The organism is Maribacter taeanensis, assembly GCF_047345145.1.
GTDB lineage: Bacteria > Bacteroidota > Bacteroidia > Flavobacteriales > Flavobacteriaceae > Maribacter_C.
On sequence record NZ_JBLFER010000001.1, the window covers coordinates 797,448 to 912,790 of the forward strand.

A 115,343-nucleotide genomic window follows, 5' to 3' on the forward strand; every position below is an offset into this window, starting at 1 on the left:
ACATGTACCAGCACCAGCGCCATCAAAGTCTACTCCTTCTACTGCTTCTAAAGTTGGAGGTAAACCAAGAATCTTTCCTTGGTCATCGGTGATTACCCAAGAACTCATGCTTCCTGCTCTATCGCCTGTTAGTGATAAACCTGAAACCATATCTGGAGAACCGTCTACACAGAATTCGAACGGACCACCTACTATTTCTCCAGCTTCTTGAGCAAGAAGATTTTGCGCCATAAAAAGAGTAACAAATACCATAAGAAACATGGACCACCGTAGGCGGATCACATCTCGAATTTCATTTTCACTTAAAAGTAATTTTTTTTCCATCTTTTTCATTTTTAGATTATTAAACAAACTAAGTGTAATAGATTCAATGAAAAGTCACGAAAACATATACTTTAAAATAAATGCTGTTAGGATTTTGTGATAAGTTCGACTAGTTTAAAATCATTTCTTTTACTAAGGCCAATATTTAGAGGAGTTTAGGGGATATTTTTCTGAATTCATCTATTTTGAATTCCTTGTGATATTTGTGTGATACTTTTTAACTTCTTTCGTAACCTATTAATTATGAAACAAATACTTATCATAGAAGATGATCCGGAAATCATAAAATTACTGGAGATACATCTTACCGATCTTATTTATTCTACTTCGAAAGCGATGGACGGAGAACAAGGACTCCAAATGGCTTTGGAAAATGATTATGATCTTATTTTATTAGATTTGACACTACCGACAATGGACGGAGTTACCATTTGTAAAAAGCTTCGAGAAAAGAAGAACACGCCCATTATTATGCTCACAGCAAAATCTGAAGAAATTGATCGTGTTTTAGGCTTGGAAATGGGTGCGGATGACTATATCACAAAGCCTTTTAGCATTCGAGAGTTATTGGCAAGAGTAAAGGCTGTGATGCGAAGAACGGACTCGACCAAGGTTGAAAAACAAAATTCTTCAGCGATTTCAGTTGAGGGATTACTTATTGATATTGATCGAAGAAAAGTTCTTTTAGATAATAAACGAGTGGAGTTATCCCCAAAGGAATTCGAACTTTTGGTTCTGATGGCTTCTAATCCTGGAAGGAATTATAGTAGAGCGGAATTGCTTGATATGATTTGGGGCTACAATTTTGAAGGCTATGAACATACCGTGAATTCGCATATCAATCGGTTACGAGCAAAAATAGAATCCGACATGGCGAATCCGACCTATATTTTGACTACTTGGGGCGTTGGCTACAAGTTTAACGAAGACATTGCAATATGAGCAAAACACCAAAAACACTTACACCAAAGTTAGTAAAGAAGTTATGGCTGGCCTTTATTCTATTGGTTGTTATGATGGGAGTTTCCTATATCGGAACGACCAATTACTTTGCTAATAAGCATAATCAAGAAACAACACAGCGCCTTAATGCTGACGTTGCCAATCATGTAATCGCCGAAAAGTTTCAAAATGCTTCTCCCTTTCTAGAAGATGGAAGCGTGAATAAACCGCTTTTTGGGGATTTAATGCATGATATGATGGCGGTAAATAGAGGTATCGAAGTGTATCTTTTGAATGATGGAGGTGAAATTTTATATTCAGTGGTTCTTGACCCAAATGATAAAGATGCTACTAAAAGCGTGTCCTTAGCTCCCATAAAGTCATTTATCGCCGATAAGGGTGAGAAATTCATTTTGGGTGATGACCCTAGAAATCCGGAAGAGCAAAAAATATTCTCGGCAGCTCCCTATTCTGTGGATGGTAGAAACGGATTTGTTTACATCGTTCTAGCAGGAAAAAAATTCCAAGAGGTTAGCAGTACGTTAATGGGGCAATATTTTGCTAAACTAGGTTTAGGAGCGATTTCCTTAACTACGGTTTTTGCAGCGTTAATAGGACTTTTAGCCATTTGGTTTCTTACTAAAAACCTTCGAGTAATTACTAGTACCGTGCGTCGCTTTAGTGAAGGTGATTTAACAGCTCGTATTAAGAATCCGGAATCTTCTGATATTTCAATATTTGCGAACTCTTTCAATGAAATGGCGGATACGATTACGGGAAATATTGATAAAATGAAATCTGTCGATTTATTGCGCAGAGAATTAATTGCGAATGTTTCACATGATTTACGAACACCTTTGGCCATATTAAAGGGGTATATTGAAACCCTTCAAATGAAACGTGATACGCTTTCGGAATCTGAAAAGCAAGAATATCTTCAAATTACTCATGATAATGTAGATAAACTTTCAAAGCTCATTAATCAGTTATTTGAATATTCAAAATTAGAAGCGGAACAGGTGACTCCAGTAAAAGAACCATTTTCGATTACGGAGTTATCTCATGATTTAATTGCGAAATTCAAAGTACTTGCAGAACAAAAACAGATTGAACTTCATATAGATAATCCTAAGGAAAACAATATGGTTTTTGCCGATGTAAGTCTGGTAGAAAGAGCACTTCAGAATTTGATTGAGAATGCTATAAAATATACCGAACCCAAAGGAAAAGTGACACTTTCACTTCATAAAAAAGGTAAAAATGTCGAAATAAATATAACAGATACAGGCACTGGAATTCCTGTTAATGAACAGCCCTTTATTTTCGATAGATATAAGCAAGTTGATGAAAGCGCAAAGAAACAAGGCTCTGGACTAGGCTTAGCCATTGTCAAGAAAATTATGGAACTACATGATACTACGATTACTGTACTTAGTAAACCAAAAGAAGGTAGTTCCTTTATATTCAATCTACCCGTTTACCAAGTATAAACTTTTTGCTATGAAAAAGAGAGCCCCTGTGTTGTGTTGTTAGCAGGGGCTTTTTTTATAGTCCGTTTATAAAACTTCCATAGAGATCTTTGAATTGATATCCCTCTGAAAATCGATTCTTGCTCAATTTTTTATGCGCCACTAGGCCCCAAAGGACGATTTCCTTTAAGAAATACGTGTCTTTCTTTGGAAAATCAGGTTGGTGTTCTTTTAGCAATTGATTCAATTCTGGAATACTATCTAATGTTCTTTTGTATTCTTCATCCGTGAAATCATCGAGCAGTTCGAAGCCCTCACCTTGAAAAAACCAATGTAAGAGTTCATCATAGGGTGTTTCTTCATCTTTACGTTCCAACTTATTTATTTTGGGGAAGTATTCTGGGAATAAAGATTTCACAGCATCGTCTATTAAGATAGCGGCAACACCATCAGCTCCCTCCTGCTCTCCTTCATACACCAATTCGATTTTACCTGTTATTGCGGGAATCACTCCCAAGAAATCACTCAGTCGGACCATTGTAGAATCTGCCCCTGTTAATAAAGCTCTTCTTTCAGCAGTACTCAAAAGGTTTTCAAATGCCGTTATACTGGTTCTTGCACTCACACCACTCTTAGCATCCACATATTCACTGTTTCTAGCTTCAAAACTGATTTGCTCTAATAAATCCTTTGCGATATCGGGAACGTAAATGGCATCCGTTTGTCTGGAATCAAGATTTGCTTCTTGCTCCGTAATCTTACGAGCTGTTTCGATATCATCAGGATAATGCGTTAAAATCTGGGAACCAATTCTATCCTTTAAGGGAGTAACAATACTTCCTCTATTCGTATAGTCCTCCGGATTTGCCGTAAACACAAATTGTAAATCCAACGGAAGTCGCAACTTGAATCCACGAATTTGAATATCACCTTCCTCCAAAATATTAAATAGAGAAACCTGAATACGAGCCTGTAAATCTGGGAGTTCGTTGATAACGAAAATACAGCGATTTGCTCGCGGAATCATTCCAAAATGGATGACACGATCATCCGCGTAAGATAATTTGAGATTTGCAGCTTTTATAGGGTCTACATCACCAATCAAATCTGCCACCGTAACATCGGGAGTAGCCAATTTTTCATAAAAACGATTATCGCGATGCAGCCATGAAATGGGAGTTTTATCTCCTTTTTCTTTAATCAACTCCATTGCATAACGGGACATCGGTTTTAAAGGGTCGTCATTAATTTCAGAACCATCCACAACCGGAATCCATTCATCCAAAAGACCAATCATCAGTCGTGCAAGTCTTGTTTTGGCTTGCCCCCGTAATCCTAATAAATTAATATTATGGCGGGAAAGAATCGCTCTTTCCAATTCTGGAATTACCGAATTCTCGTAGCCCCAAACTCCCGTAAAGGAATCTTCGCCGTTTTTGATACGTTCTCTAAGGTTATCCCTAAGTTCGTCTTTGATACTTTTGGTTTGGTAACCTGCTTTTTTAAGTTCTCCTAAAGTGGAGATTTTTTCTTTATTCAATTGCATATTTTTTTAAAAAGGATAGAATATAGAAAAGAGAGAAAAGACAGTTTTATGGTAATGCTTATATCTTTTTTCTCTTCTCTCTCCTCTATTCTCTATATTCTTATTTCAATCTTTTCCGTCTATTATTCTCGTAATCCTCAAAAATCATTTCGCCTAACCCCTTCAACCCTGTAAAGAAGGCTTTGCCTTTGTTGGCTTCCGTGAAATGCCGTATAAACTGCATTAAATAAGGGTCTTGGGCAATCATGAATGTTGTTATCGGAATATGTAATTTTCTAGCTTGACGGGCCATATTGTAGCACTTCTCCACAATATAATCGTCAAGACCAACGCTATTCTTATAATAATTACCGTCCGGAAGTCTTAGGCAACTAGGTTTTCCGTCGGTAATCATGAAAATCTGCTTGTTGGTGTTTCGTTTTCTACGGAGCATATCCATAGCCAATTGAAGTCCGGCAACGGTATTCGTGTGATACGGACCTACCTTTAAATAAGGCAAATCTTTGATGGGAATGGGCCACGCATCATTTCCGAAGACCAAAATATCAAGCGTATCTTTCGGATAGCGCGTCGTAATTAGTTCTGCCAAAGCCATCGCCACTTTTTTTGCTGGAGTAATTCGATCCTCCCCATACAAAATCATACTATGACTAATATCAATCATCAATACAGTACTCATCTGAGCCTTGTATTGCGTGTCTTCGACAACTAAGTCTTCTTCCGTTAGGTTAAAACTTCCTATGCCGTGATTAACTTGTGCATTTTTCAAACTTTCGGTCATGGAGATGTTCCCCAAATCGTCACCATAGCGGTATTCGCGCATATCGCCCGTATGTTCGTCTCCTTGTCCTGATTTTCCTGTTTTATGGTTTCCGGCACCACTGCGCTTTAGTTTCCCAAAGATTTGGTCCAACGCCCTTTGCCGAATGATACGTTCCATTTTTGCAGTTATGGAAATCGTACCGTTACCATTGCCGTCCTCACCATCTTCTCCTTCTTCACCCATTTCGCCTCCGCCGTCTTCGAATTCCTCGCGAATGTATCCTTTCGCCTTAAGGTCTTCTATGAAATCATCGATAGTATAATTCTCATCAGTTAGTTCGTACTCCTTGTCCAATTCTCGTAACCAATCAATAGCCTCATCAAAGTCACCCGAAGTGTGTGTGATAAGTTCTTGAAAAATGTCAAAAAGTTTTTCAAAGGGACTTTGTTCCGGAGCTTCATAAGTGGTGAAGCGGAATCCTTTTCTCATATCCATAGCCATCCTATAAAAATACGGCTTTTAACAAAAGTGGTGAGGCGTTTTAGCGAAAACTTAACGCTTAGAGGAAATTCCAAATGACAAATTCCAAATTCCAAATCGTATGGTGTAAATTCGTGCTGATATGTCACTAGCACATCTTCAAAAACAATGTATCGGATTTCTGAATACGCCTCCACTATGGCAAAACGACCAATTCGGGATTCGACAATTTGAATTTCCGGAAATCGATTTACGTACGTTCCAGCCACAGGCCATACCAGAACGCATCCGATTGGGACACCAAATGGAATATGTATTTAAGCAATTGGTAGCCCATTCGAACCGCTATGAAATTCTATTACACAACCTCCCTATTAGAGAAGGAAAGAAAACTATTGGTGAAATTGATTTTATCCTAAAGGATATACAGACGGAGGAGTTACTCCATATCGAACTTACCTATAAATTTTATATCATCAATCCCGAGATTTCAGAACCTATTCATCAATTAATGGGTCCGAATCGGCGTGATATGTTCTTTACTAAAATGGAAAAGATAAAGAATGAGCAATTCAAACTATTACATTCAAAAGAAGGCACTAAAGCATTATATAACAACAATATAGATTCTTCAAAAATTTCACATCAAACCTGTTATAAAGCACAGCTTTTTGAGCCCTATGGAAGCAATCCCGTAAATATTAGACCCTTGAATACCAATTGTTTCAAAGGCTATTGGCTTCGATTTGAAGATTTCAAATCTGCGGATTTTAAATCCTATGAATTTTATATTCCCTATAAATCACAGTGGGTAATTGCGCCGCATGAAAATGTACCATGGAAAAGTCATTTTGAAATTCTTATGGATGTTAATCTTCGTATGCTTCAAGAAAATGCACCTATGGTCTGGATGAAAAAGTCGGAAACGGAGTTTGAGAAATTCTTCGTAGTTTGGTGGTAAATGTTAATTATGCCGACGCATTGTAACTCTTTTACCAATCTGGCGTCTTATTTTCATCAATCAAATCATCAATCATGTCTTCTACTACATCATCAAGAATTGAAATTATCGATGCCCTTCGCGGTTTCGCCTTAGCAGGAATATTAATCTGCCATATGGTAGAACAATATATTGGTGCCGGTGCGCCAAGAGTGCATTATGAGGCAGTAAGTTCTGGCCTAGCAGACCAAATCATCGATGGATTTATCGGCATTCTCCTTAGAGGAAAGTTTATCGCTTTGTTTTCTTTTTTATTCGGACTCAGTTTCTTTATTCAAATGGACAATGGTGCGAAAAAAGGAATCGCCTATGGCGGACGATTTCTCTGGCGCCTAATATTACTACTTCTTATAGGCTATGTTCATAGTTTATTTTATCGCGGAGATATTCTAACGATTTATGCCATGCTGGGTATATTCCTAATTCCGTTTTATAAACTAGACAATAAATGGGTGTTGGGGTTTGCAGCACTACTATTTCTAGGACTTGGCCGATATATCATTTTTTATTTTACCAATGGAGAGCATCTGTTTTTAGAGGTAGACCCTATGGATATGGAGTCACCCCGAATAGCGGAATATTATGATATACTGAAAAATGGAAGCCTTTCGGAAGTTTTTGCTACCAATAGTTGGGAAGGTCATCTCGATAAAATGAACTTCCAATACGGCGCCTTTGGAAGAGGGTATTTTACTTTTGCTTTCTTTCTTATTGGCTTATATGTGGGTAGGTCAGGATTTTTTAAGCGTTTTAGAGAAGAACGAAAGTTCACCAAAAAGGTGTTGATCGGGTCGTTAATTTTGTTAGTCGTTTCCATTGGTATCACGGCTGGAGCATTTATCAGTATGGGGCAAGGAGGAAATATCAATAGTTGGTTGGGCATGATTGGACTGTCAGGAATGGATATGGCGAATTTAGCCATGACCCTAATCTACATTGCCCTATTTGCCATGCTCTATCGCAAGGTAAAACCTGAAAGATGGCTTAAGAAGTTGGCTCCCTATGGGCGTATGGCACTTACCAATTACGTGCTTCAAAGTGTAATAGGTACTGCACTGCTCTATGGTTGGGGACTTGGCTATCTAGGAGAACTTCAAAATATGTACACCTTTTTGCTTGCTATAGCCATAATTGTATTACAGGTTTGGGTAAGTAAATTATGGTTGCAACACTTTAACTACGGACCACTGGAATGGCTCTGGAGAAGCCTTACCTTTTTCAAGGTTTTTCCGATGCGAAAGAAGTGAAAAGTACAAGTTACGAGGTACAAGGTTTGAAGTATTAAGTCATCAATATCAATCTAACTTTTTACTTTCTACTTTCTACTTTCTACTTTCTACTTTCTACTTTTTACTTAGTACTTTGTACCTCGTACTTGTGTTTATTCAAAGGTATAACTCGTCTTATTAACCTCCGTCAATCGAAAATACCCATGCGCATAATTCTCTGGATTCGTAAGATTGATGCAATTCCCTTTGACGGATACCGGTGTAGCTTCAAAGATTCCAACACCTCCGATTTGGTCGGTTAGAATATCAATATAATTATAGAAGGCTTCCGAAACACCATACATTTCAATATCCAATACATCACCAGCTGCAAAAGGCTGTCTCACATCATTTTCATCATCAGCCTCCTCGATTTCATACCACCAATCGATTTCGTTTCCATTTACGAATTCATCATCACCTACTTCAAAATCAGGGAGTAATTCGCCTTGTCTTTGAAACTTAAAGAAGTAATAGTTTCCTTCTTCTGGCGGGTCAGTAAATATAATATGTGCTTCCAATATTTCATCGTCAAAACCGTCTTCAGTATCCTGAAACAGTTCGGTGATTTCAGGAACGGCCATCAAGGTTTCTTGTGCACTGTAGGTTTCCCCATTATGGATAATTTCCAAGGTATAGGATTGCCCAATTGCGGGAACAAAACTTGAAGTTGCATATTCCCCAGTATTCTGGTCCACAAAAACGAACTCTGCTCCACTGGAATCATTTGTCACTTTTACGGAAGCCCCAGTAACGGCTGTATTGATCGTATTATCGAAAAAAGCAGAAGAATTACTTAATTGGATTGTTTGTTCATTCCCTGCTGTGCCTTTTTCCCAATCTAAGGATGCTTCCACAACAAGTCTGGTGGGAGCTGTTTGTACTGGGACATCGATAACATCTTCACAAGAGGCTAGCGATAGGATTAGGAGTAGTATTGTTGATTTTAATATTGTTTTCATTTTAATTCTTTTTTCTTTGTCATTTCCGTGAAGACGGAAATCTGTCTTTTTTATAATTTAATATTGTGTGAAGTCCTCCCCTAACACCTCCGGAAGAGGGGGATACTTTATTAGTTCGAATCATCATATTGAACATATTTTTGTCTCTTTTCTCTTTTCTATATTCTCTTCTCTATATTCTCTTCTCCCTTTTCCCATCACCTAAAACTTAAAATTATACGTCAATGAAGGAACAATGCCAAAAATCGCAGTACGCGTAGCCTCATTGGCTCCGGTTTCAACATTTTGACCAAAGGATATCGAAGCGGCATTCTTTCTACTATAGGCATTATAGATGCCCAATACCCACTCCCCTTTTAATCTGTTGTTCGGTTTTCGATTGGGTTTGTAATTGAGCGAAAGGTCCAAACGATGATAGGCTGGCAGGCGGTCGGAGTTTCTATCGGAATAGCTTGCGACTGATATTCCCTCATACTCGTATTGTCCGTTAGGATAGGTTACTGGCCTCCCAGTCTGGAACACAAGATTCGCCCCAAAACTAAATTTGTCATTCAAACGATAGGCTCCGGAAATGGAAATATCATGGGTACGGTCATAGGGCGTATTATACCATTCCCCATTGCTGATTCCCAATCCGCCTGCCGGGCCACCGGGAGTGCGCTGTTCGGATTTGGACAAGGTATAGGCAATCCATCCGGTGAGTTTGCCTTCATTTTTTCGGAGTAGCAGTTCGAGTCCGTAGGCTCTGGATTCGCCGTTTAGAATTTCGGTCTCGATGGTATTCTGTCCGATTAAATTGGAGCCGTCGATATAGTCGATACGGTTGTCGGTGGTTTTATAGTAGACTTCGGCTTCCAAGGAATAGACCTTATCGCTAAAGTTTCGAAAATACCCTAAGGCATATTGATTGGACAATTGGGGCTTGATAAACTTGCCACTGGGCGTCCAAACATCCAAAGGCGTTGCCGAAGAGGTATTGCTCAACAAATGAATGTATTGGGCGGCTCTGGAAAAGCCTGCTTTTATCGAGGACACTTCATTCAGTTCATAGGCCAATGCAAGCCGGGGTTCGAAATTACCAAAGGTTTCAATCGCATCTCCCTTTTCGTAATTGGTTTCTCCAATGGGGGTTCCTCGTTCGTAAATGCCTAAAGCTTCATTGTACACCACCGGCTGATTATTGGCATAATCGGTCAAGGCCTGTCCTCCCAATCGGGAGAAAGCACTATAGCGCAATCCGTATTGAGCGGTTAACTTTGAGGTCAATTTGTGTTCTGCACTTGCATATATGCCACTTTCGATGGCTTTTTTTCGGTCTAGCTTTAATGGGTTTACGGGAGAAGTATCCGAAGTCGGACGAATCTGCCCAGGGTCAAAATCGTAGTAAATTCCGCTTGCTCCAAAGTCCAATTTAAACTTATCGCTGAAATAGTATTTCAGGTCATACTTGAGGTTGTAATTGTTGATGGAGGACAACCAATCAAACTGCGCCAAACTCAAATCAAGTTTGTAATCATACTTACTTACGATAGCGGACAGGTTTGAAAAGAGCTTGTCATTAAAGATATGGTTCCAGCGCAGGTTTCCAGAAGAGTTTCCATAACTAGCGCCAAAACTACCGCCGATGTCAAAATTATCGCGACCAAAATATCCCGAGAGGAAAAGTTTGTTGTTTTGATTTATGGCGTAATTGGTCTTTAGGTTCAAATCGTAGAAAGCAGCACTATTCTTTTCTCCCGCTGCTTTTAAAATCAAATCCGCATAGGAACGGCGCCCTGCAATTAAAAAGGAACCTTTGTCCTTAAATAAGGGTGCCTCTGCCGTAAGTCGACTTGAAATGATACCCAAACCACCGGTCAAAGCGAACTTTTTATTATTCCCATCTTTCTGGCGCACATCCAATACCGAAGATACCCGACCTCCAAAGCGTGCAGGAATACCCCCTTTGTACAATTTCACATCTTTGATGGCATCGGCATTAAAGACCGAAAAGAAACCGAACATATGTGAGGTATTGTAAATAATGGCCTCATCAAGCAATACCAGGTTTTGGTCTTGCGCCCCGCCACGGACATGAAAACCACCGGAACCTTCGCCATTGTTGGTAACTCCAGGTAACATTTGCAGGGACTTCAAAATATCAACCTCCCCCAAAACCACTGGCATTTGTTTTACGGTAGCAATGTTCATTTTTACCGTACTCATTTCAGGTTTTTTCAAAATCGCCCGTTCAGGTTCTTCTGCGGTAACCACTACCTCTTCTAGTTCGGTTGAGAACTCGGCAATTTCAAAATCTAGTTTTTGATTTTTGGTAAGGGCAACTTCCTGACTGATTTCTGAATAACCTAAATATGAAATCGTCAGGGTATAGTTGCCCTCGGGGGCCGTTATCGAATAGAAGCCGTATTCATTCGTAATGACCCCAATGGTCGTACCCTTTAAGAATACCGATGCTCCAAAAAGGGTTTCGCCATTGCTTTTATCGGTTATTGTACCATTTAGCGTATAGTTCTGCGCTAGTGCAGTTGAACTTATGAGCAGCAAGAAAAGCCAACAGCCAATGGCCAAAGGCTTTGTAAAGTTTGTTTTTAAAATCATTGATTGTCGTTTAGAGATTGATGTTTTTGATTTCCCTTCTAGAGACAATTGAAAAAATTAGAGGTTGCACGCTAGTGAACAATTAAGAAAATTTTGGCAATGTCTTCTAGGGACAAAGCTATGGTGACGATGCTGTATGCTTCGTTGACTTTGGTTAAGAAAGGTGAAAAACAAAATTCCGCGTAAAGCCTTTACTTGGTGAGTATCAGAATTTATAACTGTTAAAAACTATGGACAACTTGTTAACTAGTAGGTTTTTTCTGCTTAAATAAAAACGGTAAGTTTATTGGGATTTTATAGGATGGATATAGTTAACAACTATATCTAGGTGTTGCCAAACATTAAAAAAACCACTAAACTAAATGAGAGGATTTGAATCTTACAATAAGCTTAAAAACAATCTTAAAGATTCAAAACAAATTTATGATATAACCTATCATCTTTATCAATCAGAAAGAAAACGATTAGAAATTGAAATAGAAGCTGGAAAATTTAAAAATCCAACTTCTATCAAAACATCAATTGGTACAATTGAGCACAGTCCAACTTCACTTTATCAAAGGCTTGAAAACTTATATCCATATAAATTAAGGCAACTATTGCTTATTTCAACAATTACTTCATTGGAGGTATATCTAACAGATGTCATATTAGAAATCTTTGAACGAGATATCACACCATTTAAACAAGATGAACCTGTAAAATTTCAGAAAAACTATTTATTAAGTTTAAGTTCAATTCAAAAAGTACATAATGATTTAATTAAAAAAGATTTTAGAAACTTAACAAGTGGTGGACTTGTCCAAATAGAAAAATATTACAAAAAGATGTTCAATATTGACCTAAAGAATTTGGGTGTAGATTTTAACGACGTGGAGGAGATTCATATTAGAAGACATTTGTTTGTCCATCGAAATGGAATTACAGATGCTGAATACGTGAACAAATTTCCGCAATATGGATTTAGGATTTCTGAACAAATCAAAATAGAACATCAATACTTAATGGATTCATTAAATAAAATATCTGACTTTGCTGGAAGCGTAAACAAAGCTGTTTTAAAAAAATTTCCAGATAAAACTCGACAGACTAAATATCATTTGGGTAAAAAGAACTATGATAATCAACTAAAAAATTTAATGGTTGAGATTAGTATTCTCTCAAGCAAATTCGACCATATAGATTTTTTAAATAATTTAAAGGTTCGCGGAATGGACTTGTCCGAATTTATTGTTCAAATTGCAACAGTTGATAATTCGTGCTTGTTATTTGTATCAGGAAAACAATCGGACTTATCTGCGTTTTTCAAACCAATTGATGAAAATGAGTTTTTAACTATAAACAAGACCATTGAATTGAAAAAATAACGTGTGGCAACAATGTATATAAAACATAGCTGACATAGGCTTTCCGAGAAGTCTGTATCTATTTGGGAAGTCGCCAAATTTAAAAATTTGGCTATTAAAATAGAAAAGATAAAAACAAAATATAAAAATTCGGCTTGTGTATAATCCGAAAAGTTAGCGTCTATTTGCACGCTACGTTTCATATACGAGACCGTTATACGTAATATAAAACCAAGAAATTTGATAAAAGAAAAAATTAAAACAGAACATGCTATTTTAAGGATAGAAATCGCTGATGACTGGAGTAGTAATGATTTTGCTGCCTTATTTGAAAGCACATCATTACTCTATCAATTATTTATTGAAATTGATTCAATACAACATTATCCTGTAGGATTTTTCAAAGATACTCCTAAACCAAAAGACTTAGAGTCTGTAATTGAATTGAATAGTGAATTATATAAAAAAATGAGATTTTCTTCTACTTACGAAAATTCAGAAAAAGTAGAATCCCTAGGGAAACTGAAAAGATTAGACGGACCAGTAATATCAATGGACAGGAATAATCTGATAATTGGCGAAATTCAATATGCATCACCTGGTTTTTCTGATTTTATAGGTTTAGGAAAAATACTTGAACAGGTTTTTTCTCTTATTCAATATTATTTTCCTAACAAAAAAGAACGATTAGAAAATAGCATTATGGAACAAGATTTATTGTCAAAGAAAATTGAAAACCTGAAATCATTGGGATACTCAAAAAAAGAATTAAAAAACTTTATTGACGTTAGAAATAGTACCATTTTAAATTTAGCTGAATTACATCAACATCGAAAAATAACAGATTTCAAAATCAAAGAATACCTCGATTAATACTACGTACAACACCGTGTATAGTTCCTTGCTCTGAAATTCCTACTCGGAATTTACGGCGCCGTTGAACTTTGGTTCTCTCCTATTTGCTAACTTAGAGCTCATCGCAACGAAACCATACACGAACACGCTGTGCGTAAGCTGAAAACCATATGGAAAAAATTGAAATAAAATCCGTTTCCGAATATTTAGAAAAAGTTAATTCATTTGAGCAACAACATATCGCTCAATGGGTTTTTCGCGGTCATAGTGATGAAGCTTACGAACTAGTGCCTAGTCTATTTCGAATAGATATAGAAAACACGTTGACCGATTGGGACGACCTTGAAGAGTATATGCTAAAAGTGTTTCAAAGGGAGGCTCGGCCATTTAATGAATATCAGCCGGCAGATGAAATAGAACTAATTTCTCTGGCTCAACATCATGGTCTGCCAACACGTCTTTTAGACTGGTCTACAAATCCTTTAGTTGCCCTATTCTTTGCCGTAGAACAATACCAGTCTGAAATTGAAAACAGCGCAGTTTGGTGTTATGGATTTCATTCAACTCATAATTGTTTTCCTGAAAGCACAAGAATTGACAGAAGACTGACATTAGAAAAGGAAAACAACATTATCTTTCCAAACCATGTTTCACCTCGAATAACAAATCAATCAGGATGTTTTACAGCTCATGAATTACCCACGGGACGAGGGGATTTTGTTCCTTTCGACCAACAGCCAAACCATTTTGGCGTTTTTGATTTATTTGTCATAAATAAAAAATATAGAAAAGACATTCTTGACCAATTGTACGATTTAGGTTATCATCATGGCCTAATTTATCCAGGCTTGGATGGACTGTCAAAAAGAATAAGGTATGAAGCTTCAACAACCCACAAGCGTTGTTCAAATGTAAGACAGCGAAAAAAGTTTATGAACCAGTAAATAGAAAATGACAAAATCCCCGCTACCGCTAGTCTCCGCCAAAAACTGTCGAACAAGTGTGACTAGTGGCGTCTCGAGTAAGCAATTAAACCTAAAAGCTCCTAATCAGCAATAACTTTCTAGAACTTTCTTTTAGCTCCCCTGCTACCGCTATTCTCCGCCAAAAAAAGGAGGACAGGTGCAACGAGTGAATAAGTAGATTTTGTCTAGTACCATTGAAATGTTAAATTTGAATACTCATTAAAAAGGATAATTACACGGATGTGTTTATCCTATTGTTAGGCACAAGCTTAAAAAACAGAAACTTTTGTAACACTTCCTATCATTCTGTATCAAATCTAAAAACCCATTAGTATGGAATTTCCTTTTAGTAAATCATATTCGGATACAGAACAACAAAATCTTGTAAAACAGGCTATAGATGGCAACAAAGAATCTTTAAATGAAATCATACGTTTTCATCAACCATTCATTTACAACGTGGCTTGGAAAATGTGCCATAATTCTATTGATGCGCAGGATTTAACGCAAGAAGTTCTTATTAAAGTCATAACCAAATTAGGACAATTTAATTTTAAAAGTAAATTTAGAACTTGGTTATACCGCATCGTTGTGAATGAGTTTTTACAATCTAAAAGAAGAAAAGGTGAAACACAATTTTCTGACTTTGATGATTATGGAAAACGTTTAGACCAAGTTCCAAATCCGGAATTGAGCATTGAAGATGAAATAGACTATCAAGAGCTATCCAAAGAAATGCAGATTCAATGTATGAGCGGAATGATTATGTGCCTTAATAGAGAACAACGATTAATATTCATTCTTGGAGCAAGTTTTGGAATTGACCATAAACTTGGAGGGGATATTTTTAAAATAAGCCCCCAAAATTTTAGGATAAAACTTCACAGAGCACGTAAAGACTTATTTAACTATATGAATAATAAATGTGGTCTTGTAAATAAAGAAAATCCCTGTCGATGCCCAAAAAAAGCAAAAGCTTTAAAGAAAATGGGCGTTTTAGATGAGAAAAAAATGCTATTCAACATTAAAACAAAAACTAAAGTAAAAGACTTTGCTGAAGAAAACCACGAAGAAGCTTTAGATGATTTTACCACAACCTACACAAAATTATTTCAAGAACATCCCATTAAAGATGATTTTGATAAAGATACCATCATTAAAGAACTTATACATAATGATAAACTTTCAAGTTATTTTAAGTTCTAAATTCATCTAAAATTTCAATGAAATAGATGAAAAAGGTCACTTCTAAAAGAAGTGGCCTTTTTTGGTTTTGTAACACATTATGTATTCATGTATCAAAACAGTAAATCATATAAAATTTATTGATATGGAATTTAAAGAAGAAATTATCATTAACAAGCCAATAGAAGAGGTTTGGGGCGTATTGGGACATCAATTTGGTGATGCTTATAAATGGGCATCAGGTATAAATCATTCTAACGCTTTTGGTCCACCTGTAATTAATGGAGCTCCTTCAAATAATAGAGCTTGTGAATTGCCATCGGGCAAAATTAAAGAAGTCATCAGAAAATTTGATTCAAACAATCATATACTTGAATATGAAGTCATTGAGGGTTTTCCATTTTTCGTAGATACCGCAATCAATAATTGGCAACTGACCAAAATAAGTTCCGATAAGACTAAAGTGAACATGCATCTAATTGTAAAAACCAAAGGCTTGGTAGGTAGCATAATGAATCCTATGATGAAGATGCAACTAAAAAAGCAGCTTGTTCACATCCCAAATGATTTGAAACACTTTATTGAAACAGGAAATCCCAGTGAAAACAAGGCCCATGAATTGGAAAAATTGGCAAAGAAAGCTGCTTAGGTTTTGTAACACCGATTCAAATACCGTATCAAAGGAATAGCACTTAAAAATTCAAACTATGACAGTCACAATGAAATCAATATTCTCAATCGCACTAATAAGTCTAATGAGCCTTAATGCATCGGCTCAAAGTATGGAAAAGAAATTCCGTACAGTTAAAGTAGAAATGAAAATAAACGCAACTGCCGAACGTGTTTGGGAAGCAATGGTTTTAGACTATGGGGAGATATCAAACTTCTCACCATATATCTATACATCAACATACACCAATAATTCTTTAAAGGGAGAATTAGGAGCAGAACGCAAATGTAATTTTAATGCAAAAGGAACACAATGGTCTAAAGAACGTATTTCTGAAATTGATAACGAAAATATGCTAATGCGCAATGTGGTCATTGATGGTGCAAAACTTCCTTTAAACTTTGATAATTCACAAGCATTTTATAGAGTAAAAGACAATGGTGATGGTACATCAACAGCATCCTACGAGTTTCAATTTAGAACCAAACCGGCTTTTCTTGGAATGCTAGCCAAAGGAGGATTCAAAAAACAACTGTCCGGAACTCTGGTCGGACTAAAGCACTATGTAGAAACCGGTGAACGCGTTACTGGAGGTACTAATAAACACAAAGAAATCAAGAAAAAGTACCCTAAAGCAACCGTAATAAAATCATAAACTAAACAGGTCTTTATTAATATCTTAAATTTTAATACTATGAAAAAAATAGCAATTTTATGTACCGTAATTATTTCAACATTGAACATATTACAAGCTCAAACCCCTTTGGTTACTGAAATAGAAAGTTCTGCAGACGAGGTGTGGGAACAAATCCGGAAAATGGACAATATTGATGAGTTATCATCTTTTGTGTCTAAAGTACAATGGAAAGGACCAAAAAATGTTGGTGGCGAAAGAGTTTGCACTTCCGCAGATGGAAAAGGATATTTCAAAGAAAAAATTACAGGATTTAATGATGAAACCAGAACGTATTCTTACCAAGTGATTGAAGGCGTTCCTGCAAAAAATATGAATAACACGATTAAAGTAGTTGATTTGGGCTACAATAAATCAATGCTTGTTTGGACATCAAATTTTGAATTTATTGAAAACCCTAATATGACAAACGAGCAATTCAATACTTTCTTAAAAACGGCAAGAGCAGAAATGGTCGAAAACATAATTAAATTGGTGAAATAACGCCAGTGCCTAACAACGCTTATAAGTAATGGCGATTTGAGTTTTTATTCAAATCGCTATTACTTTTTACTTTATAGATTGCTTTTTTAAATGTAGTTCCCATTGGCTCATTACTATTCATACATAAGACTAGTAATACGGCTAATCCGCACTAACCACTTCTCTAATCTTAAGCATCGGTTGAATATTCCTAAAATTGACCTCTGAATCTATGCCCATTGCTCTCTAACAGGTTGTCGTATCTACAAAATATCTACTCAATACCTACGTTTGAACTATAGACAAAAGTGTGCACGCAGTAACGCTTTTAAAGCCATAGGGCTTTTCTAACCCCAAAGACAACTCCTTTGAAGATTAAAAAGTTCTGGAAACGATTTTTAGTAGCGCTATTCTTGGTGCCGATTTTGGTTGTAGGAGGTCTAATGCTCTATATTCAGGGCAACCAGTCTGAAATCATTAAAGAGGAGATTGCAACACTCAACCAAGAGCACAAAGGCCGTATTAGTGTTGGGGACAGTAAACTATCTATTTTTAAGAACTTTCCATACATCTCCATCAAGGTTGATGATGTCCAGATTTTTGAAACCAAAGCAGCCAATGCCCCCATCATCATGGATGTCAAAGACATCTATATCGGTTTTAACCTTTGGGATATTGTCAATCAAAACTATGATATTCAATCGCTATTGCTAGAAGACGGTGTTTTTAATATTGTTATTCATGAGAACAATACCACTAATATTCAAAACTCCCTCGCGAGTACAACCGAAACTGATACTTCTTCTACCAATATTCATCTAAAAAAGATTCGACTTAAAAATCTGGACATCCACACCTTGGATGAAGCCACAAATACCGATGTGGAAAAATTCATCTATACCGGTAATGGAGGTTTTAGCCAGAAGGACAGTATCATCGCTGGGCATGTCGATATGGATTTGGAACTGAACGTCATCAAAGAAGGCGATACCACCTTTATTCGTAAAAAGCATTTTGAAGTCCATACTGACCTCGTTTTTAATGAAAACACAGGTATACTTGACATAGAACCATCGGGCATTACCATGGAAAATGGTGATTTTGAGTTGGAAGGTTCCATAGACACCGAGAATGATGTAGACTTGAATCTGTATCTCAAAGGAACAAAGCCCAATTTTGATATGCTCATCGCTTTTGCACCAGACGATGTGATACCCATCTTGGAGAAATATAAGAATGCCGGTGAAATCTATTTTTACACCAGTATTCAAGGGCCTTCCAATAAAGGAAATACCCCTTCGGTAAATGTTGATTTTGGGGCTAGTGAAGCCTTTTTAGAAAACACAAAAAGAGGCAAAAAGATAGACAATATGGGCTTTAATGGGCATTTCACCAATGGAGACAACCGAAATGCGAGCACCATGGAATTTTCGTTGACTGATATGACGGCATCGTTGGAAAAGGGAGAATTAGAAGGTTCGGTTTTTGTAAAGAATTTCGATGCTCCCGAAGTGGATATGAAAATACGCTCCAATTTCAAACTAGATTTTATTACTGATTTTTTTGAATTGGATGATATACAAGATGCTTCTGGAGAAGTTTCGTTAAACATGAATTTTCATGATATTGTTGATATTGACAATCCTGAACTGGCATTACAACAACTCAATCAGGCCTATTTTGCAGAATTGCTCATCGAAGACCTGAGTTTAACGACCAAGGATCTCCCGGCGCCCTTACATGATATGAATGTGCATTTGGTCATGAAGGGTAAAAAAGCCAACTTGAATCAGTTTGAACTCTTTATAGGAGATTCAGATGTATCCGCAACAGGTTTTCTTTCAGATTTACCCGCGATAGTGCATCATACGAACATTCCCGTAGAAGCCCATTTAGATATTTCCTCCAAGCATTTGGATATTGCCCAATTAACCGGTTTCACGAAACAGGATACCCTACAAAAAGGTATCGATGAACAAATACAAAATTTAAGTCTGGGGCTTTCTTTCAAGACTTCTGCGAAAGACTTTACGGAGTCCAAGTATTTACCAAAAGGGGAGTTTTTTGTGGATAGCCTCTATGCGGACTTAAAGCATTATCCCCATAAGCTACATGATTTTCATGCGGATGTTTTAATCGATGACCAAGACTTGGAAATAGTAAATTTTACAGGCTATATAGATGATAGTGATTTTCATTTTGACGGACTCATACACGAGTATGCTTTTTGGATGCAACCCGAACTTAATGGAGATGTGGATTTAGATATTAATCTCACTTCCAAAAGCTTACGCTTAGAGGATGTCTTTTCGTATAAGGGCGAAAATTATGTTCCCGAAGAGTATCGTCATGAAATTTTTGACGATTTGGCCTTGCATGTTGCTTCTAGTATGCATTATAAAGATTCTGCTTTGCATTCCATCGATTTGGCTCTGGACAAGTTAGATACCAAAATGGAATTGCATCCCCTTCGCTTTCATGATTTTAGAGGGAAGATACATTATGAAGACGAGCACGTTGTTATAAAAGACTTTCACGGCGAAATAGGAAGCACCAATTTTAATTTCGATTTGAATTATTACTTGGGAGAAAATGAGCAAATAAAGAAACGGGATAATTACCTAGTATTAAAAGCAAATTATATCGACTTTGATGCCTTGTTTAAGTTTAATCCGAATCCTCCGAAACCAACAGCAGCGGTAGCTTCAAAAACTGCGGATGTCAAAGAACATGCCGAAGCCTTTAATATCTATGAGTTGCCCTTTACGGATATGCAGTTTAAAGCAGATGTCGCGCACTTTATATATCATAGAATAGACCTTCAAAATATTAAAGCAGACATACGCACCACACCTGACCATTACATACACATAGATACCTTACATATGGATGCCGCTGGCGGGGATATTCAATTAAGTGGCTATTTTAACGGTAGTGACCCAAAACACATCTATATGCAGCCAGACTTGGTGATGAACAATGTGGATTTGGATAAGTTGTTGTTCAAATTTGAAAATTTTGGGCAAGACCATCTTATTTCAGAAAATTTACAAGGAAAGCTTACTTCGCGAATTAAGGGCAAGATCAGAGTATACCCCGATATGGTTCCCGATTTAGACCAATCTACCTTAGAAATGGATGTCAAAGTATTGAACGGGAAGCTAAAGAATTACGACCCTATGCTGGCACTTTCCGACTATATGGGCGATAAAAACCTGCAAAGTATTCGCTTTGATACCTTACAAAACAATTTGGATATCAATAAGGGGAAGATTACGATTCCCGCTATGAATATCGAATCCACTTTAGGCCATATGGAACTATCCGGCACGCATGATAACAATCAAAATATCGATTATTATGTGCGCATTCCTTGGAAAACGGTACGGAAAGCTTCCATGCAAAAATTATTCGGAAAGAAGACGGACTCCGTTATTAGCAAAGAACAAGAAGATGAAATCGTAGAAGTAGACCCTAACAAAAAAACGAAGTACCTGAATCTAAAGATCAAAGGGAATATTGATGATTATAAGGTCTCTTTGGGTAAGAAAAAGGGGAAATAGCTTTTAGCTGTTGGCCTCTAGTGCTCGTATTCGACTAGTAGTCGCAAGTATCATATTTCTACCTTCACGATTGAAAATATTTTTTAAGAACTGAAATACAAGATACTATCTTTTCAAGAATCGAGTTCTAAAAGTAAGACCACACATCTCACATACAGAACACATGAAAAAAATAGTAAAAACTACCGGCTGGATATTTTTAATACTTCTACTTCTGGCTATTGGTTACAGCATTTATGTTTATCAATCCAGTCCATGGATAAAAGCTTTGGCCAATAACGATGAATCTCAACTTTTCTATCGACCTAGCACAACTATGGAAGACATGGGCGGCCTAGCATATGATGAACATATTTTAAAAGTAGAAGATTCTTTAAAAATTCACAGTTATACGTTTAAACCTACAGCAACATCAAAGGCGAATATTTTTCTGATTCGAGGCAATAGTGGCAATGTAAGCACGGGCATAGAACCCATACAAGCTTTGGTAAATAATGGTTTTAGCGTTTATACGGTTGATTGGAGAGGTTATGGTAAATCAACTGGAGCACCCAATTATAATGGTATACTAGCAGATACGCAAGCAGCGTTTGAAGATTTTCAAAACACCATGGTCAATGACAGCACTAAAACCATAGTTTATGGCATGTCATTAGGTGGGCAATTAGCCGTTAAGATTGCAAAGGACAATCCTGCGAAAGTAGATGCACTCGTCCTCGATGGCAGTTTAGCTTCCGCACATAACTTTATCAAAGACAATGTGGAAGGATCTGTATTGTCGTTGCTGATGAAAAAGCCTGAAGACTATAATCAAGAGTATATTGCCTTAAGGGATATTGCAGACATTGAAAACATGCCCAAATTAATTATTCATAGTAAGTCGGATAGGGCTGTTCCTTTTAAGCGCGGCCAAAGTATTTTTGATGCCGCCCAAGAACCGAAAGAATTCTGGGAAACTGATACCGAACATATTCGAACTTTGCAAGATTTGACTAAGGAAGCAATTGAGAAGATGGAGGCTTTAATTCAATAACGCTTCTTTATACTTCGAACCTCGTACTTATTACTATTAATCCGCACTAACCACTTCACTAATCTGAAGCACCGGTTGAATATTCGTATAGTTGGACACATCAGCTCTGAGTGCCTCTGAATGCGTACCCATTTGACTTTGGCAAGTGGCTAGGTCCGCAAAATAAAAGTAACCGACGGCTACATAGGGCGCGGCAGAATCAGGTGCGCCACCGCCTAGTCCCTTATCGATTACCATAGCCTTTAATTTATCACCAAACAAACCTGCTGCCATGGGCATGTGCTTATTGGTATAATAGTCCATATCGAAGGTATTGCCTTCCCCATTCTGGTAAAAGATGGCTACTTTGACCATACCTTCTTTGATTTTAGATTCTCCCGAAGATTCATATTTCGTAAAACCGAATAGCAATCCGGCGACTACAACTAAGAGCGTGATTTTTGTTTTCATTTCAATTCTATTTTTATTGTCATTTCCGCGTAGGCGGAAATCTTTTGAATTATAGTTTAAATACTAAAGATAAAATAAAAACCATACTACACTACCATCATTGATTTATCCCTCTAATTATTGTAGTTTTAGAATCCATCATCAAAAGATTTTTATCATGAAAAAATTAAACTCTTTTATTTTCAGCTTGGTCTTCTTCCTTTCGATTTCGGCCTTTGGTCAAGATGATAAAGCAGCCGTGCAATCTGCTCTAGAAGATTATGTCAATGCGCTGTATGAGGTCAAACCTGAATTAATCGAACGAAGTGTCGATACCACTTTGCGTAAAATCGGATATTGGTACGATGACAAGTCCAGTGCATATCGAGACAACTTGCCCATGACCTACCAACAGCTCTATGATTTGGCAGGCACATGGAATAAAGATGGTGATCGCACCTCTAAAGACTCTCCTAAGAAAATTGAAGTCCATGAAGTCAATGACAAAACTGCTACAGGCAAACTAACCGCCGAATGGGGCATTGATTTATTTCATCTCGCCAAAGTCAATGGCCAATGGAAGATTATGAATATTATTTGGCAGAGCGCTCCAAAGTAAGAAGTACGAAATACGAGGTACGAAGTCGGAAGTATAAGGTGGTAATAACAAATCTAAACCTCCATGACCAGCTTATAGCCGACACCGCGAATATTGGCGATTTTTACGCTGGAATCCGCTTCGAGTTTCTTGCGCAATTTTGAGATAAAAACATCCAAGGTCCTACCTACATAATCACCTTGATCTCCCCAAACCTTGTTTAGAATAACTTCTCGCTCAACGGTGGTGTTGACCATGTTGTATAGTAAAAGAAGTAAATCTGCTTCTTTACTAGTCAATTCTATTTTCTGGTGATTAATTAAAAGTTCTGTATTCCGCTTGTCAAAATGATATTCGCCCAAGGCGATTAAATTTGGGTTTTTATTAGCTGATTTTCTGCGTTTCCAAAGAAAAAAGAAAAGTCCTGCGCCTAGAAGGAGGGCCCCTGCAATCAAACCATAATTCATGGGACTTATAACGGGAGTCACAGAAAGTGAAGCTATGTCGGAGTCATTTGTCATAAAAGTGAATACGAGACTATAACAGGCTTTGGGTTGCATTCTAACTCCACAGGGAATGATGTCCGATTGCTCTAAATCATCCATTTTAAAGCTATAGACTACCTCACCAGTTTCACATTCACCCACTTCGACAATATATTCACTTGGGATATCTGCTTCTGTAATTACACTATCAATTATAGCGACCAGTTCCACCGGTTTGAATTCAAACTCCGATTCGAATTGAATCCTATAGGTATTATTTTCCCTGCTAATAGGCAACACACGAGAAGTACTGTCATTTGAACTGAGCAGTAATTGATGACCAATCATCCGCAAGGCCACATCAATACTTTTTTCTTCATAGGAATCTTGGGCATTCCCGTTGGAGATAAGCAACAAAAGACAAATAAAAATGGGAAATGTGAACTTATGAAGTTTATGACGCATGTTACAAAGCTATTTGAATATCGGACAATTTGAAATGATTTACACAAAATTTACATCAATTTACACTTCATAAACACAGTATAGCGGCTATGCACGTTAGATTTGAGTGAAATTAATCAATGAACCCGTTTTTGGGTTCTTTAAAACAAACAGATATGAAACAGCGTATTTTAATTTTTTGCATGGCATTTACTGCTTTAGGACTAACCGCATTTGGTGTTATAAATTGGAGTGACTCAGAAACAGATCATTTAGAAGCGACCGTAAGTACAGATGTTGCTATGAATATGCCAATTGAGGGACCAGAGAGCAAGGAGCCTCTTCCTGATTTTTCATACGATGTGGGTACAAGGTTTAGGCCTATGAAAAAAGAAAAACTCCACAATGCCACTTCAATTCATGATTTTTTCTATGCTGAGGAGATACAAGAGATGGTCGTGCTGGAATCGGTAGATATTAATATGATCAAAAATGAAAGACCATCCCATATTCATGAAATCGGATATACCAAGGAGCTAAATGAAGCCCAACTGAAACTCATTCAAACCTTTGATTATTCTTCGAATTTTGCGATTCGAGCCGAGTTTAAAAAAGTTAATACCTATACAGGAATGTTGGTAGACGAGTATTCTAACCCTCACATTACTATTGTTCCAGAAAAGCAGGCTGAATATGTACCCGGTAAGAATGCACTAATTACATATTTACGAGAAAACAGCAAAGAAGCTATTATCGATGTACAAAAGGACAAGCTACGACCGGCAAAACTATACTTTACGGTGACAAAAAATGGGGGCATAGAAAATGTTAGACTGGATAATCATTCAGGGTATCCTGAGGTGGATAAAAAAATGATGGAACTGATTTCCAATGTACCTGGCTCATGGGAACCAGCTGAAAATATCAATGGGGAAAAAGTAAATCAAGAATTGGTGATTTCTTATGGACTGATGGGTTGTTAGACTGACGAACTGTTTTTATTTTAAGGCTTCTTCGCATTGGTGAGGAAGCCTTTTTTATTGATCTACTCTAGTAATCATACGTCGTGTGTGTATGTAATCAGTAAGCCAACTTTGTGAAGCGATAGTGTTTCTGTTGAACTTTCTGCTAGCTTCAACACCCCCCCCTATTCAGCTTCGCTCGCAACCTTCGAACAAAATACATTTTGCTACTATCCTGCCCTCAAGGGGATAATGATAATTCCAATTTTCGACTTTGTACTTATTACTTTGTACTTTTTTCCTTCTTCGTGCAACTATCCTAACTTCGTATTGTCTTTAGTAGAGAAGTTAAATTGTTGAGAAGCTTAGAATCCAACTGAAACCTTTGGAAACCGATATCCGTTTTACGCATCAGGCACTTGTAGAAAAGTGCAAAACTGGCCATAGTAGCTCGCAATATGAGCTATATGAGCTGTACGTGGATGCGATGTACAATATTGGTAGGCGCATGCTCAACTCGAAGGAAGATGCTGAAGATATCGTGCAAGAGAGTTTTGTTTCCGCCTTTAAAAATCTCAACAGTTTTAATTATGAAAGTACGTTCGGAGCTTGGCTCAAACGTATCGTTATCAACAAAAGCATCAACTATTTGAAGAAGAAAGAGCTTCCGGTGGTTCCGATGGAGGTGCATGAGTTTCATTTATCAGAGAATAGTCCGGAGGAAAAAGTAGATGCCATTGACATCAAAAAAGTTAAAGTGGGCATAGGGCTACTCCCCGCAGGGTATAAACAAATTATCAACCTATACCTGATTGAAGGGTATGACCATATTGAGATTGGAGAAGTATTGGGCATTAGCACATCAACCTCCAAATCGCAATACCATAGAGCAAAGAAAAAACTAGTTGAAATTATAAACGCATTGTAATGGACAATTTTGAAAAACACATACGTGAGAACGCTGCCGAGTTCGATGAGCATAGAGCGGACCGTTCGAAAATGTGGGCGAAGATTTCCCAAGAATTGGAAGTTGAAGAACCGAAAGTGATTCCCCTTTGGAAATCCCCCATGCTGCGCATTGTCGCTACCCTACTTATTTTATTAGGTTTGGCTGGTTTTATCGGGAAGCAGATTTATGGAAGTTCCGTAGAAACACAATATGCCTCCAAAGAACTCATGGATATCGATATGCACTATAAAGGACTGGTTTCGTATCAAGTGCAGTTGGTACAAAATAATCCGAACCTATCCGAAGTTGATAAAGCTGAGTTTTTATCCTTTATGGATGAGCTCGATGCCGAATATGAACAGTTGCGTATAGAGATGCAAAGCAACTTAGACAATGCACGTGTACTGGAAGCTATTGTTTCCAACTACAAACAACGTATTGAACTGATTGAAAAGCTACTGAAACAGATAAACGACTCTAAATTAAATGATGATGATTATGGATACACTTTGTAAAAAGCTGCTCTGGGTAGCGTTGGTGTTGGTTCTCGGCCAGTCCGTCACCGCACAGGAAAAAGTATCTAAGAAGATAACGAAGACCTACACCATGACCGATGCCGGCAAGCTGCATTTGGAAAACAAATATGGAAATATCAGTCTAAATGGATGGGATAAAGATGAAGTTTCTGTGGAAATTTCTATTGCGGTAAACCATCGAAAAAAAGAAAGTGCTGAAGCCCTATTGAAACGTATTCAGCCTATAACAAGGGATAGTGAGGAATATGTATCCCTAAGTTATGAGATTCTGGAAAAGAAATCGGGATGGTTTGCTCGACTTATTGACGAAGCAAATCCTTTTGATTACGACCGTAGTAATATTCAAATCGATTATACCATATATATGCCCGCAAAGGCGGAATTAAAAGTAACCAATACTTTCGGGGATGTTCTTATCGAAGATTGGTCAGGGAAACTAAAAGCTATAGTCGAGCACGGCGATGTATGGATCAATGAAAACATGAACAAAGCTGATTTCATTATGCGCTACGGAAAACTTCGAGCCAAAAACATCAGCTACGGCAGTGTGGATATTAAGAATGGAGACCTCGATATGGGCGATTCCAAAAGTCTACGCTTAACTAGTAGTGGTAGCGATATTGCCTTGGATGCGATTACCTCACTCGAAATTTATTCAAATAAAGATGAAATAAGCATTGAAGAAGCGAGTACCATGTTCGGTACGCTCAAATTCTCCACGCTAGAATTGGATCGTTTAACCAAAGAAGCTGATATGACCTTAAAAATAGCTGATTTCAGAGTGGCAGCCATTACGAATTCTGGTGCGGATATTGCCATTAGTCAAGAATCTTCAGAAATCAGTTTGAACGTCACGGATTTTCCACACCAATTCGATGCCACTTTAGAACAAGGCTTAGTACGCATGCCGAAGTCTTTTAATAACATAGATTCCGAGATGTTGGATAAGGGTAAAAAACTGCGAAAAATAAAAGCTACATACGGAAAAAGTGCCCAAGGCCGCATTTCAATTAAAGGAAAAAAAGGAGTAGTACTGTTGAAAGAATTGTAGCATTCTTATCATAAGTCAATTTAAAAATCCCCCAGAAAATCGAATTTAGCGCAAGCTTTTAAAATTTAACACGGGAATATGCAACTTTTCAGAAAATCAATTGTCTATCTAAGTAGTCAATCAAAATACAATACTATGAACAATCAAAAATCAATTTTTACACTTTTATTCTTCTGCTTAGCCCTATCAGGTTTTGCACAAGATGATGGTGATTATGTAGAATTCAATGATCGCAATAATGTCGTACACGGAGTCTATTTAGGCTTTTCCATGCGATATGGTGAAATTGATGACCAAGAAACCTATACAGGTGGATTCAAGGTTGCCTACGTTGCCAATCAGCAATTTGAAATCGGTTTCTCTGGTAATTTCATCTATTCAGATCAGGACTATTTCAATACTGCGGCTGGCCGAAGAGAGGACCTCATTGGAGGTTATGGGGGTCTACATTTAGAACCGATTTTCTTTAGCAAATCTCGTGTAAACCTCTCTTTCCCGCTTTTGATTGGTGCCGGCGCTATTGGGCAAATCGGCAATAATTTCAATAATGAAGATTTTGAAGAAGAATTCAATGAAGAGGATTTCGATGCCGTTTTTGTCGCCGAGCCTGGGGTAAGTGCCCTTTTTAACATTAATCGTTATTTACAAATAGAAGCCGGTGTCAAATATCGCTTATCAAGCAAAATTGATTTGGAAAATAGTCCAGTTACACGCATTAATGGATTCTCGGGAGGTATTGGAGTTAAAGTGGGTGTTTTCAACCTGGGAAGAAACCGTTATAAAAAGAAGCTACAAGATGAAGAATAAAAACAATATTGCTAAAAGATTTCACGCTGCCATCAGAACCAAGCATGTTTTTATCGAAGACGAGCAGGTCTTTCTTAAAAAAGAGACTCAAGAAACATTCTTAGAAGATACTAATGTTGCCGAATGGTTTCCAACGGATTTCAAATGGGAGCCTGTTAGATTATAAATAATAGGGTCCTACCCTGTCAAGGGGAGGTGGCGACAGCCGGAGGGGTTTTGGTGACGCTATCTAGAAAGCTCATCATTCGTGTTCCTCAGCTAACCACACCGCCCTGCGGGCACCCCTCCTTGAAAAAAGAGGAGAGTCGACAAAGCAAATTTTAAACATCAATCAAAAAATAGAATTAACAGATTTCCGCCTTCGCGGAAATGAAAATAAAATTGTACTAAAATGAAAACAAAATCAATAGTAATCGTACTTGCCCTGACTTTAGGTCTTTTTACGTCTTGTGATCATGAAACAATCCGAGCTTCAGATGAAGTTAGTTCTTTAAACTACTCAATCCCTGATTATTCTGCCTTAGATGTATCAAACGCGTTCAATGTTTATGTTACTTTTTCGAGTGATGAAGAAGATATTCGAATTGAAGCAAACGAAAATCTACATGGTCGTATCATAGTAAAGCGTGATGGAAATGCCTTGGTTATAAAGCTCAAAAAATTTACTCAAGTACGGGGAAATGCGACCTTGAATGCATATATAACGACAAACCAGCTTTCAGAAATTGATTTATCGGGAGCTTCAACTTTAAGATTGGAAAATCTATGGGATATTGAAGATGGTAGCATCGATATTTCTGGGTCATCTGAATTTACGGGTGAAGTTAACACCAAGCGCCTAGATATTGATTCGAGTGGAGATTCGCAAACTGATATTTTTGGAAATATAGAAGTACTGAACGCGGACTTATCTGGAAGTAGTGAAATTCGTGATTTTGATTTAACAGCAGAGCGGTTACGAATTGATCTGTCAGGGGCCAGCAAAGCCTATCTTAGGGTTAACGAAACTATTGAAGTAGAAGCATCCGGAGCAAGTAAACTGAGTTATAAAGGTGAAGCAAGAATTACTCAAAAAGACCTTTCTGGCGCCTCAGAAATTGTAAAAATTGATGGATGATGATTGGTTAGATCATGGTTAGAAAATGCCGCTGTCTATTGATAGCGGTATTTTTGTTTTTAAACTATTTGTGTCTTTTCTTCAATTCGGATTCTATATCCTTCAAGGTAAATCCCTTAGCCTGTAAAAGAATTAAATAGTGGAAAAGTAAATCTGCGCTCTCATATAAAAAGAGTTCATCGTTATCATCTTTTGCTTCGATAACTGTTTCCACGGCTTCTTCACCTACTTTTTGGGCTATTTTATTGATTCCCTTCTCAAAAAGTGAAGCAACGTATGATTCGCTTCCGTCTGAAGAAGTTCTTCGTTGCTCAATAACCGCTTCCAATTGCGATAAGAATCCGAAGTTAGAAGTATTCTTCTCATTCCAGCACGTATCTGAACCCGTATGACAAGTAGCTCCCGTAGGACTGACAGCAATTAGAAGTGTGTCGTTGTCACAATCATTTTTGATGTCTACCAGATTAAGAAAATTTCCACTCTCTTCCCCCTTTGTCCATAAACGTTGTTTAGAACGACTATAGAAGGTAACCTTCTTCGTCTCTCGGGTTTTATCAAAAGCTTCCTGATTCATGTAGCCCAGCATCAAAACGTTTTTGGTCTGTGCGTCTTGAATGATTGCTGGGACGAGTCCGTCTGGATTTTTATTGAAATCTATTTCCATAGTATTACTTTGTTTGTGTCATTTCTTCCAAGGCAAACGATACTGCTGCTTGGGCATGAATCTTAGTCGTATCAAAAACGGGAATATCGCAATCTTCTGGTTGAATCAATAGAGGTATTTCAGTACAGCCTAATATTACCCCTTCCGCTCCTTCGCTTTCTGATTTTTCAATGATTTCTAGATACTGCTTTTTGGAATCTTCTGAAATGATTCCCTTAGCGAGTTCTGTATAAATAACTTGATGCACAACTTCTCTATCTTCTTTAGAGGGTATGATTACCTCAATTCCAAATTGATTTTTAATGGTGTCTTTGTAAAAATCAAGTTCCATGGTATATTTTGTACCCAGAAGCAAGACCTTTTGACAGCCTTTCTCTTGAAGCGCTTTACCCGTAACTTCCGCTATATGTAGCAGAGGAATATTTATCTTTTCTTTAATGGAATCTGCACTAAGGTGCATGGTATTGGCACATACCAAGATAATTTCAGCACCAGCGTTTTCCAAGCGAACCGCAATTTCCGTCATTTGTTGGTGTAAGGCATTCCATTCTCCTTTGCCCTGTTTTGCTGAGATTTCAGCAAAATTGACGGACTCAAGAATACACTCACAGGAATGCTTATCTCCTAAAAGCTCCGCTACTATAGTATTTAGATACTGATAGTATAACTGGGTTGATTGCCAGGTAATTCCACCTATAAGTCCGATTTTTTTCATGTGTTTTTATTCATTTTACTTAGTCCTCCCCTTTTTTCAAGGGGAGGTGCCGATAGGCGGAGGGGTTTGGTGAAGCCATCAAGAAAGTTTAAACATTTGTGTCCCTAAGTTAACCCCTCCGCCCTGCGGGCACCTCCCCTTCGCAGGGGAGAACGTTTGTTACAACCTTACTGGTATATTGTTATTTTTTAATTGTTCTTTTAAATCTTTAATTTTTATTTCCTTAAAGTGAAAAACACTTGCGGCTAAAGCTGCATCCGCTTTTCCTTGGATAAAGGTATCTGTAAAATGCTGCATATTTCCCGCTCCACCGGAAGCGATTATGGGAATATTTAACTCCGTTGACAATCTTGCCAAAGCCTTATTGGCAAATCCGTCTTTGGTGCCATCATTATCCATTGAGGTAAATAAAATTTCTCCTGCGCCTCTTTCTTCAACTTCTTTGGCCCATTCAAATAAATCCAATTCCGTTGGGACTTTACCACCCACCAAATGTACCACCCATTTTCCGTCAATCTGTTTTGCATCAATAGCAACAACGATGCATTGAGAACCAAACTTAGCTACCAAGTCATTAATCAATTGTGGATTCTTTACAGCAGAGGAATTAATGGAAACCTTATCTGCACCGTTTTGCAATAAAATATCAACATCTTCTACGGAAGAAATTCCACCTCCTACGGTAAATGGAATATTAACCTTCTCAGCCACATGATATACTAGGTCAGCCAAGGTCTTACGTTTTTGTTCGGTTGCTGAAATATCTAAGAAAACTAGCTCGTCGGCACCTTCTCTGCTATATATTTCTGCTAATTCCACCGGGTCTCCTGCATCACGTAAATTAACGAAGTTTACACCTTTCACAGTGCGGCCATCTTTAATATCTAAACAGGGTATGATTCTTTTTGCAAGCATTTTCAGTACTAAGTCTTAAGTAAGAAGTACAAAGTCTTTGTACTTTCTAGTTTATAATCTTTATCTCAAATTTTTCGCTTCACCTATTTACTCGAGTACTTATTACTTTATACTCAATACTTTTTACTCATTTTTAATTTTTAAATCAATACCGTCATAAAATCCAAGGTCTTTGTTTTTAAGTTGTTTTACCCAGAAAGCAATTTGTCCTGTATGATATGAATAATGCTCCACCGCATGAAGTATAACACCAACACCAGAAAACGAAAAGCCCTGTACCGACCTAATTTTCAATAGTTGATCTAAACTGGAATCAAAAATGACACGCTTTGCGGTATCAACTGTATCCTCAAGTTTATCCAGTATTTCGGACTTAGTACCACTTTTGTTTGCCGCAAATTCCGAGTCTCGTTTTCGAATGTCTTCGGTTTCTCCAAGTGATGAAATGATGTATTGCGTGATATTTCCACATAAGTGCAACATCAAATTGGCAATACTATTTAGAGACTCATTTGGTTTTTGCCAGAATTCTTCTTCTGAAACTTCTACTAAGCTCTTTCGTATCATACGCGTACTTTCGTCCATACGATACAAAGCATTTTTTACCAATTCCTCTGCTAGTTTGTCTTCTTTGGTCATATTGATAGAATATAGTTTTCTAACTGTTTTAGACTGATTCTGTTTTCGTAAATCGCCTTACCAATAATTGTTCCTTCACAGCCTATTTCAGCTAATTTTGGCAGTTCATCAAAGGTTGATATGCCACCTGAGGCTATTAGTTTTAGTCCCTTTTCAGCGCCGTTCTCGACGTAGCTTGTCCCGAGCGCAGTCGCGGGGCTCGAAGTGACAGATGCGATAATTTTTTTATATAATTCGAATGAAGGCCCCTCGAGCATTCCATCTTTGCTAATATCGGTACAAATTACATACTGAATTCCCTTGTTCTGATACGATTGAATAAAAGGAATCAATTCCTCTTTCGATTCCTCCTGCCAACCAGAAACAGCTACTTTCTCATCCAAAGCATCCGCGCCTAAAATGATTTTATTTGCGCCGTAGTTTTCAATCCAACCGATAAAGGTTTCTTTATCTTTTACGGCAATGCTTCCCCCCGTGATTTGATTCGCCCCACTTTCAAAAGCGATACGTAAATCGTCATCGGTTTTCAATCCACCTCCAAAGTCTATTTTCAAATTCGTTTTCAAGGCAATTTGTTCTAAAACCTTATGGTTTACAATATGCTTAGATTTAGCGCCATCCAGATCCACCAAATGCAAATACCGGATTCCACTTGCTTCAAATTCTTTAGCAACTTCTAATGGACTCTCATTGTAAATCTTCTTGGTGTCATAATCTCCTTTCGAAAGACGTACACACTTACCATCTATAATATCTATTGCTGGAATTATCCGCATACTAATTTAATTTCTGTTTATCTCGGGACATCCACAAAGGGGATTCTCCGATTTTTTTGAACCCGTATTTACTATAAAGGCTATGCGCATCTTTTGTTTTTAAGGAAAGGGTTTGTAAGCTTTGAATAGTTTCATGGTTCAGCATAAATTCTATCAATGTTGTCCCCAAACCTTGACCCTGATATTCCGGACTGATAATTACATCCATCATGTTCCCAAAAAAAGTATAATCGGTTACAACTCGAGCAAAGCCAATTTGTTTATTGGAAGAGGTATACATTCCGAAACAGAAAGAATTTTCAATCGTTCCTTTTGTTTGTTCAAAGGTTCTACCTTTTCCCCAATAAGAGGTATTCGTCATATAACCATGAATAAAATCAAAGTCTAATAAGTCTTTATCAATTGATATATAGAAATCCTCCTTCATTACAATTCTAAGAAATTCTTTAAAATCTGCTCTCCTACCTCGCTGCTTTTTTCCGGGTGAAACTGGGTTCCATAAAAATTATCCTTTTGCAAGGCTGCACTATAATTCAATTCATAAAAAGACTCCGCTATGGTATCTGCACATAATGGGGCATAAAAACTATGAACCAAATAGATATGATCCTTTTCTGCAACTCCTTGAAATAAATCTGATTTCAGATTACTAATCTGATTCCAACCAATTTGTGGGACTTTCACTTTCTTAGAAAACTTGATTACATCTATATCAAATATTCCCAACCCTTGTGTACTGCCTTCTTCCGAGGAATTACACATCAACTGCATCCCAAGACAAATTCCAAGAACAGGTTGTTTTAATTCGGAAATGATTTTATTCAATCCACTTGTTTTGAGCTTATTCATAGCACTACTCGCCTCTCCCACTCCTGGGAAAATTACTTTATCGGCAGCTCTTATTTCTTCGGCATCATCACTTAAAATAGCCTCATACCCCAAGCGCTGAATGGCAAACTTGATACTTTGAATGTTACCGGCTCCGTAATTTATGATTACAATCTTCATTTTTTAAAGTATTAAGTAATGAGTAATAAGTACAAAGTCAGTTCCTACGAACTTATTACTTTTTACTTTTAGAGTACTCCCTTTGTACTAGGTAAAACCATTTTTTCAACATCCCGCTTTACTGACATCTTTATTGACTTTGCAAAAGCCTTAAAAATTGCTTCTATTTTGTGATGTTCGTTTTTTCCTTCCGCTTTGATATTCAAGTTTGCTTTTGCACCATCAGTAAAGGACTTGAAGAAATGGTGAAACATTTCAGTTGGCATATCACCTACCATTTCACGCTTGAAATCCGCATCCCAAACGAGCCAGTTTCTCCCTCCGAAGTCAATAGCGGCTTGCGCCAGGCAATCATCCATAGGTAAACAGAAACCATAGCGTTCAATTCCCAATTTGTTTCCGAGTGCCGTATGGAAAACTTCTCCTAAGGCAATGGCCGTATCTTCTATGGTATGGTGTTCGTCAACTTCTAAATCTCCATCTACATGAATATCCAAATCCATTTGTCCGTGGCGAGCCAGTTGGTCCAGCATATGATCGAAAAAAGCTAATCCAGTTTTAATATTACTCTTTCCTGTCCCATCTAAATTGAGCTGAATTTTAATATCCGTTTCATTTGTTTTTCTGTGGATTTCAGCTGTTCTATCGTTCAATTTTAGAAATTCGTAAATCTTTTCCCAGTCGTTATTCTCCAATGCAATTATGGGGTCAAGCTCATCTCTTTTTACGGTGATTTCTCCTGTTCCCAGATTTGTATTGTCGTTGATGAAAATTCCCCTAGAACCAAGATTCTTTGCCAATTCCATATCAGTAAGACGGTCACCAATTACATAGGAATTTGCTAAATCATATTCCTCTGAAAAATATTCAGTTAATAAGCCTGTAGCTGGTTTTCTGGTGTCCGCATTATCTTTTGGGAATGTGCGGTCTAAAAAGACTTTATTGAAAACAACTCCTTCATTTTCAAAGGATTTGAGGATAAAGTTATGCACAGGCCAAAAGGTTTCTTCTGGAAATATTTCTGTCCCCAACCCATCTTGGTTGGTAATCATCACCAATTCATAATCTAGCTCTTTTGCGATCTTACCTAAAAATGTAAATGCCTTCGGATAGAATATCATCTTTTCAAACGCATCGATTTGCTCATCAGCGGTTTCTTTGATGATTGTCCCGTCACGGTCTATAAATAGTACTTTTTTCTTATTCATCTGCTATTTCTTTTAAAGCTCCAACTAGTTTTTTGTTTTCATCAGTTGTCCCCACAGTAAACCGTAAAGTATTTTCGCATAAGGGCTGAGTACTTCGATTTCTTATCACAATACCTTTATCTAGTAACTGTTTATACCTCTTATTGGCATCATCAACTTTCACCAAAACAAAATTGGCATCAGATTCATAAATGGTTTGCACAAAGGAAACTTCTTTCAAAGTATCAATTAATCGCTCTCGTTCATTCAAAATTTTATTTACTTCGGATGCAACCAGATTAGTAGCAAGTACCCGTTCCAAAGCCTTTAATTGTGTTAGTCCATTGACATTGTAAGGTGGCTTAATTTTATTCAAAACGGCAATGATTTCTTCAGACGTAATACAAATTCCTAAGCGTATACCAGCCATTCCGTATGCTTTGGATAAGGTCTGTGTCACAACCAAATTGGGAAAATTCGACAAGCGTGACACCCAGCTCTCATTGGGAGAAAAATCGATATAAGCTTCGTCAATAACTACCAATCCGTTGAAGCTACCAAGCAATTTTGTTATACTCGCTTCTGAAATACTGTTTCCCGTTGGATTATTAGGAGAGCAAATAAATAGCAGTTTCGAACTAGCATCGATAGTGTTTAGAATCCCTTCCACATTTGGTTGGAATCTTTCATTCAACAAAACCTCTCGGTTTTCGATTGCATTCGTGCCCGATAGGACCTTATACATGCCATATGTCGGAGGAAGTGAAATAATATTATCTTCTTTTGGTTCGCAGAAGGCTCTAAATAAAAGGTCTAAAACTTCATCGCTACCATTCCCTAAAAGAATATTTTCCGGACTCACCCCTTTTTGGTCGGCCAAAACAGCTTTCAAACTTCGCTGTTGCGGATCTGGATACCGATTTACACCATTCTCAAAGGGATTCTCATTAGCATCCAAGAACACCATTTCAGAACCATCGGATACATACTCATCGCGTGCTGAGGAATAAGGCTTTAAGCCTTTGACGTTTTCTCGGGTTATGTTATTTAAATTGAAACTCATTTCTAAATTTTAAGTCTCGACTGCGCTCGACCAGACACTTTGTTTTACTTTAAACTATTCAATCTTAAGGTTACAGCATTTTTATGTGCCTGTAAACCTTCGGCTTCGGCCATGATTTCAATTGCATTTCCTATTTCTTGTATTCCCTCTTTTGAAATTTTCTGAAAGGTCATACTCTTCATAAAACTATCCAAGTTTACGCCACTATACTGTTTGGCATATCCATTGGTGGGTAATGTATGATTCGTGCCTGAAGCATAATCACCAGCACTTTCTGGAGTATAATTCCCGATAAAAACGGAACCCGCATTGAAGGTATTGTCGATATAAAAATCTTCATTCTTCACACATACGATATAGTGTTCCGGACCGTATTCGTTTATTAAATCAATGGCCACTTGGTTGTTTTCTACATAAATCAATTTGCTATTTGCTATAGCCTTTTGAGCAATTTCTTTCCTGGGAAGTTCTTCAAGTTGTCTTTCCACCTCATTCTCAACAGCATCAATCATTGCTTTTGAGGTTGAAACTAAAATCACTTGACTATCTACACCGTGTTCGGCCTGACTCAATAAATCGGAGGCTACAAATGCAGCATCTGCAGTGTCGTCGGCAACTACCAACAACTCACTCGGACCTGCCGGCATATCAATCGCTACACCATACTTTGTGGCAATTTGTTTAGCCACGGTAACATATTGATTACCGGGCCCGAATATTTTATAGACTTGCGGAATACTTTCCGTTCCAAAGGTCATTCCGGCAATAGCTTGAATGCCTCCAACTTTGAAGATTTTAGTCACTCCACATAAAGCAGCGGTATATAAAATGGCTGGATTGATTTTTCCCTCAGAGTTGGGTGGTGAACATAAAACGATTTCTTTGCACCCGGCGATATTTGCAGGAACCGCCAACATCAGAATAGTAGAAAATAAAGGTGCTGTGCCTCCGGGAATGTACAATCCAACTTTTTGAATCGGACGTTTTTCTTGCCAGCATTTTACACCTTTTGAAGTTTCTACTTCCACTCTATCTGTTACCTGAGCCTTGTGGAAACTTTCAATGTTTCCTTTTGCCAATTGAATAGCTGCTTTTAGTTCTTCTGAAACCAAATTTTTAGCTTCTTCTATTTCTGAGGAATTAACCAAAAGAGAATCCAAAGTTACGCCATCAAACTTTTGGGTGTATGTATTTAAAACGACATCTCCACCTTCTTGCGTCTCTTTGAAAATAGCATTTACGGTATCCTCAATGTCCGCAACAGTTTGGGTAGGCCGTTTTAAAACGGACTTCCAATCTTCCCTCTTCGGATTGTATATTTTATTCATTGCTTAAATCATAAAAATTCATGAAATAGTGGAACGCCTTCGGTTTATAACCTTGCCGTTCCCAAAATTTCTGGCCCTTTTCATTTTTCTTATAACAGTTCACTTCCGAACCTACGCAACCTATGTCTTTGGCATACTGGAACATATAATCCATCATCAGTTGTCCTACTCCTCTACTCCGGTATTCTTCTTTTATAAAAACATTGTCAGGTTCGACATGTTTGCCTACATAGAGTTTATTTAAAACCCAAAGTCCACAAATACCAATCAATTTTTCGGAATCATAGACGCCGATACATTCATAACCTCCCATCGCTAACATGTCCTCAAGCCTTTCCTTAAGAATAGCATACTTAATTTTCTTATTATTGAGTAAAAACACAAGTGGTAAAATAGATTCCATCTTGTCATACGGAATCAGCTCTATTTTAAAATCGGAATTCATATTCATTTAATAGATTCCTGACTTCTCAGGAATGAAAATAAAATATTATTAAAGTACCATTTTTTCAATTGGACATACTAGAATTCCTTCTGCACCTGCTTGTTTTAGCTCATCAATGACCTCCCAAAACTTGTCCTTATTGATTACGGTATGAACAGAGCTCCAGCCTTCTTCCGCCAAGGGCAATACCGTTGGACTGCGCATTCCAGGAAGCAAAGCAACAACCTTATTTAGCTTGTCATTCGGAGCATTCAGCAATACATACTTTGACTGTCTTGCTCGTAAAACAGATTGAATACGGAATTGAAGTTTTTGCAGCAACACTTTTCGCTCTTCAGAGATTTTGGGTGAAACCGCCAAAACTGCTTCACTTTTCAACATGACTTCAACTTCTTTTAAGTTGTTTTTGAATAAGGTGCTTCCACTTGAAACAATATCACAAATTGCATCTGCAAGTCCTATATTAGGTGCAATCTCAACAGAGCCACTAATGATATGTAGATCCGCATTTACGCCTTTCCCTTTTAAATAATTTTTAACCGTATTCGGATAGGAAGTTGCAATACGTTTCCCTTCAAAATCTTTGACAGAGCTGTATTCAATAGCTTTAGGAATCGCCAAAGAAACCTTGCATTTTGAAAAACCAAGTTTTTCCGTAACAGCAATATCCACCCCTTTTTCAATCAATACGTTTTCTCCGATAATTGCAATGTCTACTACGCCATCTCTCAAGTACTGGGGAATATCTCCATTTCTAAGGTAAAACACCTCCATTGGAAAGTTACGCGAAGAAGCCTTCAATTGGTCTTTGCCATTATCAATGGATATTCCACAATCTTTTAAGATTTTTAAAGAATCCTCATTGAGCCTCCCGGATTTTTGAATAGCAATTCTAATTTTCATATTCAATCTCTTTATTTTTATTTCCCTGAAGAGGGAAATATTTTTCATTTCATTTTTAAAGCTCCTTTGAGCACTATTTAAATTACTAGAAGCTTCAAAAGATTCCCGTCTTCACGGGAATGACAATAAATGTACTCAACTAAAAAACCCGCTTGATTGCTCAAACGGGTTCAAATATTTTGTAATACTACAACACACCTTTACCTCGCCTGACAGCCAGTTACAAGATGATGATGTGTATTAATGTTTCTCATTACTCGGTAAAAGTAAAATTTAATTTCTTTCTACGAAAGCGAATTTAAAAAAATCACAAATTGTGGTTTTTAGTTATTTCCCAGAATAAGTGGTAATCCAGCTTCACCTCCACCAACGATCACTACTTTAGAATTTGGAGATTTCGAAAGTTCCAAGGTTGCGTCAATACCCTTATCCTGTAAGATCTTATCTGTTAAAGATGCACTTAATATTCTATTTGCATCTGCTTTACCTTGTGCCTCAATGGTCACTTTTTCAGCTTCTTTTTTCGCCGTTACTAAACGGAATTCGTATTCCAAAGATTCTTGCTCTTGTTTTAACTTACGTTCAATAGCATCTTTAATAGTGTTGGGTAAGGTTACATCACGCACAAGAACCTCGTTTAATTGTACATTCTGCTTATCCAAAATCTTTTTGGTTTCTTCGAATATTTCATCTTGAATGGCATCACGTTTACTAGAGTACAATTGCTCAGGGGTATAGCGACCAACAACACTTCTGGCGGCACTTCGAATGGCTGGTTTAATTACACGGTCTAAATAGCCTTCACCTAAATTCTGATGTAAATTCCCTAGTTCCGCGGCAATTGGTTGATACCAAGCTGAAGCATCAATTTGAATTTCAAGTCCGTTTGACGATAATACCTTCATTTTTTCAAACAATTCTTGCTGACGTACTTCATAAATGAAAACATCATTCCAAGGAGCTACAATGTGAAATCCTTCACCCATCGGCGGCTCATCAGTAACAACACCTCCTCCGAAAGTTTTATACAAAACTCCCGCCTCACCTGATCCGATAGTGACGGCGGATTTTGAAATTAAAATAACTAATGCAATCAGTATGAATACAACTGGTAATGCAACTTTTGGTAATTTGTCCATAGTGTTCTGTTTTTATGTTAGTCCGTTATATTTTCTAATAAACCATTCTCCTGCAAGAGCAGCAATAATGATTGCTAAAAGTACGCGAAAATCTATTAAAGACACTATATTTTTAGTGGCTTTTTGAGTAGGAACAAAACGATTGTCATTCACTAAATGCTGCAGTAAGTTTTCCGTTTTATTTGGAAAATACATTTCTCCATTAGTGGCTGAGGCCAATTGCCCCAAGCTTCTATAATTAGTGGATAAAAATTGTTGTTCCACATCAAAATCAAGAATTGTAAAGCTTCCTGCTTTTGATCGATTTTCATCTTTTACACTTACAGTAAAGCTATATTGACCAGCGAGAATATCTGACAAATCGGCCTCATAAATATTGTTTTTTAACAACATAGGAATCTCTTTCAAATGATTGCTGTCAGCATTTTTAATGTTTAAAACCAAAGATGCATTTGAATTAAAAACAAATGCTTCATCATAGTAAGAAGCTTGTATTTTCGCATTTGTACTTCCTTCATAAACTGATTTATAATCAATTTCTAATCTGCTTTTTCCTTTAGAAGATGAAAGGTAAAGCATTAGCTTTCCGATGAAATCATCAAAGTTTTGAAAATTTTGAGTATTCCGATAACTCTGCATGCGCCACTTCCAAATATTTTCACCAAATAGTACCAGCTCCTTTCCATTTTCATTATCCAAAGCAAAAAGTAGGGGTGAATTTATGGTTCTTCCCTGAATTTGCATTTGAATAAGAGTTTCTCCATCACTAATACCCAATGGTCCTGCATCACTACTTAAGGGTGGAAAACCTTCCATATCGAAATTTGAAATATCAAATTTTGAAAAGGACGGATTCAAAACTCCAAAAATATCCTGGGTGGGATAACCTGGTTCTATTCTATATTTACGCAACGACTCATTGATTGAAGTCCAATTTGTATTTGCTCCTGTAATTGTAAAAACGCTCGCTTTCTTCTGCTTCAGGTAATTGTATATAGATTTAAAAGTAGGGCCTGGTTGATACAAAATAAATACATCCTTATCATCTAACTCCTTAACATTGATATTTGGTTTTTGAATACTTACCGAACGCTGTTCATTGCTTTCAATAGCTTTTCTTAACGCTCCAATATCTGGGTGCATGACATCTGAAATGATGGCGATATTAGTTTTTTCATCAATTACTTCAACAACCGTATTTCTGCTATTGTTTTGTATATTCTTCTCATTTTCTAGAGCACTAACTGATACATTTATATTTTTATTTCCCACTGAACTCGCAGCTATATTGGTACTTATGATTCTTGAATTATCAGCGCTAGAGAATTTGATGTTTTCACGATACACACTTTTGCTATTAACAGAGATATTTATTGAAGCAGTAATGTCTTGATCTCCATCATAAGATACATATACTTCCAATGGATATTTGTTGTTTAGGAAGGCATATTTATTGGTATTCACCTGATCAATTCGGATATCTTCATACTGGGTAGTATCTCCGAGAGCTATTGGATATACTGTCGATTTTAAATTATCTCCCCTAAAAACATAATCCCCTCCGATTGTGCTATTTCCATCTGATAATAAGATTACGGCAGAATTGGTATTGGAATAGATTTTTTGGAGTTCGGATAAGGCTTTAGAAATATTAGTATTCTTCTTAGTAAATGATACACTATCGATTTGTTCTATTGAATTTCCAAATGCATAATTTCTAACACTGAAGCGATCTAAAAGTGTAGAGTTAGCACGAATTTGTTCGAGCACGGCCAAAGCTTCGTTTTCCGATTTTTTTATAGATGAAGAGTTATCCGTAAGTACGACTAAATTCGTTTTCTCAATAGTGTACTCATTCTTTGAAAATTTAGGATTTATGAGTAGAACAAAAAGCCCGAACAAACCGATAAAACGTAAAAAGGAGAGAAAAACATTGAGTTTTCCGCTCCTTTTTGAATTATAAAAATATTGGAATAGCACCAGTCCTAATGCTACTATTGCAGCTAAAATAATAAGGAGAACAGTGCTCGTTTGCATATCTTAATTATCCCTTTTTTCAAAATTTTCTTTCTTCTTAGCCTCCACTCGCTGGATAACTAAATAGATTAGCAAGCAAAAAAGCCCACCGTAAAAAATTATCATGAACAATAAAGGGAGGAATTTCGATAACATTATTTAAGTTTCACAGCGGTTCCATAAGCTAACATCTCTGCGGCACCTTGCATGACTTGTGAAGTGTTGAATCTTACATTGACCACAGCATCTGCACCAAGTTTTTGTGCATCTTGAAGCATTCGCTGGATTGCCTGTTCTCTTGCCTGAGCAAGTAATTCGGTATATTCCGATATTTCGCCTCCCACAATATTTTTTAAGCCTGCAAAAATATCCCGCCCAATGTTTCGGGCTCTGACCGTACTTCCCCTAACTGTTCCCAAGACTTCTAAAATCTCTTTTCCTTGGATTCTTTCTGTAGTTACAAATATCATATCCATTCTTTTAAGTGAGCATTCCTCCGTCTACGTTCAAAACCTGTCCCGTTACATATCCAGATAAATCGGATGCAAAAAACAAACATGCATTGGCAATGTCTTCGGGCGCTCCTCCTCTTTTCAACGGAATTCCGTCTCGCCAACCTTGAACAACTTTCTCATCTAATTTTGCTGTCATTTCGGTTTCAATAAATCCAGGAGCAATAGCGTTACAGCGAATATTTCTCGAACCTAATTCCAACGCTATAGACTTTGTAAAGCCTATCATACCAGCTTTAGATGCAGCATAATTTGCTTGTCCGGCATTTCCTTTGACACCAACCACGCTACTCATATTGATGATAGAACCTTTACGCTGCTTTAACATCGTTCGCTGAACAGCCTTGGTCATATTAAAAACGGACTTTAGATTTATTTCAATGACCTTATCGAAATCTTCTTCAGCCATACGCATTAATAAGTTGTCTTTAGTTATTCCGGCATTATTGATAAGGACATCGATGCCACCAAAATCTTCTAAAACATGAGCGATCAAAGCTTCTGATTCGGTGAAACTAGCTGCATTGCTTTTGTACGCTTTTGCCTTAACTCCTTTTGCACTAAGTTCTTTTTCAAGTGCTAAAGCCGGAGCCTCGCTTGAACTATATGTGAAAGCAACATTTGCTCCATGATCAGCAAAAACTTGTGCAATTCCGGTACCAATTCCTCTACTCGCTCCTGTGATGATTACGTTTTTTCCCTCTAATAATTTCATTTAACTGTTGTTAGAAAGTTCTTTTCCAAAGATAACTTCAATTTTTACTTGAACGAAAAAAATCCCAAATATTCCATGGTTCGAAATAGATGGGATTTTAATTATATCCGAAGAAATAGTAATTCAATTACTATCCCATAACTTCTTTTACTTTTTTACCGATCTCCGCAGGAGAATCCACTACATGAATTCCATGCTCACGCATAATTTTCTTTTTGGCCTGCGCGGTATCATCACTTCCTCCAACGATAGCTCCCGCATGCCCCATTGTTCTTCCTGCAGGTGCAGTTTCACCAGCAATAAAACCAACAACGGGCTTTTTACTACCACTTTCTTTATACCACTTGGCTGCATCAGCTTCTAATTGACCACCAATTTCACCAATCATAACTACACATTCGGTTTCTGGGTCATTGATCAATAGTTCAACAGCTTCTTTCGTTGTTGTGCCAATAATTGGATCACCCCCAATTCCAATAGCAGTTGTAATACCCAATCCTTGACGTACCACTTGATCAGCGGCTTCGTAGGTAAGGGTTCCTGATTTAGATACGATACCTACATTTCCTTTTTTAAAGACAAATCCGGGCATAATACCAACTTTAGCTTCTTCTGGAGTAATAACTCCTGGGCAGTTAGGACCAACCAATCGACAATTTCTGTCTTTTATATAGTTCGAAGCCTTTACCATATCAGCAACTGGAATACCTTCGGTAATAGTAATGATAACTTTAATTCCTGCATCAGCAGCTTCCATAATCGCATCGGCAGCAAAAGCAGGAGGAACAAAAATAATGGTAGTGTCTGCACCTACTTCCACGACAGCTTCACTAACAGTATTAAAAACAGGTCTTCCTAAGTGTTCTTGTCCGCCTTTACCGGGCGTAACACCACCAACAACGTTAGTACCATATTCAATCATTTGCTCAGCATGGAAGGTACCTTCACTACCAGTAAAACCTTGAACTATTATTTTTGAATCTTTATTAACTAAAACGCTCATGTGTTAATCAGTTTATTTTTTGCTGCACAAAAATATAGGTTTGCAAACTAAAAGGAAAGCAATACCATGCATATTATTTTATTCTTCTAATTTCTTTAGGATAGACGGGATTCTCTTCACGTATGCCAACTGCTTCAGCTTTTCTCGGGACTCTTCTATCGGCGTACCAAAGTAGCTTTTTCCGCCTGCTACCGATTTTGTAACTCCCGTTTGCCCCATAATTACTGCTTTTTTGCCAATCGTTATTCCAGAATTAGTACCTACCTGTCCCCAAAGTGTTACTTCATCCTCAATAACAACACAACCAGCAATGCCAGTCTGAGAAGCAATTAAGCATTTTTTTCCGATAACCGTATCATGACCGACATGCACTTGATTATCTAACTTTGTTCCTTCTCGTATTGTAGTATCTCCAGTGACACCCTTATCAATAGTGCATAAAGCTCCTAACTCAACATTGTCTTCTAAGACAACACGTCCGCCAGAAATTAATCTATCAAAGCCTTCAGGCCTGTTTTTGTAATAAAAAGCGTCGGCACCTAAGACGCAGCCAGCATGAATGATAACATTGTTACCAATAATACAATTATCATAAATAGATACATTGGCATGTATGAGACAGTTTTCGCCAATCACCACATTGTTACCAATAAAAGTATTGGGCTGAACTATTGAATTTTTTCCAATTTTAGCTGAATCTGCAATGGCCTTGTTTCCCTTTTCAAAAGGTTTAAAGAAATTGGTGAGTTTATTAAAATCACGAAACGGATCATCAGAAATAAGCAATGCTTTTCCTTCAGGACAGTCTACTTTTTTATTTATCAATACTACAGAGGCCTTACAATTTAAAGCCTTGTCATAGTACTTTGGATGATCTACAAAAACAATCTCGCCCTCTTCAACAACATGAATTTCGTTCATACCAAAAACAGAAAAATCATCAGACCCAATATATTCAGAGTCAATGATTTCTGCTATTTGTTTTAAAGTATACGTTATAGGGAATCTCACTTTATATAAATCTTTAATTTACGAGATAATAGAGACCCGTCCGTCGGACGGACAGGTTTAAAATGCTCAGAGGTTTGCATCGTCTTTGTATGGTCTTTTCTTTACGAATATCTCTTAGGCCTGAGCTGAGCTTGTTTATTCTTTTACACGTTCCATATAGGCACCTTTTTCGGTGTCAACCTTAATCTTGTCTCCCTCATTAATAAAGAGTGGCACATTTACTTCTGCTCCTGTTTCGACTTTCGCAGGTTTGGTTGCATTTGTAGCTGTATTCCCTTTTACTCCGGGTTCAGTGTAAGTAACTTCCAAAATTACGCTAGCCGGCATTTCGACAGACAAGGGCATGCTATCTTCTGTGTTGAAAAGAACTTTAACAATTTCTCCTTCTTTTAAAAGTCCAGGAGCATCTAAGCTACTTTCTTCAAGTGTTATCTGATTGTAATCATCGGTATTCATAAAGTGATAGGTTTCCCCCTCCGCATATAAATACTGATAGTTTCGTGTTTCGACACGCACATCATCAATCTTATGACCTGCTGAGAACGTATTATCAATTACTTTTCCAGTTGTAACACTTTTCAATTTGGTACGCACAAAAGCTGGCCCTTTCCCCGGTTTTACATGTAAAAATTCAATAATCTTGAAAATATCGTGATTGTATCGAATGCACAATCCTTTTCTAATATCTGATGTTGACGCCATAGTTGGTTTTAATTATTGCTAAAATAGCCTTTCATAATTCCCCTTTGGGAATCTCTTATAAATTGTAAAATCTCATCTCTCTCTGGAGTTGCCTCCATTTCAGCTTCTATAATCTGTACTGCCTGAGAGTTATTATAATTTTTCTGGTAAAGAATGCGATAGATATTTTGTATCTCACGGATTTTTACCGATTCAAATCCTCTTCTTCTTAGTCCAACGGAATTGATTCCTACATAAGACAATGGTTCTCTAGCAGCTTTTACGAATGGCGGAACATCTTTTCTCACCAAAGAACCTCCTGTTACAAAAGCATGTTGTCCTACCGACACGAATTGGTGTACCGCAACTAATCCCGCAAGAATAACATTATCGCCTATGGTTACATGACCCGCAAGGGTAGAATTGTTAGAAAAAATACAATTGTTACCTACCAAACAATCATGAGCTACATGACAATAGGCCATGATTAGGCAATTCTTGCCAATCACGGTTTTATTTCTATCAGAAGTACCTTTATGAATAGTAGCACATTCACGAATGGTTGTACCATTGCCTATAGTTACCGTAGTATCTTCACCATCGTATTTCAAATCTTGTGGAGGTGCTGAAATCACTGCTCCTGGAAAAATATTACAGTTTTTACCAATTCGCGCGCCCTCCATAATAGTAACATTAGAGCCGATCCATGTTCCGTCACCAATAGTAACATTATTATGAATAGTTGTAAAGGGCTCAACTACTACATTTTTAGCAATCTTAGCACCAGGGTGAATGTAAGCTAGGGGTTGATTCATTTTAATCTCCTTTTACTTTAGCAATTTGAGCCATTATTTCTGCTTCAGAAACCAATTTTCCATTTGCATAGGCCTTTGCATGCATCTGACAAATTCCACGGCGAATTGGTGACATTAAATCTAATTTAAAAATAAGTGTATCACCAGGAACCACTTGTTGTTTGTATCGCACATTATCAATCTTCAACAAATAAGTCAAATAGTTTTCTGGATCAGGAACAGTGCTCAACACTAAAATACCACCAGTTTGTGCCATTGCCTCCAACTGCAAAACACCAGGCATAACCGGTGCACCAGGAAAGTGACCAACAAAAAAGGGTTCATTCATGGTTACATTCTTCATCCCTATAACATGCGTCTCAGATAATTCAAGGATTTTATCGACCAACAAAAACGGCGGTCTATGTGGAAGCATATCCATGATTTGGGTAACATCCATCAAAGGAGGTTGGTGTAAATCGACTAGGGGAACATTATTTCTTTTCTCGGTCTTTATAATCTTGGAAAGCTTTTTCGCAAACTGAGTGTTTACAAAATGTCCTGGTTTGTTGGCGATTACTTTTCCTCGGATTCTAGTTCCTGCTAGAGCTAAATCACCTACAACATCTAGTAACTTGTGTCTTGCAGCTTCGTTGGGTTGATGCAAGGTCAGGTTATCAAGTATTCCGTTAGGTTTCACCGAAAGCTTTTCTTTATCAAAAGCCTTTTCCAGCTTCTTCATAGTTTCGGCAGATATTTCTTTATCTACATAAACAATAGCGTTGTTTAAATCCCCTCCCTTAATTAGACCGTGTTCTAATAATGCTTCAAGTTCGTGTAAGAAACTAAACGTACGAGCGTCTGCTATTTCTGTTTTAAAATCGGACAATCTTTCTAGAGTCGCGTTTTGTGTTCCTAAAACTTTGGTCCCAAAATCAACCATTGTTGTCACTTGATAGGTATCCGAAGGAATAACAGTAATTTCGCTACCTGTAGAATCATCCTTATAAGATATCACATCTTTGACTACATATTCTTGACGATCAGCTTCTTGATCAACTGCACCAACTATTTCTAGAGCTTCTACAAAATATTTTGAGGAACCATCCATGATAGGTGGTTCTGGAGCATCGAGCTCAATCAATATATTATCTATTTCCATACCAACCAAGGCAGCTAAAACATGCTCTGAGGTTTGGATTTTTACACCGTGCTTTTCAAGATTGGTTCCTCTCTGGGTATTTACCACATAGTTTGCATCAGCCTCAATAATGGGCTCTCCTTCTAAATCGACCCTCTTAAATTTATAACCATGATTTTCGGGCGCTGGCACAAATTTCATAGTAACGTTTTCCCCAGTGTGAAGTCCGACACCTTTTAGAATTACTTCTTTGGCTATCGTTCTTTGTTTATTGTTAGTTGTTATCACTATCAATCTTTTTTTCTAGTTCGTTAATTTGGTTTACAATTTTGGGCAAATTTTTAAAATGCACGTATGATTTATTAAAATCTCCATAATTCCATCCCGGAGTACCTTGTAAAATCTCGTTATCTTTTACATTTCTGCTGATACCAGACTGGGCCTGTATTCGAACATTATCGCCAATGGTGATATGACCTACAATACCTACCTGACCACCAATCATACAACGTTTTCCAATTTTGGTTGAACCGGCAACGCCTGTTTGCGCAGCAATTACTGTATGCTCACCAATCTCAACATTATGCGCAATTTGTATTTGGTTATCAAGCTTCACCCCTTTTCTTAGAATTGTTGACCCCATTGTGGCCCTATCAATAGTTGTTCCTGCCCCAACATCAACATCATCTTCAAGAATTACATTACCCGTTTGCGGAATTTTGCTAAATGTTCCATTTTTAGTTGGTGCAAATCCAAAGCCATCTGAACCTACAATGGCCCCACTTTGGATAACACAATTATTTCCAATAATTGTTTCAGAGTATACTTTGGCACCAGCAAATATGATGACATTATCGCCAAAAGTTACGTTGTCATCGACATAGGCATTGGGATATATCTTCACATTTTTTCCCATCTTCACATTCTCGCCTACATATGAAAAAGCGCCCATGTACAAGCCTTCTCCATAAGAAGCGCTTTCAGCAATATGAACAGGATTTTCAATACCGGTCTTCGTATTTTTAACTTGATCGTAGTATTCTAACAACTTGGAAAACGACTCATAGGCATCTTCTACTTTTATTAGGGTTGTTGCCAAGTTTTGATCTGGCGTAAAATCTTTATTTACAATGGTTATTGAAGCTTTTGTCGTGTAGATATATGGCGTATATTTTGGATTCGCTAAAAAGGTCAGCGAACCCTTCTCGCCTTCTTCGATTTTGGCGAGCTTATGTACGGCTATCTCAGGATTTCCTTCCACTTCCCCCTCTAAGATACCCGCAATTTGACTTGCTGTAAACACCATGAACGCAAAAGTAAGAAAAATAGTTAAACAGAATCTTTAGGGAAACACATATAATACTTAGTAACCGTTTTGGAAAGTGCTTTTAAATTGAGATGATCTGAAGCCTTAGCTACATCAATAACCTTTCCATTTTTACGTAAAATATTGATATTCTGTTTCTCTGTATGATAGGCACGGTTTTCTATTTTACCAGAAAAAACAAAATAGTCCACTTCTACATCAGACAAATTGTATTCAGATTTAATTCGGTTAAAATGTTTTAGTATAACAGCATCTTCAATCGGTTTATTTTTTAGCTTAATTTTTAGTAATCGTCTATTGATTACCATTTGACAAAGCTTTGAAAGCACGAAATCATCATTCGTTTGCCACAACTTAATTGCCGATAAAATATCGACGTCATCAAGTTGCGAGAATTCATCGAGCACGGATGTCTTGAAATTTTCTTTACCAATTTTATTCGTCATAAAAAATAACAAAGCTTCACTGCATTTGATCTCAACCCCTAATTTTAATAGCTCTTTAGCTCTTTTTAAAATTCGAATTAAGAGTTGTTCTGCTACGATTCCTGTTTTGTGTAGGTATACTTGCCAGTACATAAAACGTCTTGCCATCAAGAATTTTTCAACCGAATAGGTTCCCTTTTCTTCAACCATTAGCGATCCATCAACAACGGTGAGCATTGTCAGGAGGCGCTCAGAATTGATATTACCCTCGGCAACTCCTGTATAAAAGCTATCGCGTTTTAGATAATCCATTCTATCCATATCTAGCTGGCTAGAAACTAGTTGATTTAAGAACTTCTTTGGGTGTCTTCCTTGAAAAATTTCTATTGCTACCGTTAAACTTCCGTTAAACCTTTTATTGAGTTCTTCCATAAAAAGCAATGAAATATGTTCGTGATGCACACCTTCTACTATACTATTTTCCATTGCATGTGAAAACGGGCCATGACCAATATCATGAAGTAGTATTGCGCAAAGCAAACCTTGTTCTTCCTCATCTGTTATTTCAACAGCCTTAAAACGAAGTACTTGTATTGCCTGCTGCATTAAATACATACTGCCTAAAGCATGATGAAAACGTGTATGATGTGCACCCGGATAAACCAAATAAGAAAGGCCCATTTGAGATATTCTTCGTAACCGCTGAAAGTACGGATGCGCAATAAGGTCAAAAATCAAGGTGTTGGGAATTCGAATAAATCCGTAAATTGGATCATTGAAAATTTTAAGCTTGTTTGATACTTTCAAAATAAGTCTATTAACACATCAAAGTTATGCAATTGAAACGATATTTTGGCATGCTTCATGCTCTGCAAAAGGTATTATTTTAATAGGTTTCGCTGATTTCAAACACTAATTCCATTACATGAACAAAATAACAATTCTTTGGGCCGATGACGAGATCGACCTCTTAAAGCCTCATATTATTTTTCTTGAAGGCAAAAACTATAATGTTATTACCTGCAGAAGTGGCCAAGAAGCTATTGAAGCGATTGCCGAATCTCAAGTTGATATTGTTTTTCTGGATGAGAATATGCCCGGTATTTCAGGTCTCGAAACCTTAAACGAAATTAAGGTTATGAATTCTTCCCTTCCCGTGGTTATGATTACCAAAAGTGAAGAAGAGTTCATAATGGAAGAAGCTATTGGCTCTCAGATTGCAGATTATTTAATAAAACCTGTCAATCCGAATCAAATATTACTATCCCTCAAAAAAAGCCTTGATCACTCCCGTTTAGTTTCTGAAAAAACGACTTCTAATTATCAACAGGAATTTCGGAAAATAGCCATGGATCTATCCATGGTCAACACATACGAGGAGTGGGTTGATTTGTATAAAAAATTAATCTATTGGGAAATGCGTCTCGAAGATATTGAAGACACCGGTATGTTTGAAATATTAGAATCACAAAAAACAGAGGCTAATAACCAATTCGGAAAGTTTGTTGAAAATAATTATGAAGACTGGTTTAGTGATCCGTCTGGTCCGATAATGTCCCATACCCTATTTAAAGAATGGGTGCATCCGGAGATAACAAACAATACTCCAACACTTCTAGTTGTAGTTGATAATTTACGTTATGACCAGTGGTTCGCCTTTGAAGATACCGTTAATAGTTTTTACAAAAAGACCAAAGAAGAATCTTATTTAAGTATTCTACCCACAGCAACTCAGTATGCGCGAAATGCCATTTTTTCAGGATTAACTCCGTTAGATATGGAAAAAAAATATCCAGACTGGTGGAAAAATGATACCGATGAAGGCGGAAAGAATATGTTTGAGGATAAGTTTCTAGGAGCGCAAATCAAACGACTTGGATTGGATATTAAATGGGAATATCATAAAATCACGAGCCTTAAACAAGGGAAGAGTTTGTCTCAGAATTTTCGTTCACAGAAAGATAACGACTTAACGGTTCTGGTTTATAATTTTGTGGATATGCTTTCGCATTCCAAAACGGAAATGGAAGTTATTAAAGAGCTAGCTTCCAATGACAAGGCATATCGATCTTTAACTCAAAGTTGGTTTAAAAATTCTCCTCTCTTAGAAATTATTCAACAAGCACAGGCGATGGGAATGAAATTAATCATTACCACTGATCATGGCACAATTAACGTAAAACAACCCTCAAAATTAATAGGTGATAGAGATACCAGTTTAAACCTGCGTTATAAAACTGGCAGAAGTCTTACCTATGAGGAGAAAGATGTTGTTGCAGCGGAAGATCCTAGGAGAATTCATTTGCCCAGTATTAATATGAGTAGTTCTTTTGTATTCGCAAAAAATGACTTGTTTTTTGCATACCCAAATAACTATAATCATTATGTAAGTTACTACCGAAATACGTATCAACATGGTGGAGTCTCATTAGAGGAGATGATTATTCCATTTGTCGTTTTAGAACCAAAATAATCGCAATACAAATGAAAATAAAATTGTTCTTACTATTTAGTCTATTTGTGTCTTTTGGATCTGCTCAAACCACTGAAGTCACAGGTGGATCGCAAGAAATTGCCGTATTTAATCCCGCATATGAAAAAAATAGTAAAGCACAGGGCACACCATATTTAACTGAAGAATTTCTTCCAGCGAAACTGGACTATATGGATAAAACACAGCTTATAAGATTTAATGTAGTAGATAATATCATAGAACTTAAATCAAATAAAGGTGGAAATTTGATGCTAGATCTAAGAAAAGACTTTACTATTGAACTCTTAGATGAATCGCAAAAACTATATAGAACTGGCACATACCTAGAAAAAGGTTCAAAAATCAGATCCTTTTTTGAAATTTTAAATCAAACTAAAGATTATACGCTCTATAGAAAAGAGCGCAAGAAATTTATAAAGCAAGAAAAAGTTGAAGCTTATAAGGAGGAGAAAGCTGCTCGTTTTGCTGTTCAAAATCCAAAATTTTATATAGTCGATTTTAAATCTGGTGGATCGGTACTATTAGAACTTCCTTCAAAAAAGAAAAAGTTTCTCTCGTTTTTCGGCAATAAAGAAAAGGAGGTTGGACAATTCGTTAAACAAGAAAAACTGGATTTCAGAAACAGTAATGACCTTCTTCAAATAATTGAATTTTTCTTTGAAAAATAATAAGTAGATGCACCTTTCAAGTCAAAGTAACCCTATAATTTACAAACAAACAGATCTTCCAAAAATTGCTTCAGAACTGATTAGCAGGGCTACTTCTAAAATACTATGTTTCACTGGCCAGATGGGTGCAGGAAAAACAACACTTATCAAAGCCATTGTAAAAGAACTTGGAGGAGGCAATAGTGCAAACAGCCCAACTTTTGGTATCGTTAATGAATATCATAACACAAATGGCAATTTATTAGGGTATCATTTTGATTTCTATCGTCTAGAAGACGAAACTGAAGTCTTAGATTTAGGTTTTGAGGATTATTTAAATCAAGATACTTGGGTTTTCATAGAATGGCCTGAAAAAATTTCTTCATTTCTTCCCGATGATGTATTTGAGATCGACATAGACATTGTTGATTCAAATACCAGAAAAATTTCGATTTAATCTTATTTTCTTCTTGCTTAAATAGGAATATTTTTCGATTGATTCTTACTATTCCAGCTCTTCTTTTTAAGCCCCAGATTTTTTGATATCGTTTTTTGTCAATATTTATTGTGTTATTTTCTTGAAATCCGTCAAAAAATCGACCAAAATGTCTTTTTAAACGTTAAAATACATGATTTTAACATTTTATGTTAAAATATTTAACACAAAATTCCTACTTTTGGTGTAATTATTAGTCCTATTCTAACTAAAAACTTAATTAAAATGAAAGCAAAAAGATTTATTTTTGGCCTTTTGGCATGTGTAACATTATTAGCTGTTTCTTGTGAACCGAACAACACTTCTGAAGAAGATGATTTGTATGAAATTGGTGTTGATAAAACTAAAATCACCAAGCCAAAACACGGTTAATTGAACTGATTAAAAAAAATTAACAAAAAGGGCAATCATAAATTGCCCTTTTTTTCGTTGGAAGTGTACCCTATCTTCATCCAGAACCATGAACGAGAAACCCTATAAGGAAAATAAAGCGCAGGCAAAGAGAAAGATTATAGTCGATACCTTGATGGTCTTTTTCGTAGCAATCTCCCCTTTCATTTTTAAACTTCATGAATATCTTCCAAGTGACCCTGAGGCAACACTTTCAATATTTGGTTTTGAAATCGATAAAAATGGTTTTCAGGATATTAGCATCTATATATGGTTTTTATTAGGAAAAATTGTTCCATTGTACTTATTAATAATTTGGTTTTTTACTTGTAAGCATTGGTGGTATCATATTATTCTAATTCCAACAACGATGTACGCATTTCAGATTTTCGAGGGCGTTTTTTCAGAGGACAAATATATTGATACAGATAATATATTTTGGCTACTCCCATTTTGTATGGTACTAATTCCTTTTGTATACTTAATAAGGATCAAGTTATACGACCGATACGTACACGGTATTGATTTGGAAGCCATGGAAGCGGAGCTTCATTCACTCAAACAAAAAAGTTTAAAAGAAAAAAAGCATAATATAAAAGTTAATAAAGCCGAACTACCAAAAGTGGAATATCGCTCCTTATCTGAATGGCTCAATCAAGAACTTTCTACTGAAAAGTTAGGACAACGTTTCAAAAAGTTAAAACACAGTATCACGAGTATGTCCCTTTTTAAGTTTTAGTTTGCCCAAAGCTATAATTTAAGTTTCACTTAAAAATTGTAATTTTGATTAAGACGGTCAATTCTTAGATCACAATTACATTCCATGAGTCAACCAACCTCACCATTTAGCAAACAACAATTACTTCCCCAAGAAGAAACCTTAGAAGTCCTTAAACAAAAGGGTGAACTTTTTATAGGCATTCCTAAGGAGAATCAATATAAAGAAAAACGTGTATGTCTGACACCTGATGCTGTAAATGCTATTACGGCAAATGGACATCGAGTACTTATTGAAGCTGGTGCCGGTGAAGGTGCATTTTATACCGATTTAGAATATACTGAAGCGGGTGCAGAAGTAACAAAAGATACTAAAAAGGTTTTTGGTTGCCCTTTGGTTCTGAAGGTGGAACCCCCTACTCTTTCAGAAATTGGATTATTGAATCCGCAGAGTGTGGTCATATCAGCTTTACAGATTAAAACCGCTACCAAAAAATATTTTGAAGCTTTGGCCAAGAAAAGGATTACTGCCGTCGCCTTTGAATATATTCGTGATGAAGATGGCAAATATCCTGTAGTTCGGTCACTTAGCGAAATTGCTGGGATATCCTCAGTACTTATTGCCTCCGAAATTTTAGCGGCAACCAATGATGGTAACGGACTCATGTTCGGAAACATCAGCGGTGTTCCGCCAATTGAAGTTGTTATTATTGGAGCAGGAACCGTTGGGCAATTCGCAGCACGTTCTGCATTAGGGCTCGGAGCAAACATTCGCTTATTTGACAATTCAATTACGAAATTGCGTAATATACAGACCAACCTTAATCAGACTATTTATACATCAACCATTCAGCCAAAAAATTTAAAAAAAGCATTGCGAAGATGTGATGTCGCCATTGGTGCCACTCGTGGCAAGGACCGATCTCCCGTGGTTGTTTCAAGTGGTATGGTAGAAACTATGAAAAAAGGTGCGGTTATTATTGATGTAAGCATTGATATGGGTGGTTGTTTTGAGACTAGTGAAATTACAACACACGAAAAACCAACCACAGAAAAATTTGGTGTTATTCACTATGCAGTACCCAATATTCCATCACGTTACCCAAAAACAGCTACGATTTCTATTAGCAATATTTTCACGCCTTACTTATTAAAATTGGGTGAAGACGGTGGACTTGAAAATTCTCTCCGTTTTGACAAAGGCCTTCGAAATGGACTCTATATGTATCACGGAATACTAACTAGTAAATCAGTCGGTGAATGGTTTGATTTACAGTATAGTGATATCAACTTTCTTATTTTTTAATTTATGTTTATTAAACGCTTGGGCTATTTCATGGTGGGACTTTCCATCGGAATTGTTTTTCTGACCTTTTTCCTCAAAAAGAAATCTGATGAAACTGGGGTGTCGTTTTGTTACTTTCCCAATTGTAGAGTACTGAAAGATCTGCGTTCAAAACCTATTGCATATTCTGATGGAATATCAGAGATGCTAAAGAATAAAGAGCTAGATACCTTGGTCATCAATTCTTTTTTTAGTGAAGGTGAAATTAACTTTAGTGATAGCGATACCAAATCGAAACCTTGTAAAACCTACCTTATAGAAGGAGAAATAGATCAAAAAACCGCTACGATGGAAGTTAAAAACTGCCCAAATAAAGTAACCGTGCTTAGCTTAAAGTAGAAACACGGCCAACCGCAACTGCGCATTCTGAACTAAATCTTCCGTCTTTTCTTTTCTTTTTTCAATAATCCGAGTTCTCTTGTAGTCTGACCTGCTACGGATGTATTCTCCTCAGCTCTTCGGATAAGATAGGGCATCACATCACGCACGGGACCAAAAGGTAAATACTTGGCAACATTGTACCCTTTATCTGCAAGGTTAAAAGAAATATGATCGCTCATTCCAAACAATTGCCCAAACCAAACCCTTGGGTCTTCATTTGCGACGGAAGCATCTTGCATCAACTCCATGAGATGATAGGAACTACTTTCATTATGTGTCCCCGCAAAAAGAGAAATCGAATCCAGATTTTCAAGCATGTAACGAACCGCTGTATCAAAATTCTCATCTGTAGCTTTTTTAGAAGCACAAATGGGAGTTGGATAACCAAGTTCTTCCGCTCTATCATTTTCTTTTTCCATATAAGCACCGCGAACTACTTTCATTCCAATTCTAAATCCTTCTGCTTTCGCTTTTTGATGTAGTTCTTTAAGGTAATCCATTCTATCCCAACGGTACATCTGTAAAGTATTGAAAACAATGGCTTTTTCCTTGTTGTATTTTCGCATCAAATCTTCGACAATTTGATCTGCCGCATCTTGCATCCAACTTTCTTCTCCATCTATTAATAAGGATACATCTAAGTCATAAGCTTTTTGACAAACTTTATCAAATCTACCGACTACTCTTTGCCATTCTTGAGATTCAGTGTCAGTAAGCTTTGCCCCCTCTCCTACTTTTTGATACAGCGCGAAACGACCAAATCCTGTAGGTTTAAAAACTGCAAATGGAATTGCATCTCTTTCCTTTACAAAATCTAAAATTTTAAGAATAGTCTCAAGTGCACTATCGAAAGGATCATCACCTTCCTGACCTTCTACCGAATAATCAAGTACAGAACAAACCCCTTTTTCATACATTTTGTCAACTACGGGTAAACAGTCTTCTTCGTTTACTCCACCACAAAAATGATCAAAAACCGTTGCTCGAATAAGTCCTTCAACGGGAAGGTGCGCTTTAATCGCAAAATTGGTCATGGCTGTTCCTATCCTTACGAGAGGTTCATTTGCTATCATCTTAAATAAAAAGTAAGCTCTCTCTAGTTCGGAATCCGTTTTCAGTGCAAAAGCGGTTGCTGTATTCTCAAAAATTTGATCCATTTTTTGCAATTCTAATTTGATATCAAATATAAAAACAGCATTTCTATTCTTTTGAAAAAAAAGAGTTTATTTTGCGCTTAGATTTCCACCTTTACTGAAACAAGTTCAGCACAGGCTCAGGAATGAAAATAAAATTAGTAGTTAGTGGAATCGATTGTTACATCATCGTACGCAGTTCATTTTAATCAAAAGGCCTATGAGGCTTTGAATGCACATTTAGCTGCAAACTCTTACTCTTCCTTATTTATTATTGTTGATGAAAACACCTATGAACATTGCCTTCCGGATTTTATGGCGGCTATTGAGGGTGATTATTACTTTGAAGTTTTAGAAATAGAATCTGGTGAGATCAATAAGAATATAAGTACGTGTACAAACTTATGGGAAGCGCTTTCAGAACTTGATGCAGATCGAAAAAGCCTTGTTATAAATTTAGGTGGTGGTGTGGTTACAGACCTCGGTGGGTTTGTGGCATCAACTTTTAAAAGAGGAATTGATTTTATAAATGTGCCTACCAGCCTACTTGCCATGGTTGATGCTTCTGTTGGTGGAAAAACGGGAGTAGATCTAGGTTCTTTAAAAAATCAAATAGGAGTTATCAATCAACCGGAAATGGTATTGATAGACCCGCGTTTTTTAAAGACCTTAGAAGAACGTCAATTACAAAGTGGCTTTGCTGAAATGCTTAAGCATGGACTTATAAAAAATGATGCCTACTGGGAAAAATTAAAACTAGTAACGACATTTGATGATATAGATAGTACTATTTATGATTCTGTCGAGATTAAAAATGAAGTTGTTCTTAGAGACCCGACGGAACAAAACGTAAGGAAAATTTTAAACTTTGGCCATACGCTTGGTCATGCTGTGGAATCATACTTTTTGAAAAGTGAAGATCATGAAACTTTGCTTCACGGAGAAGCCATAGCCATAGGAATGATTCTTGAAGCCTATCTTTCTTATAAAACCACAGGACTTCCGGAAACGCAGTTAGCAGATATCAAAACAGCTTTTTTAAATCGTTATAAAAAGGTAAGTTTTACTCAAGAGGATATTATTGGGATATTGAGTTTGCTGAAATTTGACAAAAAGAATTCCCATGGAAACATAAATTTTGTCTTGCTCAACAGAATCGGTTCTCCGATAATTGATCAGCAAATCCCCATTAATTTATATGCGGAAGCTTTTGCATACTACAAAGATTAAGGGGTACATATACTAGAAAGTGCTGTTTGACAACTCTTTAAAAAATCCATAGAAAAAAAAGCATAGTTTAGGTAGAGTAAAACGGATCAATCTCTGTTCCTAAAAATCTTGAGATTGCCCAAAACCAAAAACCTACTACTATGATACGCAAACTTGTGGATTATAAAAAGCTTGACCATGAACTGGCAGCTTTACTAATCGAAAGCTACCCGTATGGGTATGGCGACGAAGACATTATCATGTTTAAAAACGCACACGGTGAAATCATCGAAGCTGTTGAAATTCAAACTCCAGACACCCTTTACTTGGTAAAAATCAGTAAAAGTTTGGCGAACTTTATCTCTAACTTTGAAGATAATATCGAAAAAGGCCTTGAAGGCAAAGCACAACCAATTTTGGAAGAGGCTGCTGCCCAAGAAGCTCAAAAGGAATTCGAATCAGAAAGTAAAGACGAAGAAGAGAAAGAAAACGAGTAGTTGTTACAAGTAACGTTCTCGAATAATATCTCTATGGTGCCTTTGATGTCCGCAAGTAATAAATCCTATTGCCGCAACACTCATTGGTGAGTTACTGGCAGTACCGACTAGTCTCAAAACATCATCATCAAAAGAAGAGAACAAACTTAGCGTTGAAGCTCTTACAGCTTTGTATTCTTCAATGATACTCGCAATACTTTTGTTATTTGCACCAGATTCTGGAACAAAAACATCTTGATCAAATCCTGGTAATGGTGTTGGGTCTTTGCGTGAAAACCGCAAAGCACGATACTGAAAAACTCTTTCTGTATCAATAATATGCTGCAAAGCTTCTAAAATGGTCCACTTTCCTTCTGCGTAAGCATACTGTAATTTATCCTGAGGAATGCTATTCATAAAATTCGGAAAATTATTCATCTGCTTTTCCAAAGTAGACAGTAATTCTGAATCCCCAATTTTATCAATATAAGTTTTGTAGTACGGGTTGTAATCTCCTGCTATAAGTTCTGATGCTTTCATAGCATAAAAATAAAAAATCCCAAGCGTATATGTGCATGGGATTCTTCTTTTATTATTTGAACGTTATTTAAAGCTCATTAAAGATCATATGCATCAAACGTTTTTTATCGTTGATACTTTCTTCTAGCGAAATCATGGTCTCAGTTCTGCTAATACCTTCAATATCATCAACCTTAAAAATTATATTTTTTGCATGATTGGTATCTTTCGCTCTTATCTTGCAAAAGATATTAAATTTTCCGGTTGTAATATGAGCCACCGTAACATTTGGAATTTGCTCCAAACGCTCTAAAACAAATTTGGTTTGGTGTGTTTTTTCAAGAAAAATTCCAACATAAGCTATAAACGAATAGCCTAATTTCTGATAATCTAAGGTTAATGAAGACCCTCTGATAATTCCAGCTTCTTCCATCTTTTTAACACGCACATGAACCGTTCCAGCTGAAATTAAAAGTTTCTTTGCTATATCGGTAAACGGAGTTCTAGTATTGTCAATTAACATGTCTAGAATCTGGTGGTCAATTTCGTCGAGTTTTACTTTTGCCATTGCAGTTGATTTTGGTCAAAAATAAAAAATTAAGAAATAAAATGCAGCAAAAGCTCGATTTTTTTAACAAAAATGTAAAGAATATTTAGTTTTTAAAGAATTTATTCAATTTTCAGGGTTTTAACAGATTCCAGAGACCTTGCTTTTTCAGTGTTTCTAAATCATCGCTATTCATACAATCGTAGGTCTGATGACCAAAATTGTGTTCAAGGCACCCAACCTTATCAATTTTTGCTTCAAAAAAAATCTTTCCTTCTTTTAAAATTTCAGTATACAAAACACCAATATCCTTGGTATAAGAGGCATCAATGAGTTTTGCATTTTTAATAACAATATCCAAGAATAATTTCTGGTTTTCAGGAATTTCAAAATAAGCCTTTTGGGAATAGGTCTGAACTGTGTTTTCACTTATGCTATCAAGTGCGGCTAACAGCGCATAAAAAATATAGGCCCTTGTTTTTTCACGTTGATAATCTTCAGGATAATGCCCAGCTTCAAATAAAACAGTTGGGGTATTTAACATCTGAAATGTGTCGCCAACGCAATTTGCATTAAAGCCATCATCATATCGCCCCACCTGTCCAGGAATCCATTCTTGAAGCTCTGAGTTCATCGCAGCAATCAATTGCATGCTTATATTTCGTGTCTTAGAAATTGACCGTTCCACGTCATGCGAAGGCGCTAAAAAAGAAACGGTAGCCGGCTTACCTGTATTTCCTACATTGTATATGGTACGTTGATCATGAAGGTTAAAGCAGAAATCTGGTTGAAAACTCTCATAAACTTCGCGCAGTATTTTGCTTTCAGGCTGACTCTGATCTTGAGCATCTCTATTTAAATCAATACCATTAGCATTAACTCGAGTGTAAACTTCTGCCCCATCAGGATTAAGTATGGGAATAATTCCCAGCGTACACTTTTCAACTATCTTAGCAGCGATTGCATTTTCGGAGGCCAAAAAATTTAATAAATCTAAAACTGCCTTTGTTGTTGTAGACTCGTTTCCATGCATTTGAGACCACATCAAAATTTTGTGAGGTCCCTTTCCTACTTGAATACTCTGAATGGGTCGTTCTTGAACGGAATGTCCAACAATTTTAACTTGAGCATCAAGATTTAGGTTTTGAAGAAATTCGATAATTTGAACATTGGTAACATATCTACCTTCTACCTTATTTGCTTTAAAACCTAAATATGTTTGGTAATCTACAATCATAATACGCAACAAAGATACCCACAAATTAAAAACTAATTTATACTTAAAATGTGATATGATTTTCTGATAACAATTGATAGATTAGCATGGCAACTAAGCCATATTTTAGTATTTTGTACTCCCTATGAAAAAAGCTTATTTCGCACTAATCGTATCTGTTCTGATTATAAGTTGTTCTCAACCAGAACGCAATTGTCAAGATTATAAAACAGGAACTTTTAGTTTTAAATATATAGTTGATGGAGAAGAAAAGACAGGTAAGTTTACTAGGGATGATCAGTATAGCGTAGAGTACTATGATAATAAAATTGACAGCGCTACTGTGAAATGGCTCAACGATTGTGAGTTTGTATTACAAGATGTAAAAATGAAGTCATCAGTGCATATGAAGATATTGTCTACTACGGATAATTCTTATACATTTGAGTATAGCCTTGTTGGAGATGCAAAAAAATTGCAAGGAACAGCCATAAAAACTAACTAAACACTACACCTATGTTCGAAATTTTCGCAAGTCCGGATGCTTGGATAGCTCTTTTAACCCTTACATTTTTAGAAATCGTACTAGGAATAGATAATATCATTTTTATCTCTATCGCTGCAGGAAAACTTGAACCAAGTCAAAGAAAGAAAGCTACTAATATCGGATTGGTTCTAGCTATGGCGATGCGTATCATTTTACTTTTCGGAATTACCTGGTTAGTTGCCGCTAAGAAACCCTTTTGGGTATTTGATTCTGACTGGATATCTGGTGGTGTCAGTTGGCAATCGCTCATTCTCTTTGCCGGAGGTTTATTTCTTCTGTACAAAAGTACGCGCGAGATTCATGAAAAGGTAGAAGATCGTGGACATGACGAACGTGAAGTAACAAATGCCCGAGGAAATACATTGACAAAGGCAATTCTTCAAATAACGGTTATTAATATTGTTTTCTCTTTTGATTCTATACTAACCGCGATTGGTATGACCAATGGCATCTCCCCAAACCCTAATGACGCTTTAATCTTAATGATTGTTGCGGTTGTGATTTCGGTTATAATCATGATGTTATTTGCTAATCCTGTCGGGGAATTTGTCAACAAACACCCATCAATTCAAATTTTAGGACTTTCGTTCTTAATTCTAATTGGTTTTATGCTCATCGCAGAAGCTGCTCATTTAGGCCACCTTGTTGTTTTTGATCAAGAAGTAGGCACCGTTCCAAAAGGGTATCTATACTTTGCAATTGCTTTCTCTTTATTGGTGGAGTTTTTTAATATGCGAATGGAGAAGAATAGAAAGGCTAAGGCGTAGTTGATAAACTCACTTTTTCCAATCCTAAATAAGTCTAAGGTTGAATTACAAAATCATAACCAAAGTTCTATCAATTTTAATTGCAAGTGTTTGGTTTATCAATGGATTGTATTGCAAAATTTTAAATTTCGTACCTCGACATCAAGATATTGTTGCTAGAATTCTCGGGGAAGATTATGCAGAAGCGATTACTAAAACAATAGGTGTTTTAGAGCTTATAATGGTTGTTTGGATTTTAATTGATTACAAATCTAAACTAAATGCGATTGCTCAAATAACCATTATTATTTTAATGAATATAATTGAGTTTGTTTTAGCAAAAGACTTGTTACTATTTGGTTATGTAAACATCGTAATTGCATTACTCTTTTCAGCAATAATATATTTTAATGAGTTTCACCTAAAAGAAAAAATTGTTCAATCTTAAAAACCATCCATTTGCAGTTGAAACACACTTCGAAGATTCGATTGTGCTGACATATGCCATTGCTAAAGAAGAGTTACAAGACTTAGTTCCAGAATGTTTAGAGCTTGATACTTTTGACAACAAATGGGCTTTTATAGCCTTAGCAATGGTCAATACAAAAGATTTACGACCTAAAGGGTTGCCTAAATTCATTGGCAATGATTTCTTTTTAATTGGTTATCGTGTGTTTGTCCGTTACACGGATAAAAGAGGGAAGCGATTGCGAGGATTATATATTTTGAAGTCTGAAACCAACAAAAGTAAAATGTCTTTCTTCGGAAATATTTTCACTCATTACAATTATACAACTACAGATATCAGCATTAAAAAAGAGAATGAAAATCTTAATATTCGTTCAGAAAAATCTGGTTTGGATGTCATTGTAAATTCAAGTAAGACTGATATTCATTTACCAAAACAATCACCATTTAGCGATTGGAAAGAAGCTAGGCGCTTTGCCGGTCCGTTACCGTTTACCTTTACGTATAATGAAGAAAGTAAGGAGGTTTTAATTATTGAAGGGGTTCGACAAAATTGGAAACCAAAACCACTTCATGTGGAAAAAGCGATGGTGAAGTTTATAAAGGAAAAAGACTTTAAAAACATACACCTAGCAAATGCTTTTGTAGTTAGCAATATTCCGTATTGTTGGAAAAAGGGAAAAAAAGAGCAATGGAAATAAAGAGGAGAAAATTTCAAGGTGTTTTAAATATTTTAAGCTTTAATAGGCATTTTTACGTTATAGGGCTTATCGTTCTAGCCATAATTAGTATTGGCTTAATGCTGTTGAAAGTACCGACCTTCTTCACATGGATAATTGTAGGCGCTTTTCTTTATGGTCTCATTGCACCATTAATTGTTTCAGCATACGTTTATGATTTCTCTGGATATTATGATTTTAATTGGTTAAAAACACTCAAATTAAAGGACTCGGAACCCAAGCAATTAATAAATATCAATGCGGGTTTTGATGAAACTAGTTTTATACTAGATTCTAATTTTCCAAATTCAGATTTAAAAGTTTTTGATTTTTATGATGCAAAACGACATACAGAGCCGGCAATAATTAGAGCACGAAAGGTTAGTTTAGTGTATCCAAATACAACTCAAATAAAGGCCGACGAAATCCCCCTAAGTGATACCTCAGTTGATCTTATTTTTCTGCTTTCAGCTGTTCACGAGATACGATCTCATAAAGAGAAGGTAGCATTTTTAAAAGAGTGCCACAGAATTTGTAAGCCTAATGGAAAAGTTATCACCGTTGAACATTTAAGAGACATTCCTAATTTTTTCGCATTTTCAATTGGGTTTACTCACTTTTTTTCTAGAAAAGCTTGGAAAAAGGCCTTTAAAGAAGCGGGGTTCTCTTCATTTGAAGAAACTAAATTCACCGCTTTTATGTCTATTTTTAATTGCGCCCCTTAATTCTTAAATATGCAGATTCATTTTAAGGGAATTGGAATTTTGTTGATGACCTTAGCATGCATTCACGCTATTTTTCCAAAATACTTTAATTGGAAAGAAGAGCTTAAATCATTGAGTTTAATAAACAAACAAATGATGATAGTGCACACTTTTTTTATTGCTCTTGTCGTTTTTCTCATTGGTCTACTGTGCTTTACATCATCAAAAGAACTTATAGACACGAAATTGGGTAAGTTAATTTCCCTGGGCCTCGCAATATTCTGGACATTTCGGCTTTATTTTCAATTTTTCGTCTATTCCTCAAAGCTTTGGAAAGGAAAAAAGAAGGAAACCCTAATTCATATAAAATTTAGTATACTCTGGGCATATCTAAGTGTGATATTTTGGTTGAATTATTTAAATTAAAGCACTTCAGCAACTGCAACTGCAACTGCAACTGCAACTGCAAAATAAAATATTACTAAATAGTGGGCACTAAAAGTATAGGGCTGGAAACCAGATATAAAAAGTACTAATACGTTCTTCCAAATACCTAAATCGTTAATTAGGGCGACTAAACGCAACCTCAGGATTCTCCGCTTTCTGCTTCTTAAAGAGTCGTTGTTGCTGTTTTACAGTCATTGTACTGCCATCATGACTCCAGCCTGGAGGACCGAAAACATACATGAATTTATGCCACAGGTTAGTTGACTTTTTCATGTCGTTCCAAATATCTTTATACTCATGGGTTAAGATAACCAAAGGGTTATAAGATTGAGGGGCGTGAATAACACCAAATTTCACATCTACATCGTCATCAAGTTCTTTCCATGTACCGAATATCTTATCGAAAATGTTCAAGAAACCACCATGATTCTTGTCTAGATATTCCACATTTTGTGCATGGTGTACTTGGTGCATCGTATGTGTATTGAAAATTTTCTCAATCCACCCCATCTTGGGAATATACTGGGTATGTAACTGAAATTGCCAGAACGATTCAATTGCTAACGCAAAAATCACCACCTCTACTGGAAATCCAATGGCAGGCATCCACATGTAAAAGAAAGGCTTGTATAAAAGGGTAAACCATCCATTACGGATTGCGGTTCCTAAGTTGAAATGATCTGAAGAATGATGCACAATATGGGCCGCCCATAAGACCCTAATTTCATGATTTGCTCTGTGAAACCAATAATAAGTGAAATCATCTGCCAATTGGGCTAGTAAAAAGATATACCATTCGAATCCGAACGTATTATACCCTAATATATTTCTTCGAGCACCTGTAGCAATATCAACAACGGGATTGAACAATTCAAAAGCCCAATTAAAAACGACAATTAAAAGTGTTACTTTAAGCAAAGGACCAATAATTGCGGAGCCAATACCCATAGCGCCACTTGCCATAAAGTCTTTCCAAACATAAAGTTCTTTATTATCGTGTGAATGACTGTACGCTATTTCGGCTAAAATGAAGGCAATAAAGGCGGGTGCTCCGTAAACTAGGGGGTTTGTTAAATCCATTAAAATTCAAATTTTGCTAAAGATAGGTATTATCAGTTCTTCTGAACAAGTTGTTAAACGTTTTGGCGCATCTAGGTATAAGCTATAGCTATTGCTTAAACAAAATCAGTCTTTTTGCTTTTCTAAAAGTCGATTTTGTTCTTCTAATAACTTTTCAATTTTCGAAAGAAGTTCTATATTCTTGGGAGTTTCTACTTTCTTGTTGGTTACATCTTCTGCTTGGTCTCGAAAACGATTCATGCCTTTGATAACGATGAAAATGGTGAGCGCAACAATTAAGAAATCTATCAATACATTAAAAAGATCTCCATATTCAATGGCCACTTCTTCGACATAATCGGTGCCTTCTCTCAACACAAATTTCATATTGGAAAAATCAGTACCTCCCGTCAGTATAGACAGCGGCGGCATGATTATCTTTTTAACCAAAGTATTTACCACGGCATTAAAAGAGGCGCCAATAATAATACCTATGGCCATATCGACCATATTTCCCTTTATGGCAAAATTCTTAAACTCGGTGAAAAAGTTTTTCATTACTAAAACAGGGTTATTTGTCCTTCGTCATCATCTTCTTCACTTCGTTTCTCTTTTAAACTATTTTTGGGCTTTTGCGTACGTAATTTTTCAATTTTCACTGGTTCAACAACTCCTTCTTGCGTTACCACATTTTCTTCATCTACAACTTCAATCTCGGCAGTAGCTATAGGTTCTGGTTTATCATACGGAAGCGGCTCAATCGCATTAATTTCGAGAACCTTGTCTTTTGTGAGCTGGTTGCCCATTGCAGAAATTCCTTTTACAGAAATAAACTGCTCTAAATCAAGCTCTAAATTATCTTGGCGATCTTTACCACGCTGCTTGGCAAAAGTTACTTCTGCTCGCGGACGATAATCAGTAAACACCTTCTCTAAATACGATTTGGGATGATCACTTATTATCGATTCTACCTTATCAGGATTATCGATTAAAAACCGCTTCACATAAAATAACTCCTTGTCTCCTTCCCAATAGATAGCAGAAATCGGTTTTTCCGGCTCCCACTTTTCGAGAACAATCATATCATCCTCAAAACGAAGTGTCAATTCCGGAATTACCGTTTTGATAACACCTTTTTGATTTACAATTAGTAATCTATCTTCGCTTGTAAATTCTCCCAAGAAGTCACCTCGATCATCAATATTCAGCCGTTGTACCGTGTCGTCGAACCATAATTTACGGGGCTTTAAAGTTGAAAGACCTTTTTCTTTCAACTCGATTCTTTTCACCGAATACTTGGTAACCAAGTTCCCTTTAGAAGCACGCCCTTTGATCAATGAATCTGAAAAATCAAGATCCCACTTTAATTTTTTAATGCTTCCTACTTGTCGAAGCAATACTGTAACTACTTCTGCTTCGCCGTTGGGGTTGGCCGAGAAGTAAAGTACATCGGTACCTGCTTTTCCAGTCCCTAACGGATATAATTTATCTCTCGTAATACTGGTGACATTAAAGCGCTTGATATAACTTGGACCACCTTTGCCATCCTTATAAATCATATTATAAGTAGTGCGCTTATCTTTTTTCTTGAAAACGGCAACATGAATGATATTTTTGGCGACAAAAGTTTTGGAATCTACCTTAGTTACCATCATATTCCCATCTTTGGTGAATACAATAACGTCATCAATATCAGCACAATCTGTTACGTATTCATCTCTACGAAGTGATGTGCCCACAAAACCTTCTTCACGGTTTACATAGAGTTTTGTATTTCGAATAACTACTTTCGTTGCCTCAATATCGTCAAAAATTCGAATCTCTGACTTGCGTTCACGGCCTTTGCCATAGGTGCTTTTCAGACGCTTGAAATAATCAATGGCAAAATCTATGATATTGGCCAAGTTGTTTTTAACCTCTGCAATCTTTTCTTCAAGATTATCAAGGTGCTGTTGTGCCTTGTCTAAATCAAACTTGGAGATTTTCTTGATTTTGATTTCCGTTAGACGCAGTATATCTTCTTCAGTAACCGCTCGTTTTAAGTGTTTCGTGTGTGGCTTGAGCCCTTTATCAATAGCTTTGATGACACCTTCCCAAGTTTCCTCCTCTTCAATATCACGGTAGATACGGTTCTCAATAAAGATTCTTTCTAAGGATGCCGCATGCCATTGCGCTTCGAGTTCTCCTAACTGAATTTCCAACTCTTGACGGAGCAATTCCACAGTAGCATCTGTAGAACGCTTTAGCATTTCCACCACTCCGATAAATAGCGGTTTGTTATCTTCAATAATACAACCTAAGGGAGAAATTGAAGTTTCACAATTGGTAAAAGCATATAAGGCATCAATAGTTTTATCTGGAGATATTCCCGAAGGGAGATGCACTAGAATCTCAACATCCGCAGCGGTATTATCTTCGATTTTCTTAACCTTAATCTTCCCTTTGTCGTTTGCTTTTAGGATGGAATCAATAAGACTGGAAGTATTCGTTCCATAAGGTATCTCATTGATAACCAATGTATTTTTATTTAAGGGAGCTATTTTCGCACGTACACGAATCTTACCCCCACGCATACCATCGTTGTAATTCGTTACGTCAATAATTCCGGAAGTTGGAAAATCTGGAAAAAGTTTAAAACGCTTTCCTTGTAAATGCTTGATAGAAGCATCAATAAGTTCATTAAAATTGTGAGGTAGCACTTTGGTGGAGAGTCCCACTGCGATACCCTCTGCCCCTTGCGCCAGTAACAACGGAAACATCACCGGAAGATTTACTGGTTCCTTTTTTCGGCCATCATAGGATTGTTGCCATTCTGTGATTTTGGGACTAAAAACAACATCTAAAGCAAATTTGGAAAGTCTGGCTTCAATATATCTTGATGCTGCCGCTCTATCGCCTGTTAGAATATTTCCCCAGTTACCTTGGGTATCAATCAACAAATCTTTCTGACCCATTTGCACCATGGCATCTGCAATACTCGCGTCACCATGCGGGTGATACTGCATGGTGTGTCCAACAACATTGGCAACTTTGTTGTAACGCCCGTCGTCTAATTCTTTAAGGGCATGCATGATACGGCGTTGTACGGGTTTGAATCCGTCTTCAATGGCCGGCACAGCACGTTCTAAAATCACATAAGAAGCGTAATCTAGAAACCATTCCTTATACATTCCTGTTACCTTGGTCAAGGCATCGTCTTCTTCGTCGGAAAGCTCGTTTATGGCATCAGAAGGTAGTCGCTCTGTTTCAGCGGGCAAGTTTTCATCAGCATTAGAAGACCCCTCATCTTCTGTGGGTAGACCCTCCTGGTCGGCGGGTAAATTCAAATCATCATCGTTCTCTTCCATAAAGGATTACAACTAGTTTTGGTTTGGTACTTATTGATTCTCTTCTACTAAATCAATCTCAACCTTAAGGTTTTCAATAATAAACTTCTGTCGATCTGGTGTATTCTTACCCATATAGAAGCTCAATAATTCTTCAATAGACATTGCCTTATCAAGCATCACAGGTTCTAATCGAATATCATCACCAATAAAATGCACAAACTCATCAGGTGATATTTCTCCCAAGCCTTTGAATCGAGTTATTTCTGGTTTTCCTGTTAGTTTCTCAATGGCATTTCTGCGTTCTTCGTCACTGTAGCAATAAATCGTTTCCTTCTTGTTGCGCACACGGAATAAAGGTGTTTGCAAAATATAAAGATGATTCTCTTTTATAAGCTCTGGAAAGAACTGTAAAAAGAAGGTAATCAATAACAATCGAATGTGCATTCCATCGACATCGGCATCAGTGGCAATTACGATATTGTTATACCGCAAGTCTTCCATCGATTCCTCAATATTCAATGCCGCTTGTAGAAGATTGAATTCTTCATTCTCATAGACGATCTTTTTAGATAATCCGTAAGAGTTTAAAGGCTTTCCTTTTAAACTAAAAACCGCTTGTGTATTTACGTCTCGAGACTTTGTAATAGAACCAGAGGCAGAATCACCCTCAGTAATAAACAAAGTACTTTCTAGATTTCTATCTTTTTTGGTATCTCCTAAGTGTATGCGACAATCTCGTAATTTTTTGTTGTGCAAGTTTGCCTTTTTAGCTCGATCCTTAGCCAGCTTACGAATTCCAGAGAGTTCCTTTCGTTCACGTTCAGCTTGCAATATTTTGCGCTGCAAAGCTTCCCTTGCATCTTGATTCTTATGTAAATAATTATCCAAATATTTCCCTACGAAATCATTTATGTAGGTACGTACGGTAGGAAGTCCACCACCCATATCTGTTGAACCTAATTTCGTCTTGGTTTGACTTTCAAAGACGGGCTCCATAACTTTAATAGCAATAGCAGAAATAATAGATTTTCTGATATCAGAGGGATCATAGTTCTTTCCGTAAAACTCACGAATTGTCTTCACCAAAGCTTCTCTAAATGCGGTTTGGTGCGTTCCTCCTTGAGTTGTGTTTTGTCCATTTACAAAAGAATGATACTCCTCGCTATACTGCGTTTTACTGTGCGTTATAGCAATTTCAATATCGTCTCCCTTTAAATGAATCACAGGATATAAAAAATCTTCTGTGTTATTATTATCTTCTAATAAATCTTTTAATCCATTTTCGGAATGGTACTTCTCTCCATTAAAGTCAATCGTTAATCCCGGATTTAAATACACGTAATTCTTTAGCATGCGCTCAACATACTCTGCACGGAATTTGTATTTTTTAAAAATAGCTTCATCAGGTCGAAAAGTAACTCGAGTACCTTTTCGTTGTGAAGATGCTTCAGGGCCTTCTTCTTTGATTAGATTTCCTTGGCTGAATTCAGCTGTTTTAATTTTATTATCTCGGGAAGATTGTACTTCGAAGAAACTAGAAAGCGCATTGACCGCTTTTGTACCTACTCCGTTTAATCCCACTGATTTCTTAAAAGCGCGCGAGTCGTATTTACCACCCGTATTCATTTTAGAAACCACATCTACCACTTTTCCTAAAGGAATACCACGACCATAGTCACGGACTTTAACCAAACCATCTTTAATGCGAATTTCAATGGTCTTCCCCGCCCCCATTACGAATTCATCGATACAGTTATCGAGAACCTCTTTGAGCAGAATATAGACACCGTCATCGGCTGAAGAACCATCACCTAGCTTACCAATATACATACCAGGTCGCATACGAATATGTTCCTTCCAGTCTAACGAACGGATATTATCTTCGGTATATTGGGTATTTTCAGCCATCTATAGGGGTTTAATCTGAGCGTGGCTAATATAAGACTAGTTCAAAAAAAATGAAACCCCTATGTTATAAAGTAATTAACAAAGAAAATATGGTTTTGTTGATAGAAATCATCTAGTCACATAAGTTCAACATGGCCCTCGCATCACCTTCGGGATTGTTCTCAGTTCCGTTAAAAAATCCTTCTACATAAAATCTGGATGAGTTATTGTCATATACATTCTTTAACCCACAAACATCATTTAGATTACTATTATTTTCTATTATAGCTCCGTTGACTCTTGTATCTTGGGGAAACCTGTATATATTCACTAAATTCCTTAACCCATCTAAATTTACTAGTTTTTCATTGTAGCTAATTTTGATGTTTCCATACCAATTTGACGTAAGATTTTCTAAAGCATCAATATTCAAAAGGTTTTCATTGGACTCTATTCTAATTCTTCCAAAGCAAATAGTACAAGCCTCTCCAAAACCAGTACTATTGAGACTTTCCAAACCGGTTAAATTTTCTAGTGAATCATTTCTCCATATTTCAAGGCCCTGGTCTATTGTCTTTAAATTGTTGAGTCCATTAAGGCTGGTTAGACTCATATTTTGATTAATGTCAACTCCCCCATTTAAAACTTTCTCCAACCCTTCCAAACCTTGAAGATTCTCAAGATTTCTGTTAATTGTAATTACTAAGTTTCCATATATTGATCTAATATTTTCAAGGCCATTTAAGGAAGTTAAAGAATTATTTAAAAGTAAAGAAAGTCCGTTCAAGCCAGTCAGTTTTTCAAATCCGTTAAATGATTCTAATACTGGATTAGCGGTTACATTTACTCTGCCCCCAATATTCGTAAGTGATTCAAAAAAAGTAAAATCTTCAATAGTCGATAGGCCTTGAATCGTCAATTTAGCACCAATAGAATTCAACTTATTAAGTCCTACTAAATTGCCATTAATTCGATTAATTGAAAGATCAGTTCCTATTGTTTCTAAGTTGTTAAAGGCATTTAATTCACTTACCGCACCTTGGGAATTATTTATTAAATAAAGCCCACCTGCAATGGTCAATAGATTATTAAAACCAGAAATACTATAAACTGCTTCTTCAGCGAAGAATATTATGTCACCTCCAACTTCCTCTAATTTCTCAAATGTGTTTATTGACTGTAAAGCCTTATTTCTTATAATGGAAATATCTGCTCCAACATTTTTTAATTCAATAAAGCCGTTTAGTTCGTTTAAGATTAAATTTTCTTCAATTATCAAGGAATCACTAATTGTAGAAATCGTATTTAGAGGATTCAAATTAACAATTGTTGATGGAACATTGGAGTCTTTAATCTTTAGACTACCAGAAATAGCGGTAAAACCTTCTGCTCCGAAGTCATCAACTTCTTGCTGAGTAGTTAAAACTAAATCTCCCTCGTAAACCTTTGCAATAGGTTCTGGTTCCAAAGTCGTAAAACTGATCTCATTACCATAAGCCGTTCCCTCATTATTGGTTGCATATGCTCTTAAAAAATAAGCGGTGTTAGCATCTAAACCTTCCAAAGAGCTACTAAACACTCCGATACCGGTTGCATTTGTTGTTTTGTTATCAGAAACAGTTGGCTCTGTTGATGTGCTCCAGCAAACACCCCTTTCGGTGATAGTGGCTCCACCATCATCAGTTACATTTCCACCAGATATAGCAGTACTTTCAGTAATCTCAGAAATGGCAGCAGTAGTTACTTTTGGGATACTTAGTGATGGCGTATTTTCTGGTTCTGGTTCATTAGAATCAGACTTTGAGCAACTATAAATCAGTAAAAAAACAAATAAATAGGTTAATACATTTTTGGTTCTTAGCATCTGGCAAATTTTATTTTTTGAAACAATCACATTTCAAAGAAAACAAATTACCACAAAGAAAAATGCAGATCATATTAAAAAACCAAATTAACCGTTGAAATGCATTTTATTGATTTCCAAAATTTTAAGAATTTAAAATCTCAAAAGCAGGCTAAACATTAAATCTAAAATGCATAACATCACCATCTTTGATGATGTACTCTTTACCCTCCACTCGCATCTTGCCAGCTTCTTTTACTTTGGCTTCACTACCAAAAGTAACATAGTCATCATAGGCGATAACTTCTGCACGAATAAAGCCTTTCTCAAAATCGGTATGTATAACTCCTGCTGCTTGGGGAGCAGTAGCACCAACGGGAATCGTCCAAGCTCGGACTTCTTTCTCCCCTGCTGTAAAATAAGTTTCAAGGTTTAATAATTTGTAAGCACCTCGTATCAATTTTGCCGAACCTGGTTCTGAGAGACCTAAATCTTCTAAGAACATTTGACGCTCGTCATAAGTCTCCAATTCGGTAATGTCTGCTTCAGTACCAACCGCTAAAACCACAACTTCTGCATTTTCGTTGGCTACTGCGGCCTTAACTTTGTCCACGTAAGCATTACCAGAAACGGCTGCATCTTCATCTACATTACAAACATACATTACTGGTTTATCTGTAATGAATTGTAACGGGTTCACATACTCCGCTCTATCTTCTTTTAAAAGTTCAACGGCACGTACTGAAGTTCCTGCTTCTAGACCATTTTTGATAGCTAACAAAACAGCTTCTTCTTTTTGTGCTTCTTTGTTTCCTGTTTTTGCAGCTCGCTTTACTTTATCCAACTTCTTTTCTACAGTCTCCAAGTCTTTAAGCTGGAGTTCCATATCAATGGTCTCTTTATCGCGAATAGGATCTACAGAACCATCTACATGAACAATATTATCGTTATCAAAGCATCTTAAAACATGTAGAATCGCATCTGTTTCACGAATGTTTCCTAAGAACTGATTTCCAAGGCCTTCACCTTTGCTCGCACCTTTTACTAATCCTGCGATATCAACAATTTCTACAGTAGCTGGAATCACTTTTTCGGGATTGACTAGTTCCTCCAACTTTTCCAAACGCGTATCAGGAACGTTTACTACCCCAATATTCGGTTCAATAGTACAAAAAGGAAAGTTTGCACTTTGCGCTTTGGCATTTGACAAACAATTAAAAAGAGTAGATTTTCCAACATTGGGTAATCCTACAATACCTGCTTTCATCTTTATTATATTAAGTGCAACCGTAGTCGCTATCTTTTATTCGGGTGCAAATATAGTTTTTACCCATGAGAACTTCGAGGCTGGCAAACTTAGATTTTTATTATAAAAAACATTAAAAAATTACAATGCATGCATATGATTTTTATTCAAAGAAAATATTAAATTCCTTAAATATTTTTACCTAAAACACCAAATACCTAACATATCTTTAGTTTTTAACAATTATTTAATATATTTTAAATATATTGTGCCAATCCCATAAATCTGTTCATGAACAATTTTTCTGAAAAATCATTATGGCATTCATTTGTTGAAGGTGATGTTAACGCTTTTTCTACCCTTTTTAAGACCTATTACTCCTATCTTCACAATTATGGAGTGAAAATTTCTGGGAATCCGGCTCTAACGGAAGACTGTCTTCAAAGTTTTTTTGTCTATTTATATGACAATCGTAAAAACCTTGACTCGGTCTCTCAAATTAAATCATACCTCTTTGTTGCCTTTCGAAGATCACTCTTCAAATATTTAAAAAAAGAGCGTAAACTCATTACATATGAAACGGTTTTTGAAAACTCTACTAATTTTGAGTTCTCGCCTGAGGAACTAATGATTGATCAAGAATTTACCAAAACTAGAATACAAACCTTAACAAAACTACTCAATGGACTTTCTACTCGCCAACGAGAAGTTATCTATCTAAAGTATTATAGCGATCTATCAACCCAAGAAATTTCCGAGGTAATGTCTATCTCTTACCAAAGTGTTCTAAACACCCTTCAAAAGGCTTTTACAAGCCTAAGAACGCATATCGAATCTCAGGAGATAAAGCAAGTTTTTCAAATAAATTGAAATTTCTTCAAAAAATAGGGTATAACTTCAAAAGAGAGGTCTCTATATTTATAACTACGATTACATTATGAGTGAAACCGACCAATCTCTTCTAGAGATTCTTTTAAATGATTCTTCCTTTCAAAACTGGGCTAGCCGCAGTAACCAAAATGATATGGACTATTGGGAATCATGGGTTAGTAAAAATCCTGATAAGATAGAAACAGCTTATACGGCCAAGTCGATCATAACTGGTATTGCTTTTAATAAAGTTTCTCTACCGGAAGGTAAAGTTACTATGGAATTAGATGCTGTTTTAGATCAGATTAAATCAAAGACGGATAAGAAAGTAATTCCATTAAAAAAGAAATTAAATGCTCGCCTCAAAAAATACACGGCTATTGCAGCGGTTTGCATACTTTTTCTAACCCTAGGAAATGTTTTCTTTAATGGTTCTTCTGAGGTAGTTCATAAAACTGGTTTTGGTGAGATTATCGATTTAAAACTACCCGATGGAACTTCGGTTGTTTTAAATGGTAATTCAGAAATCAAATACGAAAAAGATAATTCGCGAAATATTGAATTAACAGGGGAAGCCTACTTTAAGGTAAAGTCCATTCCATCAACGAATGCAAAATTCTGGGTCAATACAAAAGACTTAAAAGTTGAAGTATATGGAACTCAATTTCATGTAAATACGCGAGAAGAAAAAACAGATGTTTTGCTAGATGAAGGTTCTATTCATTTGGTTTTACAGAATGGTACCACGAAAAAAATGGTTCCAGGTGAACTGGTTTCTTTTTCCAAAGGAAATAACGAGGTAACACACCAGAAAGTAACTACTGAAATTCCCTACTCGCTTTGGCGAGAAGGCACCTATGTCTTCAATAACATCACGCTGCAAGAAGTAATGAATAACATAGAACATGCTTACGGATTGGAAGTAGAATTCATTGATGAAGAACTTAAACAACAATTATTAACCGGGGGTATACCCAATCAAAACCTGAAAATTTGCTTGTCAGCAATTGAAAAATCGACAGGAACTCGAATTGTCCAAAAAGACAATAGCCTTATACTATTTAAAAACTCAATAAACTAAAACTGAACATTATGAATGGAAAAAGAATTATGAACACGCTGTTCTTGGCATTCCTTTTATTAGGTATTACTGTCAATGCAGCCGAAAAGAAAGATGCTCTTGTCGCAGACAAAACTGTTGCATTAGCTGATTTTCTAAATGACATTAGTGAAGCTCACGAAGTGTTCTTCACCTACAACCCTATGGTGATTTCTGGGGCAAATTTAAACCCAGAGGAATATCGTTATAATTCCTTAGGAAAAATCATTAACAAATTAGAAGTTAAAACTAATTTTGACTTTGAATATTTAGGAAACAAGTACTATGTAGTACACCCTAAAAAAGTAAAAAGAGCTGTAGTAGAAAAGATAAGTACTACTAAAGGACTTGGCTTTGCAACGGTTAAAGACTTATCAATACTTCAAAATTCAGTGTCTGGTAAAGTCACTGATCAAGATGGTATTGCTTTAGCAGGTGTAAACATTGTTGAAAAAGGTTCTTCAAACGGAACTACGACAGATTTTGATGGTAATTATACCATCACGGTAGGTTCAGATGCCACACTAGTATTTAGCTACATAGGATTTGGTTCTGTGGAACAAAAAGTAGGAGGCCGTTCTTCGGTTAATGTGCAGCTTTCTGAAGGTGTGCAACTTGAAGAGTTTATCGTGGTAGGTTCTAGAACAGCCCCTCGTAGTAATACAGATACACCGTTACCTGTAGATGTTGTTGGCGTAAAGGAACTAACCTCTACAGGGCAAGCAACTTTCGATAAAGCCTTGCAGTATAGAATTCCTTCCTTTAATACAGTTCAAACTCCTGTAAATGATGCGACTTCTTTATTAGATCCTTACGAAATTCGTAACATGGGGCCAAGTAGAACTTTGATCTTGATAAACGGAAAACGTAAGAACTTAAGTGCACTATTGTATACACAAACCTCTCCTGGTCGTGGTGAAACGGGTGCAGATATTTCTGCAATTCCCACAGATGCGATTAAAAAGGTTGAAATCTTACGTGATGGTGCATCTGCGCAATATGGTTCTGATGCGATTGCAGGTGTAATGAACATTATTTTAAAAGATTCTCCAAATGAAGGTTCTGGTACTGTACGATTAGGCATAACTTCTGAAGGTGATGGCGAAATGTTCGGTGTTGCCGTGAATAATGGTTCAAAAATCGGAGATGACAAAGGTTTCGTAAACTACACTATAGATTTATCTAAAGTGAACTTAGCAAACCGACCCGGTACAGTTGATGCCGCTGGTGAAGCAGGTGATTTCGGTGCAGATATCGCGGATGTTCAAGAATTTTTATCAAGAAGACCTGATGCCGGTAACATAAATGGTTCCCCCGAAACCGCAGCAGCAAAATTCTCAGTTAATATGGGATTTGATTTAAGTGAAAACACACAACTTTATGGTAATGCTGCGTATGTATACAAGGCGGTGAATAGTTTTGCAAATTATAGAACTCCGTACTGGAGAACTGAAGCTGACTTTCCATATTTAGCTGATTTCTTTCCTAATGGACCTGGAGGCAGCTATGATGGTTATGTACCTACCTTTGAAGGTTTATTAAGCGATTACAACGGTACAGTTGGTTTCCGCTCAAAGATAAATGATTGGAACATTGACGCAAGTTTTACCACGGGTGGCAACTTACAGACTTACAAGGTAAATCAGTCACATAACCGTAATGTTGTTTTCTCGCCTTCAACATGGGTAGATGCAAATGGCAATGGCACTATTGATGATGGTGAAGTAACGGAAGGTTCAGAATTATATAGAGCAAATAGCCAGCAATCTTTCGATCCAGGTGGAACGAAATTCACACACAATGTTGGTAATATCGATATTTCAAAATTGCTTTCAGACAAAGTAAGCATTGGTATTGGGGCTGAGTTTAGAACTGAAACGTTTGAGGTTATCGAGGGTGAGCTAGCATCTTATGATGGTGGTGGAGCAGATTCATTTGCAGGTGCTTCTCCTCAAAACTCAGGAAAGTTCAACCGTTATAACATTGGTGGATATTTCAGTTTAGACTACGATGTAACAGATGCTTTCTTATTAAGTGGTACCGTAAGAACTGAAAACTATTCTGATTTTGGGAATGCCTTTGTTTACAAGTTTAGCTCACGCTATAAAGTAAGCGATGCATTTAACTTAAGAGGTTCTATCTCTTCTGGTTTCAGAGCTCCAACACTACACCAAATTTTCACTCAAAAAGCGCAGTATAGTTTTATTCCTGGTCAAGGAATTCAGGTTGGTGGTTTAATAAATAACGTTTCAACACAAGCAAAATTATTAGGTATTCCTCAATTAGATGCTGAAACTTCAAACAACTTTACCGTTGGTGTTGCTGGTAAGATTTCGAATAACTTCAGCTATACTTTAGATTACTATAACATCGCTGTTAAAGACCGCGTGGTTCTAAGTACTGAAATAGGTCCAACTGCTGCTGGAAATACGGCCTTGGATGATATCTTAAATAGCAATAACCTTTCTGATGTAAGTTTCTTTGTAAACGGAATTGATACAAAAACATCAGGTATAGATGTAGTTCTTAGCTATAAAGACATTGCTATTGGAGCCGGTAATCTTGATTTAAACTTATCAGGGAACTATACGATTCAAAATGAGCGTGATGGAGATGTAAAGAATCCAGATTTGGTGGAACAAGCTGGTCAGTCTGTTGTTAATCAAACACAGGAAGCTTTATTCTTTACTTCGAGACCCGTAACAAAATGGATCTTAGGCGCAAACTATGATATCAATAAATTTGGTTTCTCTTTAAACAACACCTATTTCGGAAAAACAAGCTTTTTCCAGCAAGGTTTGAGTACTGATGCAAACGGACTATTCAATATTGGAACGGAGTTTACACCGAAAATAGTAACTGATTTAGCTATCAATTTCAATGCAACTGAAAAATTTACAATTGCTTTGAATGTAAACAACCTTTTAAATGTATTACCAGAATGGAATTTTGTTTCTCAAAATGCCGCGGGAGATGCAATTTTAGCCGACCCCGCTCAAGTTCAAAACCAATCGAATCTGATTACATTTAACCAAAGATATTCTCAAATGACCTATGATGGGTATCACTTTAGCCAATTGGGTACAATGTTTAATCTTTCATTGAACTATAAGTTTTAAGTCTGAGTTAGTTTATTTTTTAAAAAGCCGTTCAGAAATGGGCGGCTTTTTTTATACTTTCGATTTATGCCAAAACAAATCACTTTACAAGGAATTCTATTTGATGAAAAATCGTCTTATTTAAGAGGCCCTGCCCTAGCACCGCCATTAATTAGAAAAGCTTATCATAGCGAATCTGCAAACTATTTCGCTGAAAATGGCATGGAAATACTACCAGAAATATGGGATGATAAAGGAGATTTTGAAATTCAAGACTATTTCGATATAGAGAAAATTACCTCTCAAAATCTAGCAGCTGAAGCACCATTGATTACCTTAGGTGGAGATCATTCGATTACTTATCAGCTTCTAAAAGCACATTATAAAAAATACGGAGCAGTTGATATTCTTCATATAGATGCACATGCAGATTTATACGATAATTTTGAAGGAGATAAATATTCACACGCTTGTCCGTTTGCACGTATTATGGAAGATGGTTTGGCCAATAGATTGGTGCAAATCGGAATTCGAACACTTTCAAAACATCAACAAGAACAAGCAGATAAATTTGGAGTAGAAATCATTCAAATGAAAGATTTTGATTTGAAGCAGCTACCTACATTCGAGAATCCAATTTATCTTTCCTTGGATATTGATGGACTCGACCCTGCTTTTGCTCCAGGAGTCTCACATCATGAACCAGGAGGATTAAGTACTAGAGAAGTTTTGAATATCATTCAGAATATCAATGTTCCAATTCTTGGAGCAGATATTGTCGAATATAATCCGACGAGAGATATTAATAATATGACAGCCATGGTGAGTGCTAAGATGCTAAGGGAAATAGCTGTTAAGATACTAGAAGCTTAGTCCGATTTATTTAAACGCAAAGATCGCAAGGGTTAACGCAAGGTTCACAAAGAGATTGGTCTCCTTCAATTAAATATGTTTTGCTCCGTTTTTTAAAACAAGAAACCCAAGCCAAAGCTCAGGTTTTATTCATTTTTTCGCTAATGAGACTATCGTCTATAGACTACGAACTAAAAATTATCCCTCAGGGTGCATAAAAGCCTGTTTCCCTAAAAGCACTTCTTCAGTTTCGACGTTGTCTTCATCAGGCACGCAGCAATCTACAGGACAAACCGCAGCGCATTGTGGTTCTTCATGAAAGCCCATACATTCCGTACATTTATCTGGAGAAATATAATAGATTTCGTCACTTATCGGCTCTTGAACTTCATCGGCATTTACTGCTTTTCCATCAGGTAGAACGACATCTCCATTTAACGAAGTTCCGTCACTATAACGCCACTCGTCCGCTCCTTCGTAGATTGCAGTGTTCGGGCATTCAGGCTCACAAGCACCGCAATTGATACATTCATCCGTTATTATAATTGCCATAATTTTCTCTTTATGCTGAACTAGTTTCAGTATCTGCCTTATCTATCTGCATTACAATTGACAGTTCGAAATCAATTCAGTATCACTATTTTTGCGCAAAGGTAATCCCTAACACAATTTTGCACAAATATATGAACGACCAACGGAAAACATTTATTGCTTTCGTTAAACTTGGCACATTTTTTCGAGAATTTTGCAATGGTAATGTCTCAGAAAGTGAGTGGCATAAAACCTTTACCGAAGTAATCGCTCTTGCAAAACATCATAATGGGTGGTTTACTGAAGAAAATATTCATTTTGCCCTAAAGGGATGGGGCGATCTGTTGACGGAAGAAAAACTATCCGCATGGCTTTCAAACTATTCCGTTGAAGTCAATCAGGCGAAAACTGTCGCTATTATTATGGCGGGGAATATACCCTTAGTTGGCTTTCATGATTTCTTATCCGTTTTAATTACAGGAAATAGGGTACTGGTAAAATTATCTAGCAATGATAAAGGCCTGCTTCCTCTAATTGCTAAATATCTAATCGAGATTGAACCTTCTCTAAAAGACCAAATTATTTTTACAGAAGAAAAGCTTAAAAATTTTGATGCTGTAATAGCCACCGGAAGCAATAATACAGCACGTTATTTTGAACATTACTTTTCAAAAGTACCTAATATCATTCGAAAAAATCGAAACTCTGTTGCTGTTCTGACTGGAAATGAAACCACTAATGAACTAGCAGCCTTGGGTGAAGACATTTTCCGATATTACGGGCTTGGGTGTAGAAGTGTATCCAAAATATTTGTTCCACAGGAATATGATTTTGATGCCTTTTTCAAATCCATTTATGATTTCAATCCCATTATTCAACAAGCCAAATACGCGAACAATTACGATTACAATAAGGCTGTGTATTTGATGAGTGAGTTTAAAATTCTTGAAAACGGATTCTTGATGTTAAAGGAAGACGAGAGTTATGCATCCCCTATTGCTTCTGTTTTTTATGAAACCTATGATTCATCCGAAGAACTAAATGAGAAATTGAAAAATGAAGCTGAAAAAATTCAATGTATTGTGGCAAAAGGCTTCATAGAAGGAGAAATTCCCTTTGGAAAAACACAACAACCTGAATTAAATGATTATGCAGACGGAGTCGACACTGTTGACTTCTTGTTAAAAACATCACAGATTTAATGGCTTTTGTATGGCAATGATTCTCTAGATTTTTAAGACCTTTACCCGCTTAATTTAAACCTGTTTCCAGACCTAAAAACAAATTCATGAAAAAACATAATTTTAGTGCAGGACCCTGTATTTTACCTCAAGAAGTATTAAAGAAAGCATCTGAATCTGTATTAGATTTTAATGGTTCGGGATTATCATTAATCGAAATTTCGCATCGTAGTAAAGACTTTGTAGAAGTTATGGAAACCGCACGTTCTTTGGCTCTAGAACTTTTAGGTCTTGAAGGAAAAGGGTACAAAGCCCTATTCTTGCAAGGTGGGGCCAGTATGGAATTCTTAATGGTTGCTTATAATCTATTGGAAACCAAAGCAGGTTATCTGAACACGGGTACTTGGAGTGACAAGTCTATTAAAGAAGCAAAACTTTTTGGTGAAGTAATCGAAGTAGGTTCTTCTAAAGATGAAAATTTCAAATACATTCCTAAAGGATATACCATTCCGTCAGGACTTGATTATTTACACCTCACATCTAACAACACCATTTTTGGAACGCAGATGAAGAAATTCCCTACTACGGATGCTCCTCTAGTTTGTGACATGAGTTCAGATATCTTTTCAAGACAAATGGATTTCTCGCAATTTGATTTGATTTATGCTGGAGCGCAGAAAAACATGGGGCCAGCAGGAACTACTTTGGTAGTGGTTAAAGAAGATATCTTAGGAAAGGTTTCACGCCAAATCCCATCAATGCTTGACTATAAGGTTCACATCGGAAAGGACAGTATGTTTAATACCCCAGCGGTTTTTCCCGTATACGTTTCGATGTTAACGATGCAGTGGCTGAAAGATATGGGTGGTATAGCTGCTATTGAAGAAATCAATGAAAAGAAATCAAGATTGCTGTATTCTGAAATTGATTTGAGTCCTGCTTTTCAAGGCTATGCCAACAAAGAGGATCGTTCAAACATGAACGCAACATTCAATATCACTGATGAAAAACTAAAAGAAGAATTTGATTCTATGCTTAAAGAAGCCGGTATTAACGGACTCAACGGTCACCGTTCGGTAGGCGGATATCGGGCATCTATGTACAATGCCCTTTCTTTGGAAAGTGTGGGTGTGTTAGTTGATGTTATGAGTGAAATGGAAAGAAAAGGGTAATCATGAAAATACTAGCAAACGACGGGGTATCACAATCGGGTATCGATGCTTTGGAAAAAGCGGGTTTTGAAGTTCTAACAACAACAGTTGCTCAGGAACAGCTGATAAACTTCATTAATGAAAATGAAATCGTTGGACTATTGGTGCGAAGCGCTACCAAGGTACGTACAGATGTAATCGATAATTGCTCGAGCCTCAAACTTATAGGACGCGGTGGTGTTGGTATGGACAATATAGACGTAGCCTACGCCAAGGAAAAAGGATTACATGTCATCAATACTCCTGCAGCTTCATCAGAATCGGTGGCGGAATTGGTATTTGCACATTTATATGGTGGTGTACGATTCTTATATGATGCCAACCGTAATATGCCGTTAGACGGCGACAGTAAGTTTAAAGATTTAAAGAAGGCTTACGCAAAAGGCACTGAGCTTAGAGGGAAAACCTTGGGTGTAATTGGTTTTGGCAGAATTGGACAATCAACGGCTAAAATAGCCTTAGGAGTGGGTATGAAAGTCATTTACTCTGACCCTTATATGGATGCTGCTTCAGTAAGTATTCCTTTTTTTGATGGACAATCCATTTCTTTTAATTTTAAAAGTATCTCGAAAGAAGCTTTATTAAAGGAAGCTGATTTTGTAACGGTTCATGTTCCTGCCCAAAAAGAATATGTTATCGGAAAGACTGAAATCGCTTTAATGAAAGATGGCGCTGGAATTGTCAATGCCGCAAGAGGTGGTGTTATTGATGAAGTGGCTTTGGTAGAAGCTTTAGACAGCAAAAAATTGTCATTTGCCGGTTTGGATGTTTTTGAATCAGAACCAACTCCTGAGATTAAAATATTGATGAATCCCAATATTTCTCTCACACCACACATTGGCGCCGCTACAGGTGAAGCTCAAAATCGCATTGGTTTGGAGCTAGCAAACCAAATTATTTCCTTATTAAAATAGAAACAGCGAAAACCCTTAAGTACAACGCAATAGTTTCCAACTCTTTTTGTACATTACGCTTCAATTTTTAAAACACTAAATACAATGTCAGGATTATTAGATTTACTAAACAGCCCAATGGGTAAACAATTAATAAGTGGTGTAGCCGGACAAACCGGTCAACCAGAAAATAAAACCGGAGATGTTCTTAGCATGGCGATGCCTTTATTGTTAGGTGCAATGAAGAAAAATGTTGCAACACCGCAAGGAGCGCAAGGTTTAATGGGTGCCTTGTCTGGAAAACATGATGGTGGTATTCTTGATGATTTAGGTGGTTTATTCGGGGGTGGTGTAGATGAAGCTGTCACCAATGATGGTGCTGGCATATTAGGACACCTTTTTGGAGGAAAGCAAGGTAATGTCGAGAATGCGTTAAGCCAAAAATCAGGAATGGACACAGGCTCTATTGCAAACATTCTTAAGATTGCCGCCCCAATCGTTATGGGTTTCATAGGAAAGCAAACAAAACAGAATAACGTTCAAGATGCTGGTGGTATGAATAATTTGCTTGGTAGTATGCTAGGGGGGCAACCACAGCAAAACCAAAGCTTAATTACAACTTTGCTTGACGCTGATGGTGATGGTAGCATTTTAGATGATGTTGCTGGTATGGTAATGGGCGGAGGCCAAAAGAAAAGTGGCGGCCTTGGTGGACTTCTTGGCGGTCTATTTGGAAAATAGAAATCAGTAAAACATATTTAACAGAACCGCTCACATCAACAAGAGCGGTTTTTTTGTACCTTAAACCTATGAAAAAGATTATATCAGTTCTCTTCATTCTAGCCATTATTATTTTGGTTGCTAGTTGTGGAAGTACCAAAGAAACTGTCGATATTCCTGATGTCACCGATGCGGAAAAGGAAGCTTTCAGTCAAACTGAAGGCGACACCATTAATATTTCAAGCGATGAAACGGAATACGAAATCATTATCATAGAACCTGGCTTCAATATTTGGCTACGAAGTATAGCTAGACCTGAAGGGTATTATTCACAATCCTTTTTAGAAACAAGGAACCAAATAATGGTCACAAACTGGAATCAAAGGGTTTTACAACCTTCTCGGTACAATCCTAATCTGTACGAAATGCAAATTGATTATCAACAAAACATTGATTACGGCTACGAAGTAAATTACAAGCTCTACAATTACTTCATTTATTTTCAAAGAAAATACCGGCAACGACTTGGTCCATTTATAGCAAGAATTTAAAGTTGCACCGTATATTTGCATCGCAAAACTTGATTCATGCAGAAGTTCAAAGAACGCTGGGAAATACAACAGAATTGGCAGCTTATATTTCCTCTTCTAGGCATTATAGGAACTGTATATAGTTCTTTCAAATTAGCCAAAATTATAACCAAAGACATCAATTTCTTTTTAAGTGTAAGCCTTTCATTAGTATTGTCTTATCTATTAATTAAGCTCTGTCTATTCATTTTTAAAAAATTAGAAAACAAGTGGATTGTAAATTACCGCTGGGAAATGATTCGCATCTTCATCGTTTTCGCCATTACGGGCAGTTCAAGTGTTGTTATTGGAAGACCTATTATCAAGTTATTAGGAATAAGCAAGGAAAATCTTAATGTCTTTGTCTACTGGATTCTATTTATGGTCATAAGCCTGATATTCTATCAAATACTATTGGTGCTTTTCGGATGGCTTTTCGGGCAGTTTCAATTTTTCTGGACCTTCGAAAAGAAAATGCTCAGCCGTTTCGGATTGGGTTTCATTTTTAAAGAAGAAAATAATTAGACTTTCCTTAACTATCTTCATCCATAAATTCTTTACATTTAACGCGTGAAAGTTTTTTTGAAACAATTTTGCAAAAATATCTTAGCAATTCTTTTGGTATCGGCGATTTTCGCCCCTAATGCTGTTAAGACGGCTCATGCACTTTTCGAGCATCAAGAATTGCTTTGTATTGATGATAGTACTACTCACGTTCACGAGATAGAATTTGATTGTGACTTTCAGAAATTCAAACTCTCTCCGCAGCAATATCCCGTTTTTGTAAAGGTTCAAAAACTAACTACTAATTTTACAAAAGAAAAAGATAAAAATCATTATACTTTTTTAAGTAAATACCAAAAACTACCTTTTGCCCTTCGGGGTCCTCCATCTGCTTCCTAGTTCTCAGAAGCCGTAAATACTTTTAATTTTATTCGAACAAGACACGATGAAGAAATTTGCGTTCATGCTATTTCTTTTAAGTATTGTTGGCCAAGGATTCGCTCAAAATTGTGAATCCATACTTCTAGGGCAAGTTGTTGACTTTCATGACAACACGCCTTTAGATGGGGCCACCATACTCATAACAGGAACACCGTTAACAACCATGACCAAATCTGATGGAAAATTCAGGTTTGAAGGGATTTGTGATGGTGTTTTGGAATTGGAAATCTTTCATCCGGATTGCAAATCACAGTTCATAACGATTACTATGGAGGGTGATACCTATAAAGAAATTAGTTTAGAACACCACTTAGAAGAACTACAGGAAGTAAAAGTAGTTGGTGATTTGGTTAAAAAGGAAACCAATTCCGCATCAGAACAAACCTTAAGCCTCAATACCATTGAGCGTTTTAGTGGAAAGAGTATTGGAGATGCATTGCGAGAAATCGCAGGGGTATCGTCCTTAAATACGGGTTCGAATATCGTTAAACCCAGTATTCATGGTTTGAATGGTAGCCGTGTTCTTATTTTGAACGATGGCGTACGCATGCAAGATATGGAGTGGGGTGAAGAACATGCTCCCAATATAGATATCAATGGGTCAGGTTCAATTTCTGTTATAAAAGGAGCTGCAGCTTTGCAATACGGTGGCGATGCCATTGGGGGAGTAATCGTGGTTTCTCCGCAAAAGACAATCAAAAAAGATTCACTTTTTGGTAAAACTTTGTTGAATGCAATGACCAATGGTCGTGGTGGAAACATAAGCTCTGAATTGAGCAAAACCTATGAAAGTGGATGGTTTGCCAACGGTCAAGCTTCTTTTAAAAGATTGGGCGACCGTGAAGCGCCAGGTTATGTTTTGTCCAATACAGGAGTACAGGAAATAGGAGTCAAACTTAACGTTGGAAAGCAAATGTTTGATTGGGGCTGGAAGGCGAACTATAGTTTCTTCGATGCAGAATTGGCTATTCTTCGCGCTTCACATATCGGAAATGTTGATGATTTAATTCGAAGTATTAACGGAGGACAACCAGAGGTAATCGACCCGTTTACCTATGAGATCGTGGCACCACGCCAAGAAGTCACACATCACATTGCTAGTTTAAATGTGTACAAAAGATTTCAAGGTTTGGGAAAATGGAATTTTCAGTACGATTTTCAAAACAATCGTAGGTTTGAATATGATGTCCGTGTGGGGGATGATCGAAATACAGCATCCATTGACTTAGAGCTCACCACGCACACCTTCGCAACAGATTTCAAATGGGATGCAAATTCCAAGTACACCTTGACTACTGGATTAATGGCCCGCTTTCAAGATAATTTTGCCAATCCAGCGACTGGAGTGCGTCGTTTGATTCCCGATTACGAAAAATTCGATTTTGGAGGATTTTTAATTGCAGAATTTAATTTGAATGAAAGTTTTACATTAGATGCAGGGGTTAGATATGATTTCAACAGGATTAATGCCCAAAAGTTCTATCTAACATCGCGATGGGAAGAACGTGGATATGATACCGAGTTTGAAAGTTTGGTTATAGACGATTTGGGAACACAGTTATTGACAAATCCCAAATTTGATTACCACAATTTCTCAGGTACTGCTGGGTTTCAATACGAACCTGACAACAGCACCAATTTTCGGTTTAATTATGCCTTGGCGCAGCGAGCACCAAATCCTTCTGAGCTATTTAGTGATGGTTTACATCATTCCGCAGCAAGGATAGAATTGGGCGATTTACGCATTTCTAGTGAGACTTCTCATAAGGTCTCGCTATCACAAAGCAAAGATTTCGAGAGCTGGGGGTATTCCGTAGAGCCGTATGCAAATTTCATTTCAAATTTTATCCTTTTGGAGCCAACGGGTGTTGAATTTACCATACGGGGAGCTTTTCCTGTTTGGTCGTATCGTCAAACAAATGCAAGGCTTATCGGAGTGGATTTTACCGCGTATACCGAGTTTCATACCAATTGGAAAACCAATCACAGTTTTTCTTTGGTAAAAGGAAAGGACATGTCTAAAGGTGGAGCTTTGATTCAAATTCCGCCAGTGAGTTTTAGAAATATACTAACCTATCTGAGACCGCAATGGAATGATTTTGAGATCGGACTTGAAAGTAGATACGCTTTTCGTCAAAACGAGTTTCCACCTAACTTGGTTGTTCTATCACCAGAACAACAACAAGAGGTGGTTTTGGCAATTAACACCCCACCAAAGGCCTATCACCTTTTAGCCTTACACGCTAAGATGGCTTTTACGGTTTTTGGGAACAGTATGCTTACAACATCGGTAAGTGCTGAAAACCTTTTGAATACAAATTACAGAGCCTATTTAAACAGACAACGTTACTTCGCCGACGATTTGGGAAGAAACTTAAGTCTACAATTAAAATTAAACTATTAACTATTAAAATTAGAAAAATGAAAAATTATAAAAACACTATGCAGAAATCAGTTTTAGCTTTATTCGTCTTAATCAGTGCAAGTCTTTTTGTCGGATGTTCAGATGATGATGACCCACCAACACCTGTAAATGAGGAAGAAGTTATCACTACCATGAATGTTACGCTTACGGCAGCAGGAGCAACAACCGTTACTTTGCAATCTCAAGATTTGGATGGTGATGGACCAAATGCCCCAACCATTTCAGTTTCGGGTGATTTAACAGCAAATACCACTTATGCCGGGACCATAGAACTCTTGAATGAGACAGAATCTCCTGCAGAAGATATTACTGAAGAAGTAAAAAGTGAAGATGATGAACACCAATTTATATTCGTCAGTGGTGGTACAATTAGTGGTATTACATACAGTGATGAAGATGGTGATGGTAATCCTGTAGGAATTGAGTTTGACTTAACTACAGGTGATGCAGGAAGTGGATCTTTGCAAATTACATTACGACATGAACCAAAGAAGCCTAACGATGGAACTTTGGCAGATGCCGGTGGAGAAACTGATATTACACAGACTTTCAATCTTACTGTGCAATAAGAAAATTATAATTCAATTATGCCTTTGGTCTTGACTTTCCAAGACCAAAGGTTATTTGTTTAAAGAAGTTTTTAGGGAATTCTTCATCTCCAACAAAACCCAATTCGATTTTTCCTCCATCTTCGGGAATGTAGTTTGTTTTAAAAATATAATCCCAGAGACTAAGGCTGATTCCGAAATTAACTCCTCTACTCCTATCTTCAGGAAGTGTATAAGCATGATGATACAAATGCATCACGGGATTGTTTAAAATATATTTTAAAGGGCCCCAAGTGAGCTTAATATTTGCATGATTGAAGTGTCCGATGGCTATTGCAGCAAAATGGACAATATAGGCTTGCTCAGGTTCAAAACCACCTAGAATCATTACACCGAAAGTCTTTAAAGGTTTGTAAAGAATATTCTCCATCCAATGGTATCTTAAATGTGCTGCAAAGCCCATTTCCTTTACTGAATGGTGTACTTTATGGAACTTCCAAAGAAACTCAAAACGATGTAAAAGTGTATGTGTAAACCACTGTACAAAGTCTAAAACAATAAAGAAAACAACTAGTTGTAACCATGCCGGCCATGCGGTAATATCAATTAATGCTAAGGACTTGGAGGTTATTCCCATATCTACAAACAACAATCCTAAAAGTTTATAAACACCGCTTATAACAATCGCAAAAATGAAGAAATTGAAGAACATGTAAAAGGCATCTAGCCAAAAGTCTTTTCGAAAGATGGATTGTTCTTTTCGCCACGGAAACAAAATCTCAAATCCCCAAACGATGAGGGAAATCAGAATCAATCCCCAGAAATAATTGTTGTACCAAGGTACTTCGAAGAGAATAGATTTCCACGTCCAACTTACTGTTCCTAAAAATGAATTTACAAAGGCATCTATATATCTTTCCATAGCTTAACAATAGTCGTATTCCTAATTCAATACTGACGTTACACTATCTTTTTCAATAGGCAAATCATCAAAATAACTCCATTCAGACCATGAGCCGTCGTAGTTTTTTACATTGGTGTAACCAAGCAACTCGGTTAATACAAATGTCATATGCGCAGATCGAACTCCGGTATGACAATAGGTAATAATAGGTTTGTCCTTCGCCACTCCAACTTGCGAATATATTTTTTCAAGCTCTCCTCTAGCTTTAAACTTTTGATTATCGCTTCTTATTGCTTCCATCCAATCGATATTCAAACTACCAGGAATTCTACCTCCTCGCTTCGCTCCCGACTTCTGTCGTTTCCCACTAAACTCATCGGCCGTTCTACTATCAATCAAAATTAAATCCTTTGTCTCCAATACTGCGCTAAGACCATCTTTACCAACCAAATAATCTTTGGCTTCGGCAGCATTAAACTTAAACTTTGAAGGGGAGGTTTCAGGAACATCCGTTGAAATTGCACCTTGGTTATTCTTCCAATCCGTCCAACCACCATTCAATAATTTCACCTTATTAAAATTATGGATTTTTAGCACCCACCACAAGCGGGCGGCATCACATAAACCTTTATCATCATAGATAATAATGATATCGTCAGGTCGAATTCCCAAATCGGAAATCACATTTTCAAGGGTCTCCTTGGTACCAGCCATACCCTTGTAAGGGTACGTTTTGTCCTCAATATCAGATCTCCAAAGATGCAAGGCACTGGGAATATGACCTGCCTTATATTCCTCTAATTTTCGAAAATCAATGATTTTGATATGCTCCTCTTCTAGAACAGTTTTCAATTTTTTTGCCTCTATTAAATGCCTCGTACTATGATAACCTAAAGTTTCTATTGGAAGTGGAATCGTTTTTACTGCCTCTTTTTCCTTGCAAGAGGAAAACAAAAGGAATGCAAAAAGAATGCTACTAATCCTCCAGATCATACCATTGAATATCGGTTAGTACTGAACGTCTTCCCTTAGCCATCACGGGGTAATTTGTAACCAAATAATTAACAATTATCTCCTCGTTACCCCCTAAATCCCATAGATTCTGGGTTTCTTGCATCCAACGTATGGTTGCTACCCAACGCTCTTTAGACATTCTGTTTTGGAGCACAAGTTCAGAGGAATGGCAATTTGTGCAATTATTAACGGTTTCCATCAATCCCTTAGCTTCTACAAAACCTGTCCGCACATGAATTCCATTTTCAATCTTATCAAAATCATCATCTTCAGGTAGGGTAACATACTCTAAATCAGCCTCGGTAGATTTCGAATCGCCACGAAACAAATCCGGGTTTTTGATATAAGCAATCAAACCCACCGCGATAATGACAAAAGCAATCAAAAAGGTAAATAAGCTTCTATAAACTGCTTTTATCAGTTCTGGTAAATTGGTATTCTCATCCATCGTTTATACTACTTTTATGGCTATGCGGTGACACGCATTATTCAAATATCCTTTCGGATTCCATCCTGGTAAAAGCATCGGTTGAGCCTTATTTTGTGAATCTGTAGCTCTAGCCCAAACCTCATAGTATCCCTTTTTTGGAAAAGAAACAGTAGCCCCAAAATGCTGCCAAGCCAAACGGTTCGCTGGTTTTTCTAAGGAACAATTTTGCCACGTAGCTCCAAAATCAATAGAATATTCCATTTTTGAAACTTCTAACTCCCCTGCCCAAGCATGACCTCGAATATTTAATTTTTTTCCTTCGGATATCTTAGCCCCGGTTTTCGGATAGGTAATCAAAGATTTCACGGGCATGGATTCAATGATGCACATATCTTCATCTTTCACCTTCTCTCCCGGTCCAACCGGATTACAAGGAACCCGATACGCTGTACCTGTCATTTTAGTTCCGTCATGTACTTTATTACGAATACTGATGCGATTAATCCATTTACCAGAAACGGAAGCGGGCCATCCTCCAGCGACTAAACGCAAGGGATATCCATTTGCAAGTGGAATGTCTTCACCATTCATTGCAAAGGCTAACAAGGTTTCATCTTGCAATGCCTTGGCCATTGGTGCTCCACGAGAAATAGGTTCTTTTTCAGGGTCTCTACTTAGGTGTGAATCAGCAGCATGATATCCAATATAAACCGCGTCATCTTTTATCCCGGCATCTGCTAAAACATCTCTTAAGCGAACTCCTGTCCATACTGCACTTGAAACAGCACCGATAGTCCATTGATTTCCTTTTGCAGGCGGGTCAAATTCACTTCGGCCATTTCCACCGCATTCTAATGTTAGTTGATAACTATAGTGTTTGAACTTTGACTTCAGTTCCGACAAAGAATAGGTTTTCTCCCCTTGTACGGACTCTCCGTCTATGGTCAAAGTCCATTTATCGATATCTACGTTTTCAGGAATAAGTCCATTATTTCGAATAAACATGAATTTAGCCGGCGTTATTTTATCATCAAGTAAATGGGCCTGGGCTTCCATATTCCATGGTTTGCTATTCAAAACTACCATTTGAGGATCTTTACCAAACATCTTAAAGGGATCGGGGTCTTGCAGTGCCAATGGTGTGTATCCTTTGGGCATAGAAGCCCCGAGAACAATTTCAGTTCCTAGAATTGCAGTCATTGATGCCAAAGCGGTTTTTTCTATAAAGAAGCGTCTTTTCATATTTCTAAATATCCGGTTGGTTAACTAAAATTACAATCAAATACGAATCATGTCCGTAACTAATGTTACAATACCTGAAAAATACAATTTTTACATTTGAATTATGAAGACCAAACTATTTAAACTGCTTTTGGTTTGTATCCTATGTGCAGCAATAGTGACAGCTATAGTTTTGGCTATTGAATATTTAAATTAAAAATTATGAAGAAAAATATGGGCGGTGCAGACCGCATTATCCGTTTTATTGTAGCCGCTGTAGTTGGCGTTTTATTTTACATGAATATTCTTGAAGGAACACTAGCTTACGTATTACTGGCGCTCGCTGGGGTATTCGTGTTGACAAGCTTCATTAGTTTCTGTCCCCTATATGCATTAGTAGGTTTAAATACCTGCAAAGTAAAAGAGTAAGTTCTTAGTCTACATCTATAATGGTCTCCTTTTTTCCACCTTTAAATATATAGGTGTAAACCCACATGATAGTAAACATTGGAATGATATCTAAACCGGGCACAATTTCCTCAATAAACGTTATTGCTCCAGCTGCCTGACCGGCCTTTCCTTTGTACATTCTTGTCATCAGCCATGCTGCAATTGGTGCCCAAATGATATCAGAAAAGTCACCAATAAATGGAACTACGAAAGAAAGCATCCCGATAGCATCAAATAATAAACCGAGAAAGAGATTTTTGTATTTAGAGTCTTTGGTTTTTGACATATTGAAAATTATGAATTCTAACCAAAGAAAACAATAAAGGTGCCAAAGTTCTGTAAAGTTAAAATGTCCTTCTGAGCACGGCGGACGACTACAAATGATTGCTAGTCATTCTACCGTGCCTCAGGTGGCATAAAATTATGTCAAGTCTGAACTAATCAATTTCAAAAATTCATTTCGGGTTTCGATTTTCTCGAATTGACCTCGGAAACCTGAAGTCGTGGTAACCGAATTTTGTTTCTGAACACCGCGCATCATCATACACATGTGTGAAGCTTCAATAACTACAGCAACTCCTTTCGGTTTTAAAGTGTCATTGATACATTCCAAAATGTCATGCGTTAAGCGTTCTTGTACCTGCAGGCGTCGTGCAAAAACATCAACGATACGGGGAATTTTACTTAGCCCTACAATATGTCCATTAGGGATATAAGCTATATGTGCTTTCCCAAAGAACGGAAGCATATGATGCTCACACAGCGAATACAATTCAATGCCCTTGACAATGACCATATCGTCATAATCTTCTTTGAACATGGCACCCTTTAAGATTTCCGCAGCATCTTGTTGATATCCTTGGGTTAAGAATAACATTGCTTTGGCAGCACGTTCTGGAGTCTTAACCAAACCTTCACGTTTAACATCCTCTCCTATCTCATCAATAATAGATGAGTAGCGCTCTTTTACTTCGTCGGTAATTTCTAAATTGTATTCTTCTAGGTTTTTATATGGAGACATTCAAAAATATTTTGTTTATTCTTTTTCTATAATAGCTAAACAAATTTAATCATTATTCTTGTTACAAAATAAAATTATGATATAATTAGCATTTCAAAGGTACATTCATATTTCCATAATATCTTGGTTCTCTAAGACCATAAAACTATCTCCATAACTTTAAAATCAATTGAGCTAAGCTATTTTGCCATGTCCACCCTAATGTTTACTTTCATCTTATAAAAATTGTAGTATGATTAAAGCCTCAAATATTGAGAAATTCTATGGAGAACTCCAAGTCTTAAAAGGAGTTTATTTGCATATCAAAAAAGGTGAGGTAGTATCAATCGTGGGAGCTTCAGGAGCTGGAAAAACAACCTTATTACAAATTTTAGGCACGTTAGATGTTCCATCCAATAAAGGAAATAGTCAATTAACCATAAATAATACTGAAGTTACACAACTATCAGATAAGGCTTTGGCTAAATTCCGAAATGAACATATCGGATTTATTTTTCAATTCCATCAATTACTTCCAGAATTTACCGCCTTAGAGAATGTTTGTATTCCCGCGTTTATCAAAAAAACGGCACGAGATGAAGCTGAGCATAGAGCAAAGGAGTTGTTAGATTTTCTAGGACTTTCTCATAGATATAATCATAAACCTAACGAGTTATCAGGAGGAGAACAGCAACGCGTTGCTGTAGCCAGAGCATTAGTAAATAGCCCCTCAATTATTTTTGCGGATGAACCCAGCGGAAATTTAGATTCTGAAAGTGCAGATAACTTACATAAGTTGTTTTTCGAGTTACGAGATAAATTTGGACAAACCTTCGTAATTGTAACACATAATGAGCTCTTAGCAGATATGGCTGACCGAAAATTAGTTATGGTCGACGGATTGATTACCAATCAGGCCCAAACGGTCGAAAATGCTTAATAGTTTTCCGTTACTGTTTGAGCTTTGGAACTTTATCAAGAACCCTGTTTATATAGAAGATCAAAATACAGATACCAGCTATAGAGTCAAAATTTTGATGGGTCTAGTTGGAATTGGACTCGCCATTAGTATCGCATTGGGTTTAGTCGGGGGTGTTGTTGAAACAATATTTAGTCTTGATTTGGGTGAACATGCCGTTCAGGCTGCCCTAGAAAAAAATTCGCCATGGTATTTATTTCTCTTAGCTGTCATTATTGCCCCAATTTTTGAAGAATTATTCTTCAGAGGGCCAATGGTGTTTTTTCGTGAGAAAACGTATTTCAAGTATATTTTCTACACATTGACAATTCTATTTGGATTTATTCATATTTCAAATTTTGAAATTTCCAACACTGTTATCTTACTATCCCCAATATTGGTAGCTCCACAAATAGGTGTAGGCGTCATTTTTGGTTTTATACGTATTCGCTTTGGCTTGTTTTGGACCATTTTATGTCACGCACTTTTTAATTTGATTCTGATGGGGCCAGTTCTCATTCTAAGACTCTTAGACCTCCCTTTGGAATGAATAAAATAGAACTCAAAGAATTTCTAGATGCTAAGGTAGTGCAGTACAATCACCCCAAATTTTTGGAAAGTGATCCTATTCAAATTCCACACCGATTTTCTAAAAAAGAAGATATCGAGATAAGTGCATTTCTTACGGCTACTATCGCTTGGGGAAACCGAAAAAGCATTATCAACAATGCTAATCGCATGATGGAGTTGTTAGACAATTCTCCGTACGATTTTGTACTAAACCATCAAGAATCGGACTTAGACAAACTAGCGGGTTTTGTGCATCGCACCTTTAATGCGATCGATTTCAGTTGTTTCATCCAAAGCTTAAAAAACATTTACGTACATCATGACGGGTTGGAAAAGGTATTTGCCAAACAAATAACTACTGATTCAATGCAACCAGCAATATCGGGTTTTAAAGAAGTTTTCTTTGAACTGCCGCATCAAAGCAGAACTACCAAACATGTTAGTGATCCACTAAAAGGTTCTGCCGCAAAGCGTATCAATATGTTTTTACGATGGATGGTTCGCGATAATTCTACCGGAGTTGATTTCGGGCTATGGAATACCATTAGTCCAGCACTACTCTCCTGCCCTTTAGATGTTCATTCAGGAAATGTAGCTCGAAAATTAAAACTACTCAAACGAAAACAAAATGATGCAAAGGCTTTAGCAGAACTTGACAAAAGTTTACGCAAATTAGACCCTAAAGATCCAGTAAAATATGACTTTGCACTTTTCGGATTAGGCGTTTTTGAAAAGTTTTAGTCCAAAAAAAAATGCAAATCCAAATCAGGAAACAATTCCCATATCACCTAAATCCAAAGGTATGGTCTTGCCCCCTTCTTTGATTGATTGGTAAATCGCTTCGCAAATAATCATATCGCGTTTACCCATTTCGCCAGGTGCAAAATTTGTGCTTCCCGTTTTTATATGTTTTGCAAAATCATCCATCTGCAGCATTTGTTGTGATCTATGCGGAAATTTGATTTGCTTACCATCTGAAGTACGACCCGCCAAAGGGCCATAGCTGTGACATGGGTTTAATTCTGCCCAACCCTTTTCAAAACTTACAAAAAGTCGATTTGCATTGGCATTATGACTTGTAAACAAATGCCCTGCCGCTCCATTCGGGAATTGCATTTGGGCAGTAATACTCTCATCGGTATCCTTAAAATATTCGGGGCGAGTACTGAATTCTTGAGCTGAAACTGAAATAGGATTCTTACCAACTCCATATATATTACTTTGTATCGAATAGACTCCCATATTCAGAAGTGCCCCTCCACCCGAAAGTGCTTTGTTTAAGCGCCACTGATCTGGATTACTTCTTGAAATATAACCTGCATCTGATGATACATACTGCACATTTCCAAATGATTTTTCACGAACCATTCGCTTGATCTCATCCGTGTACGGATCAGATTGCATGCGGTAACCTACACTTAATTTAACCCCGGCAGTATTGCACGCCTCTATTATTGCATCACATTCTAAAACGCTTACCGCCATGGGCTTTTCACAGATTACATGTTTGCCAGCCTTAGCTGCACGAATACAGAATTCCGCATGCATGCTATTGGGTAAAACAACGTAAACAATATCAATAGTATCGTTCTTTGCTATATCATCGAAGTTCTCATAGTTATAAACACTTTCTTTAGGAATATCGTACTGCTCCATCCACTGTTTTTCTTTTAGAGGAGTACCTGTTACAATCCCTGCTAAATAACAATGTTCCGCACTTACAAGGGCTGGCGCGAGTTGTCCGGCGCTATAACTTCCTAATCCTACTAGAGCAACGCCTAGTTTCCTTTCTTGCTGTCCTGCGCCCATTCCACAAGCTATAGGCATTCCTGTAAACAAAGCGGTACCGGCAATCCCTTGGGTTAGTCTTTTATTAAAAGTTCTTCGGCTGATATTTGACATAATCTTAGTTTCTTTTCGATTGCTATTTAAAGCTACGAATATTTTTATTGGATACCTCAAACAGCAGGTTTGATATGAACCTCCTTTTCCCTATTTTTAATCCTGACTAATTCAATCAAAAAAATGAAACGACTCATACTCTTTTTTGCATTTTCAGTTTTTACTTTTCAATTTTCAATTTCACAAGAACGGAAGCTTCCTTTAGACACCGTAGTAACTACCCAGCATAGCGTGACCATTAATGGAACACCAATAAACTATACCGCTAAAACAGGAACACAACCTGTTTGGGATGAGATGGGAAAACCTATTGCTGCATTGCATTATACCTATTATACAAGAAACAATATTAAAGATCGTGCTTCACGCCCTCTCTTAATTTCATTTAATGGTGGACCAGGTTCAGGTTCTGTTTGGATGCATTTAGCGTATACCGGTCCTCGAATTTTAAAGATTGATGATGAAGGTTATCCTGTTCAACCTTATGGAGTAAAGCAAAACCCATATTCTGTTTTAGACGTGACCGATATCGTTTATGTGAATCCTGCAAATACAGGTTATAGTCGTACAATACCCGAATCAGGAAAAGAAGTAGATCGCGAAAAATTCTTCGGAATTAATGCAGATATCAAATACCTAGCTGAGTGGTTGAACACCTTTGTTACGAGAAATAATCGCTGGCGCTCACCGAAATATATTATAGGTGAAAGTTATGGTGGCACCAGAGTAATGGGGCTTTCCCTTGCCCTGCAAAATCAGCAATGGATGTATCTCAACGGAGTTATTATGGTATCTCCTGCTGATTACAAATTATACAATACTGGCGGTGCTGTGGAAAATGCGATTAGCCTACCCTATTTTACAGCTGCGGCTTGGCATCATAAAGTTTTACCTCCAGAATTACAGAATAAAGATTTGTTAGAAATACTGCCGGAGTCCGAAGCCTATGCCGTAAATACTCTTATTCCGGCATTAGCCAAGGGTGGTTTCATTGGAGATACTGAAAAGAATGCAGCCGCTGAAAAAATTGCCTATTACTCCGGCCTTCCGAAGCAAGATATTTTGGATCAAAACTTGGTGGTGCCCGTACAGTATTTCTGGAAAAATCTTTTAAAAAAACATGGAAATACTATAGGTCGTCTCGATTCGCGCTACTTAGGTGTTGATCGTCAATTGACTGGAATCAAGCCTGATTACAGTGCAGAACTCACCTCTTGGCTGCATAGCTTTACTCCTGCGATCAACTATTATCTACAGGAGGAACTGAAATTCAAAACAGATATCAAATACAATATGTTCGGTCCGGTTCGCCCATGGAATAATGAAAAAGACAATACCCGTGATAATCTGCGTCAGGCTATGGCACAAAACCCTTATTTAAATGTATTAGTGCAATCGGGGTATTACGATGGTGCAACTACTTATTTTCAAGCAAAATATACCATGTGGCAGACAGACCCCAGTGGAAAAATGAAAGACCGTTTTGATTTTAAAGGCTATCGTTCGGGACACATGATGTACTTGCGCCGTGAAGATTTACAAAATGCCAATAATGATATCCGAGATTTTATTAAAAGAACTGTTGCTAATGGAAAAAGTGCGAAGTATTAGTATTTGTGCTTAGTTAGGAGTAAGACCTAAGATTTCATTGCGAACACAGTCGAGAACCTAGAAACATCTTAAGGTTATTGTAACTGACTTAAGGTGTTTTTTATTTAATTATGCTTGAATTTCATTACATATAAATATATTTCTTGTAACAAAACCACAATTTACGCTACCCATAATTAAAAGATGAAGTTATGGGATATGCAGGACAACCAATGAAAGTAGTAAAAGCTAATCGGGCTTTACTACAAAAAAGAAATACCTTCAAGAAGGTCAAGGAGATGTTTTTAAAATCCGCCAATAGCACAGCGTTGGAGTTTAAAAAAGTATCACCTGAAAAGTTAACTCAAATCAAAGCTGAGATTCGAAGAAAAGCAAAAGTTGATGCTTGGAAAGAAGCTGGCATATATCTTCTATGCACTGCTGTAGTATTTTTGGGATTGTACTGGTTAATTTATATCTAAAATATGAGTTCAGCAGGAACCATAGCAGCAGCAATTACTAGTTTACGTGAAAACAGAGCACTTCTGAAAAAACGAAAATTCAAAGACTTGAAAACTTTACTTTACGAGACTTCTGAAAAAACCGAACTAGAATTTAAAGAAGTATCAGCTCAAGAACTTTTCCGAATTAAAATGGAAATTCGAAGAAAAGCAAAGAGAGCGGCAAGAATTGAAACTGCTATCTATATTGTTTGTACAATTCTAACGCTAAGTTTTTTCTATTGGTTGTTTTATTTATAACAGAAATGGGTTACGGACAAGATGCTATCACTGTAATTAGAAATAACCGCTCTCTATTGAAGCGCGCAAAATTCAAAGAAACCAAAAGTCTATTTATAGAGATCTCAGGTAAAACTGAGTTAGAATTTAAAGAAGTTTCAAAAAAAGAATTGAATACCATTAAGTTAAAAATAAGAAAACAGGCGAAAATACAAGCGCTGATTGAAATAGTGATATACGGTAGTTTGGCTCTTATTCTGCTGGGGTTGTTTGCTTATTTTACCTTTTTAGTAGTTAGCTCCTAAAAAGTTACCTTAGAACTATGAAAGTAAAAGTTGGCGTCGTACAAGAAAGTCCCATTTTTTTTGATAAAGAAAAGACTTTACAAAAGTTAGAAGTTCTAGTAAAAACCTATTCAGACCAAGGCTGTGAATTATTGGTTTTTCCTGAGTCATTTATACCTGGTTATCCCAGAGGATTTGATTTTGGAGCAAAAATAGGAAGTCGCTCAGACGAGGGGAGACAACTCTATGCAGAATATACCGCCAATAGTATTGATTTAGAGGGTGATGATCGCATCCGTTTGGAAAGAATTTCCAAGGAACAAAATACCTACTTAGTTATAGGAGTAACTGAGAAACAGAATACGAATGGTAGTTTGTACTGCTCCATGCTTTATATTTCACCAACACAAGGTTTGTTGGGAGTACACCGAAAAATAAAACCTACAGGAACCGAACGACTTATTTGGGCTGAAGCGGCAGGAGAATCCTTAGTTAGCTTCCAAACGCCAATCGGTAAACTCGGCGGACTTATTTGTTGGGAAAACTATATGCCCATGGCAAGAATGAGCATGTACCAAAAAGGTGTGGAAATCTACATAGCCCCAACAGCCGACTCAAGAGAAGAATGGATCTCCACAATGAAACATATTGCCCTTGAAGGTCGATGTTTTGTTCTAGGGTGTAATCAGTATTATACAAAATCAATGTATCCTGAGAGGTATATGAAGAGTGTTGAAGGTGAACCTGAAAACATTTGTCCGGGGGGAAGCGTAATCGTTTCCCCCTTGGGAAAACTTATTGCGGGTCCCTTATTTGACGAGGCTGGAGTTCTTATCGCGGATCTAGATCTGGAAGACGTCTCTAAGAGTAAACTCGACTTTGATGTTATCGGGCATTACGCACGGAATGATATTTTTGAACTAAAAGTGAATGGGCAGCCGGATATAAAAAAAACATAGAATTAAAAATATTCACAAAACCTGAGTTGTAACAAAAATAGAAAACCTACTACCAATAGATAAATCTAATATCTAAAAATGAGTACTTCATTAGTCACAACACTTTCTGAAGAAGATTTGCTAGCACTACAAGCTGCCAAAAAGAAGATGGAGGAAATCGGTTGGGCAATGAAAGGCTTAAATCGCATTGGTGGTGTTTTAGAAACCGGAATAGATAAACTCCCGCAGAAACAACAAAAATGGCTACAGCAGGTAGCACACAAAGTACTTCATACTGTTGTAAAGGCAAATCTGAAGACTATGCAAAAGGGAAAACAGAATTCTACTCCTTCCAACAAAACTTATAAAGCTTTAGTAACTTCTTCAGGAATTATAGGAGGTGCCTTCGGAGCGACAGCTTTCGCAGTAGATCTAACCGTTGCTACTAAATTTATGATGCGATCAATTATGGATATTGCACGTAGCGAAGGAGAAGATTTAAATTCTTATGATACCCAACTCGCTTGTTTGCAAGTTCTTGCCTTAGGCGGAAAATCAAAACATGACGACAACCTCGATACCGGATATTATGCAACCCGAGTTGCATTGAGTTCTGCCGTAAAAAATGCTACTTCTTATGCAACCAAACATGGAATGGGCGCCGTTTTACAAGGTAGCAACAACACGCTTTTGAAATTGATCGGAGCGGTAGCTTCACGTTTTAGTATTCAGGTATCTGAAAAATTTGTTGCACAGGCGATTCCCGTGATCGGCGCTGCTGGTGGTGGCTCAATTAATTTGGCATTCATTAATCATTTCCAGAATATGGCCAAAGCCCACTTTACAGTACGAAGGTTAGAGAGAAAATACGGTGAAGAATTGGTTCGTGGGGTTTATGAAGAAATACAACTCTCTAAATAGATTATTTGGCTTTTAAAAAATATTTGATTCTAATTATTCAAGAATCCATTATCTAATAATTTCCCTACTTTTAAAGCTCACATAAAAAACATTTATGAAAAAGAGCTCTATTATACTTTCGTTAATTGCTTTCCTAGTTTTTACTCTTCGCACTAATGCACAAGAGTTTTTGTATGGTGACCCTTTACCCGATGCTCCTGAATTATCCATTCGAGGAGCATATTCGGTAGGAGTGCGAACCCTCAATTTAGTGAACAAAAATCAAATAGACATCTTAAATTCTAAAGAAGGTGAAGACCCTTTATACGATCGACCATTAACTGCTGAAGTATGGTATCCGGCTACTTTACCAAATGATGTCAATGCCACCGTTAATTATCAAGAAGTTATGGGTACTCGCGGTGATTCCCTTCGCCCATTAATTCCTTTTACCTTCAAAGGTCGCGCTTTGCGTGATGCTGTTCCTGAGAATAAAGATGGTGCTTTTCCATTGGTTATTGTGTCACACGGTTATGTAGGTTCTCGTTACTTAATGACCTACTTGACTGAAAATTTAGCTTCTAAAGGTTATATAGTTGTGGCGATCGATCATACCGATTCTACATTTAAAGATGCCAATGCATTTCAAAGTACTTTATTGAATCGTGCGTTAGACGTTCGCTTCCTACTTAATGAAATGGAAGCACTAGGGAGTTCTGGAAGTTCCGACTCCTTAAAAGGGCTCGTAGATGCAAACAATACGGCTATTTTGGGATATTCTATGGGAGGCTTTGGTGTTCTAAATGTTGCTGGTGCGGGTTATAGTGATGCTTTCGCAGGATTTACGGTGGGAATGACAGGAGGCAGTAGAGCCATGGGTATTCATTCTGCTAGTAATCCTGAATATCAAAAAATGATAGATCCTCGAATCAAAGCTGTTGTCGCATTTGCCCCTTGGGGAATGGAACGCGGAGTTTGGGATGCAGAAGGATTAAAAGGCTTGAAAACACCAACTTTGTTCATTGCAGGAAGTGAAGATGATATTTCTGGTTATGAAAAGGGAATCAAAGCAATTTATGAAGGAGCAATCAATGCAGACCGATATTTATTGACTTATATTGGCGCAAGACACAATGTCGCTGCGAATCCTCCTCCTGCTGAATCTTTAAAACCAGGATTGCATATTGATGAATACTATCGCTACGCCGATTCAACCTGGGATCAGCGAAAGATTAACAACGTGAATCAACATTTTGTAACCGCTTTTATTGGCATCCATTTGAAGCAAAAGGAATATGCAAAGTATCTTGATATTCAAGCAGATTCCAATGAAAAAGATTGGGAAGGATTCAAGCCTAGATCCTCAACCGGAATGGAATTGTTACATGCCTCTCCGATAGAATAACAGAAAGATAAAATTCCAAAGACTAAAAAATGCAACCCAATTCTTTTATAAAAACATTGAGCTTAATCCATCTTTCTTTGTGTGCAAGTATTGGTTTTTTTGCGGGTTTTGCTTTTGTTCAAAATGGAAGTTTCTCAACCAGCAATAATCAAAATAGCATATTCATTTACTTGATACCTATAGTGGCCATGGCAGGCTATTTTGCCAGTAAGTTTGTATACCAAAATTTGATCAAAAACTTTCCAAAAGAGGAACCGTTATCTAAAAAATTACAACGCTATCAGATCGCAAACATTTTTAAATATGCCCTTTTAGAAGGTCCTGCAATTTTGGCTCTAGTTATATATTATAACGAAGGAAATGCCTTGTATTTAGTGATAGCCATATGTCTCCTTGCCTATCTACTATTTCAAAAACCAAAGTTGGAGAAACTAAAAAGTGAACTGCCCTTGAGTTTGGAAGAAGAGAAAGAATTTGATACTTTAAACTAGTAGAAAACAAAGTCAATTTATGAAAAAAATAAAAGTACTTATGATCGGAATGCTTACTGCTCTAGGGCTTACAAATGGTCTAAAAGCCCAAGATTGGCCTAATCTCGCACAATTTCAAAAAGCAAATGCTGCATTAGAGGCCCCTAAAGAGGGAGAAGATCGAGTAGTATTTATGGGGAATTCTATTACGATAGGATGGTTAAACGCTCGCCCTGAGTTCTTTGAGGGCAAACCATGGGTGAATCGAGGTATTAGCGGACAAACTACACCTCAGATGCTTGTTCGTTTTCGACAAGATGTGATTGCTTTACAACCAAAAGTGGTCGTCATTTTAGCCGGAACAAACGATATTGCTGGTAATACAGGTCCCTCTACCTTAGAAATGATTGCAGATAATATAAAAGGAATGGCCGAACTAGCACATGCCAACGGAATAAAAGTAATACTCTCCTCTACCCTACCTGCTTACGATTACCCTTGGAAACCTGGATTAGAACCAGCACTAAAAATTATAGCATTAAATAAAATGATGAAGGACTATTGTAATGAAAAAGGACACATCTACTTAGATTATTTCTCTGCAATGGTCGATGATCGAAATGGACTTCCAAAGAAATATGCTTCTGATGAAGTCCATCCAACAAAAGAAGGTTACGCCGTTATGGAACCTTTAGTTGAAGCGGCAATAGCTCAGGCTTTATCAGAAATGTAATATAAAAAAGCTAAGCATTTTCTTTTTATCTTCGATATTGAAAAAGAAAATGTATGCCCCAAGTTGATTCCCTAAAAACATACGATACTATTATTGTCGGTTCAGGTGCAGGTGGCCTTGCCGCTGCTATTTGTTTGTCTAGAGCAGGTCAAAAAGTAGTAGTATTAGAGCAGCATGATGTGCCTGGCGGATGGTGTCATAGTTTTTATCTTAACGGACATCGTTTTACCCCTGGAGTTCACTACGTAGGTTTATGTGGTGAGGGAGAAGCAACCAACGACCTTTATCGTGGACTAGGAATTGCCAATGATTTAGCTTTTTTTAGAATGAATCCTGATGCTTATGAACATGTGCATATTGGAGAACATCGTTTTGATTTTCCCGCCGATCCGGAACGGCTAATTTCCCGTTTATCGGAGCGTTTTCCGAAGGAAGAAAAAAGAATTAAAAAATACCTCGGACTCATTCGAAAAGTAAGTGAAGAATTATATTCACTTCCCTATTTCAAGGGTTTTTGGCAGAAATTGAGCATTCCTTATAAAACCAGACATTTTGGAAAATACGGGTTATTCAATCTACGTCGGGTAATCAATTGGCATATCAAAGATCCTTTACTTAAAAACATCTTGAATATTCAATGTGGAGATCATGGGGTTCAACCTCGAAAGGCCGCCTTTGTTCTTCATTCTGCTTTGATGTTTCACTATTTTTACGGAGGTTACTATCCTATGGGAGGTGGTGGAGCATTAATAAAGGCTATGACCAATGCTATAAAAAAACATCATGGAGAAGTATGGACAAGCAAAGGTGTTAAAAGAATACTGGTTGAGGGTGACACTTCGAAAAAAGCTGTTGGGGTTGAACTAGAAAATGGGGAGCAACTTTTTGCCAATCAAATCATATCCAATGCGGATGTTGGAATCACCTACAATGACCTTATTGGCAAAGGACATCTCAGCAAAAAATTACAGAAAAAATTAGAAAAGACGATTTACTCCTGTACTTCATTGATGTTATTCTTAACTGTGGACATGGATGTTGTGGCTGCAGGAATAGACTCCGGAAATATCTGGATGATGCCAGACAAAGATCAAGACGATTACTACGATGCGTCAATGAGTTCTGATTTAACTTCGGATATTCCTTTCGATGGAATGTTTATTAGTTGCACCACCTTAAAAGATCCTATCAGTTTTGATGGGAAGCATCATACTTTAGAAGTGATTACATTTATCGGCTATGAGGCCTTTGAAAAATATAAAGATGAGGATGCTCAACGTTCTGCAGAATACTTAGCTTTTAAAGAACACCTTACCAAAAAAATGATAAACGGACTCGAAAAAGCAGTTCCAAATATCAGTAAACATATTGTACATCAAGAATTGGGAACGCCAATTACCAATGAATACTATATAAACACTACAGCAGGCAATGTCTATGGAACTGAAAAAAGTTTGAAACATATTGGTCCGTTTGCATTTAAAAGCAAAAGTGAAATTGAAAATCTCTATCTCTGTGGTGCAAGTATACTTTCACATGGCGTTGCCGGAGCTAGTCACTCTGGTGTCGCTACTGCAGCTCAGATTTTAGGTTGTCACCCAGACGAATTGAAACAACCACAAGAAGATCAATATTTACGTATTTATGAGGCTGAAGATCCGTCTGACTATCCAGACTGGCTTTTAAAGAAAATAGAAGTTAGAAAAGCGCGATTGGTTTCTAAAGAAAAAGCTGAGGCATAGTTTTTAGCAATACTCTTGATTTTCCAAAAATTGGGTCATACAAACCGGTTCTAAAATATCTTTTAAATTTAAAATTAAATCGAATCAAAAAAACCAAACTTATGAAAACCATACTTCCTATTCTTCTTTTGTTTGTATTCGCTTGTAAAACAACCCAACCAGTAGCTGCAGATGATATTACTGCTATTCGATCAATTCTCACCCAACAACAAAAAGCTTGGTCTGAAAATGATTTAGAAGGATTTATGTCAGGTTACTGGCAATCAGAAGAACTTACCTATTTTAGTAGAGGGAAGATCACAAAAGGATGGCAAACAACTTTAGCCAACTACAAAAGGAATTATCCCTCTAAAAAAGAAACAGGGGAATTAAATTTTGAAATTGCTAACATTACCAAAATTAATAATGACGCTTATTGGGTAATGGGAAGCTATTTTCTAACGCGAGAGGTTGGTGACGCCAACGGTACGTTTATGATTATTTTCAAGCGCATAAATGGAGAATGGAAGATTATTGGAGATTCTTCATGTTAAGCTAAAACTTGCGTTGAGGATTGAAAGCAACAATATTCATTGAAGTTTTCGTATCATCAATAATTTCTGCTATCAACTTACCTGTTGCAGGGCCTAAGCTCCAACCCATCATGGCGTGACCTGTTGCAAAGGTTAAGTTTTCCACATCCTTGGATTTACCAATATATGGCAATCCATCTGGACTTACAGGGCGCATTCCTGTTTTGGCATCTGCAATTTCTTCATTTGTTATTTCTAATTCGGTGTAAAACTTTTTTGCTCCTGCAGCAATTGCAGCAACACGTTCTTTTCGAATATAAGTATTGATGCCAGAAAATTCCATAGTACCGGCAAAACGTGTAAAACCGTTCATTGGAGTTACCGCTATACTTGACTCCATTAAAACAGCGGGCATCGATATTCCGGTAGGTCTAGAAACGTTGATGCGATACCCTTTTCCCGCTTGCAATGGAAGTTTAATGTTTAATTTTTTTGAAAGCTGACCACTCCAAGAACCTGCGGCTAAAACAATTTCATCTGGCGAATAAACCTGTTTTGAGGTTCGAACCTCATTAATTTTATTGGCTTTAATAACAACATCAAGTACCTCTTCATTGGTCTTAATCGTTACTCCTGCATTTTTTAAATATTGAAGCATTTTAGGCATGAATTCCGTGGGAGTAGTATGCCCGTCGCATTCATAGTGAATTGCCCCCTTAGCATCTATTGCAATATTTGGCTCCATTTCAGCTAATTGCGATTGGTTCAATTCTCGAACTTCAAGGCCTAGAAAACTAGCTTTCTCAGCAACTTCCATTTCATGATCATACGACTTTTGCGTTTGGTATAGCATAAGCAAACCTTTTCGCTCCAGCTGAAAATCTCCGAGGTCACCAGAAGCTTTTATTCCTTCAAATAAATCCCTGCTAAGAATATTAATGTCTTTGATTACTGGAATTGCCTTTTCCACTTTGGCATTTGTAGAAGATTTATGAAAATACCAAGACCATTTAAAGAAATCGGTGTCCCACCGAGGTTTCATATAGAAGGGACTCGATGAATTAAACATCCATTTGATTCCTTGGGTGATTTTTCCAGGAGAAGCCATCGGAATAATATGGCTAGGCGTTAAATAGCCTGCATTTACAAATGAGGCACCAGAGCTAATATCTGATTTATCAATTACGGTAACTTGATGTCCTTCTTTTTGCAAGAAATAAGCAGAACTTAGCCCAACTATTCCACCACCAATAATTACTATGTTTTTACTCATTGTACTTTCAGATAATTTTCAAAAAGATGCTGAACTGAGCTAGGCATGATTTGATTTAAAAAAATCAAATCACTTGAAATCCATGTGCGTATGGGTCATCATCATCTATGCTAATCGTATTATGTCCATATATTTTCGCCCAACCTTGAATGCTTGGCACGATAGCTTTTATGCCTTCTAAAGTGGTCTCCTCTTCTACGCGACCGATAAATTTTGATCCAATATAACTTTCATGAATAAACGCTTCGTTTACTTTCAATTTTCCTTTTGCAAACCATTGCGCCATTCTCGCTGAGGTACCAGTTCCACAAGGGGAGCGATCAATCGCTTTATCGCCATAAAACACTGCATTTCGTGCTGTAGCGTCTTTAGAAATAGTATTTCCTGTCCATAGTAAATGGCTTACATCTTTTATCGTATCGTCCTCGGGATGAATAAATTTATCAGCATATTTGAGGTTTATCTTCTCTCTTATTTCCTGACTGTATTGAATCAATTTGCTTGCAGAAAAATCTTGTATACCAGAGAAATTTTCTTGAGGATCAATAATTGCATAGTAATTCCCTCCGTAGGAAACATCAAAAACCAACTCTCCCAATTCGTCACAATCCACGCTTAGATCTGTAGCTGCCAAATATGCTTTCACATTAGTAAGTTTTACCCAATCCACTTTATTCCCTGTCTGTTGGTAGTCTATATAAACAAGACCTGCGGGAGTTTCCATGCGAACTTTACCTGCTGTTTTAGGGTGAATCAGACCTTCTTCAATACCAATGGTAATTGCACCAATTGTTCCATGTCCGCACATGGGTAGGCAACCACTAGTTTCTATAAAAAGAATTCCGAAATCATTTTCAGGATTTGTTGGAGGATAAAAAATACTCCCACTCATCATATCATGACCTCGGGGTTCGAACATCAAACCTTTGCGAATCCAATCAAATTCCTTGAGAAAATGCTGTCGTTTCTCGCTCATGGTAGCCCCATGTAATTCAGGACCTCCGGCCTTCACAACGCGAACAGGGTTGCCACAGGTATGCGCGTCAATGCATGTAAAAGTATTACGACCCATTCTTTGCCTTTGCAATATAATTGTTAATACGATGCTCTAAAATAGCTAAGGTAACAGTTCCTTGACCGAGAATGACTTCATGAAAATCACGTATATCAAAATCGCTACCCAGTTCTAACTCTGCTTTTTTACGGAGCTCTCGAATTTTTAGTTCTCCAATTTTATAGGATAAGGCCTGACCTGGCCAAGAAATATAGCGATCTGTCTCTGTATTTACTTCATGAAGAGAAAGTGCAGTATTAGAAGCCATGAAATCAACGACTTGCTCTCGCGTCCAGCCCTTGGCATGTATTCCTGTATCTACAACTAATCGGCAAGCACGCCACATTTCATAGGTCAACTTACCAAAGTGTTCATAGGGCGTAGTGTACATTCCCATTTCTTCCGCCAGAAATTCAGTGTAAAGTCCCCAGCCTTCTCCATATGCCGATAAATACAGGTCTTTTCTAAACTGTGGAATACTATCACCAAGTTCAGCATTTAAAGCTCCTTGTAAGTGGTGACCCGGCACAGCTTCATGAACTGTTAATGAAGGCAAAGTATATAATGTTCTACTCGGTAAATCATAGGTATTAACCCAATAATAACCAGGATCTGTACTATTCTTTTCGGTGCCAACATACCGCCCTCCGGTGTATTTTGGTGCGATAGCATCCGGAACAGGCGCTACTCCATAAGGTTTTCGTGGAAGCGTTTTAAAAAAACGAGGTAACTGCTCATCAGCACGTTTTGCCATATCTCGAGCTATCATCAAAAGTTCTTTGGGTGACTTTGCATAGAACTGTTCATCTGTTCTGAGGAACTTTAGAAATTCTGGGAAAGTTCCTTTGAAGTCTAACTCCTTGATTATCTGATTCATTTTGGACTTTATTCGCGCTACTTCTTTAAGTCCGATTTGATGAATATCATCAGCTGTGTAATCTGTGCTTGTTGTGTAAAAGTTGATCCGATTTTGGTAATAAGCAGCGCCATTTGGAGTTTCAGAAACTCCTAGAGTTGTTCTTGTTTTTGGAAGGTATTCTTCTTCAAAAAAGGTTTTTATTCTTTTAAACTCGGGTGTTACTTTAGTTGCAACAGCTTTTTCAGCTGCTGCTTTTACGGAATCAATTTGAGTCTCAGTTAGCCCTTCTGGTAATTTTTTAAAAGGAGAATAAAAATAACTATCCTCGAAATTCTCTACTATGTGATCATTGTAGGTACTCTCATATCCATTAAAAATAACTCTAGGTTGTGAAACTCCTTTTTTAAGACCTTCGCGAAGGTTTACAAAATGCTGATCAACGAACTCCGGAATTGCATTTAACTTGCCCAAGTACTTTTTGACTTGATCATAATTCGTGAGCGGTCGCACCATGTAATTCAAACTACTATGAAAACCAGAGTCAGATAATAACGGATTTAAATAACGCTCAAAAGAGTAAAAATCAATTTTATCTTGTAGTTTAAAACTAAGAAGTTCTAGTGAGATTTTATCGGATTCTTCGAGGGTTTGGGTTTCAATTTTTCCCAAATCTTCTAACATAGATTGAGCAAAATCTGCTTCCGACTTATAATGCTCTTTCGTGTATAAGCCTAGTGGATATTTATCCTCATCATGACTTTCGTGATTCTCATACGAAGTAATAATTCCTTGTAAAGTATCCGTTGAATTGTTAGACACCTCCGTTTTGCATCCGAAGAGCAAGAAAAGAATTCCCATAAAACCAATTCTAGAAAGTTGCATACGCTTTGATTTAGATAGCTGCTGTGGTTTGCTTATTATTTATAGATCTTGAAATACCTAAAGGATTAGCATTTTTCAATTCATTCGGAAGTAAGTCATTTGGCCAATCTTGATAGCTAAAAGGTCGAACCCATCTTTTGATTGATTGCGTACCTACGGCAGTAAAACGACTATCGGTAGATGCCGGATATGGACCACCATGTTGCATTGACGGACAAACCTCTACACCTGTCGGGACCCCATTAAAAATGATTCGTCCCACCCTATTTTGTAAAGCTGCTATAATATGTGGATACTGACTTATTTCATTATTGTCAGAAATAATGGTTCCTGTGAGTTGTCCTTCTAAATTTGAAACGATTGCTTTAAGTTCCGCTGCGTCTTTGCATTTCACTACCATCGAAAACGGACCAAAGACTTCGTTGTGCAATTTGGTATTCTCTAAAAATGTTTTTCCTTCCACAGTTACAATAGCCTGTCGAGCATAATTAACGGCAACCTCAGATCCGTAATCAGCAGCTACTACCAAACCTTCTTGCTCAATAGCACTTTTTTTGTTCTTCTCATAGGTTCCAATAATATTAGGATGCAACATACATGAAGGCTCTATTTTTACAATTTCTTCAGACAGGTTCTGAATAAAATTATCAAGTCCGCCACTTTCAATCCCTAGTAGCAAGCCAGGATTCGTGCAAAACTGTCCAGAACCAACTGTTATGGAACCTGCATAGGTATTTGCTAATTCAGAAGCTCTATTTTTAAGAGCCTCTGGAAGCATAATAACTGGATTGATGCTTCCCATTTCGGCAAAAACAGGAATAGGTTCATCACGTTGTGCAGCTAAATCGAATAAAGCACGTCCACCACGAATACTTCCTGTAAAACCGACCGCTTTTACTTGCGGATGTTTTACTAACTGCACCCCCACTTCAATACCACTACTATTTAAATTCGAGAAAACACCGTTTGGTATTCCAGTCGCTTCAGCTGCCTTAATAATAGCAGAAGCCACTAATTCTCCTGTTCCAGCATGCATCGGATGCGATTTGACTATAACTGGGCAACCAGCAGCAAGAGCTGCCGCAGTATCACCTCCTGCTGTAGAAAAAGCAAATGGAAAATTACTTGCTCCGAAAACCACAACTGGCCCTAGAGGAACCAACATTTTTCTTAAATCCGGCTTGGGGGCTGGTATTCTATCGGGAATTGCGGTATCTATTGTTGCATCTACCCAGGAACCCTCTTCCAAAAGCGCAGCGAAAGCTCTCAGTTGACCAATGGTTCGTCCTCGCTCTCCTTTAGCTCTGCCTTCAGGTAATCCCGATTCTGAGCAGTAGGTTTGTATTAAGACTTCATCCATGGCTAGAATTTCATCAGCAATTCTATTCAAAAAAACCGCTTTTTCTACACCCGATCGCTGATTGTATGTGATATATGCGTCGGAAGCCAAAAATACTGCCTCGTTGATTTCTTCAATACTTGCCTCCACAAATTCATTCTCATTTTCAATATTCAATAGCGGATTGAAAGTTTTATACGTTTTTGCGCCATTACCAGATAATCTTTTTCCGATATAGTTTTTCCCTGTAATCATATATTTTGAATTCGTTTTAAATGTGCTTCTAAATCTACTGGTTTATGGACTATTTTTTCTGAAACTGGATACTTTTCCAATAAAGAGCTCGGGCGAATTGGTCTTTTCGAGAAATCACCCCCACAATTTGGACAAACCTTATGCAATACTTCTTCAACACAAGCTTTACAAAAAGTACATTCAAAAGTACAAATCATAGCCTCTTCAGAATCATACGGCAAGGATTTGTTACAATTTTCACAAGTCGGTCTAATTTCTAACATGACTACAATGATTTGTAGTTGGGTAAAGAAGGTCGCGTTTTTAATCCCTCATCTATGATGCTTTGTACGCGAAGACGTTCAGAGCCTTGTAAAGGCAGACGTGGTTCACGAACATATTCGGTACCTAAACCTGTTCCTACTTCAGCCAGCTTTATATTTTGAACTAATTGCGGACTTATATCTAACTCTAACAAAGGCATAAACCATCTGTAGATTTCTAGGGCTTCATTCATTCTGCCTGCTTTAACTAGGTTACAGATTGCTACCGTCTCTTCGGGAAAGGCGCATACCAGCCCGGCTACCCAGCCGTCAGCACCAGCAGCAATACTTTCCAAAGCCAAGGTATCAACCCCACAAAGAATGTTTAAACGATTACCGAACCTATTTCTAATTCGTGTAACATTTGATATGTCACGTGTGGATTCCTTAACTGCTTCAATATTATCATGCACCAACATTTCCTCAAACATGTCTAGCGTAACCTCAATTTTATAATCTACAGGATTATTGTAAATCATTATCGGCAAGTCAGTATTCTTTGCAATGGTTTTAAAATATTGCACCGTCTCAAAATCAGTCGACTTATAGCGCATTGGTGGTAGCATCATAAGTCCGTGTGCGCCATATTTTTCTGCTTTATGAGCAGCCTCTACAGCACCTTTGGTCGTTTGTTCTGCAATATTAATCACTACCGGTACTTTACCTTGAACAATTTGTACAGTCTCTTCAATTAGAACGCGTTTTTCATCATCATTGAGTGTGCTTGCTTCTCCTAAAGTGCCCCCCAAGACAATTCCATTTACGCCAGCTTCGACTTGTGCATCAATATTCACCTTGAACATTTTCATATCCAATTTATCATCGTCCGTAAACTTTGTAGTTACTGCCGGCATTACACCTGACCAATTTACTTTCATCGTATTGTGTTTATAATTCAACACAAAAATAAAATGAAAAACCCTAGTTAGTTACTTCCATTTTATCCAACATTAAGACTATATTATCCAAATTATTAATATAATTGTATCATTAAGTATAATATTTGCGCATTAATGAAAGTACGTCCGTTTCAAATTGTTAAACCTCTAAACGAGAACCTAATTGTTCAGATTGACCGTTCAAAAGGGTTTTACAACCATCTTCATCAACACAATGAAATCCAACTAAGCCTTATCGTAAAAGGATTTGGCAAACTAATAGTAGGTGATAGCGTACATCAATTTAGAGATGGTGATTTTTTTGCTATTGGATCGAATTTTCCGCATCTTTTCAAAACAGAGAAAGATCAAGGAATCGTAGAAATGGTCTCTCTATTTTTTACAAGAAATACTTTTGGAGAAGAGTTCTTTGGACTTGCAGATCTTTCTGAAATAAAACCTTTCTTTGATTTTGTAAGAGACGGATTCCAATTAGAATCCAATTTACAAGATATCGCCGATCAAGTAATACAATTTCCTAAAGCTTCTAAAACAACCCGAGTTGTTCTATTTATACAGCTTTTGCAAAAATTAGTTAATGCGGAAAAAAAATCATTAACCAGTTTTAAATATCCTAAAGAAATTGGGGATTTGGCGGGAGAAAGAATGCAAATAGTCTTCGATTATGTACTTCATAACTTTCAAAAAGAAATACAATTGAACACCATATCAGGACTCGTTCATATGACACCCAACTCATTTTGTAAATTCTTTAAGCAACGAACAAACAAGACTTTTTTTCAGTTCTTAATTGAAATAAGAATAGAGCACGCAAGTCAGCTTTTACGAAATAATAAAGATCTGGCTATTGCTGAAATAGCAGAACTTTCTGGTTTTAAATCGATATCTAACTTTAATCGAAAATTCAAGTTTTTCAAAAATATGATACCATCAAATTATCGGACGGATTTTTAAAGATAAACAGCTTTAAACTGTGTAACTAGATTTATGAAAGGTTAGAATTTATTAGGGAGCCATTGTTCCTCAAGTTTTCACTATTTTTGAGAAATTTTTTAACTCAAGAAAACCTTCAAATGAAAAATCTTCTTCTTTGCAGCATTGCCTTGGTGATGTCTTGTAATACATCCCAAAAAACTATTTCGGAAACTTCGAAAGCTACGGAGGTGAAAATAGTTGACCCAAGTGCATATGCAGCTTCAATTACTGAGGAAGAATTAAAAGAGCATCTTTATATATATGCTTCAGATGAGTATGAAGGAAGAGAAACAGGTACTCCAGGTCAAAAAAAGGCAATTGCATA

General features: G+C 37.0%; 118 protein-coding genes and 1 pseudogene (1 of these 119 only partly in view). 65 read left to right on the forward strand and 54 right to left on the reverse strand.

Features of this window, described 5'->3' with window-relative positions; all coding sequences use genetic code 11:
* Positions 1–324, reverse strand: a pseudogene (locus ACKWCD_RS03435) (hypothetical protein); the annotation flags it as partial.
* 243 nt (positions 325–567) lie between these two features.
* Between ACKWCD_RS03435 and ACKWCD_RS03440 the strand changes: the two are divergent.
* The gene (locus ACKWCD_RS03440) at positions 568–1,266 is read left to right on the forward strand and encodes a response regulator transcription factor (protein ID WP_413982533.1); all 699 of its coding nucleotides are present in this window, start codon (positions 568–570) and stop codon (positions 1,264–1,266) included.
* Positions 1,263–2,756, forward strand: a complete 1,494-nt coding sequence (locus ACKWCD_RS03445; RefSeq protein WP_413982534.1) for a sensor histidine kinase — start codon at positions 1,263–1,265, stop codon at positions 2,754–2,756. The genes ACKWCD_RS03440 and ACKWCD_RS03445 overlap by 4 nt, the downstream gene beginning before the upstream one ends.
* Positions 2,757–2,811: 55 nt before the next feature.
* On the opposite strand, the gene ACKWCD_RS03450 is transcribed toward ACKWCD_RS03445, so the two are convergent.
* Complete coding sequence (locus ACKWCD_RS03450) at positions 2,812–4,281, reverse strand: MoxR family ATPase (RefSeq protein ID WP_413982535.1); 1,470 nt, start codon at positions 4,279–4,281, stop codon at positions 2,812–2,814.
* 100 nt (positions 4,282–4,381) lie between these two features.
* Positions 4,382–5,545 carry a vWA domain-containing protein gene (locus ACKWCD_RS03455; RefSeq protein ID WP_413982536.1) on the reverse strand — a complete coding sequence of 388 codons (1,164 nt, stop codon included), beginning with the start codon at positions 5,543–5,545 and terminating at the stop codon, positions 4,382–4,384.
* Between the two features lie 121 nt (positions 5,546–5,666).
* Here ACKWCD_RS03455 and ACKWCD_RS03460 point away from each other — a divergent pair, with 121 nt between their 5' ends.
* On the forward strand, positions 5,667–6,485 hold the full coding sequence (locus ACKWCD_RS03460) for a DUF1853 family protein (RefSeq protein ID WP_413982537.1): 819 nt from the start codon (positions 5,667–5,669) through the stop codon (positions 6,483–6,485).
* Positions 6,486–6,559: 74 nt separating this feature from the next.
* Positions 6,560–7,771, forward strand: a complete 1,212-nt coding sequence (locus ACKWCD_RS03465; protein WP_413982538.1) for a DUF418 domain-containing protein — start codon at positions 6,560–6,562, stop codon at positions 7,769–7,771.
* 134 nt (positions 7,772–7,905) lie between these two features.
* On the opposite strand, the gene ACKWCD_RS03470 is transcribed toward ACKWCD_RS03465, so the two are convergent.
* Both ACKWCD_RS03470 and ACKWCD_RS03475 read right to left on the reverse strand, forming a co-directional pair.
* On the reverse strand, positions 7,906–8,754 hold the full coding sequence (locus tag ACKWCD_RS03470) for a DUF4249 domain-containing protein (protein WP_413982539.1): 849 nt from the start codon (positions 8,752–8,754) through the stop codon (positions 7,906–7,908).
* Between the two features lie 201 nt (positions 8,755–8,955).
* Positions 8,956–11,352 (reverse strand): TonB-dependent receptor, encoded by a 2,397-nt coding sequence (locus ACKWCD_RS03475; protein ID WP_413982540.1) that lies wholly within the window; start codon positions 11,350–11,352, stop codon positions 8,956–8,958.
* Positions 11,353–11,714: 362 nt separating this feature from the next.
* Between ACKWCD_RS03475 and ACKWCD_RS03480 the strand changes: the two genes are divergently transcribed.
* The 9 genes from ACKWCD_RS03480 to ACKWCD_RS03520 all read left to right on the forward strand — a co-directional run bounded on the left by ACKWCD_RS03480 (position 11,715) and on the right by ACKWCD_RS03520 (position 22,125).
* Positions 11,715–12,719, forward strand: coding sequence for a hypothetical protein (locus ACKWCD_RS03480; RefSeq protein WP_413982541.1), 1,005 nt, complete (start codon positions 11,715–11,717; stop codon positions 12,717–12,719).
* A gap of 219 nt (positions 12,720–12,938) precedes the next feature.
* Positions 12,939–13,571, forward strand: a complete 633-nt coding sequence (locus tag ACKWCD_RS03485; RefSeq protein ID WP_413982542.1) for a hypothetical protein — start codon at positions 12,939–12,941, stop codon at positions 13,569–13,571.
* 152 nt (positions 13,572–13,723) lie between these two features.
* The gene (locus ACKWCD_RS03490; protein ID WP_413982543.1) at positions 13,724–14,497 is read left to right on the forward strand and encodes an FRG domain-containing protein; all 774 of its coding nucleotides are present in this window, start codon (positions 13,724–13,726) and stop codon (positions 14,495–14,497) included.
* A gap of 354 nt (positions 14,498–14,851) precedes the next feature.
* On the forward strand, positions 14,852–15,724 hold the full coding sequence (locus ACKWCD_RS03495) for an RNA polymerase sigma factor (protein WP_413982544.1): 873 nt from the start codon (positions 14,852–14,854) through the stop codon (positions 15,722–15,724).
* Between the two features lie 124 nt (positions 15,725–15,848).
* Positions 15,849–16,352 (forward strand): SRPBCC family protein, encoded by a 504-nt coding sequence (locus ACKWCD_RS03500; protein ID WP_413982545.1) that lies wholly within the window; start codon positions 15,849–15,851, stop codon positions 16,350–16,352.
* Positions 16,353–16,422: 70 nt separating this feature from the next.
* Positions 16,423–17,028, forward strand: a complete 606-nt coding sequence (locus ACKWCD_RS03505; protein ID WP_413982546.1) for an SRPBCC family protein — start codon at positions 16,423–16,425, stop codon at positions 17,026–17,028.
* A gap of 39 nt (positions 17,029–17,067) precedes the next feature.
* Positions 17,068–17,550 (forward strand): SRPBCC family protein, encoded by a 483-nt coding sequence (locus ACKWCD_RS03510; protein ID WP_413982547.1) that lies wholly within the window; start codon positions 17,068–17,070, stop codon positions 17,548–17,550.
* 347 nt (positions 17,551–17,897) lie between these two features.
* A complete protein-coding gene (locus tag ACKWCD_RS03515) occupies positions 17,898–21,092 on the forward strand; it encodes an AsmA-like C-terminal region-containing protein (protein WP_413982548.1) in 3,195 nt (1,064 codons plus the stop codon).
* A gap of 163 nt (positions 21,093–21,255) precedes the next feature.
* Positions 21,256–22,125, forward strand: a complete 870-nt coding sequence (locus ACKWCD_RS03520) for an alpha/beta hydrolase (protein ID WP_413982549.1) — start codon at positions 21,256–21,258, stop codon at positions 22,123–22,125.
* A gap of 36 nt (positions 22,126–22,161) precedes the next feature.
* Here ACKWCD_RS03520 and ACKWCD_RS03525 read toward each other — a convergent pair whose 3' ends face one another.
* On the reverse strand, positions 22,162–22,575 hold the full coding sequence (locus ACKWCD_RS03525; protein WP_413982550.1) for an EthD family reductase: 414 nt from the start codon (positions 22,573–22,575) through the stop codon (positions 22,162–22,164).
* 157 nt (positions 22,576–22,732) lie between these two features.
* Between ACKWCD_RS03525 and ACKWCD_RS03530 the strand changes: the two genes are divergently transcribed.
* The gene (locus ACKWCD_RS03530) at positions 22,733–23,173 is read left to right on the forward strand and encodes a nuclear transport factor 2 family protein (protein WP_413982551.1); all 441 of its coding nucleotides are present in this window, start codon (positions 22,733–22,735) and stop codon (positions 23,171–23,173) included.
* Between the two features lie 53 nt (positions 23,174–23,226).
* Here ACKWCD_RS03530 and ACKWCD_RS03535 read toward each other — a convergent pair whose 3' ends face one another.
* Positions 23,227–24,102 (reverse strand): winged helix-turn-helix domain-containing protein, encoded by an 876-nt coding sequence (locus ACKWCD_RS03535; protein ID WP_413982552.1) that lies wholly within the window; start codon positions 24,100–24,102, stop codon positions 23,227–23,229.
* Positions 24,103–24,257: 155 nt separating this feature from the next.
* Between ACKWCD_RS03535 and ACKWCD_RS03540 the strand changes: the two genes are divergently transcribed.
* The 7 genes from ACKWCD_RS03540 (at position 24,258) to ACKWCD_RS03570 (ending at position 29,503) form a co-directional block, all read left to right on the forward strand.
* Positions 24,258–25,064: an energy transducer TonB gene (locus ACKWCD_RS03540; protein ID WP_413982553.1), complete on the forward strand. Its 807-nt coding sequence runs from the start codon at positions 24,258–24,260 to the stop codon at positions 25,062–25,064.
* 364 nt (positions 25,065–25,428) lie between these two features.
* Complete coding sequence (locus ACKWCD_RS03545; RefSeq protein WP_413982554.1) at positions 25,429–25,971, forward strand: RNA polymerase sigma factor; 543 nt, start codon at positions 25,429–25,431, stop codon at positions 25,969–25,971.
* Positions 25,971–26,507, forward strand: coding sequence for a hypothetical protein (locus ACKWCD_RS03550; protein ID WP_413982555.1), 537 nt, complete (start codon positions 25,971–25,973; stop codon positions 26,505–26,507). The genes ACKWCD_RS03545 and ACKWCD_RS03550 overlap by 1 nt, the downstream gene beginning before the upstream one ends.
* Positions 26,491–27,579 carry a DUF4097 family beta strand repeat-containing protein gene (locus ACKWCD_RS03555; protein WP_413982556.1) on the forward strand — a complete coding sequence of 363 codons (1,089 nt, stop codon included), beginning with the start codon at positions 26,491–26,493 and terminating at the stop codon, positions 27,577–27,579. Before ACKWCD_RS03550 ends, ACKWCD_RS03555 begins: the two co-directional genes overlap by 17 nt.
* A gap of 135 nt (positions 27,580–27,714) precedes the next feature.
* On the forward strand, positions 27,715–28,386 hold the full coding sequence (locus ACKWCD_RS03560; protein ID WP_413982557.1) for a hypothetical protein: 672 nt from the start codon (positions 27,715–27,717) through the stop codon (positions 28,384–28,386).
* Positions 28,376–28,552 (forward strand): hypothetical protein, encoded by a 177-nt coding sequence (locus ACKWCD_RS03565; protein WP_413982558.1) that lies wholly within the window; start codon positions 28,376–28,378, stop codon positions 28,550–28,552. The genes ACKWCD_RS03560 and ACKWCD_RS03565 overlap by 11 nt, the downstream gene beginning before the upstream one ends.
* A gap of 225 nt (positions 28,553–28,777) precedes the next feature.
* The gene (locus ACKWCD_RS03570) at positions 28,778–29,503 is read left to right on the forward strand and encodes a head GIN domain-containing protein (protein ID WP_413982559.1); all 726 of its coding nucleotides are present in this window, start codon (positions 28,778–28,780) and stop codon (positions 29,501–29,503) included.
* A gap of 64 nt (positions 29,504–29,567) precedes the next feature.
* On the opposite strand, the gene hisIE is transcribed toward ACKWCD_RS03570, so the two are convergent.
* The 23 genes from hisIE to ACKWCD_RS03685 all read right to left on the reverse strand — a co-directional run bounded on the left by hisIE (position 29,568) and on the right by ACKWCD_RS03685 (position 50,717).
* Positions 29,568–30,167 (reverse strand): bifunctional phosphoribosyl-AMP cyclohydrolase/phosphoribosyl-ATP diphosphatase HisIE, encoded by a 600-nt coding sequence (gene hisIE / locus ACKWCD_RS03575; RefSeq protein ID WP_413982560.1) that lies wholly within the window; start codon positions 30,165–30,167, stop codon positions 29,568–29,570.
* Positions 30,168–30,171: 4 nt separating this feature from the next.
* A complete protein-coding gene (locus ACKWCD_RS03580; protein ID WP_413982561.1) occupies positions 30,172–30,882 on the reverse strand; it encodes an aspartate/glutamate racemase family protein in 711 nt (236 codons plus the stop codon).
* Between the two features lie 159 nt (positions 30,883–31,041).
* Positions 31,042–31,797 (reverse strand): imidazole glycerol phosphate synthase subunit HisF, encoded by a 756-nt coding sequence (gene hisF, locus ACKWCD_RS03585; protein WP_413982562.1) that lies wholly within the window; start codon positions 31,795–31,797, stop codon positions 31,042–31,044.
* 123 nt (positions 31,798–31,920) lie between these two features.
* On the reverse strand, positions 31,921–32,436 hold the full coding sequence (locus ACKWCD_RS03590; RefSeq protein WP_413982563.1) for a DinB family protein: 516 nt from the start codon (positions 32,434–32,436) through the stop codon (positions 31,921–31,923).
* Entirely contained in the window at positions 32,433–33,212 is a 780-nt protein-coding gene (locus tag ACKWCD_RS03595) for a 1-(5-phosphoribosyl)-5-[(5-phosphoribosylamino)methylideneamino]imidazole-4-carboxamide isomerase (RefSeq protein ID WP_413982564.1), read from the reverse strand. Before ACKWCD_RS03595 ends, ACKWCD_RS03590 begins: the two co-directional genes overlap by 4 nt.
* Position 33,213: 1 nt before the next feature.
* Positions 33,214–33,639 carry a GNAT family N-acetyltransferase gene (locus ACKWCD_RS03600; RefSeq protein ID WP_413982565.1) on the reverse strand — a complete coding sequence of 142 codons (426 nt, stop codon included), beginning with the start codon at positions 33,637–33,639 and terminating at the stop codon, positions 33,214–33,216.
* Positions 33,639–34,220 (reverse strand): imidazole glycerol phosphate synthase subunit HisH, encoded by a 582-nt coding sequence (hisH, locus tag ACKWCD_RS03605; RefSeq protein ID WP_413982566.1) that lies wholly within the window; start codon positions 34,218–34,220, stop codon positions 33,639–33,641. Before hisH ends, ACKWCD_RS03600 begins: the two co-directional genes overlap by 1 nt.
* A 68-nt stretch (positions 34,221–34,288) precedes the next feature.
* Positions 34,289–35,428, reverse strand: coding sequence for a bifunctional histidinol-phosphatase/imidazoleglycerol-phosphate dehydratase HisB (hisB, locus tag ACKWCD_RS03610; RefSeq protein ID WP_413982567.1), 1,140 nt, complete (start codon positions 35,426–35,428; stop codon positions 34,289–34,291).
* Entirely contained in the window at positions 35,421–36,470 is a 1,050-nt protein-coding gene (gene hisC / locus ACKWCD_RS03615) for a histidinol-phosphate transaminase (RefSeq protein ID WP_413982568.1), read from the reverse strand. Before hisC ends, hisB begins: the two co-directional genes overlap by 8 nt.
* Positions 36,471–36,514: 44 nt before the next feature.
* Positions 36,515–37,798, reverse strand: a complete 1,284-nt coding sequence (gene hisD / locus ACKWCD_RS03620) for a histidinol dehydrogenase (protein ID WP_413982569.1) — start codon at positions 37,796–37,798, stop codon at positions 36,515–36,517.
* Positions 37,791–38,249 carry a GNAT family N-acetyltransferase gene (locus tag ACKWCD_RS03625; RefSeq protein ID WP_413982570.1) on the reverse strand — a complete coding sequence of 153 codons (459 nt, stop codon included), beginning with the start codon at positions 38,247–38,249 and terminating at the stop codon, positions 37,791–37,793. Before ACKWCD_RS03625 ends, hisD begins: the two co-directional genes overlap by 8 nt.
* A gap of 42 nt (positions 38,250–38,291) precedes the next feature.
* On the reverse strand, positions 38,292–39,146 hold the full coding sequence (hisG, locus tag ACKWCD_RS03630) for an ATP phosphoribosyltransferase (RefSeq protein ID WP_413982571.1): 855 nt from the start codon (positions 39,144–39,146) through the stop codon (positions 38,292–38,294).
* Positions 39,147–39,469: 323 nt separating this feature from the next.
* On the reverse strand, positions 39,470–40,285 hold the full coding sequence (locus ACKWCD_RS03635) for a prohibitin family protein (RefSeq protein ID WP_138658449.1): 816 nt from the start codon (positions 40,283–40,285) through the stop codon (positions 39,470–39,472).
* Between the two features lie 12 nt (positions 40,286–40,297).
* Positions 40,298–42,322 carry a vWA domain-containing protein gene (locus ACKWCD_RS03640; protein WP_413982572.1) on the reverse strand — a complete coding sequence of 675 codons (2,025 nt, stop codon included), beginning with the start codon at positions 42,320–42,322 and terminating at the stop codon, positions 40,298–40,300.
* A 134-nt stretch (positions 42,323–42,456) separates the two neighbouring features.
* Positions 42,457–42,771 carry a YbjQ family protein gene (locus tag ACKWCD_RS03645; RefSeq protein ID WP_413982573.1) on the reverse strand — a complete coding sequence of 105 codons (315 nt, stop codon included), beginning with the start codon at positions 42,769–42,771 and terminating at the stop codon, positions 42,457–42,459.
* Positions 42,772–42,781: 10 nt separating this feature from the next.
* The gene (fabG, locus tag ACKWCD_RS03650; protein ID WP_413982574.1) at positions 42,782–43,528 is read right to left on the reverse strand and encodes a 3-oxoacyl-[acyl-carrier-protein] reductase; all 747 of its coding nucleotides are present in this window, start codon (positions 43,526–43,528) and stop codon (positions 42,782–42,784) included.
* A gap of 130 nt (positions 43,529–43,658) precedes the next feature.
* Positions 43,659–44,531 carry a succinate--CoA ligase subunit alpha gene (gene sucD, locus ACKWCD_RS03655; protein WP_413982575.1) on the reverse strand — a complete coding sequence of 291 codons (873 nt, stop codon included), beginning with the start codon at positions 44,529–44,531 and terminating at the stop codon, positions 43,659–43,661.
* 78 nt (positions 44,532–44,609) lie between these two features.
* Positions 44,610–45,542, reverse strand: a complete 933-nt coding sequence (locus ACKWCD_RS03660; protein ID WP_413982576.1) for a UDP-3-O-(3-hydroxymyristoyl)glucosamine N-acyltransferase — start codon at positions 45,540–45,542, stop codon at positions 44,610–44,612.
* Positions 45,543–45,677: 135 nt separating this feature from the next.
* Positions 45,678–46,244: an elongation factor P gene (gene efp / locus ACKWCD_RS03665; protein ID WP_413982577.1), complete on the reverse strand. Its 567-nt coding sequence runs from the start codon at positions 46,242–46,244 to the stop codon at positions 45,678–45,680.
* 8 nt (positions 46,245–46,252) lie between these two features.
* The gene (lpxA, locus tag ACKWCD_RS03670; protein WP_413982578.1) at positions 46,253–47,038 is read right to left on the reverse strand and encodes an acyl-ACP--UDP-N-acetylglucosamine O-acyltransferase; all 786 of its coding nucleotides are present in this window, start codon (positions 47,036–47,038) and stop codon (positions 46,253–46,255) included.
* Position 47,039: 1 nt separating this feature from the next.
* Complete coding sequence (locus ACKWCD_RS03675; RefSeq protein WP_413982579.1) at positions 47,040–48,446, reverse strand: bifunctional UDP-3-O-[3-hydroxymyristoyl] N-acetylglucosamine deacetylase/3-hydroxyacyl-ACP dehydratase; 1,407 nt, start codon at positions 48,444–48,446, stop codon at positions 47,040–47,042.
* Positions 48,433–49,464: a UDP-3-O-(3-hydroxymyristoyl)glucosamine N-acyltransferase gene (gene lpxD, locus ACKWCD_RS03680; protein WP_413982580.1), complete on the reverse strand. Its 1,032-nt coding sequence runs from the start codon at positions 49,462–49,464 to the stop codon at positions 48,433–48,435. Before lpxD ends, ACKWCD_RS03675 begins: the two co-directional genes overlap by 14 nt.
* A gap of 23 nt (positions 49,465–49,487) precedes the next feature.
* Positions 49,488–50,717, reverse strand: a complete 1,230-nt coding sequence (locus tag ACKWCD_RS03685; protein ID WP_413982581.1) for an HD domain-containing protein — start codon at positions 50,715–50,717, stop codon at positions 49,488–49,490.
* A gap of 118 nt (positions 50,718–50,835) precedes the next feature.
* On the opposite strand from ACKWCD_RS03685, the gene porX reads away from it, so the two are divergent.
* The 7 genes from porX (at position 50,836) to ACKWCD_RS03720 (ending at position 56,338) form a co-directional block, all read left to right on the forward strand.
* Entirely contained in the window at positions 50,836–52,383 is a 1,548-nt protein-coding gene (porX, locus tag ACKWCD_RS03690; RefSeq protein WP_413982582.1) for a T9SS response regulator signal transducer PorX, read from the forward strand.
* An 11-nt stretch (positions 52,384–52,394) separates the two neighbouring features.
* A complete protein-coding gene (locus ACKWCD_RS03695; protein ID WP_413982583.1) occupies positions 52,395–53,072 on the forward strand; it encodes a hypothetical protein in 678 nt (225 codons plus the stop codon).
* Between the two features lie 7 nt (positions 53,073–53,079).
* Positions 53,080–53,508 carry a tRNA (adenosine(37)-N6)-threonylcarbamoyltransferase complex ATPase subunit type 1 TsaE gene (gene tsaE / locus ACKWCD_RS03700; protein WP_413982584.1) on the forward strand — a complete coding sequence of 143 codons (429 nt, stop codon included), beginning with the start codon at positions 53,080–53,082 and terminating at the stop codon, positions 53,506–53,508.
* A gap of 264 nt (positions 53,509–53,772) precedes the next feature.
* Positions 53,773–53,919, forward strand: coding sequence for a hypothetical protein (locus tag ACKWCD_RS03705; protein WP_413982585.1), 147 nt, complete (start codon positions 53,773–53,775; stop codon positions 53,917–53,919).
* A gap of 88 nt (positions 53,920–54,007) precedes the next feature.
* Complete coding sequence (locus ACKWCD_RS03710) at positions 54,008–54,676, forward strand: hypothetical protein (RefSeq protein WP_413982586.1); 669 nt, start codon at positions 54,008–54,010, stop codon at positions 54,674–54,676.
* An 84-nt stretch (positions 54,677–54,760) separates the two neighbouring features.
* Positions 54,761–55,960 carry an alanine dehydrogenase gene (locus ACKWCD_RS03715; RefSeq protein ID WP_413982587.1) on the forward strand — a complete coding sequence of 400 codons (1,200 nt, stop codon included), beginning with the start codon at positions 54,761–54,763 and terminating at the stop codon, positions 55,958–55,960.
* A 3-nt stretch (positions 55,961–55,963) separates the two neighbouring features.
* Positions 55,964–56,338, forward strand: a complete 375-nt coding sequence (locus ACKWCD_RS03720) for a DUF4258 domain-containing protein (protein ID WP_413982588.1) — start codon at positions 55,964–55,966, stop codon at positions 56,336–56,338.
* A gap of 32 nt (positions 56,339–56,370) precedes the next feature.
* Here ACKWCD_RS03720 and ACKWCD_RS03725 read toward each other — a convergent pair whose 3' ends face one another.
* Complete coding sequence (locus ACKWCD_RS03725; protein WP_413982589.1) at positions 56,371–57,537, reverse strand: proline dehydrogenase family protein; 1,167 nt, start codon at positions 57,535–57,537, stop codon at positions 56,371–56,373.
* A 144-nt stretch (positions 57,538–57,681) separates the two neighbouring features.
* Between ACKWCD_RS03725 and aroB the strand changes: the two genes are divergently transcribed.
* Positions 57,682–58,743 carry a 3-dehydroquinate synthase gene (aroB, locus tag ACKWCD_RS03730; RefSeq protein WP_413982590.1) on the forward strand — a complete coding sequence of 354 codons (1,062 nt, stop codon included), beginning with the start codon at positions 57,682–57,684 and terminating at the stop codon, positions 58,741–58,743.
* 140 nt (positions 58,744–58,883) lie between these two features.
* Positions 58,884–59,219, forward strand: coding sequence for a hypothetical protein (locus ACKWCD_RS03735; RefSeq protein ID WP_413982591.1), 336 nt, complete (start codon positions 58,884–58,886; stop codon positions 59,217–59,219).
* A 3-nt stretch (positions 59,220–59,222) separates the two neighbouring features.
* On the opposite strand, the gene ACKWCD_RS03740 is transcribed toward ACKWCD_RS03735, so the two are convergent.
* The 3 genes from ACKWCD_RS03740 to ACKWCD_RS03750 form a co-directional block, all read right to left on the reverse strand.
* Positions 59,223–59,738: a DinB family protein gene (locus tag ACKWCD_RS03740; protein ID WP_413982592.1), complete on the reverse strand. Its 516-nt coding sequence runs from the start codon at positions 59,736–59,738 to the stop codon at positions 59,223–59,225.
* A 67-nt stretch (positions 59,739–59,805) separates the two neighbouring features.
* A complete protein-coding gene (locus tag ACKWCD_RS03745; protein ID WP_413982593.1) occupies positions 59,806–60,285 on the reverse strand; it encodes an Lrp/AsnC family transcriptional regulator in 480 nt (159 codons plus the stop codon).
* 112 nt (positions 60,286–60,397) lie between these two features.
* Entirely contained in the window at positions 60,398–61,501 is a 1,104-nt protein-coding gene (locus tag ACKWCD_RS03750; protein WP_413982594.1) for a M14 family metallopeptidase, read from the reverse strand.
* A 124-nt stretch (positions 61,502–61,625) separates the two neighbouring features.
* Between ACKWCD_RS03750 and ACKWCD_RS03755 the strand changes: the two genes are divergently transcribed.
* Genes ACKWCD_RS03755 through ACKWCD_RS03775 form a run of 5 tightly spaced genes read left to right on the forward strand, consistent with a single transcriptional unit; the run spans position 61,626 to position 64,685 of the window.
* Entirely contained in the window at positions 61,626–61,985 is a 360-nt protein-coding gene (locus tag ACKWCD_RS03755) for a hypothetical protein (protein WP_413982595.1), read from the forward strand.
* An 11-nt stretch (positions 61,986–61,996) separates the two neighbouring features.
* Positions 61,997–62,794 (forward strand): TerC family protein, encoded by a 798-nt coding sequence (locus ACKWCD_RS03760; RefSeq protein ID WP_413982596.1) that lies wholly within the window; start codon positions 61,997–61,999, stop codon positions 62,792–62,794.
* Between the two features lie 40 nt (positions 62,795–62,834).
* Positions 62,835–63,221 (forward strand): DoxX-like family protein, encoded by a 387-nt coding sequence (locus ACKWCD_RS03765; protein WP_413982597.1) that lies wholly within the window; start codon positions 62,835–62,837, stop codon positions 63,219–63,221.
* Positions 63,208–63,942: a DUF2071 domain-containing protein gene (locus tag ACKWCD_RS03770; protein WP_413982598.1), complete on the forward strand. Its 735-nt coding sequence runs from the start codon at positions 63,208–63,210 to the stop codon at positions 63,940–63,942. Before ACKWCD_RS03765 ends, ACKWCD_RS03770 begins: the two co-directional genes overlap by 14 nt.
* Positions 63,933–64,685 carry a class I SAM-dependent methyltransferase gene (locus ACKWCD_RS03775; RefSeq protein WP_413982599.1) on the forward strand — a complete coding sequence of 251 codons (753 nt, stop codon included), beginning with the start codon at positions 63,933–63,935 and terminating at the stop codon, positions 64,683–64,685. The genes ACKWCD_RS03770 and ACKWCD_RS03775 overlap by 10 nt, the downstream gene beginning before the upstream one ends.
* Before the next feature lie 540 nt (positions 64,686–65,225).
* Here ACKWCD_RS03775 and ACKWCD_RS03780 read toward each other — a convergent pair.
* From ACKWCD_RS03780 to ychF, 6 genes are all read right to left on the reverse strand, one after another.
* A complete protein-coding gene (locus ACKWCD_RS03780; RefSeq protein WP_413982600.1) occupies positions 65,226–66,191 on the reverse strand; it encodes a sterol desaturase family protein in 966 nt (321 codons plus the stop codon).
* A gap of 105 nt (positions 66,192–66,296) precedes the next feature.
* Positions 66,297–66,728: a large-conductance mechanosensitive channel protein MscL gene (gene mscL, locus ACKWCD_RS03785; protein WP_413982601.1), complete on the reverse strand. Its 432-nt coding sequence runs from the start codon at positions 66,726–66,728 to the stop codon at positions 66,297–66,299.
* A gap of 2 nt (positions 66,729–66,730) precedes the next feature.
* Positions 66,731–69,517 (reverse strand): DNA gyrase/topoisomerase IV subunit A, encoded by a 2,787-nt coding sequence (locus ACKWCD_RS03790; protein ID WP_413982602.1) that lies wholly within the window; start codon positions 69,515–69,517, stop codon positions 66,731–66,733.
* A 30-nt stretch (positions 69,518–69,547) separates the two neighbouring features.
* The gene (locus ACKWCD_RS03795; RefSeq protein WP_413982603.1) at positions 69,548–71,407 is read right to left on the reverse strand and encodes a DNA topoisomerase IV subunit B; all 1,860 of its coding nucleotides are present in this window, start codon (positions 71,405–71,407) and stop codon (positions 69,548–69,550) included.
* A gap of 112 nt (positions 71,408–71,519) precedes the next feature.
* Positions 71,520–73,250: a hypothetical protein gene (locus ACKWCD_RS03800; protein ID WP_413982604.1), complete on the reverse strand. Its 1,731-nt coding sequence runs from the start codon at positions 73,248–73,250 to the stop codon at positions 71,520–71,522.
* Between the two features lie 151 nt (positions 73,251–73,401).
* Positions 73,402–74,496, reverse strand: a complete 1,095-nt coding sequence (gene ychF / locus ACKWCD_RS03805) for a redox-regulated ATPase YchF (protein ID WP_413982605.1) — start codon at positions 74,494–74,496, stop codon at positions 73,402–73,404.
* A gap of 270 nt (positions 74,497–74,766) precedes the next feature.
* Between ychF and ACKWCD_RS03810 the strand changes: the two genes are divergently transcribed.
* The 4 genes from ACKWCD_RS03810 (at position 74,767) to speB (ending at position 80,415) form a co-directional block, all read left to right on the forward strand.
* Entirely contained in the window at positions 74,767–75,345 is a 579-nt protein-coding gene (locus ACKWCD_RS03810; RefSeq protein WP_413982606.1) for an RNA polymerase sigma factor, read from the forward strand.
* A gap of 67 nt (positions 75,346–75,412) precedes the next feature.
* Positions 75,413–76,426, forward strand: coding sequence for a FecR family protein (locus tag ACKWCD_RS03815; RefSeq protein WP_413982607.1), 1,014 nt, complete (start codon positions 75,413–75,415; stop codon positions 76,424–76,426).
* Positions 76,427–76,437: 11 nt separating this feature from the next.
* The gene (locus ACKWCD_RS03820) at positions 76,438–79,563 is read left to right on the forward strand and encodes a TonB-dependent receptor (protein WP_413982608.1); all 3,126 of its coding nucleotides are present in this window, start codon (positions 76,438–76,440) and stop codon (positions 79,561–79,563) included.
* Between the two features lie 66 nt (positions 79,564–79,629).
* Positions 79,630–80,415 carry an agmatinase gene (gene speB / locus ACKWCD_RS03825; RefSeq protein WP_413982609.1) on the forward strand — a complete coding sequence of 262 codons (786 nt, stop codon included), beginning with the start codon at positions 79,630–79,632 and terminating at the stop codon, positions 80,413–80,415.
* A gap of 177 nt (positions 80,416–80,592) precedes the next feature.
* Here speB and ACKWCD_RS03830 read toward each other — a convergent pair whose 3' ends face one another.
* Complete coding sequence (locus tag ACKWCD_RS03830) at positions 80,593–80,946, reverse strand: 4Fe-4S dicluster domain-containing protein (protein WP_413982610.1); 354 nt, start codon at positions 80,944–80,946, stop codon at positions 80,593–80,595.
* A gap of 131 nt (positions 80,947–81,077) precedes the next feature.
* On the opposite strand from ACKWCD_RS03830, the gene ACKWCD_RS03835 reads away from it, so the two are divergent.
* From ACKWCD_RS03835 to ACKWCD_RS03875, 9 genes are all read left to right on the forward strand, one after another.
* Entirely contained in the window at positions 81,078–82,127 is a 1,050-nt protein-coding gene (locus ACKWCD_RS03835; protein WP_413982611.1) for an acyl-CoA reductase, read from the forward strand.
* Between the two features lie 86 nt (positions 82,128–82,213).
* A complete protein-coding gene (gene serC, locus ACKWCD_RS03840) occupies positions 82,214–83,278 on the forward strand; it encodes a 3-phosphoserine/phosphohydroxythreonine transaminase (RefSeq protein WP_413982612.1) in 1,065 nt (354 codons plus the stop codon).
* Between the two features lie 2 nt (positions 83,279–83,280).
* On the forward strand, positions 83,281–84,231 hold the full coding sequence (locus ACKWCD_RS03845) for a D-2-hydroxyacid dehydrogenase (RefSeq protein WP_413982613.1): 951 nt from the start codon (positions 83,281–83,283) through the stop codon (positions 84,229–84,231).
* An 84-nt stretch (positions 84,232–84,315) separates the two neighbouring features.
* Positions 84,316–84,951, forward strand: a complete 636-nt coding sequence (locus ACKWCD_RS03850) for a DUF937 domain-containing protein (RefSeq protein ID WP_413982614.1) — start codon at positions 84,316–84,318, stop codon at positions 84,949–84,951.
* A gap of 68 nt (positions 84,952–85,019) precedes the next feature.
* Positions 85,020–85,481: a DUF6146 family protein gene (locus tag ACKWCD_RS03855; protein WP_413982615.1), complete on the forward strand. Its 462-nt coding sequence runs from the start codon at positions 85,020–85,022 to the stop codon at positions 85,479–85,481.
* A gap of 36 nt (positions 85,482–85,517) precedes the next feature.
* Positions 85,518–86,024: a DUF6787 family protein gene (locus tag ACKWCD_RS03860; RefSeq protein ID WP_413982616.1), complete on the forward strand. Its 507-nt coding sequence runs from the start codon at positions 85,518–85,520 to the stop codon at positions 86,022–86,024.
* 57 nt (positions 86,025–86,081) lie between these two features.
* Positions 86,082–86,402, forward strand: a complete 321-nt coding sequence (locus ACKWCD_RS03865; RefSeq protein WP_413982617.1) for a hypothetical protein — start codon at positions 86,082–86,084, stop codon at positions 86,400–86,402.
* A gap of 46 nt (positions 86,403–86,448) precedes the next feature.
* Complete coding sequence (locus tag ACKWCD_RS03870) at positions 86,449–88,848, forward strand: TonB-dependent receptor (RefSeq protein ID WP_413982618.1); 2,400 nt, start codon at positions 86,449–86,451, stop codon at positions 88,846–88,848.
* A 17-nt stretch (positions 88,849–88,865) separates the two neighbouring features.
* Positions 88,866–89,438 carry a type 1 periplasmic binding fold superfamily protein gene (locus ACKWCD_RS03875; RefSeq protein WP_413982619.1) on the forward strand — a complete coding sequence of 191 codons (573 nt, stop codon included), beginning with the start codon at positions 88,866–88,868 and terminating at the stop codon, positions 89,436–89,438.
* A 16-nt stretch (positions 89,439–89,454) separates the two neighbouring features.
* Here ACKWCD_RS03875 and ACKWCD_RS03880 read toward each other — a convergent pair whose 3' ends face one another.
* From ACKWCD_RS03880 to ACKWCD_RS03895, 4 genes are read right to left on the reverse strand one after another with little or no spacing between them, the layout of a single operon-like run.
* A complete protein-coding gene (locus ACKWCD_RS03880; RefSeq protein WP_413982620.1) occupies positions 89,455–90,339 on the reverse strand; it encodes a sterol desaturase family protein in 885 nt (294 codons plus the stop codon).
* Positions 90,340–90,360: 21 nt separating this feature from the next.
* Positions 90,361–91,314 carry a sulfurtransferase gene (locus ACKWCD_RS03885; RefSeq protein ID WP_413982621.1) on the reverse strand — a complete coding sequence of 318 codons (954 nt, stop codon included), beginning with the start codon at positions 91,312–91,314 and terminating at the stop codon, positions 90,361–90,363.
* Entirely contained in the window at positions 91,298–91,783 is a 486-nt protein-coding gene (locus ACKWCD_RS03890) for a monoheme cytochrome C (protein WP_413982622.1), read from the reverse strand. The genes ACKWCD_RS03885 and ACKWCD_RS03890 overlap by 17 nt, the downstream gene beginning before the upstream one ends.
* Positions 91,784–91,786: 3 nt before the next feature.
* Positions 91,787–93,007, reverse strand: a complete 1,221-nt coding sequence (locus ACKWCD_RS03895) for a sulfite oxidase (protein WP_413982623.1) — start codon at positions 93,005–93,007, stop codon at positions 91,787–91,789.
* Positions 93,008–93,208: 201 nt separating this feature from the next.
* Here ACKWCD_RS03895 and ACKWCD_RS03900 point away from each other — a divergent pair, with 201 nt between their 5' ends.
* The gene (locus tag ACKWCD_RS03900) at positions 93,209–93,415 is read left to right on the forward strand and encodes a YgaP family membrane protein (RefSeq protein WP_413982624.1); all 207 of its coding nucleotides are present in this window, start codon (positions 93,209–93,211) and stop codon (positions 93,413–93,415) included.
* Positions 93,416–93,419: 4 nt separating this feature from the next.
* On the opposite strand, the gene ACKWCD_RS03905 is transcribed toward ACKWCD_RS03900, so the two are convergent.
* Positions 93,420–93,722, reverse strand: a complete 303-nt coding sequence (locus ACKWCD_RS03905; protein WP_413982625.1) for a hypothetical protein — start codon at positions 93,720–93,722, stop codon at positions 93,420–93,422.
* Between the two features lie 135 nt (positions 93,723–93,857).
* Positions 93,858–94,457, reverse strand: a complete 600-nt coding sequence (gene folE / locus ACKWCD_RS03910) for a GTP cyclohydrolase I FolE (protein WP_413982626.1) — start codon at positions 94,455–94,457, stop codon at positions 93,858–93,860.
* Between the two features lie 232 nt (positions 94,458–94,689).
* Here folE and ACKWCD_RS03915 point away from each other — a divergent pair, with 232 nt between their 5' ends.
* From ACKWCD_RS03915 to ACKWCD_RS03925, 3 genes are read left to right on the forward strand one after another with little or no spacing between them, the layout of a single operon-like run.
* Positions 94,690–95,376, forward strand: coding sequence for an ABC transporter ATP-binding protein (locus ACKWCD_RS03915; protein WP_413982627.1), 687 nt, complete (start codon positions 94,690–94,692; stop codon positions 95,374–95,376).
* The gene (locus ACKWCD_RS03920; RefSeq protein ID WP_413982628.1) at positions 95,369–95,944 is read left to right on the forward strand and encodes a CPBP family intramembrane glutamic endopeptidase; all 576 of its coding nucleotides are present in this window, start codon (positions 95,369–95,371) and stop codon (positions 95,942–95,944) included. Before ACKWCD_RS03915 ends, ACKWCD_RS03920 begins: the two co-directional genes overlap by 8 nt.
* Positions 95,941–96,705: a TIGR02757 family protein gene (locus ACKWCD_RS03925; protein ID WP_413982629.1), complete on the forward strand. Its 765-nt coding sequence runs from the start codon at positions 95,941–95,943 to the stop codon at positions 96,703–96,705. Before ACKWCD_RS03920 ends, ACKWCD_RS03925 begins: the two co-directional genes overlap by 4 nt.
* A 24-nt stretch (positions 96,706–96,729) precedes the next feature.
* Here ACKWCD_RS03925 and ACKWCD_RS03930 read toward each other — a convergent pair whose 3' ends face one another.
* Positions 96,730–97,866 (reverse strand): Gfo/Idh/MocA family protein, encoded by a 1,137-nt coding sequence (locus ACKWCD_RS03930; RefSeq protein ID WP_413982630.1) that lies wholly within the window; start codon positions 97,864–97,866, stop codon positions 96,730–96,732.
* A 123-nt stretch (positions 97,867–97,989) separates the two neighbouring features.
* Between ACKWCD_RS03930 and ACKWCD_RS03935 the strand changes: the two genes are divergently transcribed.
* The 11 genes from ACKWCD_RS03935 to ACKWCD_RS03985 all read left to right on the forward strand — a co-directional run bounded on the left by ACKWCD_RS03935 (position 97,990) and on the right by ACKWCD_RS03985 (position 107,201).
* Entirely contained in the window at positions 97,990–99,477 is a 1,488-nt protein-coding gene (locus ACKWCD_RS03935; RefSeq protein ID WP_413982631.1) for a S10 family peptidase, read from the forward strand.
* Between the two features lie 191 nt (positions 99,478–99,668).
* Complete coding sequence (locus ACKWCD_RS03940) at positions 99,669–99,938, forward strand: hypothetical protein (RefSeq protein WP_413982632.1); 270 nt, start codon at positions 99,669–99,671, stop codon at positions 99,936–99,938.
* A 3-nt stretch (positions 99,939–99,941) separates the two neighbouring features.
* Complete coding sequence (locus ACKWCD_RS03945) at positions 99,942–100,217, forward strand: hypothetical protein (RefSeq protein ID WP_413982633.1); 276 nt, start codon at positions 99,942–99,944, stop codon at positions 100,215–100,217.
* Positions 100,218–100,222: 5 nt separating this feature from the next.
* Positions 100,223–100,501: a hypothetical protein gene (locus ACKWCD_RS03950; RefSeq protein WP_413982634.1), complete on the forward strand. Its 279-nt coding sequence runs from the start codon at positions 100,223–100,225 to the stop codon at positions 100,499–100,501.
* Positions 100,502–100,518: 17 nt separating this feature from the next.
* Positions 100,519–101,439: a carbon-nitrogen hydrolase family protein gene (locus tag ACKWCD_RS03955; protein ID WP_413982635.1), complete on the forward strand. Its 921-nt coding sequence runs from the start codon at positions 100,519–100,521 to the stop codon at positions 101,437–101,439.
* Positions 101,440–101,517: 78 nt separating this feature from the next.
* On the forward strand, positions 101,518–102,339 hold the full coding sequence (locus tag ACKWCD_RS03960; protein WP_413982636.1) for an EcsC family protein: 822 nt from the start codon (positions 101,518–101,520) through the stop codon (positions 102,337–102,339).
* A 94-nt stretch (positions 102,340–102,433) separates the two neighbouring features.
* Entirely contained in the window at positions 102,434–103,723 is a 1,290-nt protein-coding gene (locus tag ACKWCD_RS03965; protein ID WP_413982637.1) for an alpha/beta hydrolase family protein, read from the forward strand.
* A 29-nt stretch (positions 103,724–103,752) separates the two neighbouring features.
* A complete protein-coding gene (locus ACKWCD_RS03970) occupies positions 103,753–104,214 on the forward strand; it encodes a hypothetical protein (protein WP_413982638.1) in 462 nt (153 codons plus the stop codon).
* A gap of 19 nt (positions 104,215–104,233) precedes the next feature.
* Complete coding sequence (locus ACKWCD_RS03975) at positions 104,234–104,926, forward strand: SGNH/GDSL hydrolase family protein (protein ID WP_413982639.1); 693 nt, start codon at positions 104,234–104,236, stop codon at positions 104,924–104,926.
* 53 nt (positions 104,927–104,979) lie between these two features.
* Positions 104,980–106,668: a phytoene desaturase family protein gene (locus tag ACKWCD_RS03980; RefSeq protein WP_413982640.1), complete on the forward strand. Its 1,689-nt coding sequence runs from the start codon at positions 104,980–104,982 to the stop codon at positions 106,666–106,668.
* Between the two features lie 101 nt (positions 106,669–106,769).
* On the forward strand, positions 106,770–107,201 hold the full coding sequence (locus ACKWCD_RS03985) for a YybH family protein (RefSeq protein ID WP_413982641.1): 432 nt from the start codon (positions 106,770–106,772) through the stop codon (positions 107,199–107,201).
* Position 107,202: 1 nt separating this feature from the next.
* On the opposite strand, the gene ACKWCD_RS03990 is transcribed toward ACKWCD_RS03985, so the two are convergent.
* From ACKWCD_RS03990 to ACKWCD_RS04015, 6 genes are all read right to left on the reverse strand, one after another.
* Positions 107,203–108,453: an NAD(P)/FAD-dependent oxidoreductase gene (locus tag ACKWCD_RS03990; RefSeq protein WP_413982642.1), complete on the reverse strand. Its 1,251-nt coding sequence runs from the start codon at positions 108,451–108,453 to the stop codon at positions 107,203–107,205.
* 64 nt (positions 108,454–108,517) lie between these two features.
* On the reverse strand, positions 108,518–109,525 hold the full coding sequence (locus ACKWCD_RS03995; protein ID WP_413982643.1) for a 4-hydroxyproline epimerase: 1,008 nt from the start codon (positions 109,523–109,525) through the stop codon (positions 108,518–108,520).
* Positions 109,515–111,248 (reverse strand): DUF885 domain-containing protein, encoded by a 1,734-nt coding sequence (locus ACKWCD_RS04000; RefSeq protein ID WP_413982644.1) that lies wholly within the window; start codon positions 111,246–111,248, stop codon positions 109,515–109,517. The genes ACKWCD_RS03995 and ACKWCD_RS04000 overlap by 11 nt, the downstream gene beginning before the upstream one ends.
* 10 nt (positions 111,249–111,258) lie before the next feature.
* Entirely contained in the window at positions 111,259–112,842 is a 1,584-nt protein-coding gene (locus ACKWCD_RS04005; protein ID WP_413982645.1) for an aldehyde dehydrogenase (NADP(+)), read from the reverse strand.
* Complete coding sequence (locus tag ACKWCD_RS04010) at positions 112,839–113,105, reverse strand: DUF1272 domain-containing protein (RefSeq protein WP_413982646.1); 267 nt, start codon at positions 113,103–113,105, stop codon at positions 112,839–112,841. The genes ACKWCD_RS04005 and ACKWCD_RS04010 overlap by 4 nt, the downstream gene beginning before the upstream one ends.
* A 2-nt stretch (positions 113,106–113,107) precedes the next feature.
* Positions 113,108–114,022: a dihydrodipicolinate synthase family protein gene (locus tag ACKWCD_RS04015; protein ID WP_413982647.1), complete on the reverse strand. Its 915-nt coding sequence runs from the start codon at positions 114,020–114,022 to the stop codon at positions 113,108–113,110.
* A gap of 135 nt (positions 114,023–114,157) precedes the next feature.
* Between ACKWCD_RS04015 and ACKWCD_RS04020 the strand changes: the two genes are divergently transcribed.
* Together ACKWCD_RS04020 and ACKWCD_RS04025 are read left to right on the forward strand one after the other, a co-directional pair.
* The gene (locus tag ACKWCD_RS04020; protein ID WP_413982648.1) at positions 114,158–114,997 is read left to right on the forward strand and encodes an AraC family transcriptional regulator; all 840 of its coding nucleotides are present in this window, start codon (positions 114,158–114,160) and stop codon (positions 114,995–114,997) included.
* A gap of 119 nt (positions 114,998–115,116) precedes the next feature.
* Positions 115,117–115,343: the 5' end (the start) of a M28 family peptidase gene (locus ACKWCD_RS04025; RefSeq protein ID WP_413982649.1), read on the forward strand. It continues 1,336 nt past the right edge of the window; the window shows 227 of its 1,563 coding nt (coding positions 1–227); its start codon is at positions 115,117–115,119; the stop codon falls past the right edge of the window.

What these genes read in the sequence shown, in the direction of transcription:
- hisB (WP_413982567.1), bottom strand. Translation starts at nt 35,428, where the DNA reads ATGAATAAGAAAAAAGTACTATTTATAGACCGTGACGGGACAATCATC.
- ACKWCD_RS03495 (WP_413982544.1), top strand. Translation starts at nt 14,852, where the DNA reads ATGGAATTTCCTTTTAGTAAATCATATTCGGATACAGAACAACAAAAT.
- sucD (WP_413982575.1), bottom strand. Translation starts at nt 44,531, where the DNA reads ATGAGCGTTTTAGTTAATAAAGATTCAAAAATAATAGTTCAAGGTTTT.
- ACKWCD_RS03570 (WP_413982559.1), top strand. Translation starts at nt 28,778, where the DNA reads ATGAAAACAAAATCAATAGTAATCGTACTTGCCCTGACTTTAGGTCTT.
- ACKWCD_RS03635 (WP_138658449.1), bottom strand. Translation starts at nt 40,285, where the DNA reads ATGGACAAATTACCAAAAGTTGCATTACCAGTTGTATTCATACTGATT.
- ACKWCD_RS03925 (WP_413982629.1), top strand. Translation starts at nt 95,941, where the DNA reads ATGAATAAAATAGAACTCAAAGAATTTCTAGATGCTAAGGTAGTGCAG.
- ACKWCD_RS03465 (WP_413982538.1), top strand. Translation starts at nt 6,560, where the DNA reads ATGTCTTCTACTACATCATCAAGAATTGAAATTATCGATGCCCTTCGC.
- ACKWCD_RS03560 (WP_413982557.1), top strand. Translation starts at nt 27,715, where the DNA reads ATGAACAATCAAAAATCAATTTTTACACTTTTATTCTTCTGCTTAGCC.
- ACKWCD_RS03930 (WP_413982630.1), bottom strand. Translation starts at nt 97,866, where the DNA reads ATGTCAAATATCAGCCGAAGAACTTTTAATAAAAGACTAACCCAAGGG.
- ACKWCD_RS03600 (WP_413982565.1), bottom strand. Translation starts at nt 33,639, where the DNA reads ATGAAGGAGGATTTCTATATATCAATTGATAAAGACTTATTAGACTTT.
- ACKWCD_RS03775 (WP_413982599.1), top strand. Translation starts at nt 63,933, where the DNA reads ATGGAAATAAAGAGGAGAAAATTTCAAGGTGTTTTAAATATTTTAAGC.
- ACKWCD_RS04000 (WP_413982644.1), bottom strand. Translation starts at nt 111,248, where the DNA reads ATGCAACTTTCTAGAATTGGTTTTATGGGAATTCTTTTCTTGCTCTTC.
- ACKWCD_RS03920 (WP_413982628.1), top strand. Translation starts at nt 95,369, where the DNA reads ATGCTTAATAGTTTTCCGTTACTGTTTGAGCTTTGGAACTTTATCAAG.
- hisIE (WP_413982560.1), bottom strand. Translation starts at nt 30,167, where the DNA reads ATGGAAATAGATTTCAATAAAAATCCAGACGGACTCGTCCCAGCAATC.
- ACKWCD_RS03740 (WP_413982592.1), bottom strand. Translation starts at nt 59,738, where the DNA reads ATGAAAGCATCAGAACTTATAGCAGGAGATTACAACCCGTACTACAAA.
- ACKWCD_RS03885 (WP_413982621.1), bottom strand. Translation starts at nt 91,314, where the DNA reads ATGATCTGGAGGATTAGTAGCATTCTTTTTGCATTCCTTTTGTTTTCC.
- efp (WP_413982577.1), bottom strand. Translation starts at nt 46,244, where the DNA reads ATGGCGTCAACATCAGATATTAGAAAAGGATTGTGCATTCGATACAAT.
- ACKWCD_RS03500 (WP_413982545.1), top strand. Translation starts at nt 15,849, where the DNA reads ATGGAATTTAAAGAAGAAATTATCATTAACAAGCCAATAGAAGAGGTT.
- ACKWCD_RS03470 (WP_413982539.1), bottom strand. Translation starts at nt 8,754, where the DNA reads ATGAAAACAATATTAAAATCAACAATACTACTCCTAATCCTATCGCTA.
- ACKWCD_RS04010 (WP_413982646.1), bottom strand. Translation starts at nt 113,105, where the DNA reads ATGTTAGAAATTAGACCGACTTGTGAAAATTGTAACAAATCCTTGCCG.
- ychF (WP_413982605.1), bottom strand. Translation starts at nt 74,496, where the DNA reads ATGAAAGCAGGTATTGTAGGATTACCCAATGTTGGAAAATCTACTCTT.
- ACKWCD_RS03950 (WP_413982634.1), top strand. Translation starts at nt 100,223, where the DNA reads ATGGGTTACGGACAAGATGCTATCACTGTAATTAGAAATAACCGCTCT.
- ACKWCD_RS03565 (WP_413982558.1), top strand. Translation starts at nt 28,376, where the DNA reads ATGAAGAATAAAAACAATATTGCTAAAAGATTTCACGCTGCCATCAGA.
- ACKWCD_RS03725 (WP_413982589.1), bottom strand. Translation starts at nt 57,537, where the DNA reads ATGGATCAAATTTTTGAGAATACAGCAACCGCTTTTGCACTGAAAACG.
- porX (WP_413982582.1), top strand. Translation starts at nt 50,836, where the DNA reads ATGAACAAAATAACAATTCTTTGGGCCGATGACGAGATCGACCTCTTA.
- ACKWCD_RS03525 (WP_413982550.1), bottom strand. Translation starts at nt 22,575, where the DNA reads ATGAAAACAAAAATCACGCTCTTAGTTGTAGTCGCCGGATTGCTATTC.
- ACKWCD_RS03640 (WP_413982572.1), bottom strand. Translation starts at nt 42,322, where the DNA reads ATGCAAACGAGCACTGTTCTCCTTATTATTTTAGCTGCAATAGTAGCA.
- ACKWCD_RS03895 (WP_413982623.1), bottom strand. Translation starts at nt 93,007, where the DNA reads ATGAAAAGACGCTTCTTTATAGAAAAAACCGCTTTGGCATCAATGACT.
- ACKWCD_RS03540 (WP_413982553.1), top strand. Translation starts at nt 24,258, where the DNA reads ATGAAACAGCGTATTTTAATTTTTTGCATGGCATTTACTGCTTTAGGA.
- ACKWCD_RS03440 (WP_413982533.1), top strand. Translation starts at nt 568, where the DNA reads ATGAAACAAATACTTATCATAGAAGATGATCCGGAAATCATAAAATTA.
- ACKWCD_RS03720 (WP_413982588.1), top strand. Translation starts at nt 55,964, where the DNA reads ATGTTTATTAAACGCTTGGGCTATTTCATGGTGGGACTTTCCATCGGA.
- ACKWCD_RS03445 (WP_413982534.1), top strand. Translation starts at nt 1,263, where the DNA reads ATGAGCAAAACACCAAAAACACTTACACCAAAGTTAGTAAAGAAGTTA.
- ACKWCD_RS03860 (WP_413982616.1), top strand. Translation starts at nt 85,518, where the DNA reads ATGCAGAAGTTCAAAGAACGCTGGGAAATACAACAGAATTGGCAGCTT.
- ACKWCD_RS03980 (WP_413982640.1), top strand. Translation starts at nt 104,980, where the DNA reads ATGCCCCAAGTTGATTCCCTAAAAACATACGATACTATTATTGTCGGT.
- ACKWCD_RS03710 (WP_413982586.1), top strand. Translation starts at nt 54,008, where the DNA reads ATGAACGAGAAACCCTATAAGGAAAATAAAGCGCAGGCAAAGAGAAAG.
- ACKWCD_RS03550 (WP_413982555.1), top strand. Translation starts at nt 25,971, where the DNA reads ATGGACAATTTTGAAAAACACATACGTGAGAACGCTGCCGAGTTCGAT.
- ACKWCD_RS03935 (WP_413982631.1), top strand. Translation starts at nt 97,990, where the DNA reads ATGAAACGACTCATACTCTTTTTTGCATTTTCAGTTTTTACTTTTCAA.
- ACKWCD_RS03595 (WP_413982564.1), bottom strand. Translation starts at nt 33,212, where the DNA reads ATGCGGATAATTCCAGCAATAGATATTATAGATGGTAAGTGTGTACGT.
- ACKWCD_RS03455 (WP_413982536.1), bottom strand. Translation starts at nt 5,545, where the DNA reads ATGGCTATGGATATGAGAAAAGGATTCCGCTTCACCACTTATGAAGCT.
- ACKWCD_RS03535 (WP_413982552.1), bottom strand. Translation starts at nt 24,102, where the DNA reads ATGCGTCATAAACTTCATAAGTTCACATTTCCCATTTTTATTTGTCTT.
- ACKWCD_RS03845 (WP_413982613.1), top strand. Translation starts at nt 83,281, where the DNA reads ATGAAAATACTAGCAAACGACGGGGTATCACAATCGGGTATCGATGCT.
- ACKWCD_RS03780 (WP_413982600.1), bottom strand. Translation starts at nt 66,191, where the DNA reads ATGGATTTAACAAACCCCCTAGTTTACGGAGCACCCGCCTTTATTGCC.
- ACKWCD_RS03880 (WP_413982620.1), bottom strand. Translation starts at nt 90,339, where the DNA reads ATGGAAAGATATATAGATGCCTTTGTAAATTCATTTTTAGGAACAGTA.
- ACKWCD_RS03510 (WP_413982547.1), top strand. Translation starts at nt 17,068, where the DNA reads ATGAAAAAAATAGCAATTTTATGTACCGTAATTATTTCAACATTGAAC.
- ACKWCD_RS03625 (WP_413982570.1), bottom strand. Translation starts at nt 38,249, where the DNA reads ATGAATATGAATTCCGATTTTAAAATAGAGCTGATTCCGTATGACAAG.
- ACKWCD_RS03985 (WP_413982641.1), top strand. Translation starts at nt 106,770, where the DNA reads ATGAAAACCATACTTCCTATTCTTCTTTTGTTTGTATTCGCTTGTAAA.
- ACKWCD_RS03755 (WP_413982595.1), top strand. Translation starts at nt 61,626, where the DNA reads ATGAAAAAAGCTTATTTCGCACTAATCGTATCTGTTCTGATTATAAGT.
- ACKWCD_RS03715 (WP_413982587.1), top strand. Translation starts at nt 54,761, where the DNA reads ATGAGTCAACCAACCTCACCATTTAGCAAACAACAATTACTTCCCCAA.
- ACKWCD_RS03850 (WP_413982614.1), top strand. Translation starts at nt 84,316, where the DNA reads ATGTCAGGATTATTAGATTTACTAAACAGCCCAATGGGTAAACAATTA.
- ACKWCD_RS03890 (WP_413982622.1), bottom strand. Translation starts at nt 91,783, where the DNA reads ATGGATGAGAATACCAATTTACCAGAACTGATAAAAGCAGTTTATAGA.
- ACKWCD_RS04020 (WP_413982648.1), top strand. Translation starts at nt 114,158, where the DNA reads ATGAAAGTACGTCCGTTTCAAATTGTTAAACCTCTAAACGAGAACCTA.
- lpxD (WP_413982580.1), bottom strand. Translation starts at nt 49,464, where the DNA reads ATGGTGTTTACAGCAAGTCAAATTGCGGGTATCTTAGAGGGGGAAGTG.
- ACKWCD_RS03970 (WP_413982638.1), top strand. Translation starts at nt 103,753, where the DNA reads ATGCAACCCAATTCTTTTATAAAAACATTGAGCTTAATCCATCTTTCT.
- fabG (WP_413982574.1), bottom strand. Translation starts at nt 43,528, where the DNA reads ATGAAATTATTAGAGGGAAAAAACGTAATCATCACAGGAGCGAGTAGA.
- ACKWCD_RS03855 (WP_413982615.1), top strand. Translation starts at nt 85,020, where the DNA reads ATGAAAAAGATTATATCAGTTCTCTTCATTCTAGCCATTATTATTTTG.
- ACKWCD_RS03580 (WP_413982561.1), bottom strand. Translation starts at nt 30,882, where the DNA reads ATGAAAAAAATCGGACTTATAGGTGGAATTACCTGGCAATCAACCCAG.
- ACKWCD_RS03975 (WP_413982639.1), top strand. Translation starts at nt 104,234, where the DNA reads ATGAAAAAAATAAAAGTACTTATGATCGGAATGCTTACTGCTCTAGGG.
- ACKWCD_RS03820 (WP_413982608.1), top strand. Translation starts at nt 76,438, where the DNA reads ATGAATGGAAAAAGAATTATGAACACGCTGTTCTTGGCATTCCTTTTA.
- ACKWCD_RS03530 (WP_413982551.1), top strand. Translation starts at nt 22,733, where the DNA reads ATGAAAAAATTAAACTCTTTTATTTTCAGCTTGGTCTTCTTCCTTTCG.
- hisC (WP_413982568.1), bottom strand. Translation starts at nt 36,470, where the DNA reads ATGAGTTTCAATTTAAATAACATAACCCGAGAAAACGTCAAAGGCTTA.
- mscL (WP_413982601.1), bottom strand. Translation starts at nt 66,728, where the DNA reads ATGAAAAACTTTTTCACCGAGTTTAAGAATTTTGCCATAAAGGGAAAT.
- ACKWCD_RS03555 (WP_413982556.1), top strand. Translation starts at nt 26,491, where the DNA reads ATGGATACACTTTGTAAAAAGCTGCTCTGGGTAGCGTTGGTGTTGGTT.
- ACKWCD_RS03750 (WP_413982594.1), bottom strand. Translation starts at nt 61,501, where the DNA reads ATGATTGTAGATTACCAAACATATTTAGGTTTTAAAGCAAATAAGGTA.
- ACKWCD_RS03790 (WP_413982602.1), bottom strand. Translation starts at nt 69,517, where the DNA reads ATGGAAGAGAACGATGATGATTTGAATTTACCCGCCGACCAGGAGGGT.
- ACKWCD_RS03810 (WP_413982606.1), top strand. Translation starts at nt 74,767, where the DNA reads ATGAACAATTTTTCTGAAAAATCATTATGGCATTCATTTGTTGAAGGT.
- ACKWCD_RS04015 (WP_413982647.1), bottom strand. Translation starts at nt 114,022, where the DNA reads ATGAAAGTAAATTGGTCAGGTGTAATGCCGGCAGTAACTACAAAGTTT.
- ACKWCD_RS03520 (WP_413982549.1), top strand. Translation starts at nt 21,256, where the DNA reads ATGAAAAAAATAGTAAAAACTACCGGCTGGATATTTTTAATACTTCTA.
- hisH (WP_413982566.1), bottom strand. Translation starts at nt 34,220, where the DNA reads ATGAAGATTGTAATCATAAATTACGGAGCCGGTAACATTCAAAGTATC.
- ACKWCD_RS03735 (WP_413982591.1), top strand. Translation starts at nt 58,884, where the DNA reads ATGATACGCAAACTTGTGGATTATAAAAAGCTTGACCATGAACTGGCA.
- ACKWCD_RS03905 (WP_413982625.1), bottom strand. Translation starts at nt 93,722, where the DNA reads ATGTCAAAAACCAAAGACTCTAAATACAAAAATCTCTTTCTCGGTTTA.
- ACKWCD_RS03745 (WP_413982593.1), bottom strand. Translation starts at nt 60,285, where the DNA reads ATGGCAAAAGTAAAACTCGACGAAATTGACCACCAGATTCTAGACATG.
- ACKWCD_RS03870 (WP_413982618.1), top strand. Translation starts at nt 86,449, where the DNA reads ATGAAGAAATTTGCGTTCATGCTATTTCTTTTAAGTATTGTTGGCCAA.
- hisF (WP_413982562.1), bottom strand. Translation starts at nt 31,797, where the DNA reads ATGCTTGCAAAAAGAATCATACCCTGTTTAGATATTAAAGATGGCCGC.
- ACKWCD_RS03460 (WP_413982537.1), top strand. Translation starts at nt 5,667, where the DNA reads ATGTCACTAGCACATCTTCAAAAACAATGTATCGGATTTCTGAATACG.
- ACKWCD_RS03695 (WP_413982583.1), top strand. Translation starts at nt 52,395, where the DNA reads ATGAAAATAAAATTGTTCTTACTATTTAGTCTATTTGTGTCTTTTGGA.
- serC (WP_413982612.1), top strand. Translation starts at nt 82,214, where the DNA reads ATGAAAAAACATAATTTTAGTGCAGGACCCTGTATTTTACCTCAAGAA.
- ACKWCD_RS03955 (WP_413982635.1), top strand. Translation starts at nt 100,519, where the DNA reads ATGAAAGTAAAAGTTGGCGTCGTACAAGAAAGTCCCATTTTTTTTGAT.
- ACKWCD_RS03505 (WP_413982546.1), top strand. Translation starts at nt 16,423, where the DNA reads ATGAAATCAATATTCTCAATCGCACTAATAAGTCTAATGAGCCTTAAT.
- ACKWCD_RS03645 (WP_413982573.1), bottom strand. Translation starts at nt 42,771, where the DNA reads ATGATATTTGTAACTACAGAAAGAATCCAAGGAAAAGAGATTTTAGAA.
- ACKWCD_RS03940 (WP_413982632.1), top strand. Translation starts at nt 99,669, where the DNA reads ATGGGATATGCAGGACAACCAATGAAAGTAGTAAAAGCTAATCGGGCT.
- ACKWCD_RS03990 (WP_413982642.1), bottom strand. Translation starts at nt 108,453, where the DNA reads ATGAGTAAAAACATAGTAATTATTGGTGGTGGAATAGTTGGGCTAAGT.
- ACKWCD_RS03490 (WP_413982543.1), top strand. Translation starts at nt 13,724, where the DNA reads ATGGAAAAAATTGAAATAAAATCCGTTTCCGAATATTTAGAAAAAGTT.
- ACKWCD_RS03835 (WP_413982611.1), top strand. Translation starts at nt 81,078, where the DNA reads ATGAACGACCAACGGAAAACATTTATTGCTTTCGTTAAACTTGGCACA.
- speB (WP_413982609.1), top strand. Translation starts at nt 79,630, where the DNA reads ATGCCAAAACAAATCACTTTACAAGGAATTCTATTTGATGAAAAATCG.
- ACKWCD_RS03945 (WP_413982633.1), top strand. Translation starts at nt 99,942, where the DNA reads ATGAGTTCAGCAGGAACCATAGCAGCAGCAATTACTAGTTTACGTGAA.
- ACKWCD_RS03915 (WP_413982627.1), top strand. Translation starts at nt 94,690, where the DNA reads ATGATTAAAGCCTCAAATATTGAGAAATTCTATGGAGAACTCCAAGTC.
- ACKWCD_RS03760 (WP_413982596.1), top strand. Translation starts at nt 61,997, where the DNA reads ATGTTCGAAATTTTCGCAAGTCCGGATGCTTGGATAGCTCTTTTAACC.
- ACKWCD_RS03900 (WP_413982624.1), top strand. Translation starts at nt 93,209, where the DNA reads ATGAAGAAAAATATGGGCGGTGCAGACCGCATTATCCGTTTTATTGTA.
- ACKWCD_RS03830 (WP_413982610.1), bottom strand. Translation starts at nt 80,946, where the DNA reads ATGGCAATTATAATAACGGATGAATGTATCAATTGCGGTGCTTGTGAG.
- hisG (WP_413982571.1), bottom strand. Translation starts at nt 39,146, where the DNA reads ATGAAAATTAGAATTGCTATTCAAAAATCCGGGAGGCTCAATGAGGAT.
- ACKWCD_RS03960 (WP_413982636.1), top strand. Translation starts at nt 101,518, where the DNA reads ATGAGTACTTCATTAGTCACAACACTTTCTGAAGAAGATTTGCTAGCA.
- ACKWCD_RS03800 (WP_413982604.1), bottom strand. Translation starts at nt 73,250, where the DNA reads ATGCTAAGAACCAAAAATGTATTAACCTATTTATTTGTTTTTTTACTG.
- tsaE (WP_413982584.1), top strand. Translation starts at nt 53,080, where the DNA reads ATGCACCTTTCAAGTCAAAGTAACCCTATAATTTACAAACAAACAGAT.
- ACKWCD_RS03590 (WP_413982563.1), bottom strand. Translation starts at nt 32,436, where the DNA reads ATGACCAAAGAAGACAAACTAGCAGAGGAATTGGTAAAAAATGCTTTG.
- ACKWCD_RS03705 (WP_413982585.1), top strand. Translation starts at nt 53,773, where the DNA reads ATGAAAGCAAAAAGATTTATTTTTGGCCTTTTGGCATGTGTAACATTA.
- ACKWCD_RS03815 (WP_413982607.1), top strand. Translation starts at nt 75,413, where the DNA reads ATGAGTGAAACCGACCAATCTCTTCTAGAGATTCTTTTAAATGATTCT.
- folE (WP_413982626.1), bottom strand. Translation starts at nt 94,457, where the DNA reads ATGTCTCCATATAAAAACCTAGAAGAATACAATTTAGAAATTACCGAC.
- ACKWCD_RS03965 (WP_413982637.1), top strand. Translation starts at nt 102,434, where the DNA reads ATGAAAAAGAGCTCTATTATACTTTCGTTAATTGCTTTCCTAGTTTTT.
- ACKWCD_RS03995 (WP_413982643.1), bottom strand. Translation starts at nt 109,525, where the DNA reads ATGGGTCGTAATACTTTTACATGCATTGACGCGCATACCTGTGGCAAC.
- ACKWCD_RS03480 (WP_413982541.1), top strand. Translation starts at nt 11,715, where the DNA reads ATGAGAGGATTTGAATCTTACAATAAGCTTAAAAACAATCTTAAAGAT.
- lpxA (WP_413982578.1), bottom strand. Translation starts at nt 47,038, where the DNA reads ATGAATCAACCCCTAGCTTACATTCACCCTGGTGCTAAGATTGCTAAA.
- ACKWCD_RS03875 (WP_413982619.1), top strand. Translation starts at nt 88,866, where the DNA reads ATGAAAAATTATAAAAACACTATGCAGAAATCAGTTTTAGCTTTATTC.
- ACKWCD_RS03795 (WP_413982603.1), bottom strand. Translation starts at nt 71,407, where the DNA reads ATGGCTGAAAATACCCAATATACCGAAGATAATATCCGTTCGTTAGAC.
- hisD (WP_413982569.1), bottom strand. Translation starts at nt 37,798, where the DNA reads ATGAATAAAATATACAATCCGAAGAGGGAAGATTGGAAGTCCGTTTTA.
- ACKWCD_RS04005 (WP_413982645.1), bottom strand. Translation starts at nt 112,842, where the DNA reads ATGATTACAGGGAAAAACTATATCGGAAAAAGATTATCTGGTAATGGC.
- ACKWCD_RS03450 (WP_413982535.1), bottom strand. Translation starts at nt 4,281, where the DNA reads ATGCAATTGAATAAAGAAAAAATCTCCACTTTAGGAGAACTTAAAAAA.
- ACKWCD_RS03475 (WP_413982540.1), bottom strand. Translation starts at nt 11,352, where the DNA reads ATGATTTTAAAAACAAACTTTACAAAGCCTTTGGCCATTGGCTGTTGG.